The organism is Marinomonas communis, from assembly GCF_004363305.1.
GTDB classification, from domain to species: domain Bacteria; phylum Pseudomonadota; class Gammaproteobacteria; order Pseudomonadales; family Marinomonadaceae; genus Marinomonas; species Marinomonas communis.
On sequence record NZ_SNZA01000006.1, the window covers coordinates 115,344 to 230,686 of the forward strand.

Genomic DNA, 115,343 nt, shown 5'->3' on the forward strand with positions numbered 1-115,343 from the left:
TCGAAGGTGCGCCGAATAACCGTAGTCAAATCATGCACAAAGGCAGTAACGACCGCGACACCATTTGGTTGAATATGGACATGTATGAGTCTGTGACGGTCATCCCTGGTGCCGCTGCAAACACCTACGGTAACGGTTCAACAGGCGGTGTGGTTCTATTAGAAACCAAGGATCCTGAATCGATTATTCGCGACGGTCGTGATTGGGGCGCGAACCTGCGTTACACCCATGAGACGAATGGTGAAGCCAATGGTATCAGTGCTGACGTAGCGAAGCAGTTCAGCGATAAATTCTCTGCAAACGCAACCATCTCTGCCAAAGATACAGACGCTTATGAAGATGCGAATGGTGTTAAAACCGACAATGGTAGCACCGGCTCCGAAGACTTAAGCTACCTATTGAAAGGTGTTTTCACGCCCAATGACGAGCAACGTTTAGAAGCCAGCATCCTTAAAAATAACATGGACTACTCTGACTTTGCTGACGATGGTACTGAGACGAAAAAAGAAGTTCGTGACCAAACACTTTCCGGACAATACACCTACAATCCAAAGGACAACGACCTTGTCGATCTAAAAGTACGTGTGTCTCGTGCTGAAAGCGACCAAGAGTCGGATGGTGGCACTGACACATGGGAGAATGCTGGTGGTGTGACAACAACGTACGCAGAAATCGAAAACACCAGCGTACTCTACCCTACGCAAAACACCATGCACGTAGTGCGCTACGGCCTAGACTACACCTTTGACGATGTGCGCATGGTGTATGACAACGATGACGGTACACCAAAACAAGTAGAGCGTACCTCGATTGGTGCCTACCTATCTGACACAATGCATATCGGTGAAGACTTAGAGCTTTCTGGCAGCCTGCGCTACGACCAATACGATGCCGACTTTAATGGTGATTCCTTCGAAGGGGAAGACTCGATCAACTCTAAGCTGTCAGCAGTGTGGAAACCGTTTGAAAATACGTCTGTACACGGACTTGGCTTTACCGCATTAGTTGGCTCTGGTTACCGAGCTCCGGCGGTGTATGAGATTTACGGCAAAGGCTTCCCTTCAGAACCTTTCTCTGGAACCGATGCTGACGGTGATGGCGTATACGAAACAGGTAACGTCTCAGGCTGTATGGATGGACACGGTAACTGGTGTGTAATTCCAAATGAAGATCTGACCGGTGAAACGTCACTGGATACAGAAGTCGGTTTAACCTTCGAACGCATGGGCGTTTGGCAAGCTCAAGACCGTGTTAATGCTAGCGTCAGCTACATTCATACGGATCTAAAAGACAAAATTTACAACGATACATTGGGCACCTTGGACAGTAGTCTTGGTACTTACAACGGCGGCGTCTACAACGTTCGTCAGTTTGTGAACAAAGACGAAGCTGCAGTCTTCGGTTGGGAACTGGCAGCAGGTTACGACAGTCCGCTTGTCTTTGCTAACTTCACACTACAAGACATGAATGGTTATGTGGTCGAAGACGATGGCTCAAAAACCAAAGATACCAGTCTAGTGCCACGTAGCGTTAGCGTTACACTGGGGACTTACTTTAATGACCAAAAAGGTCGCGTAGGGCTAGATACCAAGTACCGCAAAGGACGCAGCTACTTTGGTGGCCGCAATGGTACTACCGAATACACTTACAAAGGCTACACCGTGTACGATGTGTTCGCCTCTTACCAGTTTAGCGACAACCTGAGTGCTCAACTTCGCGTGGACAACGTAACCGATGAACTGTACAGCAAAAGTCAGACATCAGAAGACAGCACTACTGGCGCTGATACAACGTCTTACCAGCCCGGTCGCAACTTCAAAGTGGGTGTGAATTACCGTTTCTGATCCCCAAAGAAACAAGCGCTTTCTTTCTGTTTGAGCAGCCCTGGGCTGCTCTTTTTTTACGCCTGCATACAGTGCCTTTTGATCTACTGAGAAGTACCAAGCAATCAATGTAATGCAAAGTTATCTCATGCTTTCTCCGCTTCACTTCATGCTTTGTAAATTAGTGTCAGCCATAACTTCAGTTTATGTAAAAATCGCATCATTTCACGAAACACAGCGTCTCCTTAAATCAATCAATAATGATTCTCAAACGCATTAAATATTCGTTCTTATTATGCGAACATAGCGCCCTCTCGTACGAACTGATGACAGTTTTCTTACAAAGCGTCCTTTTTATGGAGATCAATGTTTTATGAAACCTACTATGATTGCCCTGGCTGTCGCATTGGCGTCTGGCTCATTGCAAGCAGAAGAAACACTTAATACGCTACTGGTTGAAGGACAAGCAGAACTTCAAACCACTGACCAACCACGGGTCAGTGAAGCTGAAGGTGCTACAACCATTACCAGTGAAGACATCGTTGAGTCGCAAGCCTCGAATCTAGCCGATGCCCTGCAAAGCAATGCTGCCGTACAAGTCGACGAAGTGGGTGGCTCTCGCGGTAGTACCATTACGGTGCGTGGGCAAACCGGTAATGCCGTCAGTGTAAGAGTTGAAGGGGCGCCCAACAACCGTAGCCAGATCATGCACAAAGGCAGTAACGACCGTGACACTATTTGGTTAAACATGGACATGTATGAGTCTGTGACCGTCATCCCGGGTGCTGCAGCGAATACTTACGGTAACGGCTCGACTGGTGGCGTAGTTCTTCTAGAAACCAAAGATCCAGAGTCGATTATTCGTGAGGACCGTGATTGGGGGGCAAACCTACGTTACACCCATGAGACAAATGGCGAATCAAACGGTATCAGTGCTGATGTGGCTAAGCAGTTCAACGACAAATTCTCTGCAAATGCGACCATCTCAGCCAAGGATACTAACGCCTACGAAGATGCAAATGGCGTCAAGACAGACAATGGCGGCACTGGTTCAGACGATCTAAGTTACCTGCTAAAAGGTGTGTTTACCCCTGATGAAGCACAACGTCTAGAAGCCAGCATTCTACAAAACAATATGGACTACTCAGATTATGCTGATGATGGTACTGAGACGAAAAAGAAAGTACGCGATCGTACTTTGTCAGGTCAATACACCTACAATCCAAAAGACAATGACCTTGTCGATCTAAAAATCCGCGTCTCGCAAGCAGAAAGTGATCAAGATTCCGATGCTGGCACAGGAGATTGGTCCAATACAGGTGGCGTGACCACCACCTACGCAGAAATCGAAAATACCAGTGTATTCTTCCCGACCCAAAATACCATGCACGTCACCCGATACGGTTTAGATTACACCTTTGATGACGTACGTATGTCTTATGACAATGACGACGGCACTCCAAAGCAAGTGGAACGTACTTCCATCGGTGCTTATCTGTCTGACACCATGCACATCGGCGAAGATTTACAGTTAACAGGTAGCTTACGTTACGACTCTTACGATGCGGATTACTCAGGACGTGAAGCACAAGGCGAAGACTCTATTAACTCGAAATTGTCAGCTCTTTGGAAGCCATTTGAGAACACAGCCATTCATGGCCTAGGCTTTACCGCGCTAGTCGGTTCTGGCTACCGCGCTCCAGCCGTATATGAGATCTACGGTAAAAAGTTCACATCTGAATACTTTACTGGCACAGATGCTGATGGCGATGGCGTATACGAAACAGGCAACCTAGCTGGGTGTGGTGATGGCAACGGAAACTGGTGTGTCGTCGAAAACGAAGACCTTACTGGCGAAACATCTCTGGACACGGAAGTGGGTTTGACCTTTGAGCGTATGGGCATTTGGCAGGCAAGCGACCGTTTAGATGCCAATATCAGCTACATTCATAACGACCTAAAAGACAAAATCTACAACGAGCTATTGGGCACACTTGATACAAGTATCGGCACCTATAATGGTAGTGCCTACAATGTACGTCAGTTTGTGAACAAGGATGAAGCCGCTGTATATGGTTGGGAGCTAGCCGCTCGTTATGACAGCCCACTTATCTTCGCTAACTTTACCTTCCAGGATATGAATGGCTATGTGGTTGAAGACGATGGCTCAAAATCAAAAGACACTAGCCTGATTCCTCGAAGCGTCAGCGTTACATTAGGTACTTACTTTAACGATCAAAAGGGTCGTATTGGTTTCGATACTAAGTACCGAGAGGGTCGTATTGAGGAAGGCACTCGCAGTACAAGTGAATACTTAACGTACACCGTATACGACGTATTTGCTTCTTATAACTTTACTGAGAACTTAAGCGCTCAGCTTCGTGTTGATAACGTCACCGATGAGCTATACAGCAAGAGCTCAACGTCTGAGGATGCAGACACTGGTGCAGATGCCACTTCATACCAGCCAGGTCGAAACTTCAAGTTAGGCGTTAACTACCGTTTCTAACCCGTACAGAAGTACAAGGTTTCCTTCTCTTGAGCAGCCAATTGGCTGCTCTTTTTTTGTTTCAGTTGAGTTATCAAAGTGTAAATCAAAGTAAATACAAATGAGAAACAATGTCATTTAAAAGTATAATATGACCAATTTATGACGATTCAATGACATGCCTTATGTATCAGACCTACCGATCCATTAAACCCTACCTATTTGCTGCATTTGTTGCCATCGTTGCAGCTGGCGCATTGGTGTTGCACCACACTACAACGTCTGTTGTCGCCAACCATTTGTTCATCAGTGAAGTATCGTTTGCTAATAACGATAAACAGGACTGGATTGAGCTCTACAACCCGAGCTTAAACAGCGTTTCTCTAAAAGGCTATTACCTAAGTGATGACATAGAGGACCCCGAGCGTTTTCGTATTCCGTTCGATGTCATTGTTCCGGCACACGGCACAGCACTTTTATATGGAGCAAAAGCCGAAAACCTTCCGCTTGATGCGATTAAGCTGAACTTCAGCCTCAGTAACGGAGAAAGCGTTATTCTGACAAGTCCAAGCGGCAAAACTCAATTGGACCGCATCACTCTAGTCGCGCCGACCGCTTATAAAGGGCAGTTTTCCATCGGCCATAACCTAAAGGATTCTGAGGTAGTCGAAATTTCCTATCAGCCAACTCCAGGGCACCTTGGAGGGGTGACGCTTCGATGAGTAAGACGCTAAAAGTTCAGCGCCATGAGGTGAAGTTTTACATCAGCTACGCGGATTACGAGTACGCGCGTCACTTGCTCGCCACGCTAATGCAGCGAGATCCTCATCAAAAAGACGAACGCGGCTATTTCATTCGTAGCCTCTACTTTGACGATGATTATGACACCAGCGTTGAGGAAAAACTGGACGGCATTGAACACCGCGATAAATACCGTTTACGCACCTACGACCCGACGCTCGATTGGGTCAAGTTAGAACGTAAGCGCAAGCACAATCAATTTGTCAACAAAAGCTCTGTGCGCTTGAGCAAGGCTGAAGCCCTGCAAATGATCGATGGCGACGTGGACTTTTTACTGGAAAAAGACAGCCAAAGCGCGCGCTCTATCTACTTTGACCTCAAGCGTAAATTTATTCGCCCGAAAGTGATTGTCGACTATGACCGGGAAGTCTACATGCTCGACTACAACGAAATTCGCGTCACCTTTGATAAGAACATTCGCGTGAATACCAGCGATCTAGATCTATTTAACCCAGACCTTGAAACCCAAACTTTACAGCGCCCAGACACCATCATCATGGAGGTCAAGTTCAATACTTGTTTGCCATCTTGGTTCCCGACCCTGCTGAAATTTGATGGCACCACCGCCATGGCGATTAGTAAATATTGCCAAGGTCGAATGCATATGCGCGAGTTTTACGGCGACTAATTTATCCCTTTATTTCTTTAACCCATTAACGACTAACTCTTGAAGCAATACGAATATCATGGACTCAACTAACCTAAGCCAAATACTGAATAACAGCTTGCTCTTCTCGGAAAACACCATGAGTATGCTGCAAATTCTACTGTCATTGTCGATCACCTTCTTGATGGCAATGTTCATCTACTTTATCTACAAACGCACCTACAACGGTGTACTGTACTCGCAAAACTTCAACATCACCTTGGTGATGACGGCTATTGCGATCAACGCCATCGTCATCGGTATCAGTGGCAACTTAATGCTGTCTCTGGGCATGGTCGGTGCATTATCAATCATCCGTTTTCGTACAGCCGTCAAAGACCCTCGCGATACGGCCTTTATCTTTTGGTCCATCATGGTGGGTATCGCCAATGGTGTGGCCTATTACGAGCTGTCATTTATTGCGAGCATTTTCATTGCCATCGTTCTCTGGGGGCTGTCACGTTCGGTGACCTTCGAGCCTGCTTACATGCTCATTATTAAATACCCACGCAGCAGCGATTGGGCTCCTGTACAAAATATTTTAGATGACCGCAAACTGGTCAACAGCTACCTAACCCGCTCTGACACGCTAAAAGGTGACGTGGTCGAACGCGTTACCGAAGTCAAAATTAAGCGCGGACAGCAAGAACCTCTTCTTACTCAGCTGCGTTCATGCACGAGCATCAACAGCTGTGTTCTTCTTTCAAGTAACGGCGAATTTACGGAATAATATGATGAAACACCTATCTCGACGTTGGGCGATCGCGCCTCTATATGCAGCCTTGTTCGCAGCCAGCACTCAGGTCTCTGCGGCCAACAATGCTATTGAATTGAATGTGGCACAGCCACCTTTATCGAACCCAGCCATTTTGGTCAAAGACGGCCGTATCCTGATCACCCGCGGTGGTACTTACCGCCTAACGGGACAAAGTGACAACGGTCAAATCTGGGTCAACACAGGAGACGAGAAAGTTACGTTACAGCTGGATAATATCCAACTGTCCAACGCTTACGGATCTGCTCTGTACATCGAAGAAGCGGGTGATGTGGATGTCGAGTTGGTGCCAAACTCCAACAACCGTTTTGAAGACCATAACCACAGCGCGGAGAAAGAAGGCGAAGCAAAACAAAACGCGCCGATTTACTCTAAAGCTGACCTAAAAATCACCGGCGCACCACAAGCAACTTTAACCGTTGTGGGCCGTTATAAAGACGGAATCGTGAGTAAAGACGATCTTGATATTCGTCGCGCTAACATTAGCATTGAAACCGTAGACGATGGTTTGTACGGACAGGACAGCGTCGATATCCGTGACTCTAAGATCCTGATCAAGGCGGGTGACGACGGCATTAAAGCCGACAACGAAGAGCGCGAAGACAAAGGCTTTGTTCATATCGAAGGCAGCGACATTCAGATTTTCGCAAAAGACGATGGCATCAAGGGCGTACGCAAAGTCGACATTTACAGTGGCAACATTCGTGTCGAAGAATCCTATGAGGGCATTGAAAGCCGTAACATCACGATTCATGGTGGAGACATTTTTGTCAAAGCGGAAGACGATGCCGTGAATATCTCTGATGGCAGTGGTGCGAATGAGCCTAACTTTGGCGAGCGTGTGAAAGGCTTTTTCAAAGGCGGTGAGCGTGGTGAACATCCTGAAGGCGAAATGGGCGAACGCCCTCCTCGCGGCGAACGACCTGAAGGCCAACCTGGTGAACGTCCTCCACATGGCGGTGGCAAAGCCAAAGTAGATGGCATCATGACCATCTTAGGCGGTCGCACGCACATTCAATCCGGTGGTGACGGCTTTGACTCGAATGGTGACGCTATGATGAGTGGCGGTGAACTGTTTATCGAAGGACCAACCAGTGGTCGTGATGGCTATATTGATGTGGATGGTTTCTTCAAACTGACTGGTGGCCGTTTATTTGCCATGGGCAGTGCTGGCATGGCACAAGCCCCTTCTGACGACTCTACTCAGCCAGTTATTCAGATCAACTTAGAAAGCACTTATGCAAAAGGGGCCATGGTCACCATCACCAATACCGAGAGCAATCAGGTATTTGAACAAGTGATGCCGATGGACTTCCAATCGTTCACTGTTTCTGAGCCTGAATTCACACTGGGTCAAACTTACCAAGTGCAAATTAATGGCGAAGACATTACCACTGTCACACTGGATACCGTCATTACTCGCTTTGGTAATGCTGGACGCGGCGGCCCTCGTGGCGAAAGAGGCGAAAAGAAAGGCTGGTGGTAACACTTTAACCTAATCCTCTCTGATCAAGCTCACAAAATAGGAGACATCATGTCTCCTATTTTAGTTTTCACTCCACCTCTAACGCTTGTTTTATCTCAGACCAATCCGCCGCGGCGGGTGATACGGATATAGGCTGCTCTGCTTGGTACAGTGCAATCATCTGGCCCGCAATGGAAACAGCGACTTCCATGGGACGTTTGCCTGGAACATCCGCGAGCCCTACAGGACAGGTCATTTTGGCAATGTCAGTCTCACTAAATTGTCGATGGGCCAAGCGTTGACGAAAGCGTCGCGCCTTAGTATCTGAGCCAATCACGCCTATGAAGCCCATATCACCACGTCTCAATGCCGTTTCGGTGAGTTCGTAATCCAACTGGTGATTATGGGTCAAAACCAACATATAACTACCGGGGATAGCTCGTGTGACTTCGCCAACAGGGTCGTCTGTTAAGCACTTCTCAACCTGACTCGGGATATGTTCAGGAAACTGCTCTGACCGGCTATCAACCCATTTCACACGCACTGGCAATTCACTCAATATCGGAATCAATGCCTTTGCCACGTGCCCTGCACCAAACACTAGGAGAGGCTTAGCCGACGCCGCAAAATGTTCAAACAGCACAGACACATGCCCACCACAGCACTGCCCTAGGGATGCGCCCAAAGGGTATTGCTCCAGCGTTTGAGAATCCTGTTCGCCCAATAGTAATTCACGAGCGCGAGCAATGGCTTTGAATTCTAGATGCCCACCACCAATGGTGTCGTAGGTCTGCTCTGCGGTGACCACCATTTTACTCCCCGCCTCCCGTGGCGTAGAACCACGGGTGCCAATAATGGTGACCATAACAAAGGCACAGCCTTGGCGCTGCAAGGCTGCCACTTGCTCTGCCCAACGAATCATACAGCCTCCTTTTGGCCCGCTGCACGAGTGGCCATCACGGCATTCAGTACACGCTCTGGTGTCGCAGGCGTATCCAATGGTGGACTGACGCGATAATCCGCTAGAGATGCAATCGCATCACGCAATGCTGACCAAACAGAGATCGCCAACATAAATGGCGGCTCACCGACGGCTTTGGAGTGATAAACGGTTTCTTCGTCGTTATCACGCTCAAACAAGTCTACGTTAAAACGTTTGGGGGTATCACTGATCGCTGGGATTTTATAGGTCGCAGGCCCATTACTGGTCAGCACGCCTTTCTCGTTCCACTTCAATTCTTCAGTGGTGAGCCAGCCCATGCCTTGAATAAAGCCCCCTTCAATCTGACCTCGGTCGACGGCTGGGTTTAAGCTGCGCCCCACATCATGCAAGATATCCACCCCCACGACTTTGTACTCACCTGTTAATGTGTCCACCACTACTTCGGACACCGCCGCACCATTAGCAAAGTAGAAGAACGGGCGACCTTTGGCTTGCTCTCTGTCGTACCAGATTTTTGGGGTTTTGTAGTAGCCTGTCGCAGACAAGGAAACACGGTTTACGTAAGCAAAGAGCGCCGCTTCGGCAAAGCTCATGGACTCAGATTGATCCCCCCAATGAATACGACCATTAGCAAAGCTGACGGTTTCAAGTGCACAGCCCTTTTGCTCAGCGATGCATTCTGCGATGCGCTGCTTCAACGTCAGCGCTGCATTCTTCGCCGCTTGACCGTTCAAATCTGTCCCGCTTGAAGCGGCCGTTGGCGAAGTATTAGGAACCTTATCCGTTCGCGTTGCGGTAATTTGGATTTCATTCGGATCGATTGCCAAGGCTTCTGCAACGATCTGAATGATCTTGGTGTGCAGGCCTTGTCCCATCTCCGTGCCACCGTGGTTCACTTGAATGCTGCCATCGGTATAAATGTGGATCAGAGCACCGGCTTGGTTCAAGTGTTGTAGAGTAAAGGAAATACCAAACTTCACTGGCGTCAGCGCCAAACCTCGTTTTAAGACACGACTGGTTTTATTCCACTGGGTGATTTCATCACGACGCTTGCGATAATCACTGGATTGCTCAAGCTGCTCAATCAGCTCTAATAAAACATTGTGCTCCACTGTTTGATGGTATGGCGTCGTATCACGCCCATCAGGACCATACAAATTGAGCTTACGCACATCGAGGGGATCTTTGCCGACTACACGTGCGATATCATCCATGGCCCGCTCAATGATCATCATCCCTTGTGGGCCACCAAAGCCGCGAAACGCGGTATGCGACACGGTATTGGTCATGCATCGATGACCCGCAATACTCACATCTGGCAGATAGTAAGCGTTGTCCGCATGGAACATGGCGCGATCCACTATCGCATCAGACAGATCCGCTGAGTGACCACAGTTACCCGCCACCATGATATCCGCCCCTTGAATCAGGCCTTGCTCATCAAAACCAATATCATAAGTGTTGTAAAACGGATGACGCTTACCGGTCATACTCATATCATCGACACGAGGTAAACGCAGCCTCACCGGTTTGCCCGTTTTCAACACCAAGGCCGCTGCCATGCATGCCCAAGCGGCGGCTTGGCTTTCTTTCCCCCCAAAACCGCCACCCATACGACGCATGTCCACGGTGATTCGGTTCACTGGCACAGCCAATACTTCCGCTACCAGCTTTTGCACTTCACTGGGGTGCTGAGTGGAGCTGTACACCAGCATGCCACCATCTTCAGCGGGTACCACCAGCGCCACTTGGCCTTCTAGATAAAAGTGTTCTTGGCCGCCGACATGTTGTTCCGCTTGTAAGCGGTGCGGGGCTTGCTCTAAGGCCTTAGACGCATCGCCGTGATGCATAAAATGTGAAGGTCGAACAAATTGCTTACGGGTTAGCGCTTCAGTCACCTCTAACAGAGGCGTTTGTGTTTCAAATTCAATCTTGGCTAGCTTTACGGCACGGCGCGCCTGTTGCTCTGTTTCAGCGACAACAACAAAGATGGGCTGGCCTTGGTATTTCACTTCGTCAGACGTCAAAATCGGATCACCACCGAACACCGCACCAATGTCCGTATGACCAGGGATATCTTCTACTAATAGTGTCTCAACCACCCCTTCGCTAGCTCTTACCGCCGATAAATCCAGTGATGTAATTCGGCCCTTGGCAATGGCACTGTAGCCTACAGCACCGTATAACGTGCCCCGTGGCTCCAGCATATCGTCAACATAGATAGCTTCACCTGCCACATGTTTCGGCGCACTTTCATGTTTGCGTGATACACCCGTTGCACCAATGGTTTGAAGGGCACTGTTTTGATTTGCGGTCAACTTACGCATACTGCACCACCTCCATGATTTGATTGGAATTTTCTTGTTCAGAATCGTGTTCTAGAACGGCACGCAGCAATAGATTTTGCGCCACTTGCAGGCGATAAGTACCGGTTGCACGAACATCATCAATTGGACTGAAGTCCTGGCTTAAGGCTTGTTGCGCAGCGATAATTCCTGGTTCGGTAAAGGGCTGACCGATCAAGGCTTTCTCTGCATGTAAAGCGCGTGCAGGCGTTGCCGCCATGCCGCCAAAACCAAGACGTGCATCGGTGACTACGCCATCTTTCAGTGCGATTGAAAACGCTGCACACACGGCTGAGATATCATCATCTAGACGTTTTGAGATTTTATAGACACACAACGTTCGCTCTGATTGCAGTGGAATTTCAATGCTTTCAATAAACCCAGCAGGTGGTAACTTAGTTTGACGATATCCAGTAAAGAAATCACTGATCGGTATCGCCTCTCGTCCGGCAGGACTTCTTAGGTGCAATACAGCATCCAACGCCAATAACACGGGTGGCGTATCACCAATCGGCGAGGCATTGGCCACATTACCACCCAAGGTACCTTGGTTACGTACTTGCAAAGAGCCTAAGCGCTCTAATAACGAAGCGAAGGGAAGGAAGTGCTTATGCAATAAAGATTCGGCATCACTATAAGACACCGCGGCGCCGATTGTGATGTTGTGCTCCGTTTCTTCAAGTTGCATGAGTTCCGCTACTCGGCCAGTGTAAATAATCACCTCTGGCTGCTGTAACTGCTGAGTGATCGACAATGAAAAGTCAGTCCCCCCTGCCAATAGCTTTGCCTCAGGGTAGTCTGTTAATGACTGCAACAGCGCATCACTCGACGTTGGAATTAGAAACTGACGGCTGCCATCCAGTAATGAGCCGCTTGGCTGTTGAGCTAAAATCGTCTGTAAACGGGAAATGGTCTGGGCTTCTTTTTCAGAAAAGGCATCGTTGCTCCCCTGCCCCGCCAGACTTAGTGCCGCATCAATAATTGGGCGGTAGCCAGTACAACGACAAAGGTTTCCGGCAAGCGCTTGCTCAACATCAGCCCGAGTCGGCTCCGAACAGTTTTTATAAAGGAAGAACATCGACATGATAAAGCCGGGGGTACAAAAGCCACACTGAGAACCGTGTAAATCCACCATGGCTTGCTGTACTGGATGTAACGCCCCTTGCTGTTTTAGATGCTCAACCGTAATCAATTGCTTGCCATGCAAACTACCAAGAAGCGTAATACAGCTATTAATATTACGGTATTGCAGACGTCCTTCAGTGACTTCAGCCAACACTACGGTACAAGCACCACAGTCTCCTGATGCACAGCCTTCTTTGGTGCCCCGCTGCTCGGCTTTGGTGCGTAAGTATTCCAGTACGGTGGTGTGCGGTGCACATTGCTCAATGGACACCATTTGATCGTTCATCAAAAAACGAATCATATCTCTCTACTCCTAATCTCAAACAAAGCCTTCCAACATGCTTTGATTGCTTAGTGTCTGATTTTTAAGCATTTCCAATGGACAAAAAGCCATCAGGGAAAGCCCCATCAGCACACTTAATTATGCTTTATTAGGATAGAGTAGCAGGAATCCTGCCAAATTTAACCGATCGGTTAAAGTTTATGCTTATCGAGGATCTGTAATAACGGGAGCAAGGTATTCAATCGGGTTAAGCCAATTGGCTTTTTGTTCACCTAGCGTCGAATCATCGATACGAGACTCATCGGCAAACACCAGACGAATGCCATAATGTAAATGCGGCGGCTTACCTTGCGCGTTGCCGGAGCTGCCAACGGTGCCAATCTGCGTACCCGCTTCGACATAGCGCCCTAGATTTTCTTCAATGGAGTCGAGGTGAGCGTAATAATGCATACGCCAATTAGGCCCAAGCGCCCAGATGTTCTTTCCACCACGTCGGCTATCGTTGATAGATAAAATAATGTGATTGGTCGCTGCAACGACAGGCGTGCCCCGTTCGGCAAAGATATCCATGCCCTTGTGGACGAGAGATTCACCCCATGGTTCATACCAAAACGTTTCTGGGTGCCAGTCACGAGGTGTTGCACCGACCACCGGCATAACGATTGGCTCTTGCCAATTTTCGTGAGCCTGCCAAACCGCACCGGCGCCCCCAAGAGCGCCGACTATTAGCACACCGGTAACGATCAATGTTTTGCTCATGATGGACTCCTTTGAAATAGGCGTCCTATCACTATCCCTAGACGCTTCCTGTTTCTCAAGGCGAAATAAGGAAGCGCTGTGATCTAACTTTGAAAGCTACTTAAGGATCATTCTAGGAAGGCAAGCTGTTCATAAGCGTTGCGCAGCCACACTTTCATGCGCTGGCGTTCAGCAATATTCATTAGGCTGCGGTTATTGGCCACCGCCCAAAAGCTGCTGTTGTTGAAATCGATCTTCTGAGTCAGCTTACTTTGCAGCTTAGGTAACTCAATGATGAACGCATCACGTTGCTGAGCTTTTTTGAAGGTATCTGATTTTTGGAAACGAGAGAAGTCAGTACCGCGCCCCAAGTTTTGTACCACAATAAACTCAAGCTCTGGTTGCTGGTAACGCTCTAGTAGTTGATCAAGTAGCAACACTGAGTCGGCACCGTCGTCCATCACATGCCATAGGCAAACCTGGTAATCCATTTCATCCAATAAACCAAATACATCTGTGTCATCAATCCAGTCACCTAAAGGCCTTGCGGCCTGTGCGGCTAGATCGATGATTAAATCCTTATCTGGGTTGGCTTCCATTGCTTCCAACAGACCATCAAGACTGTCTTCTTCGCCAATTACGACCGGTGAAGCAAAATCACTGTAAAAGCGAGAAAACGTGCCGTGTGACGCATCGCAGTCGAAACCTAAAAATGGCAGTTCATGGTCAATGTAGTATTGCGCCAACAAACGCGCCGTCATTGATTTGCCTACACCACCTTTTTCACCACCGACGAAATGTACCTTACCCATGTATCGCTCCCTGTTTGAATGGTTCACAGCCTGACTATACGCATGGCTGTATGACGGGATGATGGCCCCGTGCAATAAACATACAGAGAAGCGCTATAAATAGGAATGCGTGAAACCAAGTATTCACATGACTTTTGCGTTTATTCACGCCATGTCATAAACACACACTGAAAATCGCTACAAAGTCACTAATGCGGCGCGTTACGCTCGGCTGGCGCCGCTTGAAAAGCCGCACTTTTCTGGAATGGATCAGACCGATGGCGCTGCTTGGTAGAGGCTTCAGCCCACCAAATCAATTGATGGAAAGTACGCGCAAAATAGTCCTGCCAATCACTGGCTTCACTGTCTTTGAGTATTGCTCCAGACTCATCCAATACCTCTTGCGCTTTGGGCACATGGATCATCGCTGAAACAGGCAAACAACCTAGCTCCCCTAAGAAGGTTCGCATCCCCACGGCGGCACGCATTCCGCCCCACTGACCAGCAGAATAAGTAACGATCGCACTGGGTTTAAAAGAGAACAATGAGCTACCAAAGTGGTTCAACAGGTTCGCTAACGCCGGACTCATGGAATGGTTGTACTCGGGACTCACCATGACATAGCCATCCGCTTGCTGGATTTTATCTGCCAACGCGTCTAAATCCTGTGGCACTTTGCTTTTTGCGTAAGCAAAGTGAGGCTTAAAAATCGGACCTTGGGCGTAATCAAGAGGATCAATCAGCTCAAAACTGTGCTCAGGATAGATATTGGAGAGGATGTTGAGGCAGGATTGAGCAACACGCTCACCCAACCGCGCAGGACGCGGTGGGGTTGAGGTTCTTACGGAACCTAAGAAAATAAGAAACTTCATCTGAACCCACTTTGCAACGGTTAAAAAAAAGCCCCTATCAAAGATAGGGGCTGAGATGAGACACCACAAGCGTGGGTCACATGACGAATCTTAAACGTCTAGGAAATCCATAATACCTTCAGCGGCTTTACGACCTTCATCAATCGCTGTCACCACTAGGTCAGAGCCGCGCACCATGTCGCCACCCGCGAAGATTTTTTCATTAGTGGTTTGGAACATGAACTTACCGTCTTTTGGTGCCAATACGCGTCCGCGGCTGTCCGTTTCAATGCCAAACTTTTCAAACCAAGGCGCAGGGCTTGGTTGGAAACCAAAGGCTACCAATACAACGTCTGCTGGGATGATTTGTTCGCTGCCTTCAACGATTTCAGCACTGCGACGGCCATTGGCATCAGGCTCACCCATTTGTGTTTCAACTACTTTGATGCCTTCTACTTTGCCATCACCAATGATTTCTACTGGCTGACGGTTAAATAGGAACTGTACGCCCTCTTCACGGGCATTTTTCACTTCTTTGCGTGAACCAGGCATGTTCTCTTCGTCACGGCGGTAAGCACAAGTAACGCTCTTCGCACCCTGACGGATAGACGTACGATTACAGTCCATCGCGGTATCACCACCACCTAAGACAACCACTTGCTTGCCTTTCATGTTGATGTAATCGTCTTCGCTTTCTTCGAAATCCAAGCAATGGTTCACATTGGAGATCAAGAAGTCTAGAGCGTCGTAGACTCCTGGTAGGTCTTCACCTGGGAAGCCACCTTTCATGTACTTGTAAGTACCCATGCCTAGGAACACGGCATCGTATTCTTCAAGCAGGTGTTCGAATGGCACATCATCGCCCACACTGGTGCCCAGCACGAACTCAACGCCCATCTCTTCAAAGATTTCGCGGCGACGAGTCATGACAGACTTTTCAAGTTTGAACTCTGGAATACCGAACGTTAGAAGACCACCAATTTCTGGGTTCTTATCGAACACAACAGGTTTCACACCGTTACGTACTAGAATGTCCGCACAAGCAAGACCCGCAGGACCCGCACCAACAATGGCAACGGTTTTATCAACTGGAACAACCTTTGACATATCAGGGCGCCAGCCCAATGCAAACGCTGTGTCAGTGATGTACTTCTCCACAGAACCGATGGTCACAGCGCCGAAACCACCTTCGCCTAGTGTACAAGCGCCTTCACATAGGCGATCTTGCGGACACACTCGACCACACACTTCTGGTAGTGAGTTCGTCTGATGACTAAGCTCTGCTGCTTCAAGAATGTTGCCTTCTGATACCAACTTCAACCAGTTCGGGATGTAGTTGTGTACTGGACATTTCCATTCACAGTATGGGTTACCACACTCTAAACAGCGGTGTGCTTGGCCTTTCGCTTGCGTTTCTTCGAAAGGACGATAAATTTCCACGAACTGAGATTTACGCGTCAGCAGTGGCTTTTTCTTCGGATCTTTACGATCCACTTCAACAAATTGAAATACGTTGTTCAAGCGCTCAGACATAAGCTGCTATCTCCTGTGGCCGCGCTCAGCGCGGCACTCTCTCAAATGGGTCAAACTGGGTTAGGAACGTTCTTCTCTAAAGCTTATTCAGGACGCTGACGAGTGTTCGCCAACAACTGACCTAAGCTTGCTGCTTTTGGTTTCACTAACCAGAACTTACCGATGTAGTCGTAGAAGTTTTCTAGGATCTCACGGCCCCACTCGCTATCAGTTTCGCGAACATATTCTTCGATCACGCTGCGTAAGTGCGAACGGTATTCTTCAGTCAATTCTGTACCTACGCGTTGGATTTCCACCAACTCGTGGTTGTACTTGTCTACGAAGGTACGGTCTAAGTCGAGTACGTAAGCAAAACCACCGGTCATACCTGCACCGAAGTTGTAGCCTGTGCTACCTAGCACCGTTACCAGACCACCTGTCATGTATTCACAACAGTGATCCCCTGCGCCTTCGATCACCGCATGAACACCTGAGTTACGTACGCCGAAACGTTCACCTGCTGTTCCAGCCGCGAATAACTTACCTCCGGTCGCACCGTATAGACAGGTGTTACCAATGATCGCTGATTCTTGAGACTCAAACGCCGAACCTTTTGGTGGACGAACAACTAGCTTACCGCCAGTCATACCTTTACCCACGTAGTCGTTGGCATCACCTTCTAGGTACATGTGCAATCCACCAGCGTTCCATACACCGAATGATTGGCCCGCTGTGCCTTTCAGGCGCAAAGTTAATGGCGCATCAACCATGCCTTGGTTGCCGTAGCGCTTGGCAATTTCACCAGATAGACGAGCACCGATAGAACGGTCGCAGTTGGTCACGTTGAACTCGAACTCGCCACCTTCTTTCTCTTCCACTACCTCTTTAACGGTCTCCCACATTTTCTCAGCCAATAGGCCTTTATCATGAGGCGGGTTAAACGGTACTTGGCAGAATTGAGGCTTGTCTGCTGGGATCGCATCGTTGTTCAAAATTGGCGATAGATCCAAGTTTGCTTGCTTAGACGTTTCACCTGGTAGCAAGGTCAGTAGATCGGTACGACCAATCAATTCCGCCATGCTAGAAACACCCAACTTCGCCATCCATTGACGCGTGTCTTCAGCCATAAAGCGGAAGAAGTTCTTAATCATTTCAACGGTGCCGATGAAGTGCTCTTCACGCAACTTGTCGTCTTGTGTTGCTACACCTGTCGCACAGTTGTTCAAGTGACAGATTCGTAGGAACTTACAGCCCATTGCCACCATTGGTGTGGTACCAAAGCCGAAGCTCTCTGCACCTAGGATCGCAGCTTTCACCACATCCAGACCCGTTTTCAAACCACCGTCTGTTTGCAGACGAATCTTGCCACGCAGATCGTTAGCACGAAGAGCTTGCTGTGCTTCCGCTAAACCTAGCTCCCATGGAGAGCCCGCATGACGGATCGATGTGATTGGGGATGCCGCGGTACCACCGTCGTAACCAGAAATAGTGATTAAGTCAGCGTAGGCTTTAGCAACACCAGCAGCGATCGTTCCAACACCTGGCTCAGATACCAGTTTCACTGATACTAGGGCGTCTGGGTTTACTTGTTTCAAGTCGAAGATCAGCTGTGCCAAGTCTTCGATTGAGTAAATATCGTGGTGTGGTGGTGGTGAAATCAGGGTCACACCTGGTACCGCGTAACGTAGACGAGCAATCAAACCGTTTACTTTACCACCTGGTAGCTGACCACCTTCACCTGGCTTCGCACCTTGAGCAACTTTTATCTGCAGCACTTCTGCGTTCACAAGGTATTCTGGTGTCACACCAAAACGGCCCGATGCGATTTGCTTAATCTTAGAGCGACGTTCTGTACCGTGACGAGCTGGGTCTTCACCACCCTCACCAGAGTTTGAACGACAGCCCAACTCATTCATTGCTTGTGCTAGTGCTTCGTGGGCTTCTGGAGACAATGCACCAAGAGACATACCGGCCGAGTCAAAGCGTGGCAGGATAGCTTCGATTGGTTCAACCTTGTCCAAAGCAATCTCTTTCACGTCTTCTTTGATGCCAAATAAGTCACGTAACATCGAAGCAGGACGCGTGTTAACTAACTCTGCGTACTTAGAGAAATCTTCGAATTTACCACTGCTCACAGAGGTTTGTAGGTTACGAACCACATCTGGGTTAAAGGCATGGTATTCCGCATCGTGTACGTATTTTAGGTAACCGCCTTGCTGGATTGGCTTACGCGCTTTCCAAGCGTTCGCAGCAATACTTGCTTGCTCACGTTGGAAATCTTCAAACGTGGCACCCTGGATACGGCTTGGCACACCTTTGAAACATAGATCAACCACTTTGCTATCTAGGCCGACTGCTTCAAACAGCTGCGCACCACGGTAGGAAGCAATCGTAGAGATACCCATCTTAGACATGATTTTCATCAGGCCTTTGTTGATACCTTTACGGTATTTCTGGTGACAAGAAATCGGATCACCTAACACTTCACCTTTATCGATCATATCGTTGATCAAACGGTAAGATAGGTATGGGTAAACCGCTGTCGCACCAAAGCCTAGTAACACGGCGAATTGGTGTGGATCACGCGCAAAACCTGTATCTGCGATGATATTTGAATCACAGCGCAAGCCCACTTCAGTCAAGTGGTGGTGTACCGCACCTACAGCCATTGGCGCAGGAATCGGCAGCTGACCTTTTTCGAACTCACGGTCCGTCAATACCACAATCACTGCACCATTACGTACGACTTCTTCGGCACTGATTTTTAAGTTACGAACCGCTTGTTCTAAGCTAATTTCGTCAGGATTGTATGTAGTGTTCAAACGTACTAGGCGGAAACGATGATCGTCCAACGCTAATAGTCGGCTGTACTTACGAGCAGACAAGATTGGCGATGACAAGATAATACGATTAGCGTGCTTAGGCGTTTCTTCAAACAAGTTACGTTCAACACCGATCAATGTCTCAAGGGACATTACAACCGACTCACGTAGTGGGTCGATTGGTGGGTTGGTTACTTGAGCAAACTTCTGACGGAAGTAGTCTGATACCGGACGAGTTTGGCTCGACATAACGGCCATTGGCGTGTCGTCACCCATCGAGCCAACCGCTTCATGACCACTTTCAGCCAATGGACGGAAGATCTGATCGCGTTCTTCAAAAGATACTTGGAACATCTTTTGGTAAGTCGACATTTGTTCGGGGGTAAACGGCACGAATTCCATCGAATGCTCTTGCAATAGAGCCTCGATACGCAAACCTTCTTGCTTCAACCACTTCTTGTATGGGTGAGCGGATTTCAGTTTATTGTTAATGTCGTCCGTGTGCAGCACTTTACCGTTTTGCGTGTCCACAACCAACATTTGGCCAGGGCCAACACGACCTTTAGACACAACGTCTTCGGCTTTGTAATCGTAAGTACCGATTTCAGATGCCAGTGTGATGTAACCATTCTTAGTCACCACCCAACGGGCAGGACGCAAACCGTTACGGTCCAACATACAGATAGCGTGACGACCATCAGTCATAACAAGACCTGCTGGGCCATCCCATGGTTCCATGTGCATTGAGTTAAACTCATAGAACGCACGCAGTTCAGGATCCATGTTCTCTACGTTTTGCCATGCTGGTGGAATGATCATACGTGCCGCACGGAAGATATCCATGCCACCAGTGACCAACAGCTCCAACATGTTATCCATAGAAGACGAGTCAGAACCCGTTAGGTTAACAATTGGTTGAAGGTCCGCTAATTCAGGGATCAAAGGAGAACGCAGTTTGCTACCACGTGCGATCGCCCAGTTACGGTTACCGTCGATCGTGTTGATCTCACCATTGTGAGCCACCATGCGGAACGGTTGTGCCAACGGCCATTTAGGCAACGTGTTGGTTGAGAAACGCTGGTGGAATACACAAATGGCGGTTTTTAGTTTTTCATTACCTAGATCTTTATAAAAAGTAGGTAAATCAACTGGCATCATTAAGCCTTTGTACGCCAACACTTTGTCAGACAAAGAACAGATGTAGAAGTTTTCGTATTCAGCTAGCTCGATTTCAGTGCGGCGACGGGCAACGAAAAGACGAGTGGCGAAAGTGCGTGCATCAAGACGGTTACTGTCGACAAACACTTGCTCAATGCGTGGTAGGCAATCCATCGCAATCGTACCTAAGCAAGAAGGATCTACTGGCACATCACGCCAGCCCACTACATTTAATCCTTCTGTTTCTAGTTGCTTGGTTAACGCATCACGTTGTTTCTCAGCCAGTGCTTCGTCTTGGTCCAAAAACACCATACCCACACCGTATAGGTCTGAGAATACATGATTAAACAAAGTCTTAGCTTCTTCACGCAAGAACGCATCAGGCTTTTGAATTAATAGACCACAACCGTCACCGGTTTTTCCGTCGGCAGCAATACCACCACGGTGTGTCATACAGGTTAAAGATTCGATTGCGGTTTTTAGAAGGTCGTGACTAGACGTACCTTCCATATGAGCGATTAGGCCAAACCCACAGTTGTCTTTGAACTCGCCAGGACGATAAAGGCCTGCATTCATACACCAACTCCCACAGTTAAAACGTAGAAAACTCTACTCGATTTACTTCATATAACGTTAGGTGGGGGTGCCTCAGAAGGGCATGAGAAATGGTTGTAATATACCCACCTAACCATTCAAACTGAGGGCCATACTACTCTGGGCTCTGGGATCGCTCAAACTTCAAGCATGGTCAAATGGGGCAAAACGGGGCATTTTCGGCATCAAATAAGAACCGTTCTCATAGTAAAGTAGAATTATCTATGGTTCGCTGATTTGCAGACAGAAAATTCCTCTGACTTACATTGGAATTCAGAGAAATATGGTTTTTTTTACTTATTTCTCTTTTTTTTTATCAAAATGCGACGGAAATCATGCATTAAAAGTGCAAAAACACCTTTTCTGTACAAAAAACACGCAGATCAAGGAGTGCCAGCTTTCTGGATATCCTGCTGAATACCACGCACACTTCGCGCCCAAGGATTTAAACTGCGCAACGCTTGTGGCAAGTTCTCCACCGCGGCAATAGCTTCACTACGATTACGGTATTCGCCATAGACAACCACATACCATTCTCTGCCGTTATGAAGTGCTTGAAAGTAACTAAATGCGGATAAGCTGCCCTGATCCCGAATAAAATCCTGTACCGTATCTTTATTATGGGTACCTAATAACTGAAGTGTATAGCGGTTAGGATTGCGCTCTAACCAAGCTCGGGTTTTATCAAACGGATCGGCAGCCACGGTTTGCTTAACAGGGACAGGTTCTGGGACCTCAGGTTCTGCGGATTGCAAAACAGGCGTGGTTTGTACGGGAGTACTCGGCTCAGGGGCTGCAGAGTCTTGATTAGGCGTCGTAAGTCGGATGGGAGCCGTGGTAATACTAGTATTCTCGGAACGATTAGCCGAAGCAGTATTCGATTGTTCCGCTGCGGGCTGAAGTGCTTCAGCGGGAATAGGAGGCAATGATACAGGAGTTTCCTGACCAATCTGGCGTTGCATCGCTTCAATCCGCGCCAATGTCTCAGAACTCGCTTGTCTTGGTGCATTCTGCGCAATTGGTGCAATACTGGTACTGTTGCTTACCGGAGTGGCGTCGTCTTCGCCATCACTGAAAATCACTGCGACCAATATCCCCAGCATAATGATCGACATCAGCGCCATATGAACCAAAGGGAAACCAAATGATCCACCCAAGCGTACCCAAGAGCGCTTATCACTGGCACTTGATTCCCCAGGCTTGCCTTCTCCCATCATCGCCAAAGCGATCTGGTTAATGGCGCCAGGCAAACCTGCAGACTGCTGGTAAATTTTCTTTATCTGACGTTCATTGAACGGCAGGTTGATACCACCACCGATGGCACGCACACGATGTAATAAGTACGCTCGCGTTTGTTCTAAGGTATAAGGCGCGAGGGCCAACTCATGACTTAATTGCTCATAACGACTGCGCTGATAGCTGTCTAAATTGCGTGCAATAGAGTGCTCTGTAAACAAAGCCACATGAGGTACTTCCTGGGATTCCGTGGCTAAGGACATCATGTCCATCAGCATAGTCACGGCATCCGTATTCAGCTCATGGGCATTATCGATCAAGATAATCGCCTTCTGCCCTTTTGCTTCCATATCATGGGCAAATTTAAGCAGCGGCCCAAAAGAGGTGTCACCACCTCTATTTTCAAGGACATCGGCATAGCCTTGATAGATAGCTTGTAACAGCTGTCCCGCGGTCATCAACATGGAAGCTTTGACGTGGCTAATGACGGCCGAGTCATGTTGCAGACGCATAAATTCCTGCAAGAAGCGGGTCTTTCCGCTACCACTGGCGCCTTTTACAACAGATAAGAGGTTAGAATAGCGACTTAAGTGCTCCAGCATGCTCAGTTGCTGGTTACGTTCTTCGCTAGAAAAGTAGACTTGAGAATCATTAGAGCCAAACGGATTCCTCAGCATCACTTTTGGTTGCTGATCTAAGGCTTCCTCCAGATTGAACTGAAAGTTTGGCTCCGCCATGCATGTCCTCAGAGTATCAGTTAAATGATTAAGCGCTTGCTGCTTCTATCGCGTCATCTAAACAAGCGTTGAAGTCTTCCATAGCAAAGTCAGACGTAACGTACGCGTCTCCCAATGCCTGCAACAGTATTAAACGTAAACTACCATCCAGTACTTTTTTGTCCAACAGCATTCTTTCAATAAACGCTTCTCGACTCATCCCTTTTGGTGGTAACACTGGCAAATTGGCTTTTGCTAGTAGATTCACACTGCGTTCAACATCTGATTCGGTCAGGCTACCTAAACGCCAAGATAAATCCACGGCTAACACAGTACCAGCTGCAACCGCTTCGCCATGCAACCAATTACCGTAGCCCATTTCTGTTTCAATGGCGTGTCCGAAGGTATGACCCAAATTTAAGATAGCGCGAATGCCGCCTTCTTTTTCATCTTGTGCAACAACTTCCGCCTTGGCGCGACAAGACTCATAGATGGCGTGGGTGATTTTCTCACTATCCAGCGTCATTAAATCGTCAATATTGTCTTCCAACCAAGAAAAGAATGGCGCATCGCAGATTAGGCCGTACTTGATCACTTCAGCCATACCAGCCGAAAGTTCACGCGCTGGCAATGAGCTCAAGGATTCCGTATCAATAATGACCGCCTGTGGCTGATAAAAAGCACCGATCATATTCTTTCCCAACGGGTGATTCACACCGGTCTTACCACCGACAGAGGAATCTACTTGCGACAGGAGCGTCGTTGGCACCTGAATAAAAGGCACACCGCGTTGGTACGTTGCTGCCGCAAACCCTGCCATGTCACCCACGACACCACCACCTAGAGCAATCACAGTAGTGGTACGATTATGTTTGGCTTCCAGCAATGCAGACATAATCTGTTCATAAGTGGCCAACGTTTTATACTTCTCACCATCTGGTAACACGCAAGTATCGACTTGATACTCATCGCCTAACAGTGCGACCAACTCCGCCAAATAAATGTCTGCAACCGTAGTATTCGTTACGATCATCACTTGCTTACCATGAATCGCATCACGGAAAAGTTGCTTTTGATGACGAATACCAGAACCAATGTAAATCGGGTAACTTCGGTCTCCTAAATCGACCGTCAGAGTTCGCATGCGTTTAAACCTCCGCCGCTAAATGCTTTTTAATCGCGTCCATAACTTTATTGGCCACCGTTTTAGGGTGACGAGAGTCGGTTTCCACAATAACCGATGCCACGTCGCGATATAACGGATCCCGGATTGAAAATAAACGATTTAACGTTTCCTTCGGATTCCCTTGCTTGAGCAATGGACGATTATTGCTTTTCGATGTTCGCTGTAATTGCTGAGCAACCGATGCAAATAAGTACACAACCAGAGGCTGGTGTTTAAGCATGTGACGATTTTCCTCTTTCATCACGATGCCGCCACCGGTCGCCAATACAATCGGCTGTTGGTCTTCATCCAACATACTTTGCAACGTCTGTGTTTCTCGACGGCGAAACCCTTCCTCACCTTCTTTTTCGAAGATCCAAGGAATGTCTGCACCAGCTTTTTCTTCAATCACCCGATCAGAATCGAAAAATTCTCTGTCCAGCTGCTGCGACAGAAGGCGTCCAATGGTAGTTTTCCCTGCCCCCATTGGGCCCACTAATATAATTGTCGGGGCGTTAATCATTTTTTTAATACTTCGAAGTTAACTGTTTTCGGCTGCTGCCTAGTTTACCGACATTTTTAGCAGTTTTGGCGTAATAAATACAAGTAGTTCCCTTTTTTCTTGTTGTTCCGTCCGTTGTCGAAACAAACCACCTAATAAAGGCACATCTCCGAGCACTGGAACTTTGCTTACCGTCACTAAGCGTTCCTCGCGAAAAATGCCTCCTAACACCAGTGTTTCTTGGTTCTGTACTTCTACCTGAGTTTGCACGCGATTGGTTTCTAGGCTGGGAACGCCGTTCACCATATCCCCTACTGAGTCTTGATGGATTTTTAGATTCAACAATAAGGTTGTCGCATCTTTTACTTCTGGTGTTACTTCAAGCACCAATCCCGCTTGACGAAACTCGACACTTAAACTGTCATCGTTCATAACTTGGTAAGGCACTTCGGTACCCGACTCAATGCGCGCTGACTGTCCTTCAGAGGTCACAATTTTGGGCCTTGCAATAATGTTAGCGGAGCCATTACGCTCCAACCAATCCAAAGTCGCAGACAGGTTCATGGTTCCCGATCGTCCTGATAGAGCAAGCGACACCGGTGCCGATGCAATCCCTAAGCTCACATCAGCACTGCCACCTTGCTGTGCACTGTCTAATAGCGTAGCTTGCCAATTGACACCTAATTGCTCTTGTACTGAATCGTTCACTTGGACAATTTCGGCTGCAATTTCAATCTGCCGAACCGGACTGTCCAGCCAAGTAATCGATTGTGTTAGAACGGTTTCATCACCACAGTAGCATGTCATAACGGCATTGGTTCGAGGATCAACAATCACTTTTATATCTGCGAAGAAGTGCTGAAGGTGCGCTCCGACTTGTCCAGCTTTTGCATGTTTTAAATGCCAGATATGATACTGACAATCCACTTCGGTGGGTTCAGCAACGCTGTCTAATGAAGCGGTTCTCGTGCTCAGAATGCCAATATTATCCTGCCATTGCAGAGCAAGCTGTTGCTGTTGCGCCACGGAAGAAAGCACTTGCTCCCAAGTGGCGTCACGAATCGATAAGGAAATATCACCCTCAATAGTGGGATCAATCACAACACTGGCACCCAACTGCGCCGCCAGCTGGGGCAGAACTTGTTGTAGCGGCTGCTGTCGGACAAAAACATCCAAAGCAAAGCCCATCTGACTCACGCTGAATATACAGGCCAGCACAAGATAACGTTTCCACTGCATATCAGTGCCCCTCCTGTTGTGAAGGTTCTAGCCATCGATTATCCAGATGTAACTGACGTTGTTCACCTTGGACATTGGCAAATGTAATAGAATTTTGATCAATATGGGTGAGGGTTGCATGCAAGCTGGGTAGCCAATGACCTTGTAGATACCAGCCCTCTTCACCATCGACATTGAGCAAGGCCGCCGCTTGTTTATGACGCACAGTCGTTAGCAGTTCACCCGCACTTGGCCAAGAAGACTGCTCGGGCACTGGGAGCCAATTTTGCTCTGGCTTGAGGGTAGCCGGTTTCGTAAAGTGCCAAGTTAAATCGCCCTGCCACTGGGTACCACGTCGCTGCCACAACATATGCACTGGATGTAACCAGTAATCGTGCTGCAATGAGATCAGTAATTGACGCCATTCAGCTAAACTTTTTGTGTCCTGCATCTGCATGCCGGTAATACGTCCCTTCTCTCGCAATACATTAACCATTGGCATATCCGATAAATGACTTAAGGCTGCTTCGAGTTTTTGCCATTGCTTGGAGGCATACATATGGGTATTCACGTCTTGCTGACGCTCGGTCTTTAGGGTGAAAAGAGCATGTAATCCCCAACCAATGATCAGCACTTCCAGCAAAAGTATGCCCTGTAAGGTACGCAGCGAGAGTATCTTTTGTCGTAGCTTTAGCTTCACGGCATCACCTCGTCATTCAACACTACCTCTAACGCGGGCAAGTTTTTTGGCCAGTGATTTAGCCATAGCGTTAATGCTTTTTCTGGCCCCGTTACAGCCAGCTGGACCTGATGAGAGTGGAACTCGACACGCTCCAATCGTAGTGTCGGTGGCAACGTCTGGAGATAACTAAACCCCGTATTGATCATAGAGGTTTGTGGTGCCGGCCAAGGCCATATAAATGGCTCAGGAGCAGATGGGATACCTTGCCAAATAACACTACCCAAGAGGCTTGCGAGAAGCGCGAAGCTGGCAATGGAATACAGGTAACTACGTTGCTGTCGTTGCCAATGTTGTTGGCTGACATAGGACTCACTGTAAGGATGAAACCGTAGAGAGTTAGCCAGTTTTTTATGCCTTGATTGTAGAATACTCAAGCGTGCCAGTCGGAAACTGATAACTGAACGGAAGCCTAATTCTATAATTTCTAGATAGTAAGTATTCGCTAACACCGAAACATGCAGCAAATTATCCGAGTCTTGCCAGTACGCCAACTGTTGCTCTAATTCAGAGTAAGACAAGGCTAATCCGGCGTGGGTTTGAGCTGCGATGCCAAGTAAGGCTTCCGGTAACGGCTCTCCTAGATCACATGTAACGGACTGTAACCAAACATCTGGAATCAATAAGGTCTCAGGAACATGCGACGCAGCCTCGACATACTCTATTAACTTGTGTCGTAAATGCTCAATGCAAAGATCTGTTTCTCTGGGGGGTTGCGGAGCTAACAGTGCGCGAATCAACGCTTTGCGGGAAAACGCGCGCCAAGCGTCATCATGCCAAACCAGATAGCTGGGACGAGGGATAATAGACATGTCTTCCTCCGTGAATCGATGTCATTCTTCAAAATACATTGTTGGTAGCATGGCTTAAGCAAATCGTTTTCTGCATTCGCCACCATATCTTTACAAGAAGATAACACGAAAATTCCCCTCGACAAGTCTCCAAGGCGAACCTAAGTCAGGTATAATCGATCGCACACGAATTAATCAGTGACCGATCATGGCCAAAACTTTCAAAATTCTCTTTATTCTCGCTTTACTTGGTGCATTGGCAGCTGCCGGAATTGTCTTTGCGGTTTACCAACAAGTGAAAGATAGCATTCCAACAAAAGAAGAAATGCAAGCTATTGAGCTGCAGATCCCGTTGCGCATCTATACTCGCGACGAGCAGCTTATTGGAGAATTTGGCGAGCAACGTCGTACACCAGTTAGCTATGAGGACATTCCCAAAGATCTAGAAAATGCCGTACTCGCAGCCGAGGACAGTAATTTCTACCACCACCCTGGTGTGGATATCATGGGGCTATTACGTGCTGCATACCAACTGGTTACCAGTGGTGAAATACAGAGTGGCGGTAGTACCATCACCATGCAGGTCGCGCGAAATTATTTCCTATCTTTTGAACAGACCTTCATGCGTAAATTCACGGAGATTTTTATCTCTTTGAAGATGGAGCAAGAGCTCAGCAAGCACGAAATTCTAGAGCTCTACATGAATAAAATTTACCTAGGCAAACGCGCCTATGGTTTTGATGCGGCAGCACAAGTGTATTACGGTAAGCATCTTAGCGAACTGTCCCTCGCACAATACGCTATGATTGCCGGATTGCCAAAAGCGCCATCACGCTATAACCCTGTAGCCAACCCATCTCGAGCACTGATCCGCCGAAACTGGATTTTGCAGCGCATGCTCACCTTGGGGATGATTGATAAAACATCCTACCAAAATGCTGTCGAAGCCCCTGTTACAGCGAAAAACTATGGTATCCAAGCAGATGTGGAAGCCAATTATGTGGCTGAGATGGTGCGCCATGAGCTGTACCAAACTTACGGTGACAAGCTTTATACAGAAGGTCTTGTGGTATACACGACCATCGACTCCAAACGACAAAAAGACGCCAATCAAGCTGTTTACAACGGTGTACTTGCCTATGATGAGCGTCACGGTTACCGCGGCACATTGGACACTCGTACCGATCTTATCAATGCCGCATTAGAGGATCAGCAAGCCGCTTTTAGCGAGTTTGATAACATCCCTAATTGGACGTTGGCTTTAGTTTTAAGCACCGAAGATGAGCAAGCGACTGTGCGCCTGCAGGATGGCAGTGCTGTGGACTTACCTTTCGCAGCGATGAACTGGGCAGCACCTTACCTAAATGAAAACGCTCATGGTGCAAAACCCAAGGTAGTCAGCGATGTCATGGTTCCTGGCGATATCATCCAGTTGCGTCCTGATGACGAAACAACTTGGCGCCTCGCACAAACACCTGCCGTACAAAGTGCATTAATTTCTCTCGATAGTCGTGATGGTGCGATTGAATCCCTTGTCGGTGGTTTTAACTTCTTCGCCAATAAATTCAACCGTGTCACCCAGTCTAAACGCCAACCTGGTTCGAACTTTAAGCCATTCATTTACTCTAGTGCACTGGCCAACGGTTATACGGCAGCGAGTGTCATTAATGACGCACCAGTTGTGTTTCATGACAGCAATCTAGCCAGCGCATGGCGCCCAACCAATGACGGTGGCAAATTCTACGGCCCTACGCGATTACGCCAAGCTTTGTATCGTTCTCAAAACGTAGTCTCCGTTCGCTTGCTTGATGAAATGGGGGTTCGACCAACACTCGATTTCATTAAGCGCTTCGGTTTTGATCCGAACGAATTGCCACATAACTTATCCCTATCATTGGGTAGCGCTAACCTCTCTCCATTGCAAATTGCCTCCGGCTACACTGTCTTCTCAAACGGTGGTTTTCGCGTTCAACCTTATTTGATTGATCATATCGAAGACCGCTCAGGTGAAACGGTGTTCCAAGCTGAACCCATGACAGTTTGTAAGGACTGCACTTTGCTTGAAGGCATAGACATCGACAGTCCGACAAAAGGCCTGTTCGATCGTAAGCAAGGCATCGTTGAACTTCCGGTAGCGCCAAGAGTTTTGGATGCCGAGGTGAACTACATCATGTACGACATTATGCGTGACGTGATTCGTTACGGCACAGGACGTCGTGCCCGTGTGTTAGAACGTGACGACATTGCAGGTAAAACCGGCACCACCAACGACGGTCGTGATGCTTGGTTCTCTGGCTTTAATGGTGATGTTGTGACAACGGTTTGGACCGGCTTTGACGACATGTCACCATTGGGCCGTGGCGAATGGGGTGGCTCGGCTTCCCTACCTACTTGGATCAATTACATGCGACCCACTTTAGCGGATACCGCGCCAAGCTATGTCGAAAAACCTTCATCGCTAGTGACCGTTCGAATTGACCCGACGACTGGCGAGCGAGCGTACCCAGGGCAGAAGAACGCCATATTTGAGTTGTTCCGCAAAGACCACATTCCGGCAAGAAGGATTGCGACGCGACCAGCACCGCAGGAGCGCTCATCGGATACCACCACGGAATCGGCCCCCTCAAGCAATATTGCCATTGAGAATTTATTCTAAACCACAAAAAAACGCTGCCATCTGGCAGCGTTTTTTATGCTTCAAGCGCTACGTGTGTTGTTAGTCTTGATGACATAGCAGGTAATCCGCTAGCTGGGCAAAGCCTTCTCCACCTTCGGCATCGGTTAGGTAAGCCGGCAGATGCTTAAGCGTTGTTAAATGTGGCGCGATGTTCGCTACACCGACACTTAAAGGAAACTCCGCAAACATCGACTCGTCATTGGGAGCATCGCCTACGTAGATAACCTGTTGATGGGCTTGCGCCATAGATAGTTGGAAAAAGTGCGTCAGCACATGACGCGCCATGACCACTTTATCTACCCCCGATTGGCAAACATTGATGTGAATGGAAGATGCTTTCGCATTCAAACCTTTCTCTCGTAAAAGAGCCAGTAACGCCTCTTTCTCTTGATGAGCGGGGGGTTGCACCTGCTGTGCATAATCGATCGCCACATCCGTTAGTCGATAAGCTTGGTCCTTTGCCAAAGCCAAAGTAGGAAAATGCACCAACTCTGCTTGAACCGTTGCTAACAGAGACGCTTGCTCTGTACACATAGCCGCTTCAGCATTCAAAAAGTGATAATGGATCACACTGGACTTTGGCTCTAGGAATACGCCTCCCCCTTCACTGATAACGCCTGCTACGGGTAGTACTCGAGCCATCATATCCGACCATCCAGCACAGCCACCGGTGACAGGGATTACCTTAACCCCTGCTTGTTCTAATCGATATAAGGCATTCAGTGTTGCCGTCGGCAAACGGCCATGAAGCGTTAGCGTGTCATCAAAGTCAGTGAGCACATAACGCACGTTCTTGAGTGTTGTCTGCGGTAAATCCACTAATGGTTTAGGCATGTTTGATTGACTCTTCACTAAGCACAATGTCCACTCCTTGTTGCCCCAATAATTGACGCTGCTCGACAGAAATAACATCCGTATATAGAGCTTCCACTGCGGCAAAGGATGTGACGCAGGCGCTCGCTTTACGCCCCCACTTATGTTGATCTGCCACCAACAACACATGACGACTCTGCTCGATCAGTACACGACTTAGATTGGCTTCGTCTGGATCAAAATCGAGAATGCCATAGCTTTCGTGTAAGCCACCACAGCCTAAAATGCCGTAATCAAATACATACTTTCGCATACTCTCAATGGCATCGCTTCCCACCAAATCGCAATGACGATGACGCATACGCCCAGCCGTTAGTCTTACAGGAATGTCTTGGCGGTTTGCAAACAACGTAGCGACCGTCAGGTTATTGGTAAACACTTGCAGCTCTTGATGATTCAGTAACGCCTTCGCCACGTACTCCACCGTCGTGCCTATACCTAAAAATACCGACGCACCATTAGGGATGGCCTGCGCCACCTGTTGAGCGATTTTCTGCTTCGCATCACTATTCAAAAATTGGCGATTCGCGAAGGGTAGATTTTCCGCTGTGGATACTGGCGCAATGCCGCCATGCTGGCGTCTGACCAAGTGTTTTTCAGCCAGCTGATTAATGTCTTTTCGAATGGTTTGTGAGGACACACTGAAGCGTTCCACCATGTCCTCAACCAATAATAAATCGCACTGCTGCACCCAATTTAAGATGTGCAACTGACGTTCATTTAAACTCAAATCATGACTCCAAATGCATAAACTGGTTAGGATCATCAGTGATCACCGCATCCATGCCCCACTGCCAGTGATCTTTAACCGCATCGGTGGTGTTAGCTGTGTAGCAAAGCAATTTATAGCCTGCCTCTTTTACAGCTCGCGCTTGCGTTTCAGTTAATTGCGAATAGTCACAGTTTAAACTGTACGCCGCTATGCCAGAGAGTTTCTCCTGCCAATCCTGCGGTACATCTTCCACCAAGTAAGCCAAGTAAAGGGTGCTGTTTAAACGGTGGCAGACTTCCAAAGCTGGATAGTTGAAGCTTGAAATCATCAGCATCTCAGGGTCTTGCCAAAGCGCTGTTAACGTGGCCAAAATTGGAGGTACCACTGCTTCGACATCTGTGCCTTCGTATTTGATTTCTAAGTTAAGCCCTAAACCAAGATCCTGAATGCACGCTATCGCCTGCTCAAGTGTGGGCACCCCTTCCCCTGAAAACTCGCTACCAAACCAAGCTCCAGCATCCAAAGATAAGACCGTTTTAAGCTCTGCGTCTGCCGTCACTCCAGAACCATTGGTGCAACGGTCCAAGGTATCATCATGAAAGATCACAAGGCCGCCTTGAGCAATTGGGTAGACATCAATTTCTACCCATTTCACGCCTGTTTTCGCTGCAGCTTTAATCGATGCCAAGGTATTTTCTGGCGCTAACAATGCCGCCCCACGGTGCCCCATAACTTTGCTTAGTTGCATGATTTTTCTACCCTTTGTTGGGTCTCAGCATCGAATAAATGCCAAGCGGATCTAGGAACCCTAAGGGGCAAACGCTCTCCCAACTTAGGCGTATGATGTCCTGCCAATCGTACTACAAAGTTTGGCGTGTTGCCGTCACCTAATTGAAGGCTACCGTGGACTAAGGTTTCCGCACCTAAGGCTTCCACTGCTTTCACGTTCAGCATGACATCGGCTTCTTCTGCAGCACAGATTTCCACATGCTCAGGTCGAATTCCCCAAATAAGTTTTTGATCCGCAAGCTGTGGACAAGGCAAGCGGATATCCACACTTAATTGCAAATACTCACTTTTCACCGACGTGGGGATAAGATTCATAGACGGTGAACCGATGAACTGCGCCACAAACGTCGATGCAGGGCGATCATACAATTCCATCGGGGTGCCAATCTGCTCCGCATGACCTTTATTCAATACCACCAACCGATCGGCCAACGTCATGGCTTCAACTTGGTCATGGGTCACATATAGCGTGGTCGTTCCCAACTTGCGCTGCAACTCGCGAATCTCCACACGCATTTGCACACGTAGTTTTGCGTCTAAGTTGGACAAGGGCTCATCGAATAAAAAGACCTTAGGATCACGCACCATGGCACGCCCCATGGCAACACGCTGACGCTGTCCGCCTGACAATTGCTTCGGTTTACGGCTCAACAGCTCTTCAAGACCCAGCATTACGGCGACCGCATTCACTTTGGTGTCGATCTCGTCTTTATTCACACCTCGGTTTTTCAAACCATAGGCCATGTTGTCGTACACGGACATATGTGGATAAAGCGCATAGTTTTGAAACACCATGGCAATGTCACGCGCGGCAGGCTCTTTGTCATTCACCCGCTCGCCTTTGATCAGCAAGTCCCCTTGGGTAATGGTTTCTAGGCCTGCCACCATACGTAGCAAGGTTGACTTACCACAACCGGATGGACCCACTAAAACGATGAATTCACCTTGTTCAATATTCAGGTCAATACTGGGGATCGCGTGATATCCGTTAGCGTAGGTTTTTCCAATATTTTCTAAGACTAAATCTGACATGCTACTTCTCCGCGTCCACCAGACCTTTAACAAATAATTTCTGCATGCCTACCACCACTAATACTGGCGGTAGCATGGCTAATAATGTGGTGACCATAACTTGGTTCCATTCCACATCGCCTTGCTCCACAGAGAGCATCCGTTTAATACTCATAACCAAGGTGTAATAGGCATCATCTGTGGTCACGATCAACGGCCACAAATACTGATTCCAGCCATAGATAAACATGATCACAAACAGGGCCGCGATATTGGTGCGCGACAATGGCATCAAGATGTCAAAGAAAAAACGAATCGGTCCTGCACCATCGATGCGAGCCGCTTCCACTAATTCACCGGGCACCGTCATAAAACACTGGCGGAATAAAAACGTTGCCGTGGCACTGGCAATCAGAGGCAGTACCAAACCTGAATAACTGTTGAGCATATCGAGGTTTGCCACCACTTCATAAGTCGGCACAATGCGCACTTCAACGGGCAACATCAAGGTAATGAAAATGACCCAGAACGCTGTGCCTCGAAATGGAAAACGGAAAAACACAATCGCGTAAGCAGATAAAATGGAGATAGCAATTTTGCCAATGGTAATACCCAATGCCATCACCAGCGAATTCAGCATCATCGACCACACTGGAACATCGATGCCATTCCCTGCTTTAGCGAACAACACCGCGCCCCAGTTTTGGATCGCCTGATCACCAAACCAGAGTGGAATTTCCCCTGAACCGAAGGCTTCCGTAGGATGCGTCGACGCAACTAGCGCCACCCAGACAGGCAATGCCACCATGGCGATGCCCAAGAGTAGGGAAAGGTGGCTAATGGCCGTTAGCCAAGGACGATTTTCAATCATTAGTATTCCACCTTGCGCTCAATGTAACGAAATTGAACCACCGTCATAATGCCCACCAATCCCATTAGCACCACAGATTGCGCCGCGGAGCTGCCTAGATCCAGACCAATGAAGCCATCATTAAAGACCTTGTACACCATGGTGGCGGTGCTCACACCCGGACCACCTTGAGTGGTCGCATCGATCACACCAAAGGTGTCAAAGAAGGCATACACCAAGTTCACGACCAATAAGAAGAATGTGGTCGGTGATAGCAACGGAAACACAATGTCCCAGAAGCGTTTTGCAGGGCTGGCACCATCAATCGCAGCCGCTTCAATCAAAGAACGTGGCACCGCTTGAAGGCCCGCTAAAAAGAATAAAAAGTTGTAGCTGATCTGCTTCCAAGTGGCAGAAATCACCACCAAAATCATCGCCTGATCACCGTTTAAAAAATGATTCCACTCGACACCAACCGTTTCTAACCAGAGCGCAACGGGCCCCATACTTGGGTCAAATAGAATCCACCACAAAACACCAGCCAACGCAGGGGCGACGGCATAGGGCCAAATCAGCAACGTCTGGTAGGCCAATTTGCCTCGAATCACACGATCGGCCATCACGGCCAGCCACAAGGCTAACGCCATACCAAGAAAAGCCACCGAAAAGCTAAATATCAACGTCACACCGATCGAGGTGTAATACTGTGGGTCTTGGAAAATATCGATAAAGTTATCTAAACCGACAAATTCACGGCTTAGACCAAAGGCGTCTTCTTGATAAAACGCTTGTTCAATGGCCTGTTCGGCAGGCCATAAAAAGAAGATAAAGGTAATCACTAACTGTGGTAACAGCAGCAAATACGGCAACTTCTTTTGTGGAAAATGTACGGACATACTCGCACTCAGCTATTCAGAGCAAACATCAAAGCAAAAAAGCCTCCCTCCAAGAGAGGGAGGCACCTCAAGAGTGAGGAAGTGATGATCAGTTATTCGCTTTTTCGAACTTACGTAGTAACGCGTTACCACGTTCAACCGCTTTATCTAGGGCTGTTTGAGCGTCCGCATCACCGCTCCAAACCGACTCTAGCTCTTCGTTGATGATGTCGCGGATTTGAACAAAGTTACCTAGGCGTAGACCTTTAGAGTTTTCAGTTGGGGCCACCGAAGTCATTTGAATCACACCTGTTTCCGTACCTGGGTTCGCAGCATAGAAACCTTGACCTTTAGTTAGATCGTAGGCTGCATGAGTGATCGGTAGGTAGCCAGAGAATTGGTGCCAGTCAGCTTGCATGTCTGCACGAGACAGGAAGTTTAGGAACGTCGCTACACCTTGGTATTCTGCATCGCTCTTACCTTGAAGCACCCAAAGTGATGCGCCACCAATGATGGTATTTTGTGGGGTATCGATTTGGCTCGCCCAGTAAGGTAATTGCGACACACCAAAATCAAATTTCGCATTACGCTTCATGCCGGCATAGCCTGCAGAAGAACCCATGAACATCGCACATTCTTGGCTGTAGAATTTCGGTGCAGAATCACTACGACGGCCACCATAGCTGAAGATGCCGTTTTGCTGCCACTCACTCATTTTCGAGATGTGCGCAACCTGTACAGGACCGTTAAACGCAAACTCAGTGTCCATGCCAGCGAAACCGTTCGCCTTCGTTGCAAAAGGCACATTGTGACGTGCACTTAAGTTTTCTAATTGAATCCAAGACTGCCAAGAGGTAGTGAAACCACACTCCACACCGCTATCCAGTAGCTTTTGCGATACGGTTTCCATGTCTTCCCAAGTTTTTGGTGCCGACACGCCAGCTTTCGCAAACAGTTCCTTGTTGTAATACAGCACAGGTGTTGAGCTATTGAATGGCATAGAAAGCATGTTGCCATCTTGATCTGTATAGTAACCCGTTACAGAGCTTAGGTAGTCATCCTGATTGAATGGCTGACCTTGTTCACGCATCAATTTGTAAACTGGGTAAATCGCGCCTTCTGCGGCCATCATGCTCGCCGTACCAACTTCGAACACCTGCACAATCGCTGGCTGCTGCTTAGCACGAAACGCCGCAATCGCTGACGTCATGGTTTCAGTGTAGTTACCTTTGTAAACCGGTTTTACTTCATACAAGTCTTGGGCACTGTTAAATGCCTGCGCAATTTCTTCAACTTTCTCACCGTTAGCGCCACCCATTGCGTGCCACCACTCAATCTGTGTCGCAGACATCGCAGAGCCTGAAACCGCTAATCCTACCGCTAATGAAACCAATGCACGTGAACTCATGCTAATAACCCTCGTTGTAAGCCAAAAATGGAATAAGTATTCGTCATAACGCATCAAACGAGGGTCAATGTACGTGCGTAATGTTTCATTTTGATGATATTTAAATTTCAAATGAAACCAATATCTTTCATTTGAACAATATTTTGTCCCTTATCGAACTTATAAAACGAAAAAAGGGTTTCAAGTCTGTCTTGAAACCCTTTTTTCAACGAAGCCAATATCTCGCTATACGCTACTCTTGCGAGTTAAGTTGCGCCAATACCGCTTCGATTTCCTGTTTCTTTTTACGAGATTTGAAAAAGTTTGCGATCACCGATGCGGCAGTAATACCGATCAGAGCGGACAACATGTCATCATTGCCATAGCTGATAATGAAGCTATAAATCAGCAGCACACTACCAATCAGCAATATTAGTGGTTGATAGGAAACTTTCAGCTCGCCAGTTTGTTCATTTTGAACAATGGTGACGCCGTAAAATGATCCGATTGAGCCAACATAAATACGGCGTGGGAAGGCTTTTAATTTAGCAGGATAGCCCTGCTCTTCTAATAATGTCGTAATGTCTTCTAATTGCTTCATGATTTCGTCTTTGATTGCACACCGCCTGTGACCGCGATACGCATACCTTCTTCCATCGTTACATCTAAAGGCGTCAGTTTATCTCGTTCAACGTATACCGTCATACCGCCAATTTGATAGCTCAAAGGGAGATAAACACCCACTAAATTCGCGTCGCCAAACAGTCGCTGCCCCATTTTTTCACCAGTAACAAAACCAATGACCTGCATGCCTTGAATTTCTAACGACACCACACTCTGCTGTTCAGTCTTATTGGACAGACTGAACACTGTCATCATGTCTTGTAGCGCCCCATAGATCGATTTTACTAAGGGGATGTTCTCAAATACTGTTTGGCTTACTTTCATTAGGTAGCGAATCCCATAAAAGTTCACTACCAAGCCAATCAGTGCCAATCCCGCTAGGCAGGTTAACACTCCGAGCCCAGGAAAATAGTAATCAACTGGCCAAACTAACAACACCAGTGGGCGTACCAATGTTTCGGCCGTGGTAAACAACCAATAGATAAAATAGATCGTCAGGCCAATCGGTAAAACGGCCACCAAGCCTTTTAACATTAAGGAAATCAGTTTATTCATTTTGCTCTCCATTAGGAGTAACAGAGCATACAAAACCCGTACCAGCATAGATAGAGAGTTGGACGCAATGATTCGGCAATAACATGGGAAAGAGCGTCACACTTGTCTGGCTTAGAGGTTTAAAGCCCGTTATTCTGCTGTGTCAGGTAAAAGGGAGAAGTTCATTGAATTACAAACGCTTAGAGACTTTTGTTTGGGTCGCCTCACTTGGCAGTTTTCGTAAGGCAGCAGAACGCATGCACACCACGCAACCCGCGATTTCTGCACGCATCTCAGCCCTGGAATCCGAACTGGGGGTGAAACTCTTTGAACGGGAAGTTGGCTCAGCCCCCATCGCCCTAACCGCTAAAGGCAAAGACTTACTGCCTTACGTTGAGAAGATTTTGTACCAATCGGAACAGCTACGTAAACGAGCAGAAAGTACAACCGCATACTCGGGTGTGATTCGTATTGGCGTTTCGGAAACCATTGCTCACACATGGCTATCGACGTTTTTATCTCGTTTGCACAATGAAATGCCCAAACTAGACGTAGAACTCACGGTCGAAGTCACCACTGTACTCTCAGCAGGGATCAAAGACCGCTCCATCGATTTGGGGCTTTTAATGGGGCCTATTAATGATCCGAGCATTGTCAATTTAGACTTATGTACCTTCTCACTTTCTTGGGTAGCCAGCCCAATGCTTAACTTACCTGACCGTTTGCTGTATCTCGAAGAACTGGCTCCTTGGCCGATCATCTCCTATGCCCGAAACAGTAAACCTTACGCTGAAATCTCTCAGAAATTCAGGGAGTTAGAAGGGCCTCCAGCGCACTTTTTTGCGTCTACCTCGCTCGCTGCCTGTCGCAGTTTGGCGCTGGATGCGGTAGGCGTTGCTACCATGCCAGACGTAATGATTGAAGACGCTCTGCAAGCAGGAACACTCAAACGCATTCGCGCCATTTGGACGCCATCAGAGCTAAAATTCACCGCATCCTATTCGGACGAGCCATTTAACCCCATCGCAGAAGTCGCCGCGAAAATCGCCGTGGAAACCGCTAATGAATACGCCCAAATGAACACTTGATAAAAAAAATTGATCAAAAATACCAAAAAAACACGATTAGACTTTTTATAGGGTGTGCTTCTACTCTTGATTCAACCCAACTGTGATAAAAATTAGGAAAACAGTCATGCCTCAGTCATCGTTAACCTTGTTGCAACAGACCTCAGAACTCCGCCAAGCGATACGTCGTAAAGAGCACACTGGCCCGACGAGTGGCCTAGCAACGGGAGCAATGCAAGGTAACGTGGTGATTTTACCTGCTGAGTACGCAAATGAGTTTTTACTGTTCTGTCAGAACAACCCTATCTCTTGCCCTTTAATCGGTGTTTCAGAAGTTGGCGATTACCGCATGCCTATGTTGGGCGAAGACATCGATATGCGTCACGATATTCCTGAGTACTATGTCTATCGCAACGGTGAAAAAGTAGAAAGCCGTGCGGACATTGAAGCGCTTTGGCAAGACGATATGGTCGCATTTGTCTTAGGCTGCTCCTTTTCTTTCGAACACGCCTTATCTCAAGCTGGTTTAACGCCTCGTAACATTGAGGAAGGCGTTAACGTTTCCATGTTTGAGACCAATATCGCAACGACGCCTGCTGGACGCTTCTACGGTAATACCGTAGTAACCATGCGCCCCTATGTACCAAAAGACGCGATTCGGGCGATTCAAATTACCACACGCTTTCCTAAAGCCCATGGCGCACCACTTCATTTTGGCGACCCAGAAGTCATCGGTATCAATGATCTAACCCAGCCAGAATTCGGTGATGCGGTCAGCATTCGAGAAGGTGAAGTGCCGGTATTTTGGGCCTGTGGCGTGACACCACAATTGGCGATTCGCAATGCCAAACCTCCGATCTGTATCACCCACGCACCAGGTAAGATGCTGGTCACTGATATTCTCGATACTGACTTAGCGGTCTTTTAGTGTCTGCTTTACCGTGCAGATGCCCTAACTCTGCATGGCGATTTTTATAATCAAAAATAAATCTAACCCTTCACTTTGAAAGGACAAGGAACAATGAAAAAAATCACAACAGCGTTAGTGTTCGGCAGCTTACTCTCTACCTCTGCAATGGCAGATAAATGGCACATGCCAACACCTTATGGTGACGGCAACTTGCCGACTCAAATTGCTTACGGTTTTGCTGAAGAAATCAAAGAGAAAACCGGTGGAGAGCTGGACATTACCGTTCACTCAGCGGGTTCTTTGGTAAAACACACAGAGATCCCACGTGCGGTGAAAACTGGCCAAGTACAAATTGGTGAAGTATTCCTAGGTATTTTGGGTAACGAGCACCCAGTCTTTAAACATGACAATATCCCTTTCCTAGCGACGTCTTTCGAGGACGCGAAGTCGCTGTGGGAAGCCGCTAAACCAGCCGTTGAAAAACAACTGGATAAAAGTGGTATGAAGCTACTGTACGCGGTGGCATGGCCAGCACAAAGCCTTTACACCAAAATGCCAGTGTCACAACTAAGCGATCTTGAAGGCTCTAAAATGCGTGCTTACAGCCCATCGACCTCCCGTCTTGCTGATCTAATGGGCACTACACCGACAACCATCCAAGTACCGGATATCCCACAAGCATTCAGCACGGGTATCATCCAAGCCATGATCACCTCTCCTTCAACCGGTGTCGACAGCCAAGCATGGGACTATGTGAACTACTACACCGATGTCAAAGCGTGGATTCCAAAGAACATTATCGTGGTTAACAAACGTGCATTCCGCCGTTTAGATAAAGACACTCAAACGGCTATCTTAGACGCAGCAAAACATGCTGAAGCACTGGGTTGGGAAAAAGTCGCAGAGCGCGCTGCTAACGACAAGCAGAAGTTAATCGACAACGGTATGAATGTGTCCGATCCGTCCGAGGCGCTAATCAAAGAGCTTCAAGCGATTGGTAATACCATGGTGTCCGAGTGGAAAGCCGAAGATCCACAAGAAGTGGGCGCTATCCTAGATCGTTACCAGCCATAAGCGTTTCTCGCGCAACCTGAGTCTCCCTCTCTCTGTATCAGAGGGAGACACTGTTCAAGAAGAGAGCACCATGAAACATTTCAAAGATACCTGCTATCGTATGTCAGGATGGCTTTCTGGCCTATGCATCGTCGCCATTACTCTGCTACTGCTTGCCCAAATTGTTGGGCGATTGTTCGGCTTTATCGTCCCTTCTGCTGAAGATTTTGCGGGCTTTGCCTTAGCCGCAGCGACTTTTTTCGGCTTGGCGTATACCTTTCACGAAGGCGGACACATTCGAGTCACATTGTTGATTCAACGCCTCAACCAAGGCCCGCGTAAAGTACAAGAAGCCTTCGTACTGACATTAGGTCTGATCCTAAGCGCCTTTGTCGCCTACGCTTGCTGCTACATGGTGTATGAATCTTACATTTATGAAGAAGTGTCATACGGCTACACCCCTGTTCCCTTATGGATTCCTCAACTGAGTGTCGCCCTAGGCTCCATTGCCTTAGCACTTGCTGTGCTGGACGCTTGGCTCAGTGCGATTCGTGGTCAATCCCCACACTATATTCGTCATGAAGACGAACTGTCTCTGGAGGAATAACCATGGACTTAACACTTATTTCAATTATTCTCGCGGTCGGTATGCTTGCCATGCTGGCGCTAGGGGTTTGGGTCTCTTTTACCCTAATTTTTATCGGTGGTTTGGGGCTGATTCTTTCCGAAAACTATCAAATCGGGTTGTTATTCTCGACATCTTCATGGGGTGCCAGCACCGCTTGGTCTCTCACAGCATTGCCGTTGTTTATCTGGATGGGTGAGGTGTTATTCCGTACCCGTTTGTCCGAAGACTTATTCAAAGGGTTATCTCCTTGGTTAGGAGGCGTTCCTGGCAAACTGTTCCACGTCAATATTTTAAGCTGTGGCATCTTTGCTGCGGTATCTGGCTCTTCCGCAGCCACCGCGGCGACCATTGGTCGTATGACCTTGCCAGAGCTTAAAAAGCAAGGTTACAGCGAGCGTATGGCAATCGGCACATTGGCAGGCTCAGGTACATTAGGTCTCTTAATTCCACCGTCTATTATCTTGATCGTTTATGGCGTCGCGGCGGAAGTATCGATTGCACGCTTATTCATTGCGGGAGCACTTCCTGGATTACTGTTAGTCGCACTCTTTATGGGTTACACCATGATTTGGGGCCTGATGCACAAAGATGAATTACCGCAACAATCGCGTGCACAAGTCAGTTGGAGCGTAAAATTCAAAGCGCTAAAGCAGTTGCTACCTGTCGTGGGGCTGATTGGCTTTGTCCTAGGTTCGATCTATGGCGGTATTACCACACCGACAGAAGCTGCTGCCATTGGCGTAACTGGCGCATTGATCATCGCCGCGGTGACTGGCTCTCTTAACGTCAGTAGCTTTATGGAAAGCCTAATGGGCGCGGTAAAAAGCTCTTGTATGATCACCTTTATATTAATTGGTGCTCACTTCCTAACCCTTGCGATGGGGTTCTTAGGCATCCCGAAAGAATTAGCGGTTTGGATTGGCAGCATGAGCCTGTCACCTATGGAGCTGATTCTATATCTAACCGTGCTGTTTGTGATTTTGGGCTGTTTCCTTGATGGGATTTCTGTCGTGGTACTGACGGTTGCAGTGGTTCTTCCGATGGTGGATGCCGCGGGTATTGATCTTCTTTGGTTCGGTATTTTCATCGTGCTGGTTGTGGAAATGTCGCAGATTACACCACCAGTAGGCTTCAACTTATTCGTGATCCAATCCCTTACCGGGCGCGATATTTTATACGTCGCACGTGCAGCACTGCCGTTCTTCTTATTGATCGGTGCCGCTATCGTCTTAGTGACGCTGTTCCCTGAAATCGTCACTTACTTACCCACCACAATGTCGCAACGCTAACGGAGGCTATTATGAAATTAAACTGTGATATGGGCGAAGCCTTTGGTACATGGAAAATGGGCATGGATGAAGAAATCATGCAATACGTTGATCAAGCGAACATTGCCTGCGGCTTCCATGCTTCAGATCCACTGACCATGAGCAAAACCGTCGCGCTTGCGAAACAACATAATGTCACCATTGGCGCGCACCCAGCGTATCCTGATTTGGTGGGGTTTGGTCGCCGTAACATGGACATTGCGCCAACAGAGCTAAAAGCCCTTATTCAATATCAAGTGGGTGCATTACAAGGTATTTGTAAAGCTCATGGGACTCAGGTCACCTACGTGAAGCCACATGGCGCACTTTACAATACGATGATGGCGGATTTCTCGGTACTGGAAACCGTAATGCAAGCAGTCAGCGAATTGGATCCGACGCTGGTTCTGATGGTGATGGCCATTCCAGAATCCGATCAAGTTAGAGCCTTAGCGGAAAAATACCAGTTAACACTTTGGTTCGAGGCTTTCTCCGATCGCCTGTATACGGATGAAGGCCGCCTCACGCCACGTAAACAAAGCGGTGCGGTGCATCAGACCTTTGACTTGATTGAGCAACAAGTGCTGCAGCTTAGCGAGCAAGGCGCGTTAACCACTGAATCCGGTCAGTTATTAGCGATTCAGGCCGACACCATTTGTGTCCATGGTGATGGCGCTCATGCCGTAGAAGCCGTCCAGCGTATCCGCCAAGTGGTTGATGGTGCCAGTGCCTTATGAAGGATAACCAAGCATCTGCTGCCACAGCCACTCCTATTGAAATCAGCCTAGTGAGCGATCAAGCGTGCTTACTACAGTTTTCAAACGTCATCAGTGATGCGGTGGCAGATCAGATCAGTCTCGTGACCACTGCGCTTCGCGAGCTTGAGGGGATTATTGACCTGATCCCTTCATACACCACTTTATTGGTGGTATTTGATACCAGCTGCTTTGACCGTTTTGCTATTCAGAAAGCCCTTCAGGGAGTTTTAGCCTCTATTGATTGGTCCAGTGCAGGGAATCGTGTCAGCCAGGAAGTCGTCATTCCTGTGTATTACGGCCCAGAGGTCGGGCCAGACTTGGAAGATGTCGCAAAGCATTGTCAGCTAGACACAGATGAAGTGATTCGACTCCATAGCACTACGACGTATCGAGCTTACGCTATTGGCTTCACTCCCGGTTTTGCCTTTCTTGGTAATACGCCAGAAGCCTTGCACGTGCCACGTAAAACAACACCTCGTTTAAAAGTTCCCATTGGAAGTGTGGCCATCGCCGAGCGTCAAACAGCGGTTTATCCAAGTGTAACCCCTGGAGGGTGGCAAATCCTCGGGCGCACCCCTATTGCCCTGGTGAACTGGGCAAGTGATAGCTTAGCGCTGATCAATGCAGGAGACAGCGTTCGCTTTGAACCTATGACTAAAGAAGAGTTTTTAGCACAAGGGGGGAATCTAGATGGCTTTTAAGGTATTAAAGCCCGGCATGCTGACATTGCTGCAAGATCTCGGGCGACATGGCTACCAGCATTTAGGGGTTACCTCGGGCGGCCCCATGGATGAAGTCGCTTTTCGATGGGGCAATGCTCTGCTGGATAACCCAGATAATGCACCACAACTAGAAATTACGTTTGGTATGCTCTCATTAGAAGCTACACAGCCAACTAGCATTGCGATTGCGGGGGCTGACTTAGGAGCAACGATTAACGGCGAAGCAGTTATGCCGTGGCAAACCTATGAGGTCAAAGCAGGAGATGTGCTTAACTTCCAACAACCTAAATTCGGCTTGAGGGCCTATCTGGCTGTCAAGGGCGGCTTCCTGGCTACACCAGTGCTTGGCAGTGTCGCTACCGTCACGCGTGAATCCTTGGGAGGCTTTGATGGCAAGGGAAGCAAGGTTCAAAAAGGCGACTTACTGCCCTTTCACGCGACCTCAAACCACACGCCAAGACACTTGCCTAGATTAGCCATTCCAAACTATGAGCAAGCCGAGATCGATGTCGTTACAGGGTATCAGTACGCCCGTTTTTCTGGTCTAGATCGTGCCCGCTTCTTTAACAGCGACTACACTCTTAGCCAAAACTGTGATCGCATGGGTTATCGGTTGGAAGGCCAAGCCGTTGGCCAAGATCAGCCGGGCATCATTTCTGAAGGCATCGCCTATGGTGCGATTCAGATCCCCAGTGATGGCAATCCCATCGTTTTACTCAGAGACCGTCAGACCATCGGCGGTTACCCTAAAATTGGCTGTGTCACGAGTATTTCTGGGGGCTTTCTGTCACAGAAAAAGCCTGGGGATAAAATCGGCTTCCGCTTTATGACGATTGACCAAGCAGAACGAGAACGTCATTTAACCCTCGCCCGCATCCATCAATGGCGCTAAATAGCGCCATTATTCCTACCTAGATACCAAAATCAAAATACCGCTAGAGTTTTGAAAAAATGCTTCTAAACTGAAGCAAAGAGCTTGCGTCGTTAGTAAGGCATTCCCTCGCCTAACTTTTCTTTATACTAATTTCGTAATGCCTTATGTTCGGAGTGCTGTAACGAGGATGTAGTGTGCGTAGGAATCCATCAATCTGGCGCAAAGTTGCACTGGCTGTAGCAAGCGTGCTTTTGGGAAATGTAAGTGCTGAGCAGGTATATTTTGGTTTTACTGGGCCTCTATCCGGCGCCAGTGGTCAATTTGGTCAACAATTAACGAGCGGGATAAGATTAGGGTTTTCTAGATTTAATGCCCAATCGGATTTACCTTATCAATTATCTCTCATCGCTCGTGATGACGGTTATGAACCAGATAAAACACCAGATTTAGTTAAACACTTGGTGGAAGAGAATAGAGTAATAGGCTTAGTAGGAAGTGTTGGAACGCCTACCACAATAAGTACGCTACCCATACTAAAACACTATCAATTGCCTTTGGTCTCACCTATTACAGGCAGTAGCCTACTAAAACAAGATGACTTGCAATCACTGATTTTTACTCATAGGCCGAATTATCACGATGAAGCTCAGCAATTAGTTAAATATGTCGCCGGCAACTTAGCCATTTCACCTAAGGACATGGCTGTTTATATACAAAAAGACAGTTATGGTGAAGTCACGCTACGCAGTCTTACTGATGCTTTAAAGCCTTACGGTTTAAACCACGCCAACGATTTATTACAAATCCATTATGTACGTAATCACCCTCACACAGAACAGGCTGTCGCTCAGGTCCTATCGCAACCAAACCCTCCCAAAGCCATTTTTTTAATAAGCACCTTTCCTGCGGCATCGGAGCTTATTCGCATGCTAGACAAAGTGGGGATATCACCTCTCTTTGCAGCGTTCTCATTTGTCAGTCATGAGACTTTAAATGAACAATTGAAACACACCAAAGCTCGAGTACTATCCACTCAGCTCCATCCTTGTTTAGATGACACATCATCTCCCATAATCAAAGAGTTTCTAGATGACCTAAAGTCACTTTCTCCGTCCACTCGCGCGACTTCAGTAGTATTTGAAGGCTACATGGCAGCCCGCTACATTGAACAGGCTTTAATTGCTTCCAAATTGACTTCCCCACCTACGCGCCAAGAGTTTCACCAAGCTCTAATTGATTACGAACGCTCACATAAAACTGACCAAAATAGAACGAAGCCAAAAATTGAAATGGGGCAGAATAAAAACGGTATCTGGCTTGAATGGCATAACCACAGGACAGATAAGTTTTATTGCGGCGACTCGTTGCCTGAAGCATCCATCATAGAGGTTGTAAATGAGTAAAATACGAAACTTTCAACCTTCAATCACACCGCTTGTTAAGTTACTTACTTTTTTTAGCCTGATATCTATTGTCATTGGCACCACCATTCTTAGTAGTACTGCGTACGACCTTAAAGAACAACTTAACTCCCTACGCAGTCGCCAAGTGGCTATGACAGATGCTGTATCCGAACTACGAGAAATCGTTCCCGCACAGAGAACGCGAATGCGTCAGGCTCTTTTAGAAAACATAAACCCATCTTATCTAGATCAAAGCCTTATCTCACGATACAACCGTGCTCTTAATGTCTTAAGCATGGCCTCTGAAGAAAACATGGATATCGCTTCATTAAGCATGTCCCTACAATCTCGCGGAAGGCAAATCAATGAACTAACCGCCAAAGTAAATGCTTGGTACAGCTTGAAGGAACAAGTAGAAACTCAAGCAGAAAGAGACACATTAACCCTCAAAGCTCAAGCCGAGATAGATACGATCACAGGACTTTTGAGGGGGTTAAATAGCAGTCATCGCTTACAAGAGGCGGTGTTGTTATTTAAATACCGTAGCGCCTCCCCTACAGAACAACTCCAGTTAACTGAAGAGTATATGACGCTTCGAGCAAGCGCTGTTGAGAGCTCTCTAGCGACAGCGCTCGAAGACATTCTCAGCTTAGAAATGAGTGTTAATAACCTAACTATCGCTAGTACACAGACACAACTGATCGACTTATTAAATAATCGAGTTTCTCCTACTTTCGAAAGGCTAGACTACGCTATTTCACAGATTCAATGGCAGTTTCCAAATGTTTACAAGCAACTTATAGATGAGTCTGTTGCGCTGAAAAATGTATTATATGGTAATGAATTTCACTTCAACCAGCTTAATGTGATTGAGCTTGGCAAAGGCGGTTTGTTTAATGAACGTTCTGCCAAGATAGACGTTGAAATCAAGCGACAAGCTATTAACCTGCAAGTGGAAGGTATTTTTTCTCCGCTGACTGGCCTACTCGATAGAATCAGCGAACTGGTCCAATCAGAAACCCATAGACTCGAAGCTCAAATAGAGCAGCAACTGTCACGTTTAAGCATTTCAATCCTTTGGATTGGCAGTCTAACCAGCCTCATTATCCTGACACTTGCTTGGGTCATTTCGAAGCGCGTTAAGCGCCAGCTAAATACTCTATTGGAAAGCGAAGATCGTTTCCGCTCGATGTTTGAATCGTCACCGGATCCGGCCTGGATTTTAAGAGACGACTTCATTATTGAATGTAACGATTCCGCGGCGGAGACTTTAGGGTACATATCTGTACAGGAGCTGCTCGATACCAGTATGAGTGACTTGTCACCTTATACGCAGCATGACGGTAGTGCCACGCTCACGAAGTTAGAACTGCTCAAAAAACAGGTATTTGATAAAGGTCACTGCTATCAAGAGTGGGTCTTTAAAGATAAGCGTGACGAGACTATTTATGCGGACATGACCATGATATCCGTTATTCTCGATGACAAGCCGGCCATTATTTGCACATGGCGTGATGTCTCTGAGCGTTTTAAATATCAAATCTCATTACAGTCCTACAAACAAAAACTCGAGGAAGAGATTGCTGAGCAAACCCATGAATTAAAAGAAGCAAAAGATAATGCCGAACAGGCAAACCGTGCTAAAAGTGACTTCCTCGCAAATATGAGCCATGAAATTCGAACGCCTATGAATTCCATCATCGGTATGTCGTATTTAGCACTCCAATCAGGTCTAGACGGGCGTCAGCGCAAATATATCCAAAATGTTCGTAACTCTGCGGAGTCTTTACTCGGCATCATCAACGATATTCTCGACTTTTCTAAAATCGAAGCTGGAAAAATTGAATTAGAAAGTGTTCCATTCCACCTTCAAGATGTCCTGAATGAAATCGCGAATTTATTAACGATCAAGGTCGAAGAGCGCGATTTAGAGCTGGTGTTCGATATTGACGTAGACTTGCCGCAAGTATTTAAAGGCGACGCTATGCGCCTTCGCCAAATACTGCTAAACCTCGGCAACAACGCTGTCAAATTTACACAGGATGGCGAGATCATCATCCGCGCACGCTACGTACAACATTCCTCTGAAACTATTGAAGTACAGTTTTCTGTTTCCGACACGGGTATTGGTATTCCAAAAGAGAGCCAGAAACACTTATTCCGCTCATTCTCTCAAGCAGACAGCTCGACTACTCGTCGGTTTGGCGGTACCGGACTTGGACTCGCTATTTCCAAGCAATTAGCTGAGCTAATGGGCGGGCGAATTTGGTTAGAAAGTGAGGAAGGTAAAGGTAGCACATTTAACTTTACCGTTGTTTTAGAACGGGTTGAAGATGAAATCCCTGTATGCAACTGGTCGTCAGCACTGAACATTTCTCGGGTTCTTATTGTCGATGATAACGATACAGCAAGAGCTGTGCTACGCGCGAATGTCGAGTCTATTGGTTTAATTTGTGACCAAGCAACGGACGGACTCAAAGCTCTAAATCTTATCAAAATAGCAGAGAATGAAAGTCGCCCCTACGATTTGATTCTTGTCGACTGGAAGATGCCTCATCTAGATGGAGTAGAAACCTGTCGAAAAATTATAGACTCACATCCCAACAAGCCACCCACCATGATTATGGTGACAGCTTATGGCTTAGAAAAGGTAAAAGATGCTTCCAAAGGACTCGATATTTCCGGGTACTTAACTAAGCCTATTACAACCTCAAGTTTATTTGACGCTATTGCTAATTGTTATGGTGTTGAAAGACTAAAAGACCAAGACACTCATCAGTCTGCATTACAATCGAATGACTTCTCTAACTTAGCAGGTCTTCATATATTGCTAGTGGAAGATAATGAGATTAACCGAGAACTCGCAATAGAACTGCTAACGCAACAGGACATTCAAGTGGATGTTGCGGTGAATGGGCAAGATGCCTTAGAAAAAGTCACCGATAAAGCTTATGACATGGTCTTGATGGATTGCCAAATGCCCGTGATGGATGGCTATCAAGCCACCAAAGCCATTCGCGAGCTACCTCAATTTAGCGATCTGCCTATAATTGCGATGACAGCCAACATCATGCAACAAGATATCAATCGAGCGATTGAAGCCGGTATGAACGATCATATCGCAAAGCCAATCAACTTAGTGCAGATGTTTACCACCATGGATAAATGGGCACCAGAGCATGCCGAGCAACGCCCACTTAAATCTAGCTCTACCCAAAAAGAGCCTAATACAGCAGACAGCGCATCGGATGAACTGCCCAATATTCCTCAAATGAATACCATAGTAGGGCAACAACACACACAGACCTTATCACTGTACAAACGTTTACTGCTTCGTTTTGTCGAAACTCAAGCCAACTTTACTCAGGAGATGGCAGAGTTAATCGACAAAAAACTGTTTGAAGACGCTACAAGACTGGCTCATACACTAAAAGGTACGTCTGGCACGCTAGGCATGGAGCATTTATCTTTGCTAGCGGCTACAGCCGAGTCGCAACTTGAGCAAAAAGAGCCTAATCAAGCTACATTACATGAGTTAAATGACGAGCTGCAGCTCATACTGAATCAGCTATCAATTTGGCAAACTACACAAAACAACACACAGAAAAAGCGAATACCAGTGGAAAGCGAACTTTCTACAGAGGAAAAACTTAAACGCCTGACTACACTTCAAGAGTATTTGGATCAAAATTTATCAGAAGCACGTGAATTCGCGGAACAACTAGCATCACATTTTGTAGATATCGAAGAACGCAGACACATCGACGATCTTTGTAAAGCAGTCGAGATTTATGACTTCGACCTCGCCTTAGAACATTTACAGGCGCTGCAGGCACGTATTAAGGATTAAGCGAGTGATATATGGTGGAAAACAATACAAGCACAACGCCTCAAGCAGAACCGACAAAACCACAAAAACCTACACTGCTTGTGGTCGACGACATACCTGAAAATATTGACGTTCTCGTGGCATCGTTGCGCGACGAATACAGTATAAAAGTAGCCCTCAATGGTGCTAGGGCTTTAGCCATCGCTCAGAAAAGCCCACGTCCTGACCTCATTTTGCTAGATGTTATGATGCCGGAAATGGATGGCTACGAAGTCTGTCGGCGACTCAAAGCTGATCCTGTTACAGCGAACATCCCCGTTATTTTCGTCACCGCTAAACACGACGTCAGCGACGAAGAGCGAGGCTTTTCACTTGGTGCGGCTGACTACATCATTAAGCCAATTAGCCCTCCTCTTGTGCGTGCTCGAATACGCAATCAAATAGCACTTTACGATCAGAATCGACAATTAATGGAAAAAGTACGCGAGCGAACCAAGGCGCTTCAAGAAAGCCAGCTGCGTATTATTCATCATTTAGGAAGAGCCGTTGAATACCGTGACAACGAAACAGGCGCCCATGTTATACGTATGAGCTATATATCCAAATACATTGCCGAGCGCTGTGTGGACGACAAAGAGTGGATTGAGCGCCTATTTCATGCAGCCCCGATGCACGATCTTGGGAAAATAGGCATTGCCGATAAAATTCTTTTAAAACCTGGAAAACTCGATCCTGAGGAATGGGAGCAAATGAAGCGTCATACTCAATTTGGCGCTGACATCCTCTCAGTTGATGGCGATCCGCTACTGGAAATGGCTCGCACGATTGCTTTAACGCACCATGAAAGATGGGATGGTAAAGGCTACCCTGCAGGCCTTAAAGCAGAAGAAATCCCTTTAGAAGGTCGCATCGTTGCCCTTGCCGATGTGATTGATGCATTGCTGTCAAACCGCCCCTACAAAAAAGCATGGAATATAGAGCAAACATGCGAGTATGTGAAAGGGCAAGCTGGTCGTCACTTCGATCCAAAGCTTACTGAGATTGCATTGGATCTCACTATTAAAATTGCTGACTTGCGCATTCAATATCCAGATACTTAAAGTTTATTGAGGTGTGATAGTTTTTTTTTATCTAAGTTTTAGTAAAACACAATTTCAATTCGTCACATCGACCCCATACTATAGACACTGTTGGTAACGCAAACAGCGAAATACACTTACTAAGGAGATGAACATGATTAACACTCAAATCAAACCATTCAACGCGACTGCATTTAAAGAAGGCGAATTCGTAGAGATTTCTGAAAAGGACGTTCTAGGCAAATGGGCCGTGTTCTTCTTCTACCCAGCTGACTTCACTTTCGTATGTCCTACAGAGCTTGAAGATCTTGCAAACAAATACGAAGAACTTAAAGGCATGGGCGTTGAAGTGTTCTCTGTATCTACAGACACTCACTTCTGTCACAAAGCTTGGCACGACACTTCTGAAGCAATCGGCAAAATCAACTACTACATGGTAGGTGACCAAACTGCAACGATCACTAACAACTTCGGTGTTCTACGTGAAGGTCAAGGCCTTGCTGACCGTGCTACTTTCTTGATCGATCCAGAAGGTACTATCCAAGCAATGGAAATCACTGCAGAAGGTATCGGCCGTGACGCTGAAGACCTAATGCGTAAAGTGAAAGCTGCTCAATACGTAGCTGCACACCCAGGTGAAGTTTGCCCAGCTAAATGGAAAGAAGGTGAAGCGACTCTTGCTCCATCTCTAGACCTAGTAGGCAAAATCTAAGACGCCTCTTCCTTTGTTGGGCGCTTAGCGCCCAACATCGGGCTTAGCCTTCCAGTGCAAGGCAGATAAAGCCCAAAACTTATTTTTCGAGCTAAGGAACCTCACACCTCAAAGAGCAGGTGCTGACCTCTCTCGCCCGAAATTTATTGGCACTGTAATCATTTTAGTAAAACTCAACTAATACAACGGGTTAATCAATATGTTAGACGCAAACATGAAACAACAGTTGGGCACATACCTTCAAAACATCGTTAATCCGATTGAGATTACTGTGTCCTCAAATGGCAATGCAAAATCTGAAGAACTACTAGAATTAGCGCGTGAAATCACCGAGCTAAATTCAGCAAAAATTTCCATGTCTGTGAACGAAAACTCAGCGGGCCGCGCACCACAAATGACCGTGGGACCACAAGGCGGCGAAGCGCGTGTTCACTTCGCAGGTATTCCGATGGGTCACGAGTTCACCTCTCTTGTATTGGCGCTATTACAAGCGGGTGGTCACCCATCGAAAGCGACTCAAGAAACACTTGAGCAAATCAAAGGCTTAGATACTGAGCTGAACTTTGAAGTATACATTTCATTGTCATGTCACAACTGTCCTGATGTGGTTCAAGCCGTTAACCTAATGGCTGTATTGAACCCTAAAGTGACCGCGACAATGATTGATGGCGGCTTGTTCCCGCAAGAAATCGAAGACCGTAAGATCATGGGGGTACCAGCCGTTTTCCTAAACGGTGAGCACTTTGGCCAAGGTCGAATGACTCTGGACGAGATTTTAAACAAGGTCGATACCGGTGCAGAAGCCAAACAAGCCGCTGCTTTAGCAGAAAAAGCGCCATACGACATGTTGGTTGTTGGCGGTGGTCCAGCAGGTTCAGCGGCAGCGATTTACGCAGCACGTAAAGGCATTCGTACCGGTGTGGTAGCGGAGCGCTTCGGTGGCCAAGTGGCAGATACGATGGCAATCGAAAACTTTATCTCTGTTAAAGCCACTGACGGTCCTAAGCTTGTCGCAGGTCTAGAACAGCACGTACTAGACTACGATGTTGATTTGATGAAAACGCAAAAAGCCGTGCGTGTAGAGAAAAAAGATCTGATCGAAGTCGAGCTTGAAAACGGTGCCGTACTGAAAAGTAAATCTGTCGTACTTGCAACCGGTGCTCGCTGGAGAGAAATGAATGTACCTGGTGAGCAAGAGTACAAAACAAAAGGCGTTGCTTACTGCCCACACTGTGATGGCCCACTATTCAAAGGTAAGAAAACAGCCGTAATCGGTGGTGGTAACTCAGGTATTGAAGCAGCGATTGACCTTGCAGGTATTGTCGAACACGTTACCGTTCTGGAATTCGGTGACAAGCTACGTGCCGATGATGTTTTGGTTAAGAAAGCCGAGTCCTTGCCTAACGTAACCATCATCAAAGAAGCCATGACTACTGAAGTATTAGGCAATGGTGAACATGTTACAGGTCTTCAATACACCGACCGTAAGACAGGTGAATCACACAAATTGGATCTAGCTGGTATTTTCGTTCAGATCGGCTTGGTACCAAACAGTGAATTCCTAAAAGATACTCTGGAACTGACTGATCGTGGTGAAATCGTGATCGATACTCACGGCCGCACTTCAATGGATGGTGTTTTTGCAGCGGGTGACGTAACTAACGTTCCGTTCAAGCAAATCATTATCTCCATGGGTGCAGGCGCTACGGCAGCACTGGGCGCATTCGACTACTTGATTCGTAACTAAACCTTAGTCAAAACAGCTAAATATCAAACCGCCTTCGGGAAACCGTAGGCGGTTTTTTATTTTAAATAACATTCGTTATCGTTGAGCTCTGTTTTTTGTCAAAAGAAGCCCTTAATATTGTAAGAAATTCACAAATAGTAAATAGGAATGTTTTCATGCTAAAGGACTTCAAAGGATCAATGATTGCTGTTTCGATTGCTATAGCGCTAACAGGCTGTGCAACGACAGGAAACAACGCAACAAATAGCCTGGCCGATGAAGCAGCTCGGTCTGAACTCATGATTCAGATTAATTCGGTAAAACAATCCATCGATGCGGCAGACACAGCCTTTGAAGAAGGCAAAGAACTTGAGCTTAACTGGTATGCTTCAGAAGATTTTGAGGAAGCGAAGCAAGCATTGGAAAAAGCAAAGTCTTACTATGCTGAATACGAGGCCAACCCTGACGAAGCAATGGATAAAACAGGTTTCTTTAGCTCAACAACTAATATTGAAGCCACAGAAGAAAACCTAAGTATATTTACCGCAAAAATAGCCAGCGCTAAAGCGACTCGAACATTGGTTCAAACGACTCTGACAGAAGCATTTGATAACAGAGAGTACCTGAAAACCATTGACGCAGACCAACACTTCCCCGATTTAGTCAAAGCATTAGATAAAGAATTAAAAGATCTTATCGACGATATTGCTGATGACAAAACGGAACGCGCTATTGCTGGCCAAGCAGAATTAGTTGCAAAGCAACGAGCCCTTGAAGTCAAAACGATTACCAAGGTTTATCTAACAAAAGCTCAAGACAGCTTCCAAGCGTTGAACAACACTAACGCCAAACAAGTGGCTCCTAAATCGTTCTCTGAGGCATCGTCTACATTAACGGAAGCTCTGGCATTTGTTGCAAGTGCTCCAAAGCAGCTTGAACAGATTGAAGAGAAAGCCAATCTATCTCTTTTCTACACCAAGCGAGCAGAATTGATCGCTGACGAAGTAAAGCAGCTACGTTCTCTGCAACAAAAGCCTCAAGAACACGAGAGTTACATCTTACGTATAGAAGCACTTCTTTCACCTATCCAAGAAGCATTAGGTTCAAAAGATGCTCGCAACCTAAGCTTTGAGGAGCAAACCAAAGCTTTAGAAGATTTTGTCGCGCAAAACCTTTCGGACGACGAAACAGCAGAAAAAGCGCTGCAAGAAACAAAAGCGTTGCTTAAAGAGAAAACGGAATATATTGAGTTTCTTAGAAGTAAGATAGCGACTGCAGAACAAGAAAATACTGCATCCACTGAAGAGACATCAAATACAGAAAATTAAACGAAAGAAGAAGTGGAAGTCATACAGTATGACTTCCATTATCTTAGTTTGATGGATGCCTTATCCTTGAAACGCCATCGGTAGTAATCCAAATGCTAAATAGCAAAACCAACCAATAGCGGCGACACCACCAACCCAAGCAATTTTTTTCACTCCGGGATAACTTGGTTTGGGCTCTTCTGGAAGTTTCGCTGTTTGACTTGCACAAGCTTCTTCTGCAGAGCTTGCTTCTACACAACCTACTTCGTTATAGCCACATAGTTTCAATTGAGCAATGATGGCGTTATCTTGTTCAGCGCGGATGCGCTCATTTCTCTGTAAAACAGTAAAAGTTTGCATGCTGTTATCTCTTGCAATCAATGCGTTGGCTTTGGGGTAAATGGTAACATTTCTCAACTTTTATAGGGAAAGAGTTTTTATGCTGTCAATATCTGACTTTACATAGTACAAATGAGTTCCTGTGTTACGGCTCTTTGTTCTAAGCGGATGCATCAACAAGGAAGTAATTCATGCTAATTTTCTACGTGTTATTGGTACTGATTTGGTCTACAGGTTTTATCATCGGTAAGTTCATCGTGGGGCTTATTGATCCCAATGTGTACTTAACCATGCGCTTTACTGCGGTCGCCCTGCTATTTTTCGTGCTAGCAAAAGCATTAAAACGATCTTTTCCTGTGCGAAAAGACCTTCCTAAACATTTCCTAGCTGGCACTCTTCTGAATGCATTCTATTTGTCTTTGGCCTACATTGCTTTGGCACAAGGCTTACCCGCTGGAATCATGGCGTTGATCGGTGCATTACAACCACTGCTTGTCACCTGTTTAGCGCTCGTTCTTATTAAAGAGCGTACATCCCTTCTTGGCATGATCGGTATGCTGATCGCTATCTCAGGCTTACTGCTAGTTATTAGTCCTTCTTTAACATCTGACGGCTCCGCATCGTTCTCCCCATGGCTGGCTTTGTTAGGCGGAGCTGGGGTATTAAGTTTAGCGTTAGGCTCCGTCTATCAAAAAATGTCGATTGCTGATTCAGACATTGTCAGTGCGATGGCTGTGCAGAATTTCGCTGCAGCAGTCGTCTCTGGCGTATTTGCCTTAGCGCTGGGCGAGCATCTCTTTGTGGTGAGCTGGCAGTCATTTGCCTTAGTCGCTTGGGGCGTCTTAGTGCTGTCCTGCGGCGGTGTGTTTTTATTGATATGGCTACTTCGTAAAATCCCCGCAGCAAGGGTGTCGACCTTGATGCTGCTCGTACCACCTCTTGCCGCGATTGAGGGTTATCTCTTGTTCAACGAATCACTCAGTCCTCTTCAAATTGCTGGCATCATCGTCACACTCAGTGGCGTACTGTTAAGTCGCTTAACCTGGCCATTGACGTGGCCTAAAGGACAGAAACACTCTCAGGATAAACGACTAGCGTCTCGGTAAGCGCTTGGGGTTTGTTGTGTTAAGCGGGAGAATTCTCTATGAAAATTGGACTTCGTTTGAAACCCTGAGTCTAAATAGATTTGTGTAATCGGTGCACTAGTTGTCGCCAGTAACTTTTTCGCATGTTCAATACGATAATGATTTACCCACTGTGAGACATTTTGAGAAGCAGTCCGATTAATCGCAGCAGAAATCTGCCGTGCTGGAATCCCAACTTTTCGAGCAATTTTCGCCAGCGTTAGATCAGGGTCTAAGAACAACGCTTGTTCTTGTAAAACCTGGTTGGCTTGCTGGGAGATGCGCATGGCATCAGCTTCTTCATCAAGGCTTGCCTCCCCATCTGTTTGAGCTGGGGTGTCCTCTACTTTTATAGATTCATCGACCTCAGCTGGATTCTCTGTGTCATCGGTCGTCGTCACACTTAAGCAAACAACGGATAACGCCAGAGTCGGTAATAGCAGTGCGTGACCAATGGATAGAATCCACACGGCATGCAGACCTTGATAGAGCATAAAATCTAACGTCATCGCGCCATCAATCAAAGCAGAGAATAGCAACATGGTGCCCGCAACTCGCTCCGACTGAATCGCCCAGTGCAAATCCGTTAACCTGACGTTTTCTAGCTCGTGACTATGTTTCGCGGAGCGCCATAAGGCCACTCCATAAGCGATATACTCAGCAGTAATTAGTATATCGACTGGTGGTTGCCACCATGGATAAGTCACCGCACAAACGCCAACCAATGCAGGCAATAAGCCATGCCACCATGGCAGGCGCTGTTGACTTCTCGCCTTGGCAAATACCCACCATGCTAAAACGGGAATCAAACTGGCGCAGATGGGTTGTAGCGTTCGTAGTAACGCCACATCAAAAGTCCAGCGCAGCCCTACAATAAACGTCGTAAACGCACACATTAATAAGAATGCACAAGCCAGTAATGACGCATGGCGACGCTGCATCCACATACTACCAGCCAATACACACAACAATAACGACACCACAAACGGTAGAGGAATGGCCACCATATTTCGCTCCTTTGACACCTATCTCAGAACATCCAGTGTGTCCTAAGTCGCAAAGCAAGACGTCCTAAATCCTGATCTAGGACGCGAGTTTACAGGCTTTGCTCGATTATGAACTCACTTTTTAACACAGGAGAACTCCCATGTATTGGTATCTTGATGCTTTTCGTCACTACGCTGATTTTACTAGCCTAACCCAACGCCGAGCGTTCTGGATGTTTGCGTTAATCAGTGTCTTGATCAGTCTGTTTATCGCCACGATCGAAATACTGACTAATAACCCAGGATGGCTTGATCTGATTTACTCAGTGATCGCGCTGATTCCAACATTGGCCATTACGGTAAGACGTTTACGAGACACGGGCTTATCACTTTGGTGGTTTCTCGTCTTGCTGATCCCAGGTTTCGGTGTGCTCATCATGCTGGTTCTATTGAGTCTGCCAAGCCAAAACCACGCAACTTATCAGTCAAAAGGAGTCTAAGAATGCATACTCTGATCGTTATTCTTTGGGGGGTGGTTCTGTCTTTATTTGCTATGAGCGCCCCAGCACGCTCCTTGCCAACTATTCCTTCAGGCGCTCACGGTGTACTCACCATCACCTCGGTGAAGGTTGGCAGTTTACCCTTTTTACATGGATTAAAAGGAGAAGGACGCTATCTCACATACAATGCTCAAGGAAAGCTATGCCAAGCGGCTCCAGTAAAGCTCATCGCAGGTGCAAAAACAGGTGACCGAATTGGATTTGGCGAAAGGGAGGATATAGAAATGGTGGTTTACAGTGAGGTAATTTCTAAACGCTTATTGGCGGGGCAGAAAACTGTGAGCATCGATTTCAACATTGACTATCAAATGCATAATCCACGTACGGATATCCAAATCACGCAAGGCTTACTTCGAGAGGAAGGCTTCATCCTCCACCCTCATAAAGCCTGGTCTAGTTGGTTTGGTGTTCACTCTAACGCCTTGAAATGCGAGACTATTTAACGCGCTGTTTTAAAGGGGCTTGGCAAACATGGCCCCTGCTCGTTTACTGATCTTGCGACAATCGTTTTGGCTGGTATACAACACGCCAATACAAAGTTCCGATCAAAAGCGCGAATATGGCAGACAAACATCCAAACCCTATTGACCAACGAGCGCCAAATTCATCTGCCACCCAGCCGACTAACGGTGCCCCCAGTGCCGTACTACCCATCATGGTAGCTAGCGCAATCGCCATCACACGACCACGAAATGCTTTGGTCGTAGACAGTTGAATGAAAGTGAAGGTTGAGATCGTGAGTAATTGAGTACTTAATCCAAGCAGCGTCATACAGACAGCGAACAACATAAAGCTTGGTGCCAAAGCCAATAACAATGCACTCAGCGCCACAGCAAAGGGTAAACAAACAAGAAAACCGAAAGTAGGCTGTGCTCGGCTAGCCGTCACCAGCGCGCCGAGAATCGAGCCAATGGCCATCATGGAAATCAGCATACCGTATTGGCCCGCATGCCCTTGAAAAACATGCACCGTCATAGCTGACAAATACACAGGAAAATTCATCACTACAGAAGTAATTAACGCCACCGTGCATAGCAAAACAATGATTTCTCGTCGCTGATTGATATATCGAAAGCCAGCCAAAAAGCCGGCTTTACCACTATTAGTTCGAGTCTCATTGAGCCCTAGCAAGGTCTGCCTACCTAGCCAAAACAGCGCAAACAGTAATGGAGCGAAGGTAATGACATTCAGCATAAACACCCATCCAGTTCCCCACACCGCAATTAAAACGCCCGCAATAGCAGGACCAATCAATCGAGCGGAATGGAATGACATGGAATTTAGGGACACTGCATTCGGCACATCTTTCTCCGCCACCACATCAGAAACAAACGCATGGCGTGCAGGGGCATCAAACGCGGAGACAATGCCTAAACCAAGCGCACAGGCATAAACATGCCAAAGCTGAACGACATCAAGTAATACGATAGAACCAAGAATAAACGCTAATCCAGCCATGGCTAGCTGAGTTAATAAAAGCAGTTTACGTCGATCAATCCGATCTGCTGCCCAGCCAGTCACTGGCAACAGTAATATCTGAGGAATAAATTGTAGGAACACCACCACGCCCACTGCTGCAGCGTTTTGTGACGTTAAGTCTGAAATAACCAGCCAATCTTGAGCTGTACGCTGTAACCAAGTACCAATATTGGAGATAAAGGCTGCACTCACCCATAAACGGTAATGTGGATTGCTGAGCGCGCGGAATGTGGCAGGAAGTGGCATAGAGAACCTGTTTCGCTTAAATAGCTCTATTGAAACAGGTTCCATCTAGGCTGCAACTGGAAACACAATATTTCCCAGAAGCTCATATAAAAGACTTATTTGCTACACCTGATTATTTCTAGTGGGTAGCGAACTGGGTTATTCCACCAGTTCAACCACCAAGTCACTGCTGATCTCTTCGATGGCTTTTTCTAGCGCTTGCACTGAGCAGTTAGCAGGCAAAGCGATTTCCAATTCCGCTTTGAAAAGCATTTCCGAGCTCATTGGGGCTGGCTCACAATAGCTATTCAAATCAATTACATTGGCACCTAGACTACTGAGCGTTTTCGATACTTCACGAATAATACCAGTACGATCATTACCCATGACGGATAACACGACAACATCCTGGGTTGCAGTACCTTGATTGGCGGCTTCAATTGATACTTTTAAACCTATTTCGGAGAGTGCTTTTAAGGCATCGACGAGGGCCAACTCGTTTGCTTTAGGTACGGTCACAGTCACGATTCCGGCGAACTTATCAGCCAAATGCGCCATGCGACTCTCACTCCAGTTGCCATGGTGTTCAGCGACCACATGGGATAAGGCTTCTACCAATCCTGGGCGATCGTCTCCAATTACTGTTAACACTAAATGCTGCGTCATAAGACCATCCTATTGTTGTATTTCGGCAAGTGTTTAGATCAGTATAAACCTGTATATCAGTCACCGTCAGCAGAAAAACACCTTTCATAGTGATATCTAAATGTGAATAGATACCAATCATAACGAATGACCTCTAGACTTTGTTTATAAAATAAACGACTCTAAAAACGACGTTGTAATAATGGAATTGAGATGAAAGCATTCACTGTTTTAATCGTAGATGACGTCCCTGACAACATCGACGTGCTACGAAGAGTACTAGTGCCATTAGATTGCAAAGTATCTGTCGCAATATCCGCTGAGCGTGCACTATCTATACTCGAGCAAATCACTCCAGACCTCATATTGCTAGATGTAATGATGCCTGGTATGAGCGGTTTTGACCTCTGTAGTATCTTGCGCAAAGACACTCGCTTCTATGAAATCCCCATTATCTTTGTCACTGGGCGTACCGATGATATAAGCCAAGGCTTTGCCGTGGGTGGTAATGACTATATCACCAAACCCATCAATGCAGACGAAGTGATCGCTCGAGTCAAACATCATCAGGAGCGTTACCAGTTATTGCTACAACTTCGATCACTGAATAATGAATTAGAGGACCGAGTACGTCAGAGAACCGCTGAGCTTGTGAGTACTAACAAGCTATTACGTGAAGAGATCAATGAAAGAAGGTACATGCAAGATCGCCTAAAGTACCTTGCTGAACATGATTTTGTCAGTCGAACTCACAATCGAAAAGCTTTAGAAAGAAACATCGTAGAGATCATTTCTCAACCGACGGAGAACTTTAAGCCCGCTTTTTATATTGCCATTGATCTGGCTAGGTTTAGAGTAGTCAACGAGAGCTGTGGACTTATCGCAGGGGACGAACTACTTAGCGAAGCGGCTGAAATGATTAGCCTTGTCGCAGGCAGTAATGCTTTTGTTGCTAGACTAAGTGGGGACAGTTTTTCCGTCATCTGCCCAACCGATAACATCGAGCATGTAAGTAGCATTGCAAGCCAGCTTCACACTGAGTTTGCCGAGTTTACCTTCAACTGGGACGGCAGACATTTTGATATCGGCGCGACCCTAGCCGTTGTAAAGATAGACCAATCTATTACATCCTTTGATCAAGTCCTAATGATGGCTGATGAAGTGATGTATAACGCCAAACGCGACGGCGAGCAATCTGTGCGCTATTTTTCCGATCTAGAAGAACAAGCCAGTCGACAAAATACCCGCCAGAATTGGGCATTACGTTTAATTGACGCCCTAAAGTACGATCATTTTCGTGTTTACTTCCAGCAGATTTGCCCATTAAGCGGTTGTGTTGATGGTATTCATCTAGAAGCTTTGATCCGCCTGTATGACCCTGATAACGACTGTTTAATATTCCCTGATAATTTTTTGTTCGCGGCTGAGCGATACCAGCTGATCGCAGATATTGATCGCTGGGTAATCCGTAAAGTGTGTGAGTTCCTTAGTACTCATCCAAGACAACAACAGCGTATCAAACAGGTTGCGATCAATCTTTCAGCAACCACCTTACGCGACCCTCATCTTGCGGACTACATCCAAGACTCATTAGAGAAATATGCAGTTTCACCAAGCAAGCTATGCTTTGAGGTCACTGAAACTGAGCAAATTATTCACGTTAATAAAACCTCGTCTATTTTGGAGCAAATAAAGCAATTAGGCTGCAGCATTGCTATAGACGATTTTGGTAGTGGTTATTCTAGCTTTAGTTACTTGCGCGATTTCCCATTTGATCACATCAAAATTGACGGCATCTTCGCCCGAGAAATAGAACACTCTGAAGCAAGCCTAGCAATGGTGCAATCGATAGTAGATGTCGCCAAGAAGCTAAATAAACCATGTGTAGTCGAATTTGTAGAAAACCAAACCCTCGCTGACAGATACAAAAGTATGGGGATTGAATGGGGGCAAGGCTACCATTTTCATAAGCCCGAACCTCTAAATGAGGAGAACTTAGAACGCTGTCTGAGCAGGAAGCCCGCATGCGAAGAAAGCCTTTAACTCAAACATTTCGTGTTCGACTAGCTCTATTCTTTAGTCTGTTGTTGATCCCTAACGTTTATGCTTTTGAGCTTACTTCTGGGGATAAACAATGGATAGAGAGACATAATGCTCCAATCATTTTCACAGGTGACCCAAACTGGCTGCCATTCGAAGCATTCACCGATGAGGGAGAATATATCGGGATTGTAGCTTCTTTTTTAAAAAGGTTTTCCAATGATACTGGGATCGAATTTGAATTTCGTCCCACCAGTTCTTGGTCAGAATCGTTATCACTGGCAAGAGCAAAACAAGTCGATGTTCTTTCAGATGTGTTAGGAAGTCTCACCTTACATGACAATTATACTTTTACTGACTCATACATCAGCAACAACCTGATTGTTATTTCCAACAAGATCGGAGGTCAGATTCAAGACCTACCCGATATCCACCCTAGCCCTGTTGGTATTATCAAAGGCTATGGTTATACATGGGAACTCTACCAGAGATACCCAGATGCAAACTTTATCGAAGTGGAAGATATACATGCAGGTATATCAGCCCTTGAAAGCGGTCAATTTGACTTTTTGATCACAACCTATGCCTTAGGGCAATTCCAACTTACAGCAATGGGCAAGACAAACTTGGAGATCAGGGGGCAACTGCCTATCCAAACTCACCTCGCCTTTGCTGTTCGAAAAGATTGGCCACAGCTTGTTGATATGTTTAATCGATGGATTGAATCTCTTACTCCCGAGCAACGTTATCAAATCGCTGAAAGCTGGTATTTAGATAACACTAACTACTTGGTTAAACATCAATTAAATTGGGCCTATATTAGCTGGAGCTCACTGATTATTTTATTGCTACTTTCTCTGGTCGGTTATGCGTGGCGCAGTCGTAGCATTGTTAATCATCAGAGACAGAGGTTTAAAGCAGCCCTCATTGCAATCAACGCTGTCGAATGGCGCATGTCTAAACATTCAGCTGAGTTTGAGATATCTCGAGCATTTCGATATATCGTACCGCCACAAGTGCAAACACCTAAGACCCTTAGTGAATTCATCGATACCATTCATCAACAAGATCAAGAACAGGTCTACGAAGCTTTTCGTCAGGCTCGCTTAAGTTCAAACCAAGCTCTTGATATTGAGTTTCGCTTAAATACCGAAACACCATGCTGGCTTGCTCTAAAGGGGAGCACCTCAGACAGTTTTAACAAGAAATCCATGCTCTTAGGTACGATAGAGAATATAACGCCAAGAAAAGTAGTGGAGTCAGAAAAGAACCAGAGTGACGCCATGGTCACGTTACTATTTGAAGTGCTACCTGACCTTGTTGTACTTGACCTCTTCGAACAAGAAACGCCTATTGCAAACCAAGCTTATCGAAGCTTTTTTGGTGAACGTACTATATTCGATAGTCTTACAGATGAGCAGAAAGAAATCTGGTTAAAGCAGGAGCACTCTTTACTTAAGAATCTGAACCTGTGCCACACCTCCACTTGGGTGGCACCAACTGAAGAACATAAAGCTTACTTCAGTATTATTCGCACACCTTTTGTTAACACTGACGGAGATGTAGTCGGTATTCTATCGGTAGCACGCGACATCACCGACACGTTTTTACTACAACAAGAGCTACAAGATGCTAAGCATAGAGCAGATCAAGCCAACGCTAGTAAAAGTGTGTTTTTGGCGAACATGAGCCATGAAATTCGCACACCACTCAATGCTATTCTTGGTTATGCGCAATTGCTTCAACAAGACAACTTAGGTGCAGAACCAAGCCGTCAAATTGAACGAATTTACTCTGCAGGTCAGCGCTTACTGGGATTGATCAACGATATTTTAGACCTATCAAAAATTGAAGCCGGTCGCCTTCAATTACATGAAGAGAAGTTTCCGCTGACACAAGAAATTCAAGATTTGGTAAACCTTCAAGCACAAAAAGCACAAGATAAAGGGCTCCAATTTAAGGTTGAGATACAGCTAAATAGACAGGATCACGCCGTTCTCGACAAAGTTAAATTCGGTCAGATCATTACCAACGCGTTAGACAACGCAGTGAAATTTACTCAACAAGGAACCATTCAGTTCACGGCTTCCTATAGAAATAAACACTTAAAAATACGTATATCTGACACTGGCCCAGGCATCAGCCAAGAGGAACTGGATCACCTATTTACCCCTTTCAGCCAAGGGCAAAGCGGTAAGAAAAATGGTGGCACCGGTTTAGGACTAGTACTGTCTAGGCGTCTTGCCGATGCGATGGGAGGAACTTTTGCTTTACACAGTACGCTTGGACAAGGCACCGACATTCAAATTGACCTACCAGTTACCATTACTGCAGAAGATTCTTATGGAAAAAACCATACTCATCAAAAACTAATTCTCGACACACCTAAAACAGCGTTGATAATTGAAGATGATGAGCCTAGCCGCGATATGCTCAACCAAACCCTTATCAAGTTAGGATTTAAAACCATTCTGGCCGAAGACGGTGCCCAAGCCCTAGAATTTATCAACTCCGACGTAGACATTGTTTTTTCCGATATTCGAATGCCGAAAATGGATGGCATGACACTTATAAATCGCATCCGCCAGCAGACAGAGTTGAGTTCTCTACCTGTTATAGCGGTTACTGCATCCAGCTTAGAGCATGAAAAAGAGGCTTACCTTAAAAGTGGTTTCTCAGACTTCATTGCTAAACCAATACATTGGCAGCCACTATGTGATTGCTTAACTCAATTTGTTCACCTCGTTCCTAGTGCAGCAAAAGCGGAGGAAAGCGCGATGCCTGCTTCAAACGGCACTCCCGCGAAAGGCACGATGGATGAACAGCTGCAACGGGATTTAATGACGCAATTTCGACAAGCATGTCAGTTAGGCGATGCTGACGATGCATTAGAATGTTTAAACAAACTTCAAGAATCAGACTACTCTTCCGATAAATTAGATATACTTAAGCGTTATATTGAGCGTTATGACTTTGATAATGCATTAGCGAATGCGTTATAACGCGCACAATTGGGCTACCATCTATGTGCTGGAAGCGCATAAAAAAGAGAATAATCGATCCCTATGTCGCCAACTGAATTATCGAAGATGGAACAAAAAGATGCTGTAAATCTGCTCTATTCCAATGCAGGAATGGGGCTATTTATCACGTTTATTACCTCTTCTGTTTTGGTCTTTACCTTTCCTCACTCTGAGCCAAACCGATTACTACAGCTAGCATGGTGGGCAGCGATCAACGCAGTTGTTTTGCTAAGATTGGTCGATCTCACCTATTTTTTCTCCCATGCTCGTCACCAAGACGGTCAAACGATCAGGTCTGCTTTTCGACGCTTTGCAATAGGGGCGAGTGTTTCTGGAGGGCTGTGGGGGGGCTATGCAGCGGCGGTTGTACAGACTGACAATTGGGCCGAAATTGCTATTACTGGCATTGTTATTTCTGCATTCGCTGGGGGATCCGTTAGCCTCTTGTCCAGTTCCAGAAAACTTTCTTCGCTCTATTGTGGCTTGGTCTCCTTACCATTGACCATCTCTCTTTTGCTTTCCAGCAATGACTTGCACCATACTTTGGGCTACATAACATTAGCCTTTTCTCTTTTGATGTTTGCTGGTGCAAATAAAGCTGCTCTATTTACCTCTCGCTCTATTCGCTTAAAGCATCAAAATGATCACTTGATCTCTCACATGGAGCAAGAAGTTGCTAAGCGAACACAAGAAATATATTCCCTCTCAAATATCGACCCTTTAACAGGGTTATACAATCGTAAAGCGTTTTCTGAAAAGCTAAATTATCGACTGCAAACACAGCCCAACACTCAGATAGCCGTTCTTTTTATAGATTTGGACGGTTTTAAAACTATCAATGACTCTCTTGGCCACGAGACAGGTGACCATGTGATCCGCGAAGCCAGTAAACGTATCCAACAAAATGTTGAGCCGTCTGATTTATTGTGCCGTTGGGGTGGTGATGAGTTCTTATTAGCCGTCGAGCAACATGATGGCCTCCTTGATGACGCGCAAGAACTCATCGACACCATTTCAATACCCTATGTGGTCGATGGCTCTAAACTCAATCTTGGTGCCACCATAGGTATTGCTTACTATCCTCAACATGGCAGCCAGCATGAGCGTATTATCCAACGCGCAGACATGGCCATGTACAATCAAAAGCGAACAGAAAAAAGTCGTGTGGGCATCTTTGATGAATCACTGCGTGAACAGCTTATGCGCGAACTTCGTCTTCGAGACCACCTAGAAAATGCAATTCACCGACATGAACTGTTCCTAGTATTCCAGCCGATCATCGCAACTAATACTGGTAGAATCGAAGCCGTAGAAGCACTTTTGCGCTGGCAACTAGATGGTGAAATGATCCCACCAGATGAATTCATTGCCGTTGCAGAGCAATATGGTTTTATTCGCTCTATAGGCCTTTGGGTACTTGGCGAGGCCTGCTTAGCAGGTAAACGAATGCAGAAGCATAATCCTGAGCTAGGGGTCAGCGTCAACGTTTCTATTCAGCAGCTTCTGGATGATGACTTCCCTGACGAAGTTGCCGCCACGTTAAAGCGAACCGGCTTCCCAGCTCATAGCCTTGATTTGGAAATTACCGAGTCCCTGTTTGCGCACGATAAGAAACGTTTGATTGAGAATATTCGCCGCCTTAAGCAGACGGGTATCCAAGTCTCCATTGATGACTTTGGTACAGGCTATTCTTCTTTGTCTGTCATGCAGGAATTTGATGTGGATTACGTAAAAATTGACCGTTCTTTTATTTGGTCGATGGATACAGGTGGGCGTGCGATTGTAGAGGCGGTTTCTCAAATTGCCGCGTCATTTAATTATAAGGTCGTTGCGGAGGGTGTTGAGACAGAGGAACAACGTCGTTTGCTGACCAATATGGGAGTCGAGTACCTGCAAGGCTATCTCTTCCTGCCTCCAACGCCTGAGGACGAGCTGATTCCACATCTGCTGTGATTCCATATACATTTTATTCCTCAAAAAACCGTATTCTTTATTGTACGCATCTCTCATACTGATGGTTTTACTACCTCAATGAGAATGCGTATGACCTCTCTAATTGACACACTCAACTGGCGTTATGCCACCAAGAAAATGGACGCATCAAAAAGCGTCCCAGAAGATAAAGTTAACCGTATCCTAGAAGCCATCCGCTTAAGCGCCAGCTCTAGCGGCTTACAGCCTTACCAAGTCATTGTTGTTAAAAACAAAGCTCTACGCGAACAAATCGTCCCTCATGCTTGGAACCAACAACAAATTGTTGATGGCTCTCACCTGCTCGTGTTTGCTGCCTGGGACAACTACACAGAGCAACGTATTAACACCATGTTTGACTTGGTTAACGAAGAGCGAGGCTTTACCAACGAAGGTTGGGAAGCATATCGACAAAAGATCCTCGCTGCATACCCTCCTCGTCCAGCTGAAGTCAACTATGAGCACGCTGCACGTCAAGCCTACATTGGCTTAGGCACGGCTTTAATAGCCGCAGCTGAAGAAGGCGTTGATAGCACACCGATGGAAGGCTTCGACCCAGAAAAAGTGGATGAAATCCTTGGCCTAAAAGAGAAAGGGCTTCGCTCTGTGATTCTTCTACCGTTAGGCTACCGACAAGAAGAAGGCGATTGGCTCGTAAATTTGAAAAAAGTTCGCCGCACCAGCAGTGAATTTATCCATATTATGGATTAAATCTGGAACCTTCTCTAACAACGCGCATCTTGCGCGTTTTTTTTGTCAAACTGAAAAGATGACATGGAGAAGACTATGAAGAAAACGTTATTTGTAACAAGCTTAGCCGTACTTGTTAGCGCCTGCTCGAATTCCGATTGGCGCACCGCAAGTCGAGAGCCTGCGGGTATTGCCCCTGACCCGCAACAAGAGCAAGAAGCCATTATTGAGTTTTACGGTGCCGATGCGTTTAGCTGGCGCGGCTGGTTTGCCATTCATACCTGGATCGCCACTAAAGAAACGGGAGCATCACAGTATAAAGTACACGAGGTTACGGGTTGGCGTGTCGAACGCGGCCAACCCGCGCTATACAGCTATAACACTGCGACACCTGATCGTTATTGGTTTGGCGCAAAGCCCGAAAAGATTTTATCAATCAAAGGTGAGAGAGCAGCCGAACTGATTCCCAAGATAGACCAAGCGGTGCAAAGCTACCCTTGGAAAAACGAATACAGCGTCTTCCCTGGACCAAACAGCAACACCTTCCCTGCATGGATTGGTAAGCAAGTCCCTGAATTAGGTTTAGATATGCCTTTTAGTGCGATTGGCAGCGGCTACGCAGACTAACGTAGCCCTCGCCTAATAGATCAGTGCTTCGTTGACCCTGGGTTCGGCACAAAGTTAATCACTGCCGTATCACCCTCTGGTGCAGAAGAATGAGGCTGATTAACGCGGGTAGCTAACTCTTGTGGTTGCGCTTGTACAACAGTCGATTGTTCATCTTCGTACCCACAGGCAATACATTCGCGGTATTGTTTCTCGGCATCATCATCGCGCCATGCACGAATCTTATCCATCTCATTACAACGTGGGCAAACTGCCCCCGCGATAAAGCGTTTAACTGTCATTTCTTACCTCGGTTTATTGGTACTGGCTCGATGCTTCAGTGCTGCTAGTTATTTGGTTCGGCTTTACTTGGTTCCTTTTCACTCGGGCGTGGCGCATCCCTGCGCCAGAGCCCTCGCGCCACCATCCTTGGTGGCTGTTTAAAAGGAACGCAAGCTTCACCTAATCAGATCATAGAGCTTGTTTGATTAAGCGGTTATTACTCAAAAGCAGACGCCATGGATGGCGTCGACCGACCGTCTGGGGCAGGGATGCCCCACGGTCGGCATTGAGTAATAACCGTTCAAAGCAGCCCCTCTGCCACCTTCGTTGAGGCAAAAGGGGCTGGGTGCAATAAGCTCTTAAGCCGCAATGCCACTATGGCGCAGTAACGCATCGACACTTGGTTCACGGCCGCGGAAGGCTTCAAATAGCTCGGCCGCTGGGCGTGAACCACCGTTTGCCAATATGGTATCACGGAAGTGGGCACCGGTTTCAGTGTTGAAGATGCCATCTTCCTCGAATTTTGAGAACGCATCCGCAGACAATACTTCCGCCCATTTGTAGCTGTAGTAACCGGCCGCATAGCCACCCGCAAAGATGTGCGAGAAGCTGTTCTGGAAACGGTTAAACGCTGGTGGGACAGTGACCGCTACTTGGCTGCGCACCTCGTCTAATACGTCTTGCGCCTTGATGCCGTCTTGGTATTCACGGTGTAAGCGGAAGTCGAATAGAGAGAACTCCAATTGACGTACCATCTGCATACCAGACTGGAAGTTCTTCGCCGCGAGCATTTTGTCTAACAAGTCTTGAGGCAGTGGCTCATTCGTTTCGAAGTGACCTGCAATGTGCGCTAGGGCTTCCGGCTCCCAGCACCAGTTTTCCATAAACTGACTTGGCAACTCGACCGCATCCCACGCTACGCCATTGATGCCTGATACAGACGACACTTCTACCTGCGTCAGCATGTGGTGCAAGCCGTGACCAAACTCGTGGAACAGCGTTGTGACCTCATCGTGCGTTAAAAGCGCTGGCTTATCGCCAATTGGCTGAGTGAAGTTACAAACAAGATACGCCACAGGCAGCTGTAGACGGCCATCGTCTAAACGACGACGCACACGGCATTCGTCCATCCAAGCGCCACCACGCTTACCTTCACGAGCGTAAGGATCTAAGAAGAAGCGAGCAATGTCTTCACCATTTTTAGAAATGGTAAACAGTTGAACGTCTTTGTGGTACGTATCAAAATCAGACTCTTCGCGGATATTCACACCGAACAAGGTTTGTGCCGTATGGAACAAGCCCGACAGGACTTTATTGATCGGGAAGTAAGGGCGTAACACTTCTTGTGAAATGGAATATTTCTTCTCGCGCAGTTTCTCCGCGTAGTAGCCAACATCCCAAGAATTTAGCTCTTCAACACCGTGCTCTGCTTTAGCAAAGGCTTTCAGGTCAGCTAAATCACTTTCAGCAGAAGGTTTAGACTTCACTGCAAGATCGTTCAAGAAGTCCACTACTTGCTGACCACTTTCCGCCATTTTCGTAGCAACAGATAATTCTGCGTAGTTGTCAAAGCCAAGGGTCTTAGCCATTTCATGGCGTAGCGCTAGGATTTCATCGATCAATGGCGCGTTGTCGAATTTACCTTCGCTGCTTAGTTCAGAGGCGCGCGTTGCGTACGCCGTGTACATCTCTTTGCGCAGTTCTTGGCTGTCTGCATAGCTCATCACAGGCAAGTAGGAAGGGATATCTAACGTAAATAACCAGCCTTCTTGTTCTTTCGCTTGCGCCATTTGCTTGGCTTGGGCAAGGGCTGATTCAGGTAAGCCCGCCAGTTCTGCTTCGTCGGTGATCAGCTTGCTCCATGCACGAGTTGAGTCCAATACATTTTCACCAAACTGGCTGCCTAGCTCAGATAAGCGCGCACTGATTTCACCGTAGCGTTTCTTTGGCTCGCCTTCTAAACCGACGCCTGACAATTCAAAATCACGAATGGTTTGAGTTAGCGCTTCAGCTTGTGCTGGTGTCAGAGATTTAGCCTCATCGCTTTCGGCTAGGGCTTTGTAAGCTTCGTATAGCGCTTTATTTTGACCCAGCTCGGTGTAGTAGTCGCTTAGCTTTGGCAAGCTGGCATTGTAAGCTTCACGAATCTCTGGCGTGTTTTGTACCGAATTTAGATGACTGATCGGTGACCAGAATTGGCTTAGGCGATCGTGGATTTCATCCAAAGGCGTAACCAGACTTGCCCACGTTGGCTGTGCGTTCTTTTCAACTACCGCTGCGATGTCATTGCGGTTCTTCTCTAGCAACGCTTCTAAGTCGGCAACGATGTTCTTTGGCTCGACTTTGGAAAATTCTGGCAATGTCGTGGCATCCCATACGGATTGTGTCATATCGTGTTATCCTTTTTGGCGTTTGCTGAGTGCCAAAACACTCCAGCTGAAATAGGGTTAGTACTGTCTTATAAGATATGTGGTCTTGGCGCTTTTTCAATGGGGAAACGTCGATCACACCCATAGCTTTCATTAATGCTGCACTGTGTGTGCTAAGGAAGAGAGAATGCCAGTTAAATCATTTCGCGGCCACACGCCAAGTTTCGGAGCACGAGTATGGGTCGACGACAGCGCTGTGATCATCGGCGATGTGGAAATCGGCGAGGACAGCTCGGTTTGGCCATTGGTTGCCATACGTGGTGATATGCACCGTATCCGTATCGGCCAGCGTACCAGTATCCAAGACAACTCCTGCCTACACATCACCCATGCCAGCACTTACAAGCCAGAAGGCCACCCGCTTGAAATCGGTGATGATGTAACCATTGGCCATATGGCCATGCTACACGGCTGTAAGATCGGCAATAAAGTTCTAGTCGGCATGGGCACGACCATCCTAGACGGTGCTGTGATCGAAGATAAAGTGATCATTGGCGCAGGCTCCCTAGTACCACCAGGTAAGCGTCTAGAATCAGGCTACTTATACATGGGCTCCCCCGTAAAACAAGCCCGCCCTCTATCTGAAAAAGAGATCGAGTACTTCCAATACGCAGGCCTAAATTACATTAAACTGAAAGACGAGTACCTAGCAGAAGCTAAGGCGGCTGGAGAAGCTTAATGAGTCGTTTAAGCGCAAGATTCATTGGTGTGGCACTGGTCGCCGGTGCATTCTGGGTGGCGACTCAGTCCTACCAAAACAATTTCGCAGGCCCAGCCCTAGATGAAGCCAAACAAGCTGAGCTTGGAGTTCAACTGCTAGAGTTTCCACGCCAGATACCACCCATTGAGCGACTCGAAAGCAACTCATGGCAAGCTATCCGCTTACAGCCAGAGTTCTGCGATGCAGTCTGCCAAGGCACCATGGTTCAACTTGCCACATTAGGCGTACACATAGTACCAGCCACTCAGGCGGTTTACTCAGACCTTGCCCAGGTCACTAGTGCTGAGAAATATCAGCTTCATCAAGACAAAATTTTATTAATTAACCCAGACGGGAAGTTTGCAGGCTCTTTGCGACCACCTTATAACGCTGACACGCTCGCTAACGCAATGCAGGCTTTGAATCCATAATTTTTTGTATCGTCTTGTAATAAAACCTCGGCTTGATTCGTCTAATTCGATAAATTGATTTTTCATAAAACGACAAGCCGAGATTTAACATGACCCAAGCCCTATCTCGCTCCAACGAACAAGCCTCTAGTCAGCTATTTCAAGATACTGAATTTATGGAAGCGCTACGCAGTCAGATGCTTAAATTCGCTATTTTACAAGTTCGCAACGAGGCGCTTGCCGAAGATGCCGTTCAAGAAGCCATGCTATCCGCTTATCAAAATATTGAGCGTTTTAATCGTCAAGCTGCCTTGAAAACTTGGGTGTTTGCCATCCTTAAAAATAAATTGATTGATATTTTGCGTAAGGAAAAGCGTTATACCAACGTCAGTTTATTAGAAGAAGGCGCAGGGCGAAGTGACGAAGCTTTACTAGAAGATCTGTTTAATGAAAAAGGCCATTGGCAAAAAAGCGAGCGTCCAAAAAAATGGGATGAGCCTGATCACGATATTGAAAACTCTCATTTCTGGCGCACATTTGATGTCTGTTTAGAAGCTTTGCCAGCGAAGCACAGCCGCTATTTTATGATGCGAGAATTCCTGGAACTGGAAACTAAAGAGATCTGTGAAAATGAAGAAGTCAGTGTGAGTAACCTAAACACCACCTTGTTCCGTGCTCGCCTACGCCTGCGTGAATGTCTAGAAGATAACTGGTTTATCGGAGAGAACACACCATGATGAAATGCACACAAGCCACACAGCTTTTATCAGAACGACTCGATCGTAACCTGACGAATAGTGAAAAAGTGAACCTAGGTTTACACACAGCCATGTGTCCAGCCTGTCGCCAATTTGGCAAACAAATGCTGAATCTGCGTGACTTAAGCCAACGCTATGTCAAAGCGTCTGACGCATCTGCGCAAGACAAATAACAGGCATTCATAGCATAACCGCTATAAAGCAAAACGGGGCCATGTTGGCCCCGTTTTAAATCCAGCAAAACTTATTTTGCAGATTTCTTTTTAAGTGACTTTTTCAATTTAGCAATTTTATCTTTTTGCTTAGCCACTTTTTCTTTGCGTGCTTTAATCTCTGACTTGATTGCTTTAATTTCTTTCTTAGACATATCCATAGTCTCCTTATAATTCAATGAGTTAAGAATTTTACTTTACGCTTATTGAAGGAAAAACCCACCCCTCAACTGCAATTGTCATAAAAACTTAATACATGAGTCACAAAACCGCCATTTTAGAAAAGCATTTTTCTGGAAGTAAAAATTATCATTTTTTTGAAATGACGTGTAAGAAATTCAAAAAGACTCTCGTCCAATGTAGGCAAATCAACATTATCTCATTAGAGGAAAACATTATGTCTACTAAAAACACTTCCCTTGCTCTTGCTTTAGGTACTGCTGTTGCTCTATCTGCTGTAGCGGTTCCAGCTCAAGCCGCATCGAAAGAAAAATGCTACGGCGTAGCGCTTGCTGGTCAAAATGACTGTGCCGCAGGCCCAGGTACTTCTTGTGCCGGCACATCGACTATGGATTACCAAGGCAATGCTTGGAAACTGGTTCCAGCTGGCACATGCGTGGAAATGGATTCGCCAACATCGCCTTCTGGTCACGGTAAATTGGAAGCATTCTAAGGGCTGTCATGATGACCTTTAGTAAGCCGCAAGCCGAGGGTAAATCTTTACCCTCAGGCTTTGCCCAGCAAACAGGGATCAGCTTAAAGCCATGCTATTATGAGCAAATCTTAGCGACACAACCTAAGGTTGGCTTTTTTGAGATCCATGCCGAAAACTACTTAAGTGACGGTGGTCCCGCGCGTCATTACCTTGAAAAGATTCGAAACCTGTATGACATCACTGTACATGGTGTGGGCTTATCCTTAGGAGGTGATGAGAAGCTCAACCTTGAGCATTTAGAACGCGTTGCACGCTTAGTGGAACGAGTTCAACCCGCCGTATTTTCAGAGCACTTGGCTTGGTCTACTCACCAGCAATATTTCTTTAATGACTTACTGCCAGTGCCCTACACCGAAGATCGGTTGCAGCGACTGTGTGAGCACGTTGACCAAGTACAAGCACGACTCAAACGCCAGATATTAATCGAGAACCCTTCTACCTATTTCGAGTTTTGCTCCAGCGCTATGGAAGAAACCGACTTTATTGCGGAATTGGTCAAACGCACAGGATGTGGGCTTCTACTCGACGTGAATAACGTTGATGTCTCTTGCTTTAATCATCAACGTAACCCTTATGATTATTTACGAACCTTCCCGTTACAGGCCGTTCAGCAGATACATTTAGCAGGACATACTTTAGACGAGAAGGCGCAACCCGCACTGAAGATCGACTCACATGATCAACCGGTGACCACCGATGTCTGGCACCTTTATCAGCACACAATTGAGCTGATAGGAGATCGTCCAACTCTGATTGAACGTGATGGCAATTTTCCTGAGTTGTCCGTGTTACGAGAAGAGGCAGTTATGGCCGACCGTATTCGAGCCTTAGTAAAGGAGGCCCAGAATGCAGCAGCAATTTAGTCAGGCTCTATTTTCCACAAACGAACTAGAGCAAGAAGACCTACTCAACGATATTAAGGGCCACTCGCTCGCAGAGCGCACACAACGCCTAAACGTCTACCGTAACAATGTGTTTGTCTCCCTAATGGAAGCCCTTGGGGAGATTTTTCCCGTGTGTAAACAGGTGGTGGGTGACGCTTTTTTTAATGCCATGGCACGCCAATACGTGGATCGACACCCTCCTGAATCGGCAATCCTGAGCGAGTACGGTGATCAATTCAGTGAATTTGTCAGTCATTTCTTTGCAGCCCAATCATTGCCCTATCTCGCCAGTTTGTGTGACCTTGAATACCGACTTTTGCAGATGACACATAGCGCTGAGCCGACTCATTTATCCCTCATAGAAGCGCAACAACGTCTCAGCCAAGCCAGTAACCCAGAAGCCTTACAACTGTTACTTTGCTCACAATGTGAACTGCTAAGCTACCCTTACACCGTCGGGAAACTTTACCTAGCACATAAGCAACCGCAGCAAGATTTGAGTCAATTACAGCTTCAGCAAACGGAATACTTGATGCTCACAAAATCTGGCCTGTACGGTTGCATTTACCCGCTCAGCAGCATTGAGTTCGAGTTCATTACTACGCTAAAAAAGAACCCCAGTCTTAGCCAAGCACTGCCTGAAAGTGAGTCCTTCGACTTAGGCCAAACTCTCGCAAAATTAATAACTTGGGAAGTTTTCTCAGATATTTACGAATCTTAGGAGCCAGATTATGCTAAACCTGTTAACGCGTGTTCCCGAACAGTTGTTTCGCACCCTTCCAGAAGCACTCATTCTGTTGTTAACTCGGTTCGCTCTGGCCACTGTATTTTGGCTTTCAGGACAGACAAAAATCGAAGGCTTCGCCTTTAACCCGCTGGCGGGGCAATTTGAATTTGGCTTACCTACCATAAAGGAATCCACATTCTTCTTATTTGAGTATGAGTACGCCCTGCCTCTGATCTCAGCCAATCTCGCGGCCTATCTCGCCACCGCTGCCGAGCATGTACTGCCCATTTTGCTCATACTGGGCCTGTTCACGCGATTAGGCGCTGTAGGCATTTTGGCTATGACCCTAGTGATTCAAATCTTTGTTTACCCTAGTGCCTATGCCTTGCATACTTCTTGGGCCGCTATGGCGTTACTACTCATGAAACAAGGCGCTGGACGTGTATCTCTAGACAACCTTCTCACTCGCTAAAAAGCGTTTCATTAAATGAAGAGCCTAAGCAATACGCCATAAAAAATGCGACACCTTGATCTCTCAAGATGTCGCATTTTTAAGTCTGACTTGACGATCAGCGCTCAGTTTAAGCCGTCTTACGAATCGGCAGAGTGTAAGCGATCAAGAATAGAAGCGCTGCACAGACAACCACACTTGGGCCAGTCGGTGTATCCCAATGATACGACGCCCACAAGCCACCACACACCGACAAACACCCTAATACGCCTGCCATAGACGCCATCTGTACAGGCGTCTGTGAAAGCTTACGCGACGTTGCAGCCGGAATGATCATCAAAGACGTAATCAGCAACACACCAACGATCTTCATCGCCACCGCGATGACCACCGCCACCAACAGCATTAGCAACAGGCGGATGGCTTCAACTGGATAACCTTCCACTTTCGCCAACTCTTCGTTCACGGTCAGAGCCAGCAAAGGACGCCAGAAGGTCACTAACAAGCTCATCACTAACAAACCACCGCCATAAATCCAATATAAGTCTGTCTGACTGATGGCAAGCAAATCACCAAATAAGTACGCCATTAGATCAATGCGCACATTGTCCAAAAAGCTAACCGCCACCAGTCCCAGCGACAAAGCGGAATGGGCTAAGATGCCCAGCAATGTATCCGTTGCGATAATGTGTTTTTTCTGCAACGCCACCAGTACCAATGCCAAGCCAACACACAGCACAACAATGGCGAAGTTCAAATTAATATCCAACAAGAAACCCAACGCCACACCCAGTAAAGCAGAGTGCGCTAAGGTATCACCAAAGTATGCCATCCGTCGCCAAACGACGAACGCACCTAACGGCCCCGCAACGGCTGCCACACCAATGCCGCCAATCAAGGCTCTCATTAACAGTTCAAGCATGTTTTAGAAATCTCCGATTAATGAGCATGGTGCTGGCAACTGGCCGTGTGTACATGGCCTTCTTCGACCACTTCACCACTGTCATCGTGCACGTGATTATGATTGTGGGCATAAATCGCCAAGGACGAATCCGCACCAGGGATGCCGAACAGAGCCTGATACGCGGGGTGGCCTTTGACATGCTGAGGTGTACCTGAACAACACACATGCTGATTGATACACACCACCGTATCCGTTTGAGCCATCACCAAGTGCAAGTCATGGGAAATCATCAAAACACCACAGTTTAGCTCTTTGCGAATCACATCGATCAGGTTGTACAGTTCTACCTGACCACTGACATCGACCCCTTGTACTGGTTCATCCAATACCAATAAGTTAGGGCGATTCAACAGTGCACGGGCCAATAGCAATCGCTGTGTTTCACCGCCGGACAACACATGTACTTGGGAGTTTTCTAAGTGCGGAATACCCACTTTATTGAGCGTAGGGCGAATGTCTTTTTTATTCACGCCACGTACCAAACCTAAAAAGTGCTTAACCGTCAGCGGCAAGGTCGGATCAATATGCAGTTTTTGAGGCATGTAACCAATTCGCAAATGGTCATGGCGCACCACTTTACCCGTGGTAGGCTCTTGCAAGCCTAAGAGGGTACGAATCAAAGTACTCTTACCACTGCCATTCGGGCCAATCAGCGTCACAATCTCCCCTTGATGCAGGGTCATATTAATATTGCTCAGCAGTTGGCGTTCCCCAAAACGAATGCCAATATCTTGCAGCTCTGCTAATCGTGTACTCATGATGCAGGCGCTTCCTGAGTACGACAATCGGCACATAAGCCGGTCAATTCGATGGTTTCAGAACGCAGTTCAAAGCCCTGCTCCGCAGCCTTATCAATCAACGATTGGTGAATGTCTTGGTAATCAAATTCCATCACATTTTGGCAGTCATCACAGATTAAGAAATAGCCCTTGTGCGGCTTATCTGCGTGGGCACAACCGAGGTAGGCGTTCATAGACTCTACCTTGTGAATCAAGCCTGCCGACATCAGAAAGTCCAGTGCACGATAAACCGTTGGCGGGGCCGAGTTGAAGCCCTCTTCTGCTAGCTTCGCCAATAGCTGATACGCCCCAAGAGGACGGTGGCTTTGCCAAATCAGCTCAAGCGCGCGTCGGCGCACTTTGGTTAGACGCTGGCCTTGCTCAGAACAAACCGTTTCAGCGGTTTCCAAGGCCTGCTCAATGCATACATCATGATTGTGTGCATGATCATGGCCAGCCGTATGAGAGTGGTGGTGTTCGGTCATTAGAATGCCCGCCCTGCTACTTGTAGGTCACTGTAAATCATCGTGACACTGATAAAAATTAAGGCACATGCGGCAAGCACACCCAATAGGCGTGTCACCCGTTGTCGCCATCGACTGGGGCTTAAAGCGAAGCTGCCATCGCGAAACAATACACTCAGTAATGCTAACGCAGATACCGTTAAGCCCGTGCCTAACGACATCACCAAGGTCGCTAATACGCCCCATTGAAAAATGCCTGTGCTGGTGGCAAACAACAGCACTAAGACCGCCCCCGTACACGGGCGAATACCAATCGCAGATACCATGGCTATGGTGCTGCGCTTGGCTGTTTTTACTTCATCATCAGGCGTATCCAAAAGCTTTGCATCATGCTGATGAGCATGGTGCTTACATTCATGCTCATGACTATGACTATGATCATGACTATGATCATGATGCTCACAGTGGCTATGCTCATGATGATGACCACAATCGTGGTGACTGTGATCGTGCAAATGATCCTTACTGTGATCATGCCCACAACTGGATTTACCTTGTGCCAAACGCCACAGCATCCAAATACCAATCAAACCAATAGCGGCATAAGAAGCTAGCTCAAGGACACGGGTGGTTTCAGTGATAGCACCAGCAATATCAAGTAATTGTGCCATCCCCCAAACCAAGAGAATCGCCACTGCACCTTGCGCCAAAGCGGAGATAAAAGACAGCTGAACACCCTTACGCAACGGCGCTTTGGTAGCAAGTAGGTAAGAACCGATTACCGCTTTACCATGACCTGGGCCGGCCGCATGAAATACACCATACAGGAAGCTAGCCACCAGCAAACTGCCGATTAATGCAGGGCTTTCTTGCTTGGCTAAAGTTTGTACCAAACGCGCTAATTCACGGTGAAAGTCACGCTGCTGTTCCATGACCCAGCGCCCCATTTCAAAGACAAACGTCTGGTCAGCCGCCCATGCAGTGCTGGACAGCAACATCATCCAAATACTTAACCACTTTATTATTCGCACCACGGCTTTCCTACGAAAATCGAATTATTGTTATAGTATAACAATAATTCTCATTTGGAAATGTGGTGCGTATTAGGATTTATCCAGCAATAGGCTGCAAGAAGCCCATCACACCACCCATAAAGATTTGCGCCGCCATGGCTGCCAAAATCAAACCGGTGATCTTCGATAGAATATTCAAACCGGTACGACCTAACAAACGCTCAATAATCGAACTGCAGTACAACAACACACCTAGGGTCAGCAATGCCGCCACCAAGCCCATCAAACCGATCACAAACTCCCAGCCTTTGAATTCTGCACCGTAGACCAAGATTGTACCAATCGTCGCCGGACCAATGATGGTCGGCACCGCGAGCGGCACTACAGAGATATCATCACGCTCTTCGTTCGGCATCCCCGTAGCATGGTTACGAGTACCGTCTTTCACCAAACTGATGGCAGACATAAACAGCAGGATGCCCGCACCGATTCGAAAAGAATCCAGTGTAATCCCTAATACCGCAAACAAAGTGCTGCCAAAGAACATCAGCACTAAAGCGATCGCTAATGCGGCAATAATCGACTTATTGGCCACATGACGGCGGGATTCTGGAGTTTCACCGCGTGTCAGTGCCAAAAACATCGACATCACGAAAAACGGAGCAAATAGGAAGAAAAACTTAATCCACGTGGAAAGTAATAGACTCATGATAGGAGTACCTAGGTCGGCAGTGCGTTCGCGATCAGCGTTGCGTCAGTGCCAGTTTGATGCCAAAGCCCACCAGCAATACGCCGGTTAAGCTATCCAAGACTTGCGCCACTTTTGGTCGCGCCAGCCATACTCTTGCTCGGTGAACCATCACCGCAAGAAACGTTTGCCACACCATCGCTATGATAAAGTGAAGGGCAGCCATAAACAGGGATTGCGCCACAGCAGAATATTCTGGGTTAATAAACTGCGGCAAAAACGCCATATAAAACACGATCGTCTTAGGGTTTAGGATGTTTGATAAGATACCCTGACGAAACGCCAGCTTAGCATTCATCTGACGCCCTTCTGGCACATTCAGTGTCAGCCCTTGAGGTCGCCAAGCGCTGCGCAACGCTTGTACTCCTAGGTACACCAAATACAGAGCGCCAGCGACTTTGAAGGCCGTAAACAAGGTCGCAGAACCCAATAAAATCACCGACAAGCCTAGGGCTGAAATCGTGGCATGGGCAAACAAGCCCAAACAAATACCTAAGCTGCACACGAAGCCTACACGCCAGCCTGCCACAGCAGAGCTACGAAGCACCAACAAAGTGTCCACCCCAGGACTCATGGTTAACACCGTTATCGCCAGTAAAAATGGCAACCATTGGAATTGCTCGATCATAGGACGCTCTCAATCAAATTAGGAACACGACAGCCTAAGGACTAGGTGTCACAGTGAAGGTCGACCCAACCTTCCATATAGAATTCATCGGCTTCTTGCTCTGCTGGTGTGCAGGTTTCCGCCATCATTCCGGTCAATTTAATCAAGCCTTCATCAGGAGTGACCAAGGCAAAATAATTTTCTCTATCACCAAAGCCCATGCGAAACGTGCTCTGCTGTAAATCTACGGTCTCAGGTAAGACGATACCTAAACGCACCGTCATAGCTTGATCCACAACGCCGACATCCACAACTTGCACATCGGCAAGCTGGATCTCTCGCCCATCCACTTGCAAGCGCAGGAAGTATTGATATTGCGCCAAGTTGGTCATGGCTTTTGCGGCCGTTGCTTTTTCAGCCCCCAGCAGTTGACCGTCGGCGTTTTTATCAAACTCCATCAACATATCGAGACTGGAAAACACATCAAACTTCCAGTAGGCATCGACTGTCTGAATCGCAGGTGTCGTTAGATTGACCTGGTAATAAGAGTCGATCCAAATATGCGGATGAGCCAGCACCTGCCCTGCTCCAAGCCATAACAAGCTTGCACTCATAGCTTTACCAACACAGCGACGCCAGCTCAACATAGATTAATTCTCCGTTAGACTTGGTGCATGACGCACACGCGCTTCTAGGATGCGTTGGAACTCCATCGGATCATGCTGCTGTGCCAAACGCTCAGGATCGTGCTTTGCACCGTGCCATGCTTCTAAACGTGACAACCAGAAACGCAACGCAGCGATTTTTAGCATATGCGGCCAAGACATAATTTCTGCCGCACTTGGCTGGCGCTCATGAATGTAGGCATTGACCATCGCGTGATACTTATCCATATCCAACTCGCCAGTGCTCATATCCGAACACCAATCGTTCACCACAATGGCTAAGTCGTACATCAACCAAGAGTAACAAGCATTATAGAAATCGATGATCGCAGACAGCTGCTCCCCTTCAAACAAGGTATTGTTGTAGAACAAATCCCCGTGCACCGTACCTTTGGCTAACTGATCGTCGTATTGCGCAATAAAGGCATCAAACTCGGACACTTGCTGTAGCAATAAATGCGCTTGATCCGTTTCTAACTCTGGAGCAATCGACTTTGACGTCGCGCGCCACCAGTCCATACCACGGTGACTTGGACGGTGTTCAGGGAAATCCATGCCCGCTGTATGCAGTTGCGCCAATACTTTACCCATCAAGCGACAGCTTTCGACAGTGGTGCCTTCTTCTAGCAAGCCACCAGGAAAGCAATCTACCATGATCGCAGGACGACCTTGGACAACACGTAAACGTTCCCCATGGTTATCAATCAAGGCCGCTGGTACGTTAAAGCCCTTGTGCTTCAAATGCGCTACCACATCTAAGAAGTACGGCACTTCATCGTATTCAAACTCTTCAAACAAGGTCAGGACGTATTTGCCTGTGGTGGTGTTCACAAAGTAGTTGGTATTTTCTACGCCACCAGAAATGCCTTGAAAAGACACTAATTCACCTAAGTAATAATCGGCCACAAGGCCGCGCATGTCAGAGTCCGAAAGAGAAGTGTAAACAGCCAAAATCTGTACCTAATGTATTTTATTTGCGCAATGATTCGTTTAGCCGCTAATGCTCCACAATCGGAGCAAAAAGGTCAATTGAACACCGCGAAAAAGCGGCGATTATGTTAGGCTAATGGGCAATTATTTGTACTTTTACCGCGCTGCGCACGTCATCGCGCAGCCCACGAGGGAAACTATGTCGGCTCAAGACTCTCTGACCAATGCATCACCAATGGTTTTAGTAGACGGTTCATCTTATTTGTACCGCGCTTTTCACGCGATTCCACCACTGACCACCAGCGATGGCCAACCGACCAACGCGGCCCGCGGTGTGATCAGCATGATTCGCAGTTTGATTGGCCGTTACCCTAACTCCCCGATCGTGGTGATTTTCGACGCAAAAGGTAAAACCTTCCGCGACGATATGTACAAAGAATACAAAGCACAACGCCCACCAATGCCAGACGATCTGCGCCTACAAATCGAACCGATCCACCGCATGATCGAAGCCATGGGCTTACCATTGGTGATCATCGAAGGCGTGGAAGCGGACGACGTGATCGGCACCATCGCCAAACAAATCGGCGGCGAAGGCCGTGAAGTCGTTGTCTCAACGGGTGACAAAGACATGGCCCAGCTAGTGACGGACAAAGTCACACTGGTGAACACCATGACCGATACCGTGATGGACGTGGAAGGCGTTAAAGAGAAATTCAAAATCCCACCAGAGCTAATCATCGATTTCCTCGCGCTAATGGGTGACAAGGTCGATAACATCCCAGGTGTACCGGGTGTCGGTGAGAAAACCGCCCTCGCCATGCTACAAGGCATCGGCAGCCTAGAAGAAATCTACGCACGCCTTGATGACATTGCCCCGCTTGGCTTCCGTGGCTCAAAAACCATGGCCAAGAAAATGGAAGAACACCGTGAAATGGCCGAGCTAAGCTACAAACTGGCGACCATTAAATGCGACGTGGAACTGCCATTTGATCCACACACATTGAAAAACGAAGAGATCAATAAAGAAGCCCTACGCGAGTGGTTCACCAAACTGGAATTCAAAACTTGGCTGCGCGATCTAGATAAAGCCCCTGCTTCCGGCACCGCCGATGACACGGTAGACAACGATGATGAGCCAGCGCCTGCAGCCAATATCGACGTCGAGTACGATACTGTTCTCGATAAAGACAGCTTTAACGCTTGGCTGAAGAAAATCCAAGACGCCGAACTTGTGGCCTTTGATACGGAAACCACATCTCTTAACTACATGGCGGCCGAGCTTGTTGGTGTGGGCATCTCTGTTGAGATCGGAAAAGCCGCTTACATTCCCGTGGCCCACGATTACGAAGGCGCACCAGAGCAGCTAGATCGTGATTGGGTACTAGAGCAACTTAAGCCTTGGCTGGAAGACGACAACCAGAAAAAAGTCGGTCAGCACCTTAAATACGATGCTAACGTATTGAACAACTACGGCATCACCCTACGTGGCATTGAATTCGATACCATGCTCGAATCGTACGTGCTGAACTCCACCGCCACTCGCCACGATATGGACAGCCTAGCGTCTAAGTTCCTTGGCCACACTACCGTTAGCTTTGAGGAGATCGCAGGCAAAGGCGCGAAGCAGAAAACCTTTAACCAGATCGATCTTGAACAAGCGGCGTTTTACGCAGCAGAGGACGCCGACATTACCTTACGTCTACACCACGCAATCATGCCAAAGCTGGAAAAAGAAGGCGATCTAGTTAACGTCCTAAAAGACATCGAACTGCCATTGGTGCCTGTGTTAGCGAAAATGGAACAAACTGGTGCTTTGATCGACCCAGACCTTTTGCACGCACAAAGCTCCGAGATCGCTGCTAAATTGCAGGAGATCGAGATCAAAGCTCACGAAGAAGCGGGCCAAGCCTTTAACCTAAGCTCACCGAAACAGCTGCAAGAAATCCTGTTTGAGAAGCAAGGTTTGCCTGTTATCAAGAAGACGCCAAAAGGCCAACCTTCGACCGCTGAACCGATCCTGCAAGAGCTGGCAGAGCAATACGAACTGCCGCGTTTGATCATGGAACACCGCAGTATGTCGAAGCTAAAGTCGACCTACACGGACAAGCTACCAGAGATGCTGCAAAAGACCGGTCGCATTCATACCTCTTACCATCAAGCGGTCACAGCAACAGGCCGTTTGTCATCGACCGATCCGAACTTGCAGAACATCCCAATCCGTACCACCGAAGGTCGTCGTATTCGCCAAGCGTTTATCGCCCCAGAAGGCTACAAGCTGATTGCTGCCGACTACTCACAAATCGAGCTACGCATTATGGCGCACTTATCACAAGATAAAGGCCTATTGGACGCGTTTGCCCACGATGTGGACGTGCACAAAGCCACTGCCGCAGAAGTCTTCGACACCACGGTAGACGAAGTGACCACCGAACAACGCCGCCGCGCCAAAGCCATCAACTTCGGTCTGATCTACGGCATGTCGGCCTTTGGCCTGGCGAAACAGCTAGGCATCGGCCGCCCAGAAGCGCAGCAATACGTACAGCGCTACTTTGAACGCTACCCGGGCGTGCGCACCTACATGGACAACACCCGTGAAAGCGCCAAAGAAAAAGGCTACGTGGAAACCATCTTTGGTCGTCGCTTGTACCTACCCGAGATCAAAGCCCGTAACGCCATGATGCGCCAAGCCGCCGAACGCACCGCGATCAACGCCCCGATGCAAGGTTCCGCTGCCGACATCATCAAACGCGCCATGATCAACATGCACGAATGGCTTGCAGAAACCAAGCTAGAGGTGAAAATGATCATGCAAGTACACGATGAATTGATCTTCGAAGTGGCCGAGAAAGACCTTGATGCCGCACAAGAGAAAATCGTCGAAATTATGCAGACAAGTAGCGAGATCGACGTGCCGCTATTGGTGGAAGCTGGGGTTGGGAACAACTGGGACGAGGCGCACTAGGCACCTCTTTACTGATTTACTCTCAGGGGTCAGATCCCTTATACACCAAATTTGGTTGAGACTAACACTTAGCCTTTACGTGAAAGGGATCTGACCCCTTTGGGCAAAGTGGCTAAGAAAGACCTAGCGGCTGCGCGAGAAAAGATCGTTGAGATTATGCAGAATAGTAGCGAGATCGACGTGCCTTTGCTTGCAGAGGCAGGGGTAGGAATGAACTGGGACTAAGCGCATTAAGCACCTCTTACTTTCAAGGCACGCACTCTCAGGGGTCAGAGCCCTTATACACCGAATTTGGTTGAGACTAACACTTAGCCTTTGCGTGAAAGGGATCTGACCCCTATGAGGGTTTCAGGCAAAAGAAAAGGAGACTTGAAGGTCTCCTTTTTAGTACTTAATAGATGGTAATGCTGACATCTACCGAATTAACTAAAGCTTGCTCTGACGGCAAAACTAAAGTCAAAACGGAGATGATGATGGCTTTAATGAATAATTTATTCATGCCATGCCCTCCTCTAATATTGAAAATAAATCATTAGAGAAAGGTTGAAGAATGCAGCTCAGATCACTACAGTACGAGTGCTGAAGTCGAGTAAGTGCTCTGATTGATTAATCAACCTTTCTCGCAATATAAAAGCTCCTTTAACTTATTGTTATTGGGGCTTTTTTATTGCATAACCAACTGGCTAAGGCTCGAACAATAGTGCTCAAACCATTGAAAATCAAGGCTTGAAAAACGCAAAATTTTACACCTCGTAAGCAACAGAAGTGGTCGCTCACCCCTCTTTACCCAACATTTCAATAACCTATAATTGCAACACTTAAATAAGAAATTTCGTTTGCTAATTTATGGCTCCGAAAGTAGGTATAAGGGGTCAGATCCCTGCTAGGTAAATCAGCCCTATTCACTTTGGTTTCTATTCATGGAGGAAAAGATGCCAAGAAGACCCCGTACATTAATGCCGAATGTACCCGTCCACATCGTTCAACGTGGCGCATCGCGCGAAGCTGTTTTCTTCGAGGATGAAGATTACAAAGCCTATGCTGGTTGGATGAAGGAAGCCGCTGAGGCTTATGACATTGCAATCCATGCATTTGTCTTGATGACTAATCACATTCATATCCTACTTACAGCTCAGAACCCTGAGAATGTTGGCAAGTTTATGCAGCATATTGGGCGTCGCTACGTTCCTTTTATTAATCATAAATATGGACATAGCGGTTCTCTTTGGGAAGGGCGTTATAAAAGCAATCTAGTGCAATCAGAGTGCTACTTTCTGGCGGTGATGCGTTATATCGAATTGAACCCCGTAAGAGCCAATATGGTCGAGCAAGCCGCCCACTATCGTTGGTCTAGCTTTCGACATAACAGCGGTTTAAAACCGCTGTCGTTTATTACGCCCCATCCTATTTTTAATATGCTTGGTTCAGATACTGCCACCCGAAGCAGCAACTATCTTTCCATGTTTGAACAGCACCAAAACTCGCAAGAGATCAATGCTATTCGTAATGCTTGGCAAACAGGCAGGTCGCTGGTTTAGGGGTCAGATCCCTTATACACCAAATTGGGCTGAGACTAACACTTAGCCCTTACGTGAAAGGGATCTGACCCCTTTGTGTCATTCGTTTTAAGAATTAGCTTTTTCAACAATCCTCTCTAGCAGTGGCATCCATTCACTTTCGACCTTTAGCGCGAAGCACTCCTTTAACGCATCGGCTAACTGCTCAGCGTTTAACTCTCGCTGCTCCACTGCGCCGTTGCGTGGGCGAACCGTTAGGCGGTTATTTAGCAGTGCATAACGCGTGTCTGGTGTTGCTCGCGCCATCATTAAGTTGTGGCGGAATTTGGAGTTGGGGCTGGCGGAGGTAAACCAATTGGCCACGTCCATATCGATCGGCTCAAGTGGTTGGCTGGCAATATCGTATAGGTCTTCCCATTGCTCCTGTACGTTCACCTGCAACATCCAGCCATGATCATGCATCAAAATACGAAACGCTTCGTGCTGTCCCTGTTGTGGTTCATTGGTTTCCAGACGCAGTGGATCGGTCAGTACGAGGCCACCAAAGCCTACATCTGCCAACCACCATTCACCTTCGATGCGAACTCTTAGCACCTGATGGGTTCTTGGGCCAAATGGCATATCAGCGGGTTGTCGCCAAACGTTACGCGCCATTAACGATTCGACTTCAAATCCCAGTTGTTTCAGCACGTCCATAAACAGCGCATTGTGCTCAAAGCAGTAACCGCCACGACCATTGCTAATGAGTTTTTGTTGGATGTTGTCTAGATCCAGACTGATACCACGCTCAAGTAGGACGTCAATATTCTCAAAAGGTATGTGCGCCGGATGCAAAGCGTGAATGGCTTTTAGCGTTGAAAGCTCTGGTGTCGCTGGTCCTTGGTAGTTGATACGGGCGAAATAGTCTTGCAGGTGGATCATGTTCTATACAGCCTTAGTAAGTCCTGTTAATAACCAAAATGCTGGCGTTGCGTGTCTACAGCCATGTTATGTGGAATCGACGTGGTGAACAATTCGGAGCCCTGAAAAATGCAGCCATTGCTCTATTTTCATCTATCCCCAATATCCTTGCCGAGCCCACCATCAATTGAGCAATATATTTCTCAAAAGTAACACCAATCAATATTTTTGAGAAATATATTTCCCAAAAATAACTTTATCCGTCTAAAATGAGTAATATCCTGCTCATTTAGGTGTTCTATGAAATCACTCACTATCCAAGCACTTGTCGATCAACAATGGCGTGATATGGCTATTGTGACACTTAATGACCCTGCCAAAGGGGTGGTTAGTCCATGTAGTCTGGGCTACGAGATGGACTATTCGATTGAATGGCTAGAGTGCGATGATGAACACGCTTGCAGCTTAACACTCCCTGTACAAGTCATGATTGAGCATGAAGCGGATCGCTGGTTTGGCTTTTTGGAGGATATCGTCCCTGCCGGTGCAGCACGTCGTTATCTCGTCGATTATTGGGGATTACAGGACCTGTCGGCAGGCGAACAAGATTCAACCTTGTTAGAAAAAGGCACCATTGCGCCAGTTGGCAATTTGCGTATCAAAGAGTCTTTGCCCACAGTCGCAACAGGTTCAACGCTCCATCTACGCAAGTTCACAGTGACAGATGTGATCAACCGCGACTCTGACTTTTTAGCGTACGCTCAGGAAATGGGCGCAATCAGCGGCGGGGCTACCGGCGCGGGGGGCGAAGCGCCAAAGTTACTGCTGCGTTGCTCTGCTGAAAACGATATTTGGATTGATACTTTCCAAGATCAGCATACGCTTACAGATCATCACTATTTGGTGAAATTTCCAAGAGGCCGCCGCTCACAGGATGACTGCGATATCTTGCGCGCTGAGTATCACTTTTACCAAGAGTTAGCTGCCATGGGCTTTGCAACCATCAATACTGAGCAGATGCGCTTAATCGAAGGGGGTCGTTACCCTTCTCTATGGTTACCTCGCTTTGATACCCATTGGAATGGAAACGCTTGGGAGCGTTATGGTTTGGAGTCGATTTTCTCCGTGCTGCATAAACCTGCTGGAAGTTATTTAAACCATTTTGAGGTATTACGCGCAGTATGCAGTTTGCTCGGGAATCGCTCAGAAACCTTCGATCAAGAAGCGTTTGTATGTGACTGGCTCGCTCGCGACTTGCTCAACATTGCTTTTGGCAATACAGATAACCACGGACGTAATACCGCACTACTAAAGCGCCCTAATCATATTTGGCTTTCACCTATTTATGATTTTGCCCCCATGAAAGTTGATCCCGAAGGCGTGACACGTACCACAAAATGGGGGCCTCCTTTTGAGGAAGGCGGTGAATACCGCTGGCACGCCATCACAGAAGAATTAGGCGATCTGTGTCCTAGTAACATTTCATTTTCCGCTCTGCAAAACACGGCTCAAAAGTTAGTGGGGTTACAGGACAGATTGACTGAACGAGGCGTGGCAGAACGTATTTTAAGGGTGATTCAAATCGAATGGCTGGAAACTAAACTGACTCGCTGGGGGCTTTTATGAGCATGACACCTGCCGAACGCCAGGCATTGTTGGTACAACTGCTACAACAGCATTTACTAGGTGAAATCAGCCAAGGGCAAATGCTTAAGACGCTACGCAAAGAGGTCTTAGGCTTTTCTCAAACCCGCTACGCGGAGTTTGTCGGAGTCAGTCGCCGTACACTCACAGATATTGAGCAAGACAAAGGCAACCAAGCCCAGTCGATGATTGATACCGTGTTTAAGCCCTTTGGCATTAAATCTGGACTGACGCCGATTCACCCTCATGTAGCGAAGCATATCATGTCGGACAATAAGCCTTAACTCCCACCCAATAGCAATGGCACTTGGCGGCGTTTGACTGGGGTAGATTTGACAATTGAAGTGTTGGTTTCGGCAATTTCACAGACTCGATTGAGGATCTCGTCGAGCTGGTGGATATCCGTCAGACATAGACGTGCGTAAAAACAATCCTCCCCTGTGACTCGGTCACATTCGATAAATTGAGGGATGGATTGAATCAATTCCTCCAGTTCTTTTAGCTTGCCGGGCAGCTGTCTCATACGCACGATCGCTTGCAGGGTATAACCGATTTGTTCCGGATCTAAGGTCACGGTATAACCTGAGATGACCCCTGCTTCCTCTAGGCGTTTAAGGCGCTCGTTGACGCTGGGCGCTGACATGTTCACGGCGCGTCCAAGCTCGGCTATGCTCATGCGTGCGTTGTCATTGAGGAGCGTGACCAGCTTCGCATCGATACCGTCCAGCGCCTTACCTTCGATTTTAAGGTTACTTCTCATTTTAGCCTCATCTTATAAATGTCGATGGCGGGTTTTACACAGGTTTATGCATGCCAATACCCGTTGAAAGCCTCTAATCTTATGCTTATTCAACGTTAGGAGATTAGAGCGTGAAAGTAAATGACACGACCAAAGGGAATCTAGAGATGATTCTCGCCATGATGCTGTCAGGCACCATTGGCTATTTTGTGGTGCATTCAGGACAGTCGTTTTGGAATGTGGTGTTTTTCCGCTGTGTGATTGGTGGTGGGCTGCTATTGGCCTATGCCTTTTATCGTGGCGTATTACCAGAAGCCCTCAAGCAGCGTAGCATGCTGTTGCTGGTGCTGTTGGGAGGCGTCACATTGGTGGCGAATTGGGTATTTCTGTTTGCCTCGTTTTCTTATATCCCATTTTCTATCGCGACGGTGGCGTATCACACACAGCCGTTAATGCTGGTTTTAGCCGGGGCATTTTTGGCTCGCCAAGCACCCTCTGGCTCGCTGATTTTTTGGCTGATCGTCTCCTTTACTGGGTTATGGTTTGTGATCGAATTGGACATGGCGGAAGTACGCGGCTTGTTGCAAGGAGATACCCGTTCTGTTGAAGCCATCTTTGGTTTGGGCTTAGCGCTGGCAGCGGCTCTGCTATACACAGTAACCACCTTGATCACCAAGCAAGTAAGCAGTGTACCGCCGTATTTAGTCGCCTTGATTCAGATGGGTGTCGGTGTGCTGATGCTGCTGCCATTTGTGCAATGGGGAGCCTTACCATCTAACAGCACTTCTTGGTTGGACTTGTTTATCTTAGGGGCGATCAACACCAGCTTTATGTACATCATTATGTACGATGCATTTCAAAAGCTGCCGACCAATTTATTGGCAATCTTGTCGTTCATCTATCCGATCACTGCTTTATTTGTCGATCACATTGCCTTCGCAACGCATATTTCCGCTTGGCAATTAGTGGGTGTCGCACTGATTCTAATATCCGTGTGTGCGGTGAAGTTTGATTGGTCATTGCCAAAGCTTGGCCGTCGCTCTGCCAAAGAAGGTATCTCTTAAACAATAGGGTAGATAAATATCAGTTTTCCTTTCTAAAAGAGTAGCCCTAGCAAAAGCTACTCTTTGCTTGATTCCTCACCGAGCCACCAGTAATGTGGCCAGCCCCATAAATACCACACCAGATACGCGCTCTATCCAGTGTAAATACTGCTGTAGCCTTTGACGAAAGCGAGGCTGCGCAATACAAGATATCAGCCAGTAATCCCAAACCAATACCACAACAAACATCCAGCCTCCGGCGAAGGTTTGTTGTAATAACGTCGCCTGTTCACCCAGTATGGAGCTCATCAAGCTTAAATAGAATAAGGCATTTTTCGGATTCAGCAATGCAGATCCCAGCCCTAATAAGAGCATCTGTGTTCGGTTAAAGCGATGATTTAAATGCTCCCCGCTAACGCATCCATTTTCTTCGCTAAATCAAAATCTTTTGCCGATAAGCCGGCTACGTCATGAGTCACCAGCTGCACATCCACTTTGTTGTAGACATTTGACCATTCCGGGTGATGGTCTTTTTTCTCAGCGAAGAGCGCACACATGGTCATAAAACCAAATGCTTGTTGGAAGTTTTTAAATCTAAACGACTTAGTGAGTTTGTCGTTTTCAATGGTCCATTCTTGTGCAGTGCTTGCGTTCAGCTCTGTTAAAGCTTGTTGGATCGCTTGTTCATCGAGTTTTATGTTTGGCATATTTTATCCTTACGTCTGAGTGGACAGACCACTTTAGAAACCGTGCAACCTTCTCTTATCAGCTTAACCTAAACAGCTCTACCCACACATCAGGGCTTGGACTAAGCCAGTAGCCAACACCACAGCCAATAACAAATAAGATCGAAGTGAAAGGTTGCCCCCAATCGGTGAGTTTCATGGCGGTGCCGAAGGAGCGTTTTACACGTAAGCCAGATAACTCAACACTATAGAGTTCATCAAGGATCAGATGAATGGTGGCACCAAGAAAGATAAAGCCACCGATGCCCCATGCGGTTTGGGCGTTAAGGGTAAACACATGGTAAGCAAGTGGCACCGCTACAGCGGTAAAAAGAAGGTTCGCCAAAACACTGTGTAATACGCCACGATGAATGGTGAGTTTTTCGAAGCACCATTGCACCGGAAAGCGGATCAAAAAGTAACTGGCAATGGCGAGGCCCAGCAAATGCCAGTAGCTCATTTTATCGAGCCATACGACGAGACTAAGCCCCGCAACCAAAGTGGCAAAAAGACGAAATACGATCCGTATGGCAATCGATTCATCTGCATCAATGTCGGGTAACATGCCGCCTAAAATACCCGCTAATCCATACAAAATGGTATCGTTGATATCCGCCAAGCCAAAGATAAAAGCGCTGACGGCCAGTGGCGCACTAATGACGGCAGCGACGGTAACATGGGTTTTAAAATCTGCCATGGGGCAAAAATACTCTTACTACGATGACGATTGATAAAAACTCAACCCTAGCGTTTATAAATGCTATCAAGTGAGTGGGCGCATACTACAGAAAAATCATCAGAGTTAAAGAGTGTCACCAGATCCCTTTAAGATCCTTTACACGATTAATGGTATCCTTACGCAATTAAAGCCCTCAAATACTGGAAACGACGTTGACCAACAATGATATTTTGCGCCGTGTGCGCTACACCTTCGATTTTAAAGACAGCACTATGGTGGAGATTTTTGCGCTAGCCGATGTGAGCGTTAGTGCAGAACAAGTCAAAGCTTGGTTAAAGAAAGACGATATGGATGGCTTTGAGCCAATGGAAGATATTGAGTTGGCATCCTTTCTAAACGGTTTGATTACGCTTAAACGTGGTGCTCGCGAAGGCGACAAGCCCGTGCCGGAAAGCCGTTTGAACAACAACATCATCCTGCAAAAGCTGCGCATCGCCATGGCATTTAAAGCCGAGGATATGTTGGAAGTGATGCGCCTTGCAGAGTTCAACATTAGCCCACACGAGCTAAGCGCGTTTTTCCGCAAGCCCGATAACCGCCAATACCGTAAATGCAAAGACCAAATCCTGCGCTACTTCTTGTTAGGATTGCAGCTGCATATGCGCTCATCGAAAAAACAAGTAACGTCCAAAAGCTAAATTATTGAAGCCTGTTTGACCTAAGAGGCGCACCATAGCGCGCTAAAAACATACTGACGGTTTCACGGATCACTTGCTCCTTGCGCGCCTCTGACACGGTTTCAGATTGCAAAAGGCTTGGGTAAAACACAAAGGTTTTCAGTTGATAAATGAACTGCATGGAGGCAAATGGAATATCGTCGATGTGCAGCACACCTTGTTCACAGGCGTCTTCAAGAAATTGATCCAGATACACCTGACAGCCTACTTTTTGCTGGGAAAATCGCTCCGCCAGTTCTGGTTGTGTTAGCAGCTGGATAAAGCCTACTTTTGCGAGCTTAATAAAACTGTCCGATGACAAACGTGCAACTTCGCTTGCCGCAATTGTCGTCAATTGATCGGTAACTGACTGCTCTTTGTTAAATACCACCACCTCATCATCCGCTTGGCGTTCGAACATGCGGATCATAATGGCCTGAAACAGCTCATCCTTCGTTGCAAAGTGATTGTAAACCGTACGCTTGGAAACTTCGGCACGCGCTGAAATCGCGTCCATACTGGTGGTTTCTACCCCGTGCTCGGCAAACAAGGCTTCTGCGGCATCTAAGATTTGTAGACGTTTTCGATCGCTTAGTTTCATGACATACCCATGTGATAAGAAGCCACAGTTTAGCGCAATTAAGGAAAAAGTACACCGACGGGTTTACTTAAGAGCCACACTGAAAGTAGACTACACCGAGTAGTTTACTTTTGCGTATTGGCAAATTGGAGTTTAAAGAATGAAATGGTATCTATGGGTGCTTTTGGTGGTGGTCGTTTTGGTGGTTGGTGTCTACCTGCTTAACGCGTCCATAGCGTCTAAGTCTGCAACCTTTGCACAGTCAGAACATTATCGTGATGGTCAGTTCTATAATGAAGCACCTCGAAATAAGCCTTCGACAGGCGAAACCATTGGTTTATTTATTCGCTTCTTTACTGAGAAAAAGGTCAATACTGTCCCGCCTTCGGTACCGATGAAGACACTCTCTCGTTCAGATTTGGAGACATTGAGCGATGATCAAGTTCATGTCGTCAAACTTGGGCACTCATCATTGCTGGTGAAAATGTATGGTGAATATTGGCTGTTGGATCCGGTCTTTGGCGAACGTGCATCGCCCTTTTCCTTCGCTGGCCCGAAACGCTTCCATCCGACGCCGATTGCCATGGACGAGCTGCCACCGATTAGCCGAGTGTTGATTTCCCATAACCACTACGATCATTTGGATAAACCAACCATCGAGTTTCTAACAAAATCTCAGCCTAAATTTTATGTGCCATTAGGCGTAGGCGGCGATCTTGAACGTTGGGGTATTGCCTCGCAACAGATTGAAGAATTCGACTGGTGGCAGGAGCAAAGCATCGGTGATGTTTTATTAGCCTTTGCGCCCACGCAACACTTTTCAGGTCGTGGCATGAGCGATAGCAATACCACCCTATGGGGTTCTTGGGTGATCAAAACACCGAATACGTCGTTATATTTCAGCGGTGACTCGGGCTACTTTGATGGTTTCAAACGCATTGGTGAACGTTACGGGCCGTTTGATTTAACTTTTATCGAAACCGGCGCCTATGACAAAGACTGGGCAGACATTCACATGACACCCGAACAAAGTGTTCAAGCTCACTTAGACGTCAAAGGTAAAGTCATGATGCCCGTTCATAATGGCACTTTTGACTTGGCCTTTCATGCTTGGTCTGATCCGCTGGAACGAGTGCTCAGCGCCGCAAATCAGAACAATGTGACCTTATCTACTCCCGTTGTAGGAGAGGTTTTCTCACCATTGGAATCACCTATTGAAAAGCGCTGGTGGCAAGGGGTTCAATAGCCTCTGTGCGTTTTCACTCGCCATTCAAAAGGTGATAAAGCCACTAATAGAATCAGTGAAACCAATAAAAAGTCCCCTTTTATTGGTTTTTATCTGCGCAGTTCTTAAAGATAGCTGGTTTCTAAGCGTTGTATGATAGATGCATGTTTAGAACTCAAAGGAAAATTTCGTGCTAGTACGCATTATCAGTCTTTTTGCCCTCCCCCTTTTGTTAGTCGCTTGTGACTCGACACCCAATCACTCGTTCGATGGCACGATGAAAACAGAAACGCCTTCCGCTATGGAAGCGCAGCCTTCAACACACGCAACATCCGAGTCAGAAGATGGCGGTTTACTGGCGCAATTAAAGGCCGATGAAAAAGCTGCGGAGCAGGAACAAGCAGCGAAGGAGCAAGATAATCGACTTCGTGAAGCAAAGTTTGAGCAGAATCTGACATTGAAAAAGTCAGTCGGCACCACAGTCTGTACTTGGCAAAACAGTGTCGGTACGGTGAAAAAGGTTGAGCAAGACCGCGTGCAAATTGCTGTTTATGGCCGAGCTCTTTCTGCGACGAATGGTATCTTTTTTAGCCCGAGTGAAGGTTCCCCCGATCTTACCACACAAGAAGGTAACGTTTGGACAGACGGCCATGACTGGGCCGTCTGTGACGCAACGCTTCGCTAATATCTCGTTAATCTTCTATTCGCTACTACTGTTCATTTATTCGTACCGTCGGTGCAGATTCGACAATAAGAGGCGTACCGTCTTGTACATTGGCGATGTACTGCTTGCTGGCTTGGACTTCCTCTTCGGTAGTAAACAGTCCAAAGCGGACATAGAATTGCTTACTCTCCTTTGCTTTAATCGTCGGTACCAAACCTAAATCCCATTGGTGACGACGGTTGTAGGCATAGGATGTACCCGGCTCTATCCCAACAACGTATCCTTGTTCTTCGGTGTCGACATTTTTCCAAATCGTTAGCACGGGTAAGCTAGCCACTTGATACGCCACCTCTATTCCCTCAGCTTGGCTCGAACTCTCAAGTAAGGCATACGCCATACCTTGTTCATCCGCTAGACTTTCAATATTGAACACCATTTCATCAAAATTAGGCGTTGGGGCAGGCATTTGTGCCCAAGAATCCAATCCTGCGGCGGCGTAATCATTAAAAGGCGCGACTTTCTTACCCGTCACATGCAGACGTGCGCCTTGACCTAATATCGGCTCACCAAAGTTATTATGGTAAATCGCTTGGCAGGTATTATCGTAGCTAGACAAGTTGGTCAGAGTATCTTGCACCTCGATATAAGGCGAGGACGGCGTCAAGGTTAGGCTGGTTTGCAATTCAAAATTGGTGAATTTGAAGCGTTTTTCATCCACTCGGCCTCGTAATCGCACTGCGTAAGGGGGCTGCTGATCCACCTCCAGCACAATCTCGTCAGCGGGGGTATTTTGGATTCGTCCATGTAGGGTTAGAAATTCGCCTCGGTCTTCTCCTGGATGCCCCGACCACTGATAGCCACAACGGACCATCATTTCATTAAAGCCATCTAACCAGCCACAACCACCGGATGCTTCTTGATTGATAAAACTTGGATGCACCACTTCTTTTACAGGCGAATCCCAGCCAAAGCGAACGCCTCCGCGAATGGCATCTAAAATCCCCATGCCTCGCGTTGGTATGACCCGAAGAGTTGTCGCTCCGACCGTTAATAAAATCAGCCGCGAGCCATGCTGCTTGCCACCAAATAAAGTCACCTGCTCAATGCGTAAGGTAACGTTTTCCGGTAATCCAAAATCCTTCGCATCACGCTGGAAGTCTCCCAAATCGATGCCTTCACGCTGACTTAATATCGTTAAAGTAGCCGTAGTGTTATTTGCCATGCAGGGTGCTCATCTTAGTTGCATTGGAGACATTGTGTCTCACTGTATTCGATTTGTCTGTAAGGATTAGAACTCAGAATATTCAATTTCTACACTGCCAATAACTTTATTTATTACCTTCTCTTTAATTAGTCATCTGTCATAGAAGTTGTCATCATCTTATTGTATTGTCTCGCGTTGTATTAGATGGATTAAGGGAATGATCCTCGTACTCGCAGACCCTTCTCTTACATCTTAGCTAATCCTACTTAATTGCTGCTTACAGCAAATTCACTATTTTCTGAATGGTCATATGCAGGAGTGTTAAATGGCTTTCGATTACGGATCAATTGATTTAGGTTTAAAAAACCCGTTTAAAAAAGAGGGAGCAGTAACCTCTGTTCGAGGCAGTATACAAGTAGCACTTGGTCTTTACTTGTTGGTACAAGCCGTTAGCTATGTGCAGACTAGTAAAGCCGCAGGTTGGTTGTTCGTCATATTTGGAGCAATTCTACTGGCTGGCGGCCTAAAAGCATTAGGCGGCGGCATTTATGCTATGTTGCGGTATTTTGTAGGACGGAACCACCCGACCTCTCTGGCATATAATCATAGTAAGTCTGAATCTAGTACAGCAGCTGAAGAAGCAAGCTTTGTCGCTTATGACAGTAAAACGCTGGAAGAGATGCTAATCGGAAGAAAAAATACTTCTTTTACTGAACCAGTTGGCTTTCTAGCTCGATTGTTACATAGTTTTGTTCCGAAACTGCTGTTTATGCCATACCCAATTCGAAACCTAGTACAACGACTTTTTGGCGCATGGGTTTCCACTGTCATTTCCCTGATTGCATTTGCATTCGTTGCTTTCGTCTCTCTATCAGGCCTTGCTGGTAATACGGGTGAGTTAGCATTCCCCATTTACTCCATCATGCTACTTTTCTACGTCATTTCTGTATGGCGTACAGCTAGCAAACCACTGAACAGAAATGCAGAACTACATATTGAGTCTCTTGGCTCTGGAGCTTTAGTTAAAGTCTTAGTTTGGTCGCTCATTTTACCCGTAGGCGTAGCAATGGCTTTAGATTGGTGGATCAGTAACTCAAATATGACGGCTGCTCAACTGCAAAACGCCTACAACAGCTTGCCGACATTGCACACTTATGCCTATTTGATTGGCGTATTCATCGTATCTACGCTAAGCACTGGGCTAATCTTAACAATGCTAATAAAGCGTTTAAAAAACACTAACCCTGTCACAGAAGTGTCTGAGCTACGTGAGAACTGGCAAGAATCAGTACATCCAAATGAAATCTTCATTAACTTAGATAACTTGGTTATGGCAGATCGCCGCTACAAAGAAGTACCAAATCGAGTGTATCAAGAGCTAGATCCGACCCTGAATCAGCAAGTTGAAGGAAAAGGTGATTTCAGTGGTAAGTTACTTCAAGAAATCCAGCCAAAGTTCAAGTCTATGAATTTAGGAGCCAGCTTTAACTTAGCTCGTATGGTCACACTGGTGAGCGGAAATATTTTGTTTGTTCTTTCTAGCGTTATAGTATTCTTACTGACTTATAAATTGTTCGATTTGTATCAGCTCAGTCAAGCAATGAACCTAGATAGTGTCCGTAGACTGGTCAACAGCGGTGATTTATCTCTTTTCGCAGCGAGTGCTATGACTGTATTACAGTTCATTTTGATTGCAATGATTGCGAAATCATTCGCTCGACTACTAAGTAATGCTGCTCACACATTCTTCGCTGAAATGCAGTTTGAATCTCTACTAATTTACTTTAAATGTGAAGGCACATTTACTGAATCCAAAATTTCCACTGGCACGGGAATACATGACAGCACACGCTCTGAGAATACCTTAGTACGTAGTAGTATTACACCGTGGATAGTCGTGACTCGTATCGTATCAACCACCTTTGCAGCAACCGGCATGCGCAATTTAGAGCACCCTCGTTATATCCAAGAAATGCACAAGGACAACAGCGAACTAGAGAATATTCGTAGCGATGTCATTGCCTTTCTAAAAGATCGAGAATCCATCGCATCCATAACCAGTGAACGTGATTTAGGCAATGCATCACAAATTCATCAGCTAAATCAGCAAACTCGTGCCTATATTAACGAGCAATCGATTTCTGCAATAACCAAAGATGATGACGCTGCAGGCTTCCTAGAGAAAGAAGCTGAGCAGCAAACAAAAGAAAATATCTAGCGTATCCAAGGCCCTTGTTTGTACAAGGGCCTTTTTTATGGCGGTTTTTGATAGTTGATGTTAGATATTTATTTGTAAAAATACAGTTTTAGCAATTGCAATCACAATTGTTCATTTGCTCTAACTTGCGACATACTAGCCCTATTCAACAATGTCATGGAGATAAGATATGTACCAAGAATATAAAGTCGAGATTGTCACGGAAGGGGGTTGTGGCACCCTGTTGCTAGGTTCTTCAGGCTTGCCCATTAAGCGTCTAGAAGCAAAGCTAAACGAGGCCGCAAGTGAAGGCTGGCAGTTGGTGTTTCAGGTCATTGAGAAGAAACGTTTCTGGCTTTTCTGGACCCGTGAAACCGTTATTATCACATTAGGTCGATAATCTGTTGGCAGCTTTTTTAAAGCGCTTCGTTATACGCAGAATCCGCCGCTATCAAGCCAATGGTGGCGGCACGGAACAGTTTCGCGTATCGTGCAACTTTCGTCCTACTTGCTCTGAATACGCTACCCAAGCCATTGAGAGGTATGGTTTGTGGCGTGGCGGCTGGCTAACCCTAAAACGGCTACGACGCTGTAACATTCGCGACCAAGTGGGACATATTGATGACCCATTATTGTAGGTGAGTTTGATGTTTGAAGCTTGGCGTTTGCGCCAACAACAAGTCCATGATGACGAAGAAGCCCTTCGTCAGCTATTGCGTTCTCTTCCTGACATTCAGCGGAAAAGCTTTTATAAGCGCTATTCTCCCAAGCTAAAAGATCCAGATACCTATGCCGCTTTAAACTGGTTCTTTATAGCAGGGTTGCATAACTTTTACCTAGGTCAATGGCTACTAGGCCTTGCGGATTTGTGTTTAATGTTACTTGGGGTTGTACTGCTCTTTCTCGCTGAGCCATATGTTGGTATAGCTGTTATCGGATTGGTGATACTGATTGAGCTACCCGCGCTGTTTCGCAGTCAAATCATCGTTGCGAACTATAATAATCAGCTCGGCTTTCGCACACTGCAATCATTACCCTAGCCGCTAACACCAATCATCGCTACAATCGTGCAAATTTTCTGCAGTGCTCTACACTGCAATCAATCCCGTCATTGCGTTTTTATATGGAGTATAAGATGGCAAAGTCTTCCATGTTACAGAAGTCTGTACTGTGTTTAGTTGCTACAGCGGCCCTAGCTACCGCTGGTTGTTCAACCACTGAATCAAACCGTGTGGTTGCGTCTGAAACCGTCACCAGTTACAAGACAGATTATCAAGGCGTGAAAACCACCTTGGTCGTCGGCAACTTTCAAAACCGCTCTTCTTATATGCAAGGACTGTTTTCAACTGATACAGACCGTTTGGGGAACCAAGCTAAAACCATTCTTAAAACGCACTTACAGCAGACGAACCGTTTTAAAGTGGTTGATCGTGAGAACTTAGAGATCCTAAAACGTGAAGCTGAACTAAATGGTGCAAAGCAAGCGCTTACCGGCGCTCGTTACACACTGACCGGAGACGTCACTGAGTTTGGCCGCAAGGTAACAGGTGACAAGCAGCTATTTGGTATTCTTGGATCAGGTAAAACGCAAACAGCTTATGCCAAGGTCAGTCTGAATATCGTAGACGTGTTAACAGGTGAGATTGTTTACTCGACCCAAGCCGCAGGCGAGTACGAGTTGAGCAATCGTGAGGTGGTTGGATTTGGCTCCACTGCAAGCTACGACGCGACACTGAACGGCAAAGTCTTAAACTTTGCCATCACCGAAGCCGTTAACCACATTGTTCGCGACCTAGAAAACGGTACTTGGACTGTCCAATAAGATGCATGCTTACTTCCCAACTTTAAAAGCCCGCAAAGTATGCGGGCTCATTCTCGGCATCGGTATGATTGTCCTGTCGGGCTGCTCAACACACCAGCCAACGTTCTACTGGGGCAACTATGAACAACTGGTTTATAAAATGTACCTAGAACCAGGCAGTGCGGATGCCTCAATGCAAATTGCAGAGCTAGAAACCGTGATACAAAAAAGCGCGGCAAATGGCTTACGTATCGCACCTGGCATACATGCTCATTTAGGTTACATGTACGCGTTGGAAGGTAATATGGCTCAAGCGAAAGCTGAATTCCAAACCGAGAAAGCGCTGTTCCCTGAATCAGCCGTTCTAATCGACGGTATGTTAAATCGTTTAGAAGGAGCCAAGCAGTAATGATGTTATGGCGAAAATCCTTATGGCTGATAGGCAGCTTACTGAGTCTATTCTTAGTAGGCTGTGCTACAACGCCTTCAAGCTACAATTACGACGCTTTACTGGCGGCAAAACCACGCTCTATTCTGGTGATCCCGCCAAAAAACAGCTCTCTAGAAGTGAATGCACCGTATGTCTTCTTGTCTACGATCAGTAAACCTCTTGGTGAAAAAGGCTATTACGTCTTCCCCGTTGCCGTCATTGAAACCTTTCTCAAGGAAAATGGTTTACCCACTCCCGAAGAAATGAACTTAGTGCCAATGGACAAGCTCTATGAGCACATCGGTGCTGACGCAGTGCTTTACACCGAAATCAACGATTGGGGACAAAAATATAACATCCTGTCATCTGATACTGTGGTCGATGTCAGTATGCGCTTGGTCGACAGTAAAACCGGAGTCCTACTCTGGGATGCTCACGCCTCAGCCATACAGCGCTCTGACTCAGGGGGTGGCGGCTTGCTAGGTAATGTCATCAATGCTGTGGCGACGCAGATCATTAACTCGATGAACGATCAAACGCCTGAATTGTCGAGAACCGCCAATCACATCGCCATCAATCGTCTAAATTACGGATTGCTTGACGGGCCCTACGCGCCTCCTAAAGAGTAGTTTCCCTACACAGCCAGGTACCCGAGTGCCTGGCTCATCCTCAAGAACAACATCACCCTAAAAAACACTAATGACAATTATTATCAATTAATATAGATTATTATTCTCAAAATAGAATTTAATCTGTCATATAGGAATGATGATAATATGTCTGAGCAAAAATTAAACGATGCTATGCAGCAAATGCTAGCGGAGCAAACCCCTATTCTAGCTACCGTCATCAAAGAATCAGGTATGCCAAACATCGGCCCTAAACGTTCACTACGTGTTTTTGATGGCAACCATCTGATTTTCAACGAAAACACTGGCGGTCAGACACTAGAAAACATTAAGCAAGGCTCTAAAATCGCCATTGCTGTCATTGATCGACCAAACTTGGATGGCTACCGCTTTGTCGGCTCTCCAGAAGTGCATTACGAGGGTGAGTACTTTGATAATGCCGTTCAATATGCAGAAAACAACGGTATGAAAACACCTAAGTGCGCCGTGCTTATTAAAGTCGATGAAGTGTTTACACTGAAATCTGGCCCAACAGCAGGTCAGAAAATCGCTTAATCTAACGCTTGACTGGCTACCTTGAACACAGGGTAGCCTATCTCGCTCTCATTACGCTCTTTCTTTGACATGCAGTCCGATGAGAAACTCAACGCCTTGCCCTTCTTCACTGCGACATTCAATCGTGCCACCGAGTACGTTAGTCACTATATTGTAAGTGACATTTAGGCCTAATCCTGTTCCGCCTTTACCGCGATTAGTGGTAAAGAAAGGATCAAATATCTTAGGTAGATTCAAAGAACTGATGCCTTTGCCATCGTCTCGGTAACGAATATCAAAAGCCCGATCGCCTAAGTCATTGACGGTAATACCAATCGTGCCAGAATCCTTCCCATCAAAGCCGTGGTGAATTGAGTTCATAATTAGGTTGGTGAACACTTGTGAAATCAGCCCTGGATTTGTGTAGACGTTAATATCTATAGGACAATCGATGACGACTTCGGCATTTGCTTTGCGCACAACAGACCCTAGGCTAAAGACGATTTCCTCTAAGTACTCCTTCAGATTAATCTCTCGATCTTCTTCACTGGTCTGATCCACTGCGATCTGCTTAAAGCCTTTCACCAACTGGGCTGTTCGATCCAAGTTTTTCTTAACGATATCGGCAATATCTTGGCTACTACCAAGGAAATCTTCTAAATCTTGCTCCGTTAGCTCACCGTTCTGATAGCGACGGTTTAATTTATCTCGCTCTTCTACAAACTGGGTGATGCCCATTAGCCCCACACCAACAGGTGTATTGATTTCATGGGCGACCCCTGCCACCAGAGACCCCAGGCTCGCCATTTTTTCTGACTCTACCAATTTGTCTTGAGTCTGCTTGAGGTTCTCGATCGTGCTCTCAAGCTCAGCGTTACGTTCAACAATCTCAAGCTCTAGCTCTTTTTTATCGCTGATATCGCGTGTGATTGAGTAGGTCACTTCGCGCCCATTCAGCGATAAAAGCCCCACAATTAGCTCGGTCCAAAACTCGGTGCCATCGGTCTTCTTATGCACCCATTCACAACGAAAACTTCCGTTTTCAAATACCTCGGCAGCCCGCTCTTCAAAGTGCTCTGCCGTTGTTCTACCATCTGGCTGATATACTGGTGAGACAAGCACCGGATTCAGCCCTATTACCTCGTCCTTATGTTTGAAGCCCATTAGTTTAAGGAAAGCTTTATTACAATCGAGGTACTTCTCACCGTCAAAGAAAGTTAACCCGTCTTCAGACTCATTAAAGAGTGTCTCAAAGGTGAGCTTCTGATCTGCGATCTTAAGCTCTAATTCTTTCTTCTCAGTGATGTCCCGTGTGGTTGTGAAAAACACTTCTTCGCCGTTTAAAACGATGGTGTTGACGATGATTTCTGTCCAAAACTCGGTGCCATCGGTTTTCTTATGCACCCATTCAAAGCGTGCATGCCCGTTTTCTATAATTTCGGTATTGAGCTCGATTGCTCGTTCAAAGGAAATACTGCCATCTGCTTGCAACTCAGGCGAGATGGCCAAAGGGCTCAAGCCGATAATGTCTTCTTTCGATTCAAAGCCCATCATACTTACAAAGGCTTTATTACAATCGAGGTACTGTCGGCCATCGTAAATAGTCATGCCATCTAGGGATTCTTCAAAAAGGGTTTCAAAGGTTCGTTTTTGTTGCTCCAACCGGAACTCTAAATCTTTCTTTTCAGAAATGTCCCTGATCACAGCGTATATTGAATCTACGCCATTAAGCGTCACTTTTGTCAGAATCACTTCGGTCCAAAACTCGGTGCCATCAACCTTTTTATGCATCCATTCGAAACGATTATGCACACCTTGCCCCAGAGAACCTTTAATCACTTCTTGGGCTGCTTCTTTAGATGTTCTACCATCCGGTTGGTACTCTGGCGATACCTGCGAAGGATGAATACCAATCACCTCTTCCTTTGACGAAAAGCCAAACATTCTCACAAACGCTTTATTGCAGTCAGTGTATTGTTTGCCATCAAACACACTTAAACCGTCCAAAGACTCGTTAAATAACGTTTCAAAAGTCTCTTTTTGCTCAGCGATTTTGAGCTCTAGGTCTTTCTTCTCTGATATATCGCGCCAATTGGCATGCACTACTACTTCACCATTAAGGACCATCTTGGTGAGGATGACTTCTGTCCAAAAAGGCTCGCCATTGAACTTTTTATGGATCCATTCAAAACGCACACTGCCTTCGTTGTAGCAACGCTCAATAAGCTGCATCCCCTTATCAGCAGAGCTTTGACCGTCATATTGAAACTCAGGCGAAAAGTCGAATGGTGTCAAACCGATAAAGTCTTCTCGTTTAGAGGCACCAACTAAATCCAGCATCGACTGATTACAGTCGACAAAATAACCGTCCTTAAAAATGGCCAAGCCATCTTTCGAATCCCGGAATACCGTTTCAAAACCACTGTCCTGAGTTGCTGTTTCTGCCATATGCACACCAAATATTGAAACTGAATTTGTAGCGATAAAAACTCTGTCTCTATTGAAGCTAGCAAAAGCCTCCGAGATTGCCACTTCCAAATGTATACACATCATTGGAGCGTTTAGTGACTGTAAATGATGCTTTTTGAGCCAAAAGAAGTGCTTACCCTGTTCATACTAGGGGAGTGTGGTAATCTGAAGTGATCGTTATACATTAAGGAGCATATTTTGTTTGCGACAGCCAAGGACCCTAAGCATAAGACACTGAGCATCTCTCTTTACTTCAGTACTGCCTTTTCTTGGCCCCCTTCCCCTCTCTAAATAGACCCTAGAAAACACTACGCCTTTTTCACTAAGGCACTCTTTCTAACAATAACAAACTAAAAAGTGATTTTATGGATAGCATGGATTGTAAGTCTTATAACCTTCGTTACCTCTTGTCGATTTGCGGAATTGCCGCACTCGGAGGGCTTTTATTTGGCTATGACACCGCCGTTATTTCTGGTGCCGTTAACCCTATCTCCCGATATTTCGAACTTACTCCGTTTGAAACAGGCTGGGCTGTCTCAAACGTAGCCATTGGCTGCATTGTAGGTGCGCTATCGTCTGGCTGGCTCGCCGGTAAGCTTGGTCGTAAAAAAGCGCTGATTCTGTCTGCCTTACTATTTACCATCTCTGCCATTGGCGCCGCAGTGGCTATGAGCTTCTCATCATTTATCGTTTACCGTTTGATTGGCGGTATTGCCGTAGGCATTGCATCCAGCGTGTCGCCTATGTACATGAGTGAAGTCTCCCCCAAAAACATTCGTGGCCGAGCTGTTGGTATGCAGAACTTTGCGATTGTATTTGGTCAGGTGGTGATTTTCTTTGGTAACTTTATGATTGCCAAAGGCGCGGCGACGGAATGGATCGATACTGTCGGCTGGCGCATTATGATTGGCTCAGAGGTGATTCCTTGTCTGCTTTTCTGTCTAGTGGTGTTTATGATCCCAGAATCTCCTCGTTGGCTAGTGATGAAGGGGCAGTCAGCAAAAGCGAAACGCATCTTAAGCAAAATTGGCGGTTCGCAGTACGCAACGCATGAATTAGCCGCCATCGAGAAAAGCCTCACCTCTCTAAACCAAACAGTTCAACAACAAACACAAACGTCGCAGTTGCTAAAGGAAAAACGCTTTTGGTGGATCGCCATCATTGCCAGCATGATCGCTGTGTTCCAGCAAGCCAGCGGCGTCAACATTATGATGTACTTTGCCCCAGTGTTATTAGAAGGTGTGACTGGGGATGCTGAAACGGCCCTGTTTATGACCATCTGGATTGGTGTTATCCAGCTAATTGGTACTGGAATTGGTGCGTTTCTAATGGACAAAGTTGGCCGTGTACCGCTGCTTCGTATGGGGGCACTTGGCTGTATCCTTGGATTATTAACCACGTCGTACTTCTTATACGGCAGTGGCTCGATGGACGCTGCCAGCGCTACCCTGTATGGCTACTTAACCCTAGCGGGCATGCTGATCTTTATGGTGTTTTTCTCATTCTCTTGGGCTTTGGGTGCTTGGATCATCATTTCCGAAATCTTTCCAAATCGCATGCGCTCTTTCGGTATGTCGATTGCCATCACCTTTATGTGGGTCAGTAACTTCCTAATCAGCCTGATTTTCCCAATTCTGAACGAGAACACCTACCTCATTGAGCATTTCCATGGGGCAGCTCCGATGTGGCTATTTGCGGGCATTATGGCGATCGCTTATTGGTTTATCGGGCGATACCTTCCTGAAACAAAAGGTGTTCCACTCGAACAAATGGAGCAAAATGTGATCAGCAAAGTGGAGCAACGCCCTTTACAAACCAGACTCACCACTCGTTAAGTGGTATGCTGACGGATCATTAGGCATACGTCATTTGAGGTCATTATGGCGACGCGAACGCGCGGCATTTTAAGATGGAGTTGGTCCATCTTATGGAAAATAGCATTATTGTGGATATTGTTACTTCTACTAACGCGCTTCGTGCCGCCTCCGACATCAGCGTTTATGCTGCAAAGCTCTTACCCCGTCCAGCAATCATGGGTAGCGATCGACGAGCTACCCAGTTATATGCCTCTCGCGGTGGTTGCTTCTGAGGATCAACGCTTCCCAAATCATTTTGGTGTCGACTTCACAGCTATCAGCAATGCACTGGAAGATTACAGCGATGGCGAAGGTCTGCGTGGCGCCAGCACTATTTCCCAACAGACTGCCAAAAACCTATTTCTCTGGCCTGGACGTAGCCTTATCCGTAAAGGCTTAGAGGCAGGTTTAGCGATCAGTTTGGAAGCCATTTGGGGTAAAAAGCGCATCCTTGAGGTGTATCTCAACATTGCTGAATTTGGCAAAGGCATTTACGGCGTTGAAGCCGCTAGCCAACATTACTTTGGCCGCTCAGCCCGAGCCCTAACATCCAACCAAGCAGCTCGTTTAGCCGTATTACTACCTAATCCGCAGCAACGAAATCCAAATCGACTCAGTGCGCATTTATTTGGAAGAGTGCAATGGATTGAGCGTCAAATGCGTCAATTGGGTGATGCCCACCTCAATACAATACTCCAGTAAAACTTCTTACAAAATAAACATTGATTGATCACTTTTTAATCCTATAATGCGCGTGCTTTTCATGGGGAAAGCACCGTCAATGGAAGCCAGAACAAGGCTTGTCGCACTGCTCCAAACAACGGTTTCAAATCGTTTTCGTATACTCTACGACTGAGGAATAGTGATGAATGACCTGCTTTGGATTGGCCTGCTGATTCTGTTTGGCGCCTTGTTTGCTATGTCTGAAATTGGCATGGCCGCGGCACGTAAGATCAAACTACGTGTCATGCTAGAAGACGGTAATGAAAAAGCCGAATCGGTGCTTGCATTGCAGCAGAACCCTGGCGCGTTTTTCGCGATGATTCAAATCGCTCTGAACGCCATTTCCATCTTAGGCGGTATCGTCGGTGAACAAGCCCTAACGCCGTATATGAAAGACATGGTGGTCATGTTTTACCAAGGCCCTATGCTCGACCAGATCAGCTTTATGTTGTCGTTCTTGGCCTTAACCTCCCTGTTCATTCTTTTTGCTGATCTGCTACCAAAACGCTTAGCCATCATCATGCCTGAGGCCGTTGCTATTAAAATGGTCACGCCGATGCGTTGGATTACCTTTGTGCTGATGCCAGTTGTCTTTCTGTTCAACGGTTTAACCAATGCTATTTTGCGTTTATTGAACTTGCCAACCAAACAGGAAGAGCTGGTTACAACAGAAGACATCGTCGCCATGATGGATGCCGGCGCAGAAGACGGCAGCCTACAAAAGCAAGAGTATCAATTAATCGGTAACGTATTTGAGTTGGACAGCTTGACCATCGGCAGTGCCATGACGCCCCGCGATCAAATTATCTATTTCGACGCAGAAGAAAGCAGTGCTGAAATCAGCCAGAAAATTATCGAGCATCCACACAATGACTTTCTGGTCTGTGATGGCAACCTCGACAAGATTCTAGGGGTCATCGAGTCTAAGGAAATCCTGCGTATGGTGCTAAAAGGCGAAGCGGCTCGCATTTTACCCGATCAAATTGACAAGGATTTGTTCTATCTACCAGAAACCCTCACGCTTTCCGAAGCGTTAAATGCCTTTAAAGTTGCACCACAACCTTTTGCAGTCGTGGTTAACGAATATGGCACCGTAGTGGGGTTAGTAACGGTAAAAGATTTATTAAGCAGCTTTATGGGCGACTTAATCACCCCTCAAGACGCCGAGCAGATCGTAAAGCGCGACGAAAACTCTTGGCTGATAGAAGGCTTAACCCCGATTATCGATGTCATGCGCAGTCTAGACATTGAAGAGTTCCCAGACCGTAATCAATACGAAACGCTAGCAGGATTTGTGATTTATAAATTGAAGCGCCTCCCCAAACGCACCGACGCTTTTGTTCACGAAGGTTATAAGTTTGAAGTGCTGGATTTAGAAGGCGTGCGCGTCGAACAATTGCTGGTAACAAGAATTCCCTAGGACCAACCCCATAAGCGTTCACGCCACGGGTGCGAACGCTTGGATTAATTGTTGATATAAGCTCTGCTCACTCGGCAGTGATGCTAGATGGTCCGCTAAACAGGTGTGAGCATCCGCTTTCACTTGTTCGTCAATGTGATTGAGTGCGTTGCTCAAATTGATCGGATAAATCAGTTGCTCAAGGTCTGCCTCGAGTAAGATGCAAGCTTGTGCCAAGACAACCTTTTCCCCTTGTTGTCCTAACGTCACTCGCTGAGCGGTCCCCACCACTTTTTGGCCCTTAATATTAATATTGTAATCGCCATCACAATAGGAAAATGGTGTGGCATGAGCTTCGGTTTCGATGCCAAGGGCTTTGAAAAAGCGCTGTAATGCGGCACAAAAACGTTCGTAGCTGTCTGAAATTGAATAAGGTTGATCTGTATCCCAAACATACATATGCGACACGTTTAACACCCCCGCCACTTGCGGCACAGGGGCGCCACCTGTTCTGCGTGACAATATTTGCCAACCCTTTTCATGCAACTGGTCGATCAACTCAGGAGTGGCCAACCACTTTTTACTAGCAGGTAACACCACCGTTGGCTCAGGTGTTTGCCACAGCAACAAAGCTTGCTGCAACGTATTTTGCTGAACCTTTTTTAGCAACTCACTTTCTTTTTCAAAGGCACGCTCTACGGTGGTGTTAGGTAACTGAATAATGCGGTTTTTACGCTTGGTCATCGTACGTGTTAACTCAACAGTTGAGGGAACTTTCATCATACCTCAGGCCCCTCGATCACTCACCAACACTTATTCAAAATAGTGTGCTGAGAACGTTTAAAACATCGTATTCTTTTAAGGGCGTTCGCCCCATTTAATGTTAAAATCCCGACAAATTGTTAGCTCATCTCAATTCTTCAATAGGCCTGCCATGACCGTTCTTTTAATGACTCCTCCAATGACTCAGTTGAATACTCCGTACCCCGCAACGGCGTATCTAACGGGCTTTTTGCGTTCTCGAGGTTACGAGGCGGTGCAGCGTGACCCAGCGATTGAGTTGTTCTTGGAGATGATGACGGCACAGGGCTTGGACATCATGCGTCAGCATGTGGAAGAGAACTTCGAGTCCTTTGAAGACGATGAGCTACCGGACGTGATTTACACCTTCCTCGCGGAGTTTGATCGCTACCGTTTGTGTGTTGAACCGGTGATTCGCTTCTTACAAGGCAAGGATTCGAGTCTTGCTATGCGCATTAACTCGCGCCGCTTTCTACCCGAAGGCCCCGCCTTTGATGTCATCGAGCAAATGGAAGCGGTGTCTGGCGATGTACTGAAAACTGCATTTGGTAACCTGGGCGTACAAGACAAAGCAAAGTACTTAGCGACCCTGTTTATCAATGATCTGTCTTCCGTGATCACTCAAGGGGTCGACCCTTACTTTGAGGTCAGTCGTTACGGTGAACGCTTGGCCGCGGCCAATCCAACCTTTGATGATCTGTACGACACACTGATGGGCGAGCCGAGCTTTAGTTCAGAAATCCTTGAGCAGTTGGTGGAAGTTTACCTTGAAGAAACCCAACCCAGTGTGGTCGCGCTAACCGTGCCTTTCCCAGGCAATATGCTAGGTGCGCTTCGTATCGCGCAAACCTGTAAAGAAATTAATCCAGATATTCCTGTGGTGCTTGGCGGCGGCTTTGTGAATACAGAACTGCGCGCACTGAAAGACACGCGAGTGTTTGAATTTGTTGATTTTATCTGTGTCGACGATGGCGAACGCCCGTTTATGACCTTGTTGGATTACTTTGATGGCAAGTGTGAAGTCGATGACTTAGTACGTACTTACTTCCTTGCTGAAGACCAAGACGGCGAGCCGTTCGTGTACTTCAACGACAATAAAGATCTAAAAGACATTCCGCAAACGGAAGTGGGCGCGCCAGTGTACGACGGCTTGCCTCTGACTGAATATTTATCTCTATGTGAAATGCTCAACCCCATGCACCGTATCTGGAGTGATGGCCGCTGGAACAAGCTGACCATTGCCCATGGCTGTTACTGGAAGAAGTGTAGTTTCTGTGATGTGAGCTTGGATTACATCGAACGCTACGACTACGCTGGTGCCGATATCTTAGTAGATCGTATCGAGCAATTGATCGAAGAAACCGGTCAGACCGGCTTCCACTTTGTTGATGAAGCGGCGCCACCAAAAGCCTTGTTTGCCCTAGCGGAACGTTTAATCGAGCGTGGTGTAGTAATCAGCTGGTGGGGCAATATTCGCTTCGAGAAAACCTTCTCTCCAGAGAAATGCCAATTGCTGGCGGACTCTGGTTGCATCGCCGTTAGCGGCGGCTTGGAAGTCGCCTCAGATCGTCTACTGAAACTAATGAAGAAAGGCGTTAGCGTCGAGCAAGTCGCCCGTGTCACCAAAGGCTTCAGTGATGCCGGTATCTTGGTGCATGCCTACTTGATGTACGGTTTCCCAACACAAACCGAGCAGGAAACCGTTGATGCCCTAGAAATGGTACGCCAGATGATGTCCCACGGCTGTTTCCAATCGGCTTACTGGCACCGCTTCGCCGCCACCATTCACAGCCCAATTGGTATCAACCCAGAAGAATACGGCATTACCTTGGCAGAGCGCCCAGAGACGCTGTTTGCTGAAAACGACGTGGATTTCTTTGACCCAACCGGCACCGACCATGAAATGCTCGGCAATGGCCTGCGCAAGGCCCTTTACAACTACATGCACGGTATTGGCTTTGATCAGCCGATGAGCTTCTGGTTTGATCAATCAGTGGCACGCCCTACCGTCAAAAAAGACCTGATCAGCAAGGCCTTTAGCAACTTGATAGCCAGTAGTTAATACTGACTATCATTCACCGTAGCTTATATTGGCTTTAGCTATGATTCAAAAATAAGTGAGCGATGCGCACATATACCTGCCAAGGTACCTGACGCTATGGCTAACGTACCGCTCTGCATTGGATTAGACAAATCTCCAGCGACAAACAACCCTTTGATTGAGCTTTCTTTCATATCATTTACTTTAACAACATAGCCTAAAGGCGTTTCCATCATATCTAATCCTAGACGCTCGATTAATGGTGTATTCATCTCAATCTTTGGCCCAACGTATAAACCACCCAAAGAAACTTCTCGCCCATCTTCCAGTACGACAGACTGAATACGCTTGTCAGCACTTAGGACATGCTTTATCGGTGTTTGCTCAATCACTACACCGCGTTTTTCTAGTAATGTAGCCAAATTACTTTCTGGGCTAAAATGACCTTGTGTAAACAAGGTCGTCGCCCCCCAGTCAGGGATCATTGCCGCTTGATGAACAGACATTTCACTTGTGGCCAAGACGCCCAAGTTTTGATGCCTTAGCTCATAACCATGACAGTAAGGGCAATGCACAACACTTTCCCCCCAACATTCGGATAAACCATCAATGTCCGGTAAACGGTCTCGAATACCAGAGGCAAGAATCACTCGATATGCTTTTGCTTCAAGGCCCGTTTTGGTCAAAACAGAAAAGCCTAAGTCACATTGCTCTAGGCCTTCAACCAAGTCCTCCCATAGTTCAAACGTTGGATAGGCCCGCAGCTGTGTGAGCCCAATCTCTCGAATCTCTGCTGGGCTCTTCCCATCTAATCCAAATACACCGTGGGAAGCTTTTGCAAAGCGGTTTCGCGGCGAATTTGCATCAATCAGCAAGACTTTGCGCTGCGCCCTAACGAGCTGCATGGCTGCAGACATGCCAGCAAAGCTCCCGCCAATAATTACGACATCATACGTCATTTGAACCTCCAATTAAGTTCACAAACATCAAGTAACTTTTATTGTTACATTAAGACCTGCACGAAAGCAACACATGTAACAATAAAAGTTTCATGATAAACTCTGATTTCAACTCATCAGGTGAACTATGCGAAAAGACAGTCGGTTATCTCGAGTCCTACACGTTCTCATTCATTTGGATGCCTTTGAGCATCCCGTCACATCCGATACGTTGGCGAAGATGCTTAATACTAATCCTGTGGTTGTTAGACGAACCATGGCATTGCTGCGAGATCAGGGCTATGTGAAATCTATAAAAGGACATAGTGGAGGATGGTCATTAGCCAAAAGTTTAAGTGATATCACCTTATTGGATATTCATCAGACACTCAGTGAGAACAGCGTCTTTACTATTGGCCTAACGGATGAGCATACTGCATGTCCGATCGAACACGCAGTGAATCGAGCACTAAAGGACGCTATGGATGAGGCAGAATCCTTATTGTTAAAGCGTTTTGGCGAAGTGACACTGTCAGAACTTTCCATCGAATTTAAAGCCCAGTTGGCAACCTGACCTCCCTATTGAAAATTTTAAACAGTACATGCTAACTATTTTATTTTTGCGTATGTGCTACGCTTTAGAGTAAATAACTCAAATAAAACAATAGGATGGTGCTATGCAGTCGAGTGATTTCCATACCATTGTGTTGTTAGCCATCGCGCTTTCACTGGGTTTATTGATTGGTGTTGAACGGGGCTTTAAATACCGAGATCAAAAGGAAGGTTCTCGTATTGCTGGGCTTCGAACTTACGGTCTGATTTCGTTACTCGGTGCAGTATCCGCCATGATCGCCAACCAACTTGGCGCTTTCCTTTTGGGGGTATTCTTCATTGGCTTGGCCATCGCCCTAACCGCATCTTACGTGGTCAACAGTACCCGCGACCGAGCTTCGCTGACGTCCCTAATCGCATCCTTATTAGCCTTTAGTTTTGGCGCCATGGTCATGGTTGGTTACGTAGTCGAAGCGGCTTCACTCGCTGTGATCACCACCTTGTTACTTAGCTTAAAAGGCGAAATGCACCGCTGGCTGTGGTTGATCGAAAAAAAAGAGCTCTGGGCAGCACTTGAGCTGCTGATCATTTCCGTTGTGATCTTATCCGTCATTCCAAATGAAGATATGGGACCTTGGCAAGCACTGAACCCCTACGAAATCTGGTGGATGGTGGTGCTGATCTCAAGTATTTCGTTTGTCAGCTACTTTGCCATGAAGTTCGCTGGGGCAAAAAAAGGCATCATGGCCACGGCATTGTTTGCCGGTTTTGCTTCCTCTACCGCTCTGACGCTGCAATTTTCACGGATGGCGAAACAAGTGCCCCAAGCCTCACCGCTGCTGGCTGCAGGCGTTCTGTTTGCCTGCGGCACCATGTATCCACGAGTGTTGTTGGTCGCTAGCGTGATCAACCCCGAATTGCTGCAACCCCTTGCGCTACCGACATTAACCATGGCCATTTTGACCTATTTACCAGCGCTGTGGTTCTGGCATCAAGGCAATCAAAGTGTGCCGGAAAATGTCGCCCCACCCGCTTCCCCATTGTCGCTTTGGTCGGCGCTAGCCTTTGGCGCACTGCTGACAGGTATTCTGTTGCTAAGCGCAGGATTACAAGCCACTTTAGGAGATGCCGGAGTACTGTTATTAGCCGCAGCATCAGGCGTGGCCGATGTGGACCCAATCAACCTATCCCTATCGGGCATGAGCCGTGAAGGGCTAAGTTTGGATACCGCAGTATTGGGTATCGTAATCGCCGCTGGCGTGAACGGTATTTTGAAAGCTGGCTTAGTCAGTGGCATTGGCGGAAAAGTAATGGGTATGAAAGCCAGCATTCCTTTGATCGTGGCCAGCATAGTTGGTTTATTGCTGGCCACTTATGCTTGAGTAAATGGGACTAAGCCTGTTCGAAGCCTTCTAACACATTGACCACATTGGTGCCCAGCGCTTCGGTCGCATAGCCACCTTCCATAATAAACGCGGTGGGAAGCTTAAGGCTTGCTAGCTGCTGCCCGACTTGGAAGTAATCTTCACTTTTAATGGTGAATTTAGAAATTGGATCGCCTTCAAACGTATCCAAGCCAAGGGATATCACCAATGCATCGGCTTGAAAGTCTTGAATCCGCTCAATTGCTTTCTCCAAGGCGGATAACCACTGAGTAAACGTCGTTCCGATCGGCAATGGAAAGTTCACGTTATAACCTTGCCCCGCCCCTT

General features: G+C 46.8%; 109 protein-coding genes (2 of these 109 cut by a window edge). 60 read left to right on the plus strand and 49 right to left on the minus strand.

Features of this window, described 5'->3' with window-relative positions; all coding sequences use genetic code 11:
- The 6 genes from C8D85_RS15800 to C8D85_RS15825 form a co-directional block, all read left to right on the plus strand.
- Window positions 1-1,844: the 3' portion of a TonB-dependent receptor domain-containing protein gene (locus C8D85_RS15800; protein WP_133564556.1), read on the plus strand. It extends 301 nt beyond the left edge of the window; the window shows 1,844 of its 2,145 coding nt (coding positions 302-2,145); its start codon lies off the left edge, out of view; it ends in the stop codon at window positions 1,842-1,844.
- Between the two features lie 352 nt (window positions 1,845-2,196).
- Entirely contained in the window at window positions 2,197-4,332 is a 2,136-nt protein-coding gene (locus tag C8D85_RS15805; RefSeq protein WP_133564558.1) for a TonB-dependent receptor domain-containing protein, read from the plus strand.
- A 164-nt stretch (window positions 4,333-4,496) separates the two neighbouring features.
- Complete coding sequence (locus C8D85_RS15810) at window positions 4,497-5,033, plus strand: lamin tail domain-containing protein (protein ID WP_162847605.1); 537 nt, start codon at window positions 4,497-4,499, stop codon at window positions 5,031-5,033.
- Window positions 5,030-5,740, plus strand: coding sequence for a polyphosphate polymerase domain-containing protein (locus tag C8D85_RS15815; protein WP_133564562.1), 711 nt, complete (start codon window positions 5,030-5,032; stop codon window positions 5,738-5,740). Before C8D85_RS15810 ends, C8D85_RS15815 begins: the two co-directional genes overlap by 4 nt.
- Window positions 5,741-5,858: 118 nt before the next feature.
- On the plus strand, window positions 5,859-6,488 hold the full coding sequence (locus C8D85_RS15820; protein WP_162847606.1) for a DUF4956 domain-containing protein: 630 nt from the start codon (window positions 5,859-5,861) through the stop codon (window positions 6,486-6,488).
- 1 nt (window position 6,489) lies between these two features.
- On the plus strand, window positions 6,490-8,019 hold the full coding sequence (locus tag C8D85_RS15825) for a carbohydrate-binding domain-containing protein (protein ID WP_133564566.1): 1,530 nt from the start codon (window positions 6,490-6,492) through the stop codon (window positions 8,017-8,019).
- A gap of 67 nt (window positions 8,020-8,086) precedes the next feature.
- Here the strand turns inward: C8D85_RS15825 and xdhC are convergent, their stop codons facing one another.
- The 14 genes from xdhC to C8D85_RS15895 all read right to left on the minus strand — a co-directional run bounded on the left by xdhC (window position 8,087) and on the right by C8D85_RS15895 (window position 27,548).
- Window positions 8,087-8,920: a xanthine dehydrogenase accessory protein XdhC gene (gene xdhC, locus C8D85_RS15830; RefSeq protein WP_133564568.1), complete on the minus strand. Its 834-nt coding sequence runs from the start codon at window positions 8,918-8,920 to the stop codon at window positions 8,087-8,089.
- Window positions 8,917-11,268, minus strand: a complete 2,352-nt coding sequence (xdhB, locus tag C8D85_RS15835) for a xanthine dehydrogenase molybdopterin binding subunit (RefSeq protein WP_133564570.1) — start codon at window positions 11,266-11,268, stop codon at window positions 8,917-8,919. Before xdhB ends, xdhC begins: the two co-directional genes overlap by 4 nt.
- Complete coding sequence (xdhA, locus tag C8D85_RS15840) at window positions 11,261-12,712, minus strand: xanthine dehydrogenase small subunit (protein WP_133564572.1); 1,452 nt, start codon at window positions 12,710-12,712, stop codon at window positions 11,261-11,263. The genes xdhB and xdhA overlap by 8 nt, the downstream gene beginning before the upstream one ends.
- A 186-nt stretch (window positions 12,713-12,898) precedes the next feature.
- A complete protein-coding gene (locus tag C8D85_RS15845; protein ID WP_133564574.1) occupies window positions 12,899-13,453 on the minus strand; it encodes a M23 family metallopeptidase in 555 nt (184 codons plus the stop codon).
- A 107-nt stretch (window positions 13,454-13,560) separates the two neighbouring features.
- On the minus strand, window positions 13,561-14,244 hold the full coding sequence (locus C8D85_RS15850) for a P-loop NTPase family protein (RefSeq protein WP_133564576.1): 684 nt from the start codon (window positions 14,242-14,244) through the stop codon (window positions 13,561-13,563).
- 188 nt (window positions 14,245-14,432) lie between these two features.
- Window positions 14,433-15,095, minus strand: coding sequence for an NADPH-dependent FMN reductase (locus C8D85_RS15855; RefSeq protein WP_133564578.1), 663 nt, complete (start codon window positions 15,093-15,095; stop codon window positions 14,433-14,435).
- 90 nt (window positions 15,096-15,185) lie between these two features.
- Window positions 15,186-16,607: an FAD-dependent oxidoreductase gene (locus tag C8D85_RS15860; RefSeq protein ID WP_133564580.1), complete on the minus strand. Its 1,422-nt coding sequence runs from the start codon at window positions 16,605-16,607 to the stop codon at window positions 15,186-15,188.
- A gap of 83 nt (window positions 16,608-16,690) precedes the next feature.
- Window positions 16,691-21,142: a glutamate synthase large subunit gene (gene gltB, locus C8D85_RS15865; protein ID WP_133564582.1), complete on the minus strand. Its 4,452-nt coding sequence runs from the start codon at window positions 21,140-21,142 to the stop codon at window positions 16,691-16,693.
- Between the two features lie 401 nt (window positions 21,143-21,543).
- A complete protein-coding gene (locus tag C8D85_RS15870; protein ID WP_133564585.1) occupies window positions 21,544-23,133 on the minus strand; it encodes an SPOR domain-containing protein in 1,590 nt (529 codons plus the stop codon).
- A 28-nt stretch (window positions 23,134-23,161) separates the two neighbouring features.
- Window positions 23,162-24,256: a 3-dehydroquinate synthase gene (gene aroB, locus C8D85_RS15875; RefSeq protein WP_133564588.1), complete on the minus strand. Its 1,095-nt coding sequence runs from the start codon at window positions 24,254-24,256 to the stop codon at window positions 23,162-23,164.
- Window positions 24,257-24,260: 4 nt separating this feature from the next.
- Entirely contained in the window at window positions 24,261-24,800 is a 540-nt protein-coding gene (aroK, locus tag C8D85_RS15880; protein WP_133564590.1) for a shikimate kinase AroK, read from the minus strand.
- A gap of 39 nt (window positions 24,801-24,839) precedes the next feature.
- Window positions 24,840-26,018, minus strand: a complete 1,179-nt coding sequence (locus C8D85_RS15885) for a type IV pilus secretin PilQ (protein ID WP_133564592.1) — start codon at window positions 26,016-26,018, stop codon at window positions 24,840-24,842.
- A gap of 1 nt (window position 26,019) precedes the next feature.
- Complete coding sequence (locus tag C8D85_RS15890; protein ID WP_133564595.1) at window positions 26,020-26,697, minus strand: hypothetical protein; 678 nt, start codon at window positions 26,695-26,697, stop codon at window positions 26,020-26,022.
- Window positions 26,694-27,548: a hypothetical protein gene (locus C8D85_RS15895; protein WP_133564597.1), complete on the minus strand. Its 855-nt coding sequence runs from the start codon at window positions 27,546-27,548 to the stop codon at window positions 26,694-26,696. Before C8D85_RS15895 ends, C8D85_RS15890 begins: the two co-directional genes overlap by 4 nt.
- Window positions 27,549-27,735: 187 nt before the next feature.
- On the opposite strand from C8D85_RS15895, the gene C8D85_RS15900 reads away from it, so the two are divergent.
- Complete coding sequence (locus C8D85_RS15900) at window positions 27,736-30,183, plus strand: penicillin-binding protein 1A (RefSeq protein ID WP_133564599.1); 2,448 nt, start codon at window positions 27,736-27,738, stop codon at window positions 30,181-30,183.
- Window positions 30,184-30,243: 60 nt separating this feature from the next.
- On the opposite strand, the gene C8D85_RS15905 is transcribed toward C8D85_RS15900, so the two are convergent.
- The 9 genes from C8D85_RS15905 to C8D85_RS15945 all read right to left on the minus strand — a co-directional run bounded on the left by C8D85_RS15905 (window position 30,244) and on the right by C8D85_RS15945 (window position 37,880).
- Window positions 30,244-31,038, minus strand: a complete 795-nt coding sequence (locus C8D85_RS15905) for an HAD-IIB family hydrolase (protein ID WP_133564601.1) — start codon at window positions 31,036-31,038, stop codon at window positions 30,244-30,246.
- Entirely contained in the window at window positions 31,031-31,807 is a 777-nt protein-coding gene (locus C8D85_RS15910) for a DeoR/GlpR family DNA-binding transcription regulator (RefSeq protein ID WP_133564603.1), read from the minus strand. The genes C8D85_RS15905 and C8D85_RS15910 overlap by 8 nt, the downstream gene beginning before the upstream one ends.
- 1 nt (window position 31,808) lies before the next feature.
- Window positions 31,809-32,537, minus strand: a complete 729-nt coding sequence (locus tag C8D85_RS15915) for a glycerophosphoryl diester phosphodiesterase (RefSeq protein ID WP_133564605.1) — start codon at window positions 32,535-32,537, stop codon at window positions 31,809-31,811.
- Window positions 32,528-33,610 (minus strand): sn-glycerol-3-phosphate import ATP-binding protein UgpC, encoded by a 1,083-nt coding sequence (locus C8D85_RS15920; RefSeq protein ID WP_133564607.1) that lies wholly within the window; start codon window positions 33,608-33,610, stop codon window positions 32,528-32,530. The genes C8D85_RS15915 and C8D85_RS15920 overlap by 10 nt, the downstream gene beginning before the upstream one ends.
- 1 nt (window position 33,611) lies before the next feature.
- The gene (gene ugpE / locus C8D85_RS15925; protein WP_133564609.1) at window positions 33,612-34,460 is read right to left on the minus strand and encodes a sn-glycerol-3-phosphate ABC transporter permease UgpE; all 849 of its coding nucleotides are present in this window, start codon (window positions 34,458-34,460) and stop codon (window positions 33,612-33,614) included.
- Window positions 34,460-35,335: a sn-glycerol-3-phosphate ABC transporter permease UgpA gene (gene ugpA / locus C8D85_RS15930; protein WP_133564611.1), complete on the minus strand. Its 876-nt coding sequence runs from the start codon at window positions 35,333-35,335 to the stop codon at window positions 34,460-34,462. Before ugpA ends, ugpE begins: the two co-directional genes overlap by 1 nt.
- A gap of 88 nt (window positions 35,336-35,423) precedes the next feature.
- Window positions 35,424-36,722, minus strand: a complete 1,299-nt coding sequence (ugpB, locus tag C8D85_RS15935; protein WP_211342217.1) for a sn-glycerol-3-phosphate ABC transporter substrate-binding protein UgpB — start codon at window positions 36,720-36,722, stop codon at window positions 35,424-35,426.
- Between the two features lie 232 nt (window positions 36,723-36,954).
- Window positions 36,955-37,302 (minus strand): hypothetical protein, encoded by a 348-nt coding sequence (locus C8D85_RS15940; RefSeq protein WP_133564613.1) that lies wholly within the window; start codon window positions 37,300-37,302, stop codon window positions 36,955-36,957.
- Window positions 37,299-37,880 (minus strand): DUF502 domain-containing protein, encoded by a 582-nt coding sequence (locus C8D85_RS15945; RefSeq protein ID WP_133564615.1) that lies wholly within the window; start codon window positions 37,878-37,880, stop codon window positions 37,299-37,301. The genes C8D85_RS15940 and C8D85_RS15945 overlap by 4 nt, the downstream gene beginning before the upstream one ends.
- A 164-nt stretch (window positions 37,881-38,044) precedes the next feature.
- Here C8D85_RS15945 and C8D85_RS15950 point away from each other — a divergent pair, with 164 nt between their 5' ends.
- The 14 genes from C8D85_RS15950 (at window position 38,045) to C8D85_RS16015 (ending at window position 55,255) form a co-directional block, all read left to right on the plus strand.
- Window positions 38,045-38,947, plus strand: coding sequence for a LysR family transcriptional regulator (locus C8D85_RS15950; protein ID WP_133564617.1), 903 nt, complete (start codon window positions 38,045-38,047; stop codon window positions 38,945-38,947).
- 106 nt (window positions 38,948-39,053) lie between these two features.
- Window positions 39,054-39,854 carry a putative hydro-lyase gene (locus tag C8D85_RS15955; RefSeq protein WP_133564619.1) on the plus strand — a complete coding sequence of 267 codons (801 nt, stop codon included), beginning with the start codon at window positions 39,054-39,056 and terminating at the stop codon, window positions 39,852-39,854.
- Window positions 39,855-39,947: 93 nt separating this feature from the next.
- Window positions 39,948-40,910, plus strand: coding sequence for a TRAP transporter substrate-binding protein (locus tag C8D85_RS15960; RefSeq protein WP_133564621.1), 963 nt, complete (start codon window positions 39,948-39,950; stop codon window positions 40,908-40,910).
- A 70-nt stretch (window positions 40,911-40,980) separates the two neighbouring features.
- Entirely contained in the window at window positions 40,981-41,496 is a 516-nt protein-coding gene (locus C8D85_RS15965) for a TRAP transporter small permease (RefSeq protein WP_211342218.1), read from the plus strand.
- 2 nt (window positions 41,497-41,498) lie between these two features.
- A complete protein-coding gene (locus C8D85_RS15970; RefSeq protein WP_133564623.1) occupies window positions 41,499-42,806 on the plus strand; it encodes a TRAP transporter large permease in 1,308 nt (435 codons plus the stop codon).
- Between the two features lie 11 nt (window positions 42,807-42,817).
- Entirely contained in the window at window positions 42,818-43,561 is a 744-nt protein-coding gene (locus tag C8D85_RS15975) for a 5-oxoprolinase subunit PxpA (protein ID WP_133564625.1), read from the plus strand.
- The gene (pxpB, locus tag C8D85_RS15980) at window positions 43,558-44,283 is read left to right on the plus strand and encodes a 5-oxoprolinase subunit PxpB (protein ID WP_133564627.1); all 726 of its coding nucleotides are present in this window, start codon (window positions 43,558-43,560) and stop codon (window positions 44,281-44,283) included. Before C8D85_RS15975 ends, pxpB begins: the two co-directional genes overlap by 4 nt.
- Complete coding sequence (locus C8D85_RS15985) at window positions 44,273-45,196, plus strand: 5-oxoprolinase subunit C family protein (protein ID WP_133564629.1); 924 nt, start codon at window positions 44,273-44,275, stop codon at window positions 45,194-45,196. Before pxpB ends, C8D85_RS15985 begins: the two co-directional genes overlap by 11 nt.
- Before the next feature lie 176 nt (window positions 45,197-45,372).
- Window positions 45,373-46,581 (plus strand): ABC transporter substrate-binding protein, encoded by a 1,209-nt coding sequence (locus C8D85_RS15990; RefSeq protein ID WP_133564631.1) that lies wholly within the window; start codon window positions 45,373-45,375, stop codon window positions 46,579-46,581.
- Window positions 46,574-50,431 (plus strand): hybrid sensor histidine kinase/response regulator, encoded by a 3,858-nt coding sequence (locus C8D85_RS15995; protein ID WP_133564633.1) that lies wholly within the window; start codon window positions 46,574-46,576, stop codon window positions 50,429-50,431. Before C8D85_RS15990 ends, C8D85_RS15995 begins: the two co-directional genes overlap by 8 nt.
- 11 nt (window positions 50,432-50,442) lie before the next feature.
- Window positions 50,443-51,510 (plus strand): HD domain-containing phosphohydrolase, encoded by a 1,068-nt coding sequence (locus C8D85_RS16000; protein WP_133564635.1) that lies wholly within the window; start codon window positions 50,443-50,445, stop codon window positions 51,508-51,510.
- A gap of 133 nt (window positions 51,511-51,643) precedes the next feature.
- Window positions 51,644-52,201, plus strand: a complete 558-nt coding sequence (gene ahpC, locus C8D85_RS16005; RefSeq protein WP_133564637.1) for an alkyl hydroperoxide reductase subunit C — start codon at window positions 51,644-51,646, stop codon at window positions 52,199-52,201.
- A gap of 199 nt (window positions 52,202-52,400) precedes the next feature.
- Window positions 52,401-53,948 (plus strand): alkyl hydroperoxide reductase subunit F, encoded by a 1,548-nt coding sequence (gene ahpF, locus C8D85_RS16010; RefSeq protein ID WP_133564639.1) that lies wholly within the window; start codon window positions 52,401-52,403, stop codon window positions 53,946-53,948.
- Between the two features lie 155 nt (window positions 53,949-54,103).
- Window positions 54,104-55,255 carry a hypothetical protein gene (locus C8D85_RS16015; RefSeq protein ID WP_133564641.1) on the plus strand — a complete coding sequence of 384 codons (1,152 nt, stop codon included), beginning with the start codon at window positions 54,104-54,106 and terminating at the stop codon, window positions 55,253-55,255.
- 60 nt (window positions 55,256-55,315) lie between these two features.
- Here the strand turns inward: C8D85_RS16015 and C8D85_RS16020 are convergent, their stop codons facing one another.
- The gene (locus C8D85_RS16020) at window positions 55,316-55,594 is read right to left on the minus strand and encodes a hypothetical protein (RefSeq protein WP_133564643.1); all 279 of its coding nucleotides are present in this window, start codon (window positions 55,592-55,594) and stop codon (window positions 55,316-55,318) included.
- Window positions 55,595-55,764: 170 nt separating this feature from the next.
- Between C8D85_RS16020 and C8D85_RS16025 the strand changes: the two genes are divergently transcribed.
- Window positions 55,765-56,679: a DMT family transporter gene (locus tag C8D85_RS16025; protein ID WP_133564645.1), complete on the plus strand. Its 915-nt coding sequence runs from the start codon at window positions 55,765-55,767 to the stop codon at window positions 56,677-56,679.
- Here the strand turns inward: C8D85_RS16025 and C8D85_RS16030 are convergent.
- Window positions 56,652-57,704, minus strand: coding sequence for a helix-turn-helix domain-containing protein (locus C8D85_RS16030; RefSeq protein WP_133564647.1), 1,053 nt, complete (start codon window positions 57,702-57,704; stop codon window positions 56,652-56,654). The genes C8D85_RS16025 and C8D85_RS16030 overlap by 28 nt on opposite strands.
- Before the next feature lie 140 nt (window positions 57,705-57,844).
- Here C8D85_RS16030 and C8D85_RS16035 point away from each other — a divergent pair, with 140 nt between their 5' ends.
- Complete coding sequence (locus tag C8D85_RS16035; RefSeq protein ID WP_133564649.1) at window positions 57,845-58,183, plus strand: DUF805 domain-containing protein; 339 nt, start codon at window positions 57,845-57,847, stop codon at window positions 58,181-58,183.
- A 2-nt stretch (window positions 58,184-58,185) separates the two neighbouring features.
- Complete coding sequence (locus tag C8D85_RS16040; protein WP_133564651.1) at window positions 58,186-58,686, plus strand: hypothetical protein; 501 nt, start codon at window positions 58,186-58,188, stop codon at window positions 58,684-58,686.
- Between the two features lie 43 nt (window positions 58,687-58,729).
- On the opposite strand, the gene C8D85_RS16045 is transcribed toward C8D85_RS16040, so the two are convergent.
- Together C8D85_RS16045 and C8D85_RS16050 are read right to left on the minus strand one after the other, a co-directional pair.
- Window positions 58,730-59,968: an MFS transporter gene (locus C8D85_RS16045; protein WP_133564653.1), complete on the minus strand. Its 1,239-nt coding sequence runs from the start codon at window positions 59,966-59,968 to the stop codon at window positions 58,730-58,732.
- Window positions 59,969-60,106: 138 nt separating this feature from the next.
- Window positions 60,107-60,613 carry a glycine cleavage system transcriptional repressor gene (locus tag C8D85_RS16050; RefSeq protein WP_133564655.1) on the minus strand — a complete coding sequence of 169 codons (507 nt, stop codon included), beginning with the start codon at window positions 60,611-60,613 and terminating at the stop codon, window positions 60,107-60,109.
- Between the two features lie 192 nt (window positions 60,614-60,805).
- On the opposite strand from C8D85_RS16050, the gene C8D85_RS16055 reads away from it, so the two are divergent.
- The 5 genes from C8D85_RS16055 to C8D85_RS16075 all read left to right on the plus strand — a co-directional run bounded on the left by C8D85_RS16055 (window position 60,806) and on the right by C8D85_RS16075 (window position 68,943).
- Window positions 60,806-62,635 carry a putative bifunctional diguanylate cyclase/phosphodiesterase gene (locus C8D85_RS16055; protein ID WP_133564657.1) on the plus strand — a complete coding sequence of 610 codons (1,830 nt, stop codon included), beginning with the start codon at window positions 60,806-60,808 and terminating at the stop codon, window positions 62,633-62,635.
- Window positions 62,617-65,634, plus strand: coding sequence for an ATP-binding protein (locus tag C8D85_RS16060; RefSeq protein WP_133564659.1), 3,018 nt, complete (start codon window positions 62,617-62,619; stop codon window positions 65,632-65,634). The genes C8D85_RS16055 and C8D85_RS16060 overlap by 19 nt, the downstream gene beginning before the upstream one ends.
- Before the next feature lie 63 nt (window positions 65,635-65,697).
- Window positions 65,698-67,608, plus strand: a complete 1,911-nt coding sequence (locus C8D85_RS16065) for a putative bifunctional diguanylate cyclase/phosphodiesterase (RefSeq protein WP_133564661.1) — start codon at window positions 65,698-65,700, stop codon at window positions 67,606-67,608.
- Between the two features lie 90 nt (window positions 67,609-67,698).
- Complete coding sequence (locus C8D85_RS16070) at window positions 67,699-68,337, plus strand: NAD(P)H-dependent oxidoreductase (protein WP_133564663.1); 639 nt, start codon at window positions 67,699-67,701, stop codon at window positions 68,335-68,337.
- Window positions 68,338-68,412: 75 nt separating this feature from the next.
- On the plus strand, window positions 68,413-68,943 hold the full coding sequence (locus C8D85_RS16075; protein WP_133564665.1) for a DUF3750 domain-containing protein: 531 nt from the start codon (window positions 68,413-68,415) through the stop codon (window positions 68,941-68,943).
- A gap of 20 nt (window positions 68,944-68,963) precedes the next feature.
- Here C8D85_RS16075 and C8D85_RS16080 read toward each other — a convergent pair whose 3' ends face one another.
- Both C8D85_RS16080 and prlC read right to left on the minus strand, forming a co-directional pair.
- Window positions 68,964-69,224 carry a YheV family putative zinc ribbon protein gene (locus C8D85_RS16080; RefSeq protein ID WP_133564667.1) on the minus strand — a complete coding sequence of 87 codons (261 nt, stop codon included), beginning with the start codon at window positions 69,222-69,224 and terminating at the stop codon, window positions 68,964-68,966.
- A gap of 339 nt (window positions 69,225-69,563) precedes the next feature.
- Window positions 69,564-71,594, minus strand: coding sequence for an oligopeptidase A (prlC, locus tag C8D85_RS16085; RefSeq protein ID WP_133564670.1), 2,031 nt, complete (start codon window positions 71,592-71,594; stop codon window positions 69,564-69,566).
- A 166-nt stretch (window positions 71,595-71,760) separates the two neighbouring features.
- Here prlC and C8D85_RS16090 point away from each other — a divergent pair, with 166 nt between their 5' ends.
- The 4 genes from C8D85_RS16090 to C8D85_RS16105 all read left to right on the plus strand — a co-directional run bounded on the left by C8D85_RS16090 (window position 71,761) and on the right by C8D85_RS16105 (window position 73,674).
- Window positions 71,761-72,312 (plus strand): gamma carbonic anhydrase family protein, encoded by a 552-nt coding sequence (locus C8D85_RS16090; RefSeq protein ID WP_133564673.1) that lies wholly within the window; start codon window positions 71,761-71,763, stop codon window positions 72,310-72,312.
- On the plus strand, window positions 72,312-72,764 hold the full coding sequence (locus C8D85_RS16095; protein ID WP_133564676.1) for a hypothetical protein: 453 nt from the start codon (window positions 72,312-72,314) through the stop codon (window positions 72,762-72,764). Before C8D85_RS16090 ends, C8D85_RS16095 begins: the two co-directional genes overlap by 1 nt.
- Before the next feature lie 89 nt (window positions 72,765-72,853).
- Window positions 72,854-73,480, plus strand: a complete 627-nt coding sequence (locus C8D85_RS16100) for an RNA polymerase factor sigma-70 (RefSeq protein ID WP_133564679.1) — start codon at window positions 72,854-72,856, stop codon at window positions 73,478-73,480.
- Entirely contained in the window at window positions 73,477-73,674 is a 198-nt protein-coding gene (locus C8D85_RS16105) for a zf-HC2 domain-containing protein (RefSeq protein WP_133564682.1), read from the plus strand. Before C8D85_RS16100 ends, C8D85_RS16105 begins: the two co-directional genes overlap by 4 nt.
- Before the next feature lie 71 nt (window positions 73,675-73,745).
- On the opposite strand, the gene C8D85_RS18230 is transcribed toward C8D85_RS16105, so the two are convergent.
- On the minus strand, window positions 73,746-73,868 hold the full coding sequence (locus C8D85_RS18230) for a hypothetical protein (protein WP_280524927.1): 123 nt from the start codon (window positions 73,866-73,868) through the stop codon (window positions 73,746-73,748).
- A gap of 242 nt (window positions 73,869-74,110) precedes the next feature.
- Here C8D85_RS18230 and C8D85_RS16110 point away from each other — a divergent pair, with 242 nt between their 5' ends.
- The 4 genes from C8D85_RS16110 to C8D85_RS16125 are packed head-to-tail and all read left to right on the plus strand — an operon-like array spanning window position 74,111 to window position 76,511.
- Entirely contained in the window at window positions 74,111-74,386 is a 276-nt protein-coding gene (locus C8D85_RS16110) for a BufA1 family periplasmic bufferin-type metallophore (RefSeq protein WP_133564684.1), read from the plus strand.
- An 8-nt stretch (window positions 74,387-74,394) separates the two neighbouring features.
- Window positions 74,395-75,291 carry an MNIO family bufferin maturase gene (gene bufB, locus C8D85_RS16115; RefSeq protein WP_244937038.1) on the plus strand — a complete coding sequence of 299 codons (897 nt, stop codon included), beginning with the start codon at window positions 74,395-74,397 and terminating at the stop codon, window positions 75,289-75,291.
- On the plus strand, window positions 75,275-76,033 hold the full coding sequence (locus tag C8D85_RS16120; RefSeq protein ID WP_133564687.1) for an HvfC/BufC N-terminal domain-containing protein: 759 nt from the start codon (window positions 75,275-75,277) through the stop codon (window positions 76,031-76,033). Before bufB ends, C8D85_RS16120 begins: the two co-directional genes overlap by 17 nt.
- 10 nt (window positions 76,034-76,043) lie before the next feature.
- Complete coding sequence (locus tag C8D85_RS16125; protein ID WP_133564689.1) at window positions 76,044-76,511, plus strand: DoxX family protein; 468 nt, start codon at window positions 76,044-76,046, stop codon at window positions 76,509-76,511.
- A gap of 109 nt (window positions 76,512-76,620) precedes the next feature.
- On the opposite strand, the gene znuB is transcribed toward C8D85_RS16125, so the two are convergent.
- From znuB to C8D85_RS16165, 8 genes are all read right to left on the minus strand, one after another.
- The gene (gene znuB, locus C8D85_RS16130) at window positions 76,621-77,412 is read right to left on the minus strand and encodes a zinc ABC transporter permease subunit ZnuB (protein WP_133564692.1); all 792 of its coding nucleotides are present in this window, start codon (window positions 77,410-77,412) and stop codon (window positions 76,621-76,623) included.
- A 17-nt stretch (window positions 77,413-77,429) separates the two neighbouring features.
- Complete coding sequence (znuC, locus tag C8D85_RS16135; RefSeq protein ID WP_133564694.1) at window positions 77,430-78,212, minus strand: zinc ABC transporter ATP-binding protein ZnuC; 783 nt, start codon at window positions 78,210-78,212, stop codon at window positions 77,430-77,432.
- Window positions 78,209-78,718, minus strand: coding sequence for a Fur family transcriptional regulator (locus C8D85_RS16140; RefSeq protein WP_133564695.1), 510 nt, complete (start codon window positions 78,716-78,718; stop codon window positions 78,209-78,211). The genes znuC and C8D85_RS16140 overlap by 4 nt, the downstream gene beginning before the upstream one ends.
- Window positions 78,718-79,728, minus strand: coding sequence for a nickel/cobalt transporter (locus tag C8D85_RS16145; protein ID WP_244937039.1), 1,011 nt, complete (start codon window positions 79,726-79,728; stop codon window positions 78,718-78,720). Before C8D85_RS16145 ends, C8D85_RS16140 begins: the two co-directional genes overlap by 1 nt.
- Before the next feature lie 79 nt (window positions 79,729-79,807).
- Window positions 79,808-80,419, minus strand: coding sequence for a MarC family protein (locus C8D85_RS16150; protein ID WP_133564696.1), 612 nt, complete (start codon window positions 80,417-80,419; stop codon window positions 79,808-79,810).
- 34 nt (window positions 80,420-80,453) lie between these two features.
- Window positions 80,454-81,086 (minus strand): LysE family translocator, encoded by a 633-nt coding sequence (locus C8D85_RS16155; protein WP_133564698.1) that lies wholly within the window; start codon window positions 81,084-81,086, stop codon window positions 80,454-80,456.
- Between the two features lie 41 nt (window positions 81,087-81,127).
- A complete protein-coding gene (locus C8D85_RS16160; RefSeq protein WP_133564700.1) occupies window positions 81,128-81,712 on the minus strand; it encodes a DUF1007 family protein in 585 nt (194 codons plus the stop codon).
- A gap of 3 nt (window positions 81,713-81,715) precedes the next feature.
- Window positions 81,716-82,681: a homoserine kinase gene (locus tag C8D85_RS16165; protein WP_133564703.1), complete on the minus strand. Its 966-nt coding sequence runs from the start codon at window positions 82,679-82,681 to the stop codon at window positions 81,716-81,718.
- Between the two features lie 178 nt (window positions 82,682-82,859).
- Between C8D85_RS16165 and polA the strand changes: the two genes are divergently transcribed.
- From polA to C8D85_RS16175, 3 genes are all read left to right on the plus strand, one after another.
- Entirely contained in the window at window positions 82,860-85,625 is a 2,766-nt protein-coding gene (gene polA / locus C8D85_RS16170; RefSeq protein WP_162847607.1) for a DNA polymerase I, read from the plus strand.
- A 99-nt stretch (window positions 85,626-85,724) separates the two neighbouring features.
- The gene (locus C8D85_RS18235; protein ID WP_280524928.1) at window positions 85,725-85,850 is read left to right on the plus strand and encodes a hypothetical protein; all 126 of its coding nucleotides are present in this window, start codon (window positions 85,725-85,727) and stop codon (window positions 85,848-85,850) included.
- Window positions 85,851-86,557: 707 nt separating this feature from the next.
- Window positions 86,558-87,163: a transposase gene (locus tag C8D85_RS16175; RefSeq protein ID WP_162847608.1), complete on the plus strand. Its 606-nt coding sequence runs from the start codon at window positions 86,558-86,560 to the stop codon at window positions 87,161-87,163.
- A gap of 87 nt (window positions 87,164-87,250) precedes the next feature.
- Here the strand turns inward: C8D85_RS16175 and C8D85_RS16180 are convergent, their stop codons facing one another.
- On the minus strand, window positions 87,251-88,063 hold the full coding sequence (locus C8D85_RS16180; protein WP_133564707.1) for an arylamine N-acetyltransferase family protein: 813 nt from the start codon (window positions 88,061-88,063) through the stop codon (window positions 87,251-87,253).
- Between the two features lie 279 nt (window positions 88,064-88,342).
- Here C8D85_RS16180 and C8D85_RS16185 point away from each other — a divergent pair, with 279 nt between their 5' ends.
- Entirely contained in the window at window positions 88,343-89,668 is a 1,326-nt protein-coding gene (locus C8D85_RS16185; protein WP_133564709.1) for a type II toxin-antitoxin system HipA family toxin, read from the plus strand.
- Complete coding sequence (locus C8D85_RS16190) at window positions 89,665-89,970, plus strand: helix-turn-helix domain-containing protein (protein ID WP_133564711.1); 306 nt, start codon at window positions 89,665-89,667, stop codon at window positions 89,968-89,970. The genes C8D85_RS16185 and C8D85_RS16190 overlap by 4 nt, the downstream gene beginning before the upstream one ends.
- Here C8D85_RS16190 and C8D85_RS16195 read toward each other — a convergent pair.
- Window positions 89,967-90,446, minus strand: a complete 480-nt coding sequence (locus tag C8D85_RS16195) for an Lrp/AsnC family transcriptional regulator (protein WP_133564713.1) — start codon at window positions 90,444-90,446, stop codon at window positions 89,967-89,969. The two genes, C8D85_RS16190 and C8D85_RS16195, sit on opposite strands and share 4 nt — an antisense overlap.
- 110 nt (window positions 90,447-90,556) lie before the next feature.
- Between C8D85_RS16195 and C8D85_RS16200 the strand changes: the two genes are divergently transcribed.
- Complete coding sequence (locus C8D85_RS16200; RefSeq protein ID WP_133564715.1) at window positions 90,557-91,489, plus strand: DMT family transporter; 933 nt, start codon at window positions 90,557-90,559, stop codon at window positions 91,487-91,489.
- Between the two features lie 75 nt (window positions 91,490-91,564).
- On the opposite strand, the gene C8D85_RS16205 is transcribed toward C8D85_RS16200, so the two are convergent.
- The 3 genes from C8D85_RS16205 to C8D85_RS16215 are packed head-to-tail and all read right to left on the minus strand — an operon-like array spanning window position 91,565 to window position 92,890.
- Window positions 91,565-91,843, minus strand: a complete 279-nt coding sequence (locus C8D85_RS16205; protein WP_133564717.1) for a LysE family transporter — start codon at window positions 91,841-91,843, stop codon at window positions 91,565-91,567.
- Between the two features lie 23 nt (window positions 91,844-91,866).
- Window positions 91,867-92,175 carry a 4a-hydroxytetrahydrobiopterin dehydratase gene (locus tag C8D85_RS16210; RefSeq protein WP_133564719.1) on the minus strand — a complete coding sequence of 103 codons (309 nt, stop codon included), beginning with the start codon at window positions 92,173-92,175 and terminating at the stop codon, window positions 91,867-91,869.
- A gap of 58 nt (window positions 92,176-92,233) precedes the next feature.
- A complete protein-coding gene (locus tag C8D85_RS16215) occupies window positions 92,234-92,890 on the minus strand; it encodes a metal-dependent hydrolase (protein WP_133564721.1) in 657 nt (218 codons plus the stop codon).
- A gap of 194 nt (window positions 92,891-93,084) precedes the next feature.
- Here C8D85_RS16215 and C8D85_RS16220 point away from each other — a divergent pair, with 194 nt between their 5' ends.
- On the plus strand, window positions 93,085-93,570 hold the full coding sequence (locus tag C8D85_RS16220) for a YehS family protein (RefSeq protein ID WP_133564723.1): 486 nt from the start codon (window positions 93,085-93,087) through the stop codon (window positions 93,568-93,570).
- Window position 93,571: 1 nt separating this feature from the next.
- Here the strand turns inward: C8D85_RS16220 and C8D85_RS16225 are convergent, their stop codons facing one another.
- A complete protein-coding gene (locus C8D85_RS16225; protein ID WP_133564725.1) occupies window positions 93,572-94,189 on the minus strand; it encodes a TetR/AcrR family transcriptional regulator in 618 nt (205 codons plus the stop codon).
- Between the two features lie 139 nt (window positions 94,190-94,328).
- Between C8D85_RS16225 and C8D85_RS16230 the strand changes: the two genes are divergently transcribed.
- Both C8D85_RS16230 and C8D85_RS16235 read left to right on the plus strand, forming a co-directional pair.
- Complete coding sequence (locus C8D85_RS16230) at window positions 94,329-95,414, plus strand: MBL fold metallo-hydrolase (RefSeq protein ID WP_133564727.1); 1,086 nt, start codon at window positions 94,329-94,331, stop codon at window positions 95,412-95,414.
- A 169-nt stretch (window positions 95,415-95,583) separates the two neighbouring features.
- Window positions 95,584-96,078, plus strand: a complete 495-nt coding sequence (locus C8D85_RS16235) for a hypothetical protein (RefSeq protein ID WP_133564729.1) — start codon at window positions 95,584-95,586, stop codon at window positions 96,076-96,078.
- Between the two features lie 25 nt (window positions 96,079-96,103).
- Here the strand turns inward: C8D85_RS16235 and C8D85_RS16240 are convergent, their stop codons facing one another.
- Complete coding sequence (locus C8D85_RS16240; RefSeq protein WP_133564731.1) at window positions 96,104-97,279, minus strand: aldose 1-epimerase family protein; 1,176 nt, start codon at window positions 97,277-97,279, stop codon at window positions 96,104-96,106.
- A 307-nt stretch (window positions 97,280-97,586) separates the two neighbouring features.
- Here C8D85_RS16240 and C8D85_RS16245 point away from each other — a divergent pair, with 307 nt between their 5' ends.
- The 8 genes from C8D85_RS16245 to C8D85_RS16280 all read left to right on the plus strand — a co-directional run bounded on the left by C8D85_RS16245 (window position 97,587) and on the right by C8D85_RS16280 (window position 102,873).
- Window positions 97,587-99,479 (plus strand): hypothetical protein, encoded by a 1,893-nt coding sequence (locus tag C8D85_RS16245; RefSeq protein ID WP_133564733.1) that lies wholly within the window; start codon window positions 97,587-97,589, stop codon window positions 99,477-99,479.
- A gap of 169 nt (window positions 99,480-99,648) precedes the next feature.
- Window positions 99,649-99,858, plus strand: a complete 210-nt coding sequence (locus tag C8D85_RS16250; protein WP_133564735.1) for a DUF4177 domain-containing protein — start codon at window positions 99,649-99,651, stop codon at window positions 99,856-99,858.
- Window positions 99,859-99,862: 4 nt separating this feature from the next.
- Window positions 99,863-100,096 carry a membrane protein insertion efficiency factor YidD gene (gene yidD / locus C8D85_RS16255; RefSeq protein ID WP_133564737.1) on the plus strand — a complete coding sequence of 78 codons (234 nt, stop codon included), beginning with the start codon at window positions 99,863-99,865 and terminating at the stop codon, window positions 100,094-100,096.
- A 9-nt stretch (window positions 100,097-100,105) separates the two neighbouring features.
- Window positions 100,106-100,498 (plus strand): TM2 domain-containing protein, encoded by a 393-nt coding sequence (locus tag C8D85_RS16260; RefSeq protein WP_211342220.1) that lies wholly within the window; start codon window positions 100,106-100,108, stop codon window positions 100,496-100,498.
- Window positions 100,499-100,593: 95 nt separating this feature from the next.
- Window positions 100,594-101,280 carry a CsgG/HfaB family protein gene (locus C8D85_RS16265; protein ID WP_244937040.1) on the plus strand — a complete coding sequence of 229 codons (687 nt, stop codon included), beginning with the start codon at window positions 100,594-100,596 and terminating at the stop codon, window positions 101,278-101,280.
- A 64-nt stretch (window positions 101,281-101,344) separates the two neighbouring features.
- The gene (locus C8D85_RS16270; RefSeq protein ID WP_244937041.1) at window positions 101,345-101,668 is read left to right on the plus strand and encodes a DUF4810 domain-containing protein; all 324 of its coding nucleotides are present in this window, start codon (window positions 101,345-101,347) and stop codon (window positions 101,666-101,668) included.
- A complete protein-coding gene (locus C8D85_RS16275; RefSeq protein WP_244937042.1) occupies window positions 101,668-102,318 on the plus strand; it encodes a DUF799 domain-containing protein in 651 nt (216 codons plus the stop codon). Before C8D85_RS16270 ends, C8D85_RS16275 begins: the two co-directional genes overlap by 1 nt.
- 147 nt (window positions 102,319-102,465) lie before the next feature.
- Window positions 102,466-102,873 carry a pyridoxamine 5'-phosphate oxidase family protein gene (locus C8D85_RS16280; protein WP_211342221.1) on the plus strand — a complete coding sequence of 136 codons (408 nt, stop codon included), beginning with the start codon at window positions 102,466-102,468 and terminating at the stop codon, window positions 102,871-102,873.
- A 51-nt stretch (window positions 102,874-102,924) separates the two neighbouring features.
- Here the strand turns inward: C8D85_RS16280 and C8D85_RS16285 are convergent, their stop codons facing one another.
- Window positions 102,925-105,300 carry a PAS domain-containing sensor histidine kinase gene (locus C8D85_RS16285; RefSeq protein WP_162847609.1) on the minus strand — a complete coding sequence of 792 codons (2,376 nt, stop codon included), beginning with the start codon at window positions 105,298-105,300 and terminating at the stop codon, window positions 102,925-102,927.
- Between the two features lie 386 nt (window positions 105,301-105,686).
- Between C8D85_RS16285 and C8D85_RS16290 the strand changes: the two genes are divergently transcribed.
- The 3 genes from C8D85_RS16290 to paeA all read left to right on the plus strand — a co-directional run bounded on the left by C8D85_RS16290 (window position 105,687) and on the right by paeA (window position 109,320).
- Window positions 105,687-107,156 (plus strand): sugar porter family MFS transporter, encoded by a 1,470-nt coding sequence (locus C8D85_RS16290; RefSeq protein ID WP_244937043.1) that lies wholly within the window; start codon window positions 105,687-105,689, stop codon window positions 107,154-107,156.
- Between the two features lie 45 nt (window positions 107,157-107,201).
- The gene (gene mtgA, locus C8D85_RS16295) at window positions 107,202-107,879 is read left to right on the plus strand and encodes a monofunctional biosynthetic peptidoglycan transglycosylase (protein WP_133564743.1); all 678 of its coding nucleotides are present in this window, start codon (window positions 107,202-107,204) and stop codon (window positions 107,877-107,879) included.
- Window positions 107,880-108,042: 163 nt separating this feature from the next.
- Window positions 108,043-109,320, plus strand: a complete 1,278-nt coding sequence (gene paeA, locus C8D85_RS16300; protein ID WP_133564745.1) for a polyamine export protein PaeA — start codon at window positions 108,043-108,045, stop codon at window positions 109,318-109,320.
- 18 nt (window positions 109,321-109,338) lie between these two features.
- Here the strand turns inward: paeA and C8D85_RS16305 are convergent, their stop codons facing one another.
- Window positions 109,339-110,082 carry a lipoate--protein ligase family protein gene (locus C8D85_RS16305; RefSeq protein ID WP_244937044.1) on the minus strand — a complete coding sequence of 248 codons (744 nt, stop codon included), beginning with the start codon at window positions 110,080-110,082 and terminating at the stop codon, window positions 109,339-109,341.
- A 151-nt stretch (window positions 110,083-110,233) separates the two neighbouring features.
- Between C8D85_RS16305 and C8D85_RS16310 the strand changes: the two genes are divergently transcribed.
- Window positions 110,234-112,162, plus strand: a complete 1,929-nt coding sequence (locus C8D85_RS16310) for a B12-binding domain-containing radical SAM protein (protein ID WP_133564747.1) — start codon at window positions 110,234-110,236, stop codon at window positions 112,160-112,162.
- A 38-nt stretch (window positions 112,163-112,200) separates the two neighbouring features.
- Here the strand turns inward: C8D85_RS16310 and C8D85_RS16315 are convergent, their stop codons facing one another.
- Window positions 112,201-113,100, minus strand: a complete 900-nt coding sequence (locus C8D85_RS16315) for an NAD(P)/FAD-dependent oxidoreductase (protein WP_133564749.1) — start codon at window positions 113,098-113,100, stop codon at window positions 112,201-112,203.
- A 127-nt stretch (window positions 113,101-113,227) separates the two neighbouring features.
- Here C8D85_RS16315 and C8D85_RS16320 point away from each other — a divergent pair, with 127 nt between their 5' ends.
- The gene (locus tag C8D85_RS16320) at window positions 113,228-113,653 is read left to right on the plus strand and encodes an Rrf2 family transcriptional regulator (protein ID WP_133564752.1); all 426 of its coding nucleotides are present in this window, start codon (window positions 113,228-113,230) and stop codon (window positions 113,651-113,653) included.
- A 103-nt stretch (window positions 113,654-113,756) separates the two neighbouring features.
- The gene (locus tag C8D85_RS16325) at window positions 113,757-115,013 is read left to right on the plus strand and encodes an MgtC/SapB family protein (protein ID WP_133564754.1); all 1,257 of its coding nucleotides are present in this window, start codon (window positions 113,757-113,759) and stop codon (window positions 115,011-115,013) included.
- A gap of 10 nt (window positions 115,014-115,023) precedes the next feature.
- Here the strand turns inward: C8D85_RS16325 and C8D85_RS16330 are convergent, their stop codons facing one another.
- Window positions 115,024-115,343, minus strand: partial view of a histone deacetylase family protein gene (locus tag C8D85_RS16330; protein WP_133564756.1) — the end only. It continues 718 nt past the right edge of the window; 320 of the gene's 1,038 nt are visible here — the last part of the coding sequence; its start codon lies beyond the right edge, outside the window — the gene reads right to left on this strand; the stop codon is at window positions 115,024-115,026.

Bases quoted from the DNA above. Each gene is read 5' to 3' on its own strand.
- ahpF (WP_133564639.1), top strand. From the start codon at position 52,401: ATGTTAGACGCAAACATGAAACAACAGTTGGGCACATACCTTCAAAAC.
- C8D85_RS16110 (WP_133564684.1), top strand. From the start codon at position 74,111: ATGTCTACTAAAAACACTTCCCTTGCTCTTGCTTTAGGTACTGCTGTT.
- ugpB (WP_211342217.1), bottom strand. From the start codon at position 36,722: ATGAGTTCACGTGCATTGGTTTCATTAGCGGTAGGATTAGCGGTTTCA.
- C8D85_RS16150 (WP_133564696.1), bottom strand. From the start codon at position 80,419: ATGAGTCTATTACTTTCCACGTGGATTAAGTTTTTCTTCCTATTTGCT.
- C8D85_RS16325 (WP_133564754.1), top strand. From the start codon at position 113,757: ATGCAGTCGAGTGATTTCCATACCATTGTGTTGTTAGCCATCGCGCTT.
- C8D85_RS16080 (WP_133564667.1), bottom strand. From the start codon at position 69,224: ATGACAGTTAAACGCTTTATCGCGGGGGCAGTTTGCCCACGTTGTAAT.
- C8D85_RS15915 (WP_133564605.1), bottom strand. From the start codon at position 32,537: ATGCAACTAAGCAAAGTTATGGGGCACCGTGGGGCGGCATTGTTAGCG.
- xdhC (WP_133564568.1), bottom strand. From the start codon at position 8,920: ATGATTCGTTGGGCAGAGCAAGTGGCAGCCTTGCAGCGCCAAGGCTGT.
- C8D85_RS16190 (WP_133564711.1), top strand. From the start codon at position 89,665: ATGAGCATGACACCTGCCGAACGCCAGGCATTGTTGGTACAACTGCTA.
- C8D85_RS16075 (WP_133564665.1), top strand. From the start codon at position 68,413: ATGAAGAAAACGTTATTTGTAACAAGCTTAGCCGTACTTGTTAGCGCC.
- znuC (WP_133564694.1), bottom strand. From the start codon at position 78,212: ATGAGTACACGATTAGCAGAGCTGCAAGATATTGGCATTCGTTTTGGG.
- C8D85_RS16205 (WP_133564717.1), bottom strand. From the start codon at position 91,843: ATGCTCTTATTAGGGCTGGGATCTGCATTGCTGAATCCGAAAAATGCC.
- C8D85_RS16245 (WP_133564733.1), top strand. From the start codon at position 97,587: ATGGCTTTCGATTACGGATCAATTGATTTAGGTTTAAAAAACCCGTTT.
- C8D85_RS16070 (WP_133564663.1), top strand. From the start codon at position 67,699: ATGACCTCTCTAATTGACACACTCAACTGGCGTTATGCCACCAAGAAA.
- C8D85_RS16240 (WP_133564731.1), bottom strand. From the start codon at position 97,279: ATGGCAAATAACACTACGGCTACTTTAACGATATTAAGTCAGCGTGAA.
- gltB (WP_133564582.1), bottom strand. From the start codon at position 21,142: ATGAATGCAGGCCTTTATCGTCCTGGCGAGTTCAAAGACAACTGTGGG.
- C8D85_RS15855 (WP_133564578.1), bottom strand. From the start codon at position 15,095: ATGAAGTTTCTTATTTTCTTAGGTTCCGTAAGAACCTCAACCCCACCG.
- C8D85_RS16175 (WP_162847608.1), top strand. From the start codon at position 86,558: ATGCCAAGAAGACCCCGTACATTAATGCCGAATGTACCCGTCCACATC.
- ahpC (WP_133564637.1), top strand. From the start codon at position 51,644: ATGATTAACACTCAAATCAAACCATTCAACGCGACTGCATTTAAAGAA.
- aroK (WP_133564590.1), bottom strand. From the start codon at position 24,800: ATGATTAACGCCCCGACAATTATATTAGTGGGCCCAATGGGGGCAGGG.
- bufB (WP_244937038.1), top strand. From the start codon at position 74,395: ATGATGACCTTTAGTAAGCCGCAAGCCGAGGGTAAATCTTTACCCTCA.
- znuB (WP_133564692.1), bottom strand. From the start codon at position 77,412: ATGCTTGAACTGTTAATGAGAGCCTTGATTGGCGGCATTGGTGTGGCA.
- C8D85_RS15815 (WP_133564562.1), top strand. From the start codon at position 5,030: ATGAGTAAGACGCTAAAAGTTCAGCGCCATGAGGTGAAGTTTTACATC.
- C8D85_RS16280 (WP_211342221.1), top strand. From the start codon at position 102,466: ATGTCTGAGCAAAAATTAAACGATGCTATGCAGCAAATGCTAGCGGAG.
- C8D85_RS16040 (WP_133564651.1), top strand. From the start codon at position 58,186: ATGCATACTCTGATCGTTATTCTTTGGGGGGTGGTTCTGTCTTTATTT.
- C8D85_RS16155 (WP_133564698.1), bottom strand. From the start codon at position 81,086: ATGATCGAGCAATTCCAATGGTTGCCATTTTTACTGGCGATAACGGTG.
- C8D85_RS15825 (WP_133564566.1), top strand. From the start codon at position 6,490: ATGATGAAACACCTATCTCGACGTTGGGCGATCGCGCCTCTATATGCA.
- C8D85_RS15960 (WP_133564621.1), top strand. From the start codon at position 39,948: ATGAAAAAAATCACAACAGCGTTAGTGTTCGGCAGCTTACTCTCTACC.
- ugpA (WP_133564611.1), bottom strand. From the start codon at position 35,335: ATGTCCGTACATTTTCCACAAAAGAAGTTGCCGTATTTGCTGCTGTTA.
- C8D85_RS16275 (WP_244937042.1), top strand. From the start codon at position 101,668: ATGATGTTATGGCGAAAATCCTTATGGCTGATAGGCAGCTTACTGAGT.
- C8D85_RS16045 (WP_133564653.1), bottom strand. From the start codon at position 59,968: ATGCCACTTCCTGCCACATTCCGCGCGCTCAGCAATCCACATTACCGT.
- C8D85_RS16000 (WP_133564635.1), top strand. From the start codon at position 50,443: ATGGTGGAAAACAATACAAGCACAACGCCTCAAGCAGAACCGACAAAA.
- polA (WP_162847607.1), top strand. From the start codon at position 82,860: ATGTCGGCTCAAGACTCTCTGACCAATGCATCACCAATGGTTTTAGTA.
- C8D85_RS15945 (WP_133564615.1), bottom strand. From the start codon at position 37,880: ATGAATAAACTGATTTCCTTAATGTTAAAAGGCTTGGTGGCCGTTTTA.
- prlC (WP_133564670.1), bottom strand. From the start codon at position 71,594: ATGACACAATCCGTATGGGATGCCACGACATTGCCAGAATTTTCCAAA.
- C8D85_RS16290 (WP_244937043.1), top strand. From the start codon at position 105,687: ATGGATAGCATGGATTGTAAGTCTTATAACCTTCGTTACCTCTTGTCG.
- C8D85_RS16195 (WP_133564713.1), bottom strand. From the start codon at position 90,446: ATGAGAAGTAACCTTAAAATCGAAGGTAAGGCGCTGGACGGTATCGAT.
- C8D85_RS16125 (WP_133564689.1), top strand. From the start codon at position 76,044: ATGCTAAACCTGTTAACGCGTGTTCCCGAACAGTTGTTTCGCACCCTT.
- C8D85_RS15860 (WP_133564580.1), bottom strand. From the start codon at position 16,607: ATGTCTGAGCGCTTGAACAACGTATTTCAATTTGTTGAAGTGGATCGT.
- C8D85_RS15965 (WP_211342218.1), top strand. From the start codon at position 40,981: ATGAAACATTTCAAAGATACCTGCTATCGTATGTCAGGATGGCTTTCT.
- mtgA (WP_133564743.1), top strand. From the start codon at position 107,202: ATGGCGACGCGAACGCGCGGCATTTTAAGATGGAGTTGGTCCATCTTA.
- C8D85_RS15895 (WP_133564597.1), bottom strand. From the start codon at position 27,548: ATGTCTATTATCCCTCGTCCCAGCTATCTGGTTTGGCATGATGACGCT.
- C8D85_RS16260 (WP_211342220.1), top strand. From the start codon at position 100,106: ATGTTTGAAGCTTGGCGTTTGCGCCAACAACAAGTCCATGATGACGAA.
- C8D85_RS15810 (WP_162847605.1), top strand. From the start codon at position 4,497: ATGTATCAGACCTACCGATCCATTAAACCCTACCTATTTGCTGCATTT.
- C8D85_RS15975 (WP_133564625.1), top strand. From the start codon at position 42,818: ATGAAATTAAACTGTGATATGGGCGAAGCCTTTGGTACATGGAAAATG.
- pxpB (WP_133564627.1), top strand. From the start codon at position 43,558: ATGAAGGATAACCAAGCATCTGCTGCCACAGCCACTCCTATTGAAATC.
- C8D85_RS15820 (WP_162847606.1), top strand. From the start codon at position 5,859: ATGAGTATGCTGCAAATTCTACTGTCATTGTCGATCACCTTCTTGATG.
- C8D85_RS16030 (WP_133564647.1), bottom strand. From the start codon at position 57,704: ATGGTGGCCATTCCTCTACCGTTTGTGGTGTCGTTATTGTTGTGTGTA.
- C8D85_RS16270 (WP_244937041.1), top strand. From the start codon at position 101,345: ATGATTGTCCTGTCGGGCTGCTCAACACACCAGCCAACGTTCTACTGG.
- aroB (WP_133564588.1), bottom strand. From the start codon at position 24,256: ATGCGAACTCTGACGGTCGATTTAGGAGACCGAAGTTACCCGATTTAC.
- C8D85_RS16050 (WP_133564655.1), bottom strand. From the start codon at position 60,613: ATGACGCAGCATTTAGTGTTAACAGTAATTGGAGACGATCGCCCAGGA.
- C8D85_RS16055 (WP_133564657.1), top strand. From the start codon at position 60,806: ATGAAAGCATTCACTGTTTTAATCGTAGATGACGTCCCTGACAACATC.
- C8D85_RS15955 (WP_133564619.1), top strand. From the start codon at position 39,054: ATGCCTCAGTCATCGTTAACCTTGTTGCAACAGACCTCAGAACTCCGC.
- C8D85_RS16140 (WP_133564695.1), bottom strand. From the start codon at position 78,718: ATGACCGAACACCACCACTCTCATACGGCTGGCCATGATCATGCACAC.
- C8D85_RS15995 (WP_133564633.1), top strand. From the start codon at position 46,574: ATGAGTAAAATACGAAACTTTCAACCTTCAATCACACCGCTTGTTAAG.
- C8D85_RS16015 (WP_133564641.1), top strand. From the start codon at position 54,104: ATGCTAAAGGACTTCAAAGGATCAATGATTGCTGTTTCGATTGCTATA.
- C8D85_RS16320 (WP_133564752.1), top strand. From the start codon at position 113,228: ATGCGAAAAGACAGTCGGTTATCTCGAGTCCTACACGTTCTCATTCAT.
- C8D85_RS15850 (WP_133564576.1), bottom strand. From the start codon at position 14,244: ATGGGTAAGGTACATTTCGTCGGTGGTGAAAAAGGTGGTGTAGGCAAA.
- C8D85_RS16095 (WP_133564676.1), top strand. From the start codon at position 72,312: ATGAGTCGTTTAAGCGCAAGATTCATTGGTGTGGCACTGGTCGCCGGT.
- C8D85_RS16120 (WP_133564687.1), top strand. From the start codon at position 75,275: ATGCAGCAGCAATTTAGTCAGGCTCTATTTTCCACAAACGAACTAGAG.
- C8D85_RS16020 (WP_133564643.1), bottom strand. From the start codon at position 55,594: ATGCAAACTTTTACTGTTTTACAGAGAAATGAGCGCATCCGCGCTGAA.
- C8D85_RS18230 (WP_280524927.1), bottom strand. From the start codon at position 73,868: ATGTCTAAGAAAGAAATTAAAGCAATCAAGTCAGAGATTAAAGCACGC.
- C8D85_RS16100 (WP_133564679.1), top strand. From the start codon at position 72,854: ATGACCCAAGCCCTATCTCGCTCCAACGAACAAGCCTCTAGTCAGCTA.
- xdhB (WP_133564570.1), bottom strand. From the start codon at position 11,268: ATGCGTAAGTTGACCGCAAATCAAAACAGTGCCCTTCAAACCATTGGT.
- C8D85_RS15940 (WP_133564613.1), bottom strand. From the start codon at position 37,302: ATGAAGCAATTAGAAGACATTACGACATTATTAGAAGAGCAGGGCTAT.
- C8D85_RS16230 (WP_133564727.1), top strand. From the start codon at position 94,329: ATGAAATGGTATCTATGGGTGCTTTTGGTGGTGGTCGTTTTGGTGGTT.
- C8D85_RS16180 (WP_133564707.1), bottom strand. From the start codon at position 88,063: ATGATCCACCTGCAAGACTATTTCGCCCGTATCAACTACCAAGGACCA.
- C8D85_RS15905 (WP_133564601.1), bottom strand. From the start codon at position 31,038: ATGCCTAAACCATTAGTGGATTTACCGCAGACAACACTCAAGAACGTG.
- C8D85_RS15920 (WP_133564607.1), bottom strand. From the start codon at position 33,610: ATGTCAGATTTAGTCTTAGAAAATATTGGAAAAACCTACGCTAACGGA.
- C8D85_RS16160 (WP_133564700.1), bottom strand. From the start codon at position 81,712: ATGTTGAGCTGGCGTCGCTGTGTTGGTAAAGCTATGAGTGCAAGCTTG.
- C8D85_RS16315 (WP_133564749.1), bottom strand. From the start codon at position 113,100: ATGACGTATGATGTCGTAATTATTGGCGGGAGCTTTGCTGGCATGTCT.
- C8D85_RS16090 (WP_133564673.1), top strand. From the start codon at position 71,761: ATGCCAGTTAAATCATTTCGCGGCCACACGCCAAGTTTCGGAGCACGA.
- C8D85_RS16105 (WP_133564682.1), top strand. From the start codon at position 73,477: ATGATGAAATGCACACAAGCCACACAGCTTTTATCAGAACGACTCGAT.
- C8D85_RS16285 (WP_162847609.1), bottom strand. From the start codon at position 105,300: ATGGCAGAAACAGCAACTCAGGACAGTGGTTTTGAAACGGTATTCCGG.
- C8D85_RS16035 (WP_133564649.1), top strand. From the start codon at position 57,845: ATGTATTGGTATCTTGATGCTTTTCGTCACTACGCTGATTTTACTAGC.
- C8D85_RS16025 (WP_133564645.1), top strand. From the start codon at position 55,765: ATGCTAATTTTCTACGTGTTATTGGTACTGATTTGGTCTACAGGTTTT.
- C8D85_RS15885 (WP_133564592.1), bottom strand. From the start codon at position 26,018: ATGCAGTGGAAACGTTATCTTGTGCTGGCCTGTATATTCAGCGTGAGT.
- C8D85_RS16060 (WP_133564659.1), top strand. From the start codon at position 62,617: ATGCGAAGAAAGCCTTTAACTCAAACATTTCGTGTTCGACTAGCTCTA.
- C8D85_RS16185 (WP_133564709.1), top strand. From the start codon at position 88,343: ATGAAATCACTCACTATCCAAGCACTTGTCGATCAACAATGGCGTGAT.
- C8D85_RS16250 (WP_133564735.1), top strand. From the start codon at position 99,649: ATGTACCAAGAATATAAAGTCGAGATTGTCACGGAAGGGGGTTGTGGC.
- xdhA (WP_133564572.1), bottom strand. From the start codon at position 12,712: ATGATTCGTTTTTTGATGAACGATCAAATGGTGTCCATTGAGCAATGT.
- C8D85_RS15870 (WP_133564585.1), bottom strand. From the start codon at position 23,133: ATGGCGGAGCCAAACTTTCAGTTCAATCTGGAGGAAGCCTTAGATCAG.
- C8D85_RS16265 (WP_244937040.1), top strand. From the start codon at position 100,594: ATGGCAAAGTCTTCCATGTTACAGAAGTCTGTACTGTGTTTAGTTGCT.
- C8D85_RS15845 (WP_133564574.1), bottom strand. From the start codon at position 13,453: ATGAGCAAAACATTGATCGTTACCGGTGTGCTAATAGTCGGCGCTCTT.
- C8D85_RS16305 (WP_244937044.1), bottom strand. From the start codon at position 110,082: ATGATGAAAGTTCCCTCAACTGTTGAGTTAACACGTACGATGACCAAG.
- C8D85_RS16210 (WP_133564719.1), bottom strand. From the start codon at position 92,175: ATGCCAAACATAAAACTCGATGAACAAGCGATCCAACAAGCTTTAACA.
- ugpE (WP_133564609.1), bottom strand. From the start codon at position 34,460: ATGATTGAAAATCGTCCTTGGCTAACGGCCATTAGCCACCTTTCCCTA.
- C8D85_RS15805 (WP_133564558.1), top strand. From the start codon at position 2,197: ATGAAACCTACTATGATTGCCCTGGCTGTCGCATTGGCGTCTGGCTCA.
- C8D85_RS15900 (WP_133564599.1), top strand. From the start codon at position 27,736: ATGGCCAAAACTTTCAAAATTCTCTTTATTCTCGCTTTACTTGGTGCA.
- C8D85_RS16065 (WP_133564661.1), top strand. From the start codon at position 65,698: ATGTCGCCAACTGAATTATCGAAGATGGAACAAAAAGATGCTGTAAAT.
- paeA (WP_133564745.1), top strand. From the start codon at position 108,043: ATGAATGACCTGCTTTGGATTGGCCTGCTGATTCTGTTTGGCGCCTTG.
- C8D85_RS15970 (WP_133564623.1), top strand. From the start codon at position 41,499: ATGGACTTAACACTTATTTCAATTATTCTCGCGGTCGGTATGCTTGCC.
- C8D85_RS15985 (WP_133564629.1), top strand. From the start codon at position 44,273: ATGGCTTTTAAGGTATTAAAGCCCGGCATGCTGACATTGCTGCAAGAT.
- C8D85_RS16225 (WP_133564725.1), bottom strand. From the start codon at position 94,189: ATGAAACTAAGCGATCGAAAACGTCTACAAATCTTAGATGCCGCAGAA.
- C8D85_RS16215 (WP_133564721.1), bottom strand. From the start codon at position 92,890: ATGGCAGATTTTAAAACCCATGTTACCGTCGCTGCCGTCATTAGTGCG.
- C8D85_RS16310 (WP_133564747.1), top strand. From the start codon at position 110,234: ATGACCGTTCTTTTAATGACTCCTCCAATGACTCAGTTGAATACTCCG.